The sequence below is a fragment of the Serratia sp. Res13-Sevr-LER1-36-b genome (assembly GCF_015673035.1).
GTDB lineage: Bacteria > Pseudomonadota > Gammaproteobacteria > Enterobacterales > Enterobacteriaceae > Chania > Chania fonticola_C.
In genome coordinates, this window is sequence record NZ_JADACK010000038.1 from 57,402 (window position 1) to 172,744 (window position 115,343).

The 115,343-nt window shown below is 53.3% G+C and carries 107 protein-coding genes, 1 tRNA gene and 1 pseudogene (2 of these 109 cut by a window edge); 48 read left to right on the forward strand and 61 right to left on the reverse strand.

Annotation, left to right across the window (positions count from 1 at the left end; all coding sequences use genetic code 11):
• From IMQ33_RS22420 to hcaE, 7 genes are all read right to left on the reverse strand, one after another.
• A protein-coding gene (locus IMQ33_RS22420) for an alpha/beta fold hydrolase (protein ID WP_161712309.1) crosses the window boundary here: on the reverse strand, positions 1-395 show its 5' portion. The gene continues 475 nt to the left of window position 1, outside the view; only the first 395 of its 870 coding nucleotides appear in the window; the start codon lies at positions 393-395; its stop codon lies off the left edge, out of view.
• Positions 396-416: 21 nt separating this feature from the next.
• The gene (gene mhpB, locus IMQ33_RS22425) at positions 417-1,361 is read right to left on the reverse strand and encodes a 3-carboxyethylcatechol 2,3-dioxygenase (protein WP_196062733.1); all 945 of its coding nucleotides are present in this window, start codon (positions 1,359-1,361) and stop codon (positions 417-419) included.
• 172 nt (positions 1,362-1,533) lie between these two features.
• The gene (hcaD, locus tag IMQ33_RS22430; protein ID WP_196062734.1) at positions 1,534-2,733 is read right to left on the reverse strand and encodes a 3-phenylpropionate/cinnamic acid dioxygenase ferredoxin--NAD(+) reductase subunit; all 1,200 of its coding nucleotides are present in this window, start codon (positions 2,731-2,733) and stop codon (positions 1,534-1,536) included.
• 8 nt (positions 2,734-2,741) lie between these two features.
• Positions 2,742-3,554 carry a 3-phenylpropionate-dihydrodiol/cinnamic acid-dihydrodiol dehydrogenase gene (gene hcaB / locus IMQ33_RS22435; RefSeq protein WP_065686369.1) on the reverse strand — a complete coding sequence of 271 codons (813 nt, stop codon included), beginning with the start codon at positions 3,552-3,554 and terminating at the stop codon, positions 2,742-2,744.
• A complete protein-coding gene (gene hcaC, locus IMQ33_RS22440) occupies positions 3,554-3,871 on the reverse strand; it encodes a 3-phenylpropionate/cinnamic acid dioxygenase ferredoxin subunit (RefSeq protein ID WP_065686368.1) in 318 nt (105 codons plus the stop codon). Before hcaC ends, hcaB begins: the two co-directional genes overlap by 1 nt.
• Complete coding sequence (gene hcaF, locus IMQ33_RS22445; RefSeq protein ID WP_024530776.1) at positions 3,871-4,392, reverse strand: 3-phenylpropionate/cinnamic acid dioxygenase subunit beta; 522 nt, start codon at positions 4,390-4,392, stop codon at positions 3,871-3,873. Before hcaF ends, hcaC begins: the two co-directional genes overlap by 1 nt.
• A complete protein-coding gene (gene hcaE, locus IMQ33_RS22450) occupies positions 4,389-5,750 on the reverse strand; it encodes a 3-phenylpropionate/cinnamic acid dioxygenase subunit alpha (RefSeq protein WP_161712306.1) in 1,362 nt (453 codons plus the stop codon). Before hcaE ends, hcaF begins: the two co-directional genes overlap by 4 nt.
• A gap of 136 nt (positions 5,751-5,886) precedes the next feature.
• On the opposite strand from hcaE, the gene hcaR reads away from it, so the two are divergent.
• On the forward strand, positions 5,887-6,768 hold the full coding sequence (gene hcaR, locus IMQ33_RS22455; protein ID WP_024530774.1) for a DNA-binding transcriptional regulator HcaR: 882 nt from the start codon (positions 5,887-5,889) through the stop codon (positions 6,766-6,768).
• A 171-nt stretch (positions 6,769-6,939) separates the two neighbouring features.
• Here hcaR and IMQ33_RS22460 read toward each other — a convergent pair whose 3' ends face one another.
• Complete coding sequence (locus IMQ33_RS22460) at positions 6,940-7,881, reverse strand: Rpn family recombination-promoting nuclease/putative transposase (RefSeq protein ID WP_196062735.1); 942 nt, start codon at positions 7,879-7,881, stop codon at positions 6,940-6,942.
• A gap of 92 nt (positions 7,882-7,973) precedes the next feature.
• Positions 7,974-8,906, reverse strand: a complete 933-nt coding sequence (locus tag IMQ33_RS22465) for a DMT family transporter (RefSeq protein WP_196062736.1) — start codon at positions 8,904-8,906, stop codon at positions 7,974-7,976.
• A gap of 160 nt (positions 8,907-9,066) precedes the next feature.
• On the opposite strand from IMQ33_RS22465, the gene IMQ33_RS22470 reads away from it, so the two are divergent.
• On the forward strand, positions 9,067-9,555 hold the full coding sequence (locus IMQ33_RS22470; RefSeq protein ID WP_024484914.1) for a YbaK/prolyl-tRNA synthetase associated domain-containing protein: 489 nt from the start codon (positions 9,067-9,069) through the stop codon (positions 9,553-9,555).
• 204 nt (positions 9,556-9,759) lie between these two features.
• Here the strand turns inward: IMQ33_RS22470 and IMQ33_RS22475 are convergent, their stop codons facing one another.
• From IMQ33_RS22475 to nrfA, 7 genes are read right to left on the reverse strand one after another with little or no spacing between them, the layout of a single operon-like run.
• Positions 9,760-10,341, reverse strand: a complete 582-nt coding sequence (locus tag IMQ33_RS22475; protein WP_196062737.1) for a heme lyase NrfEFG subunit NrfG — start codon at positions 10,339-10,341, stop codon at positions 9,760-9,762.
• On the reverse strand, positions 10,338-10,724 hold the full coding sequence (locus tag IMQ33_RS22480) for a cytochrome c-type biogenesis protein CcmH (protein WP_196062738.1): 387 nt from the start codon (positions 10,722-10,724) through the stop codon (positions 10,338-10,340). The genes IMQ33_RS22475 and IMQ33_RS22480 overlap by 4 nt, the downstream gene beginning before the upstream one ends.
• Positions 10,712-12,409, reverse strand: a complete 1,698-nt coding sequence (locus tag IMQ33_RS22485) for a heme lyase CcmF/NrfE family subunit (RefSeq protein ID WP_196062739.1) — start codon at positions 12,407-12,409, stop codon at positions 10,712-10,714. The genes IMQ33_RS22480 and IMQ33_RS22485 overlap by 13 nt, the downstream gene beginning before the upstream one ends.
• A gap of 31 nt (positions 12,410-12,440) precedes the next feature.
• Positions 12,441-13,388 (reverse strand): cytochrome c nitrite reductase subunit NrfD, encoded by a 948-nt coding sequence (nrfD, locus tag IMQ33_RS22490; RefSeq protein ID WP_196062740.1) that lies wholly within the window; start codon positions 13,386-13,388, stop codon positions 12,441-12,443.
• Positions 13,385-14,056, reverse strand: coding sequence for a cytochrome c nitrite reductase Fe-S protein (gene nrfC / locus IMQ33_RS22495; protein WP_021805367.1), 672 nt, complete (start codon positions 14,054-14,056; stop codon positions 13,385-13,387). The genes nrfD and nrfC overlap by 4 nt, the downstream gene beginning before the upstream one ends.
• On the reverse strand, positions 14,053-14,622 hold the full coding sequence (gene nrfB, locus IMQ33_RS22500) for a cytochrome c nitrite reductase pentaheme subunit (RefSeq protein WP_024486114.1): 570 nt from the start codon (positions 14,620-14,622) through the stop codon (positions 14,053-14,055). The genes nrfC and nrfB overlap by 4 nt, the downstream gene beginning before the upstream one ends.
• 42 nt (positions 14,623-14,664) lie before the next feature.
• Positions 14,665-16,113: an ammonia-forming nitrite reductase cytochrome c552 subunit gene (gene nrfA / locus IMQ33_RS22505; RefSeq protein WP_314727770.1), complete on the reverse strand. Its 1,449-nt coding sequence runs from the start codon at positions 16,111-16,113 to the stop codon at positions 14,665-14,667.
• Positions 16,114-16,534: 421 nt separating this feature from the next.
• On the opposite strand from nrfA, the gene IMQ33_RS22510 reads away from it, so the two are divergent.
• Positions 16,535-17,173 carry a TetR/AcrR family transcriptional regulator gene (locus tag IMQ33_RS22510; protein ID WP_196062741.1) on the forward strand — a complete coding sequence of 213 codons (639 nt, stop codon included), beginning with the start codon at positions 16,535-16,537 and terminating at the stop codon, positions 17,171-17,173.
• A gap of 188 nt (positions 17,174-17,361) precedes the next feature.
• Entirely contained in the window at positions 17,362-18,135 is a 774-nt protein-coding gene (locus IMQ33_RS22515; protein ID WP_196062742.1) for a MipA/OmpV family protein, read from the forward strand.
• Between the two features lie 164 nt (positions 18,136-18,299).
• On the opposite strand, the gene IMQ33_RS22520 is transcribed toward IMQ33_RS22515, so the two are convergent.
• Positions 18,300-19,229 carry a LysR substrate-binding domain-containing protein gene (locus IMQ33_RS22520; protein WP_021180041.1) on the reverse strand — a complete coding sequence of 310 codons (930 nt, stop codon included), beginning with the start codon at positions 19,227-19,229 and terminating at the stop codon, positions 18,300-18,302.
• 677 nt (positions 19,230-19,906) lie between these two features.
• On the opposite strand from IMQ33_RS22520, the gene IMQ33_RS22525 reads away from it, so the two are divergent.
• The 7 genes from IMQ33_RS22525 (at position 19,907) to IMQ33_RS22555 (ending at position 28,674) form a co-directional block, all read left to right on the forward strand.
• Entirely contained in the window at positions 19,907-20,512 is a 606-nt protein-coding gene (locus IMQ33_RS22525) for an ankyrin repeat domain-containing protein (protein WP_196062743.1), read from the forward strand.
• A gap of 144 nt (positions 20,513-20,656) precedes the next feature.
• Complete coding sequence (locus IMQ33_RS22530) at positions 20,657-21,445, forward strand: DUF2877 domain-containing protein (RefSeq protein ID WP_230326828.1); 789 nt, start codon at positions 20,657-20,659, stop codon at positions 21,443-21,445.
• Complete coding sequence (fdrA, locus tag IMQ33_RS22535; RefSeq protein ID WP_196062744.1) at positions 21,405-22,952, forward strand: acyl-CoA synthetase FdrA; 1,548 nt, start codon at positions 21,405-21,407, stop codon at positions 22,950-22,952. Before IMQ33_RS22530 ends, fdrA begins: the two co-directional genes overlap by 41 nt.
• Positions 22,952-24,370, forward strand: a complete 1,419-nt coding sequence (locus tag IMQ33_RS22540) for a DUF1116 domain-containing protein (protein ID WP_024486348.1) — start codon at positions 22,952-22,954, stop codon at positions 24,368-24,370. The genes fdrA and IMQ33_RS22540 overlap by 1 nt, the downstream gene beginning before the upstream one ends.
• A gap of 121 nt (positions 24,371-24,491) precedes the next feature.
• The gene (locus tag IMQ33_RS22545; RefSeq protein ID WP_196062745.1) at positions 24,492-26,042 is read left to right on the forward strand and encodes a xanthine permease; all 1,551 of its coding nucleotides are present in this window, start codon (positions 24,492-24,494) and stop codon (positions 26,040-26,042) included.
• 273 nt (positions 26,043-26,315) lie between these two features.
• Positions 26,316-27,266 carry a carbamate kinase family protein gene (locus IMQ33_RS22550; RefSeq protein ID WP_174333063.1) on the forward strand — a complete coding sequence of 317 codons (951 nt, stop codon included), beginning with the start codon at positions 26,316-26,318 and terminating at the stop codon, positions 27,264-27,266.
• 13 nt (positions 27,267-27,279) lie between these two features.
• The gene (locus IMQ33_RS22555) at positions 27,280-28,674 is read left to right on the forward strand and encodes an amidohydrolase family protein (protein ID WP_196062746.1); all 1,395 of its coding nucleotides are present in this window, start codon (positions 27,280-27,282) and stop codon (positions 28,672-28,674) included.
• A 57-nt stretch (positions 28,675-28,731) separates the two neighbouring features.
• Here the strand turns inward: IMQ33_RS22555 and IMQ33_RS22560 are convergent, their stop codons facing one another.
• The 8 genes from IMQ33_RS22560 to IMQ33_RS22595 form a co-directional block, all read right to left on the reverse strand.
• Positions 28,732-29,106 (reverse strand): hypothetical protein, encoded by a 375-nt coding sequence (locus tag IMQ33_RS22560; RefSeq protein ID WP_141131543.1) that lies wholly within the window; start codon positions 29,104-29,106, stop codon positions 28,732-28,734.
• Positions 29,107-30,609: 1,503 nt separating this feature from the next.
• Complete coding sequence (locus IMQ33_RS22565) at positions 30,610-31,137, reverse strand: fimbrial protein (protein WP_141131541.1); 528 nt, start codon at positions 31,135-31,137, stop codon at positions 30,610-30,612.
• A 14-nt stretch (positions 31,138-31,151) separates the two neighbouring features.
• Positions 31,152-31,628 (reverse strand): fimbrial protein, encoded by a 477-nt coding sequence (locus tag IMQ33_RS22570; protein ID WP_196062747.1) that lies wholly within the window; start codon positions 31,626-31,628, stop codon positions 31,152-31,154.
• Between the two features lie 14 nt (positions 31,629-31,642).
• The gene (locus IMQ33_RS22575) at positions 31,643-32,140 is read right to left on the reverse strand and encodes a fimbrial protein (RefSeq protein WP_196062748.1); all 498 of its coding nucleotides are present in this window, start codon (positions 32,138-32,140) and stop codon (positions 31,643-31,645) included.
• Positions 32,141-32,287: 147 nt separating this feature from the next.
• Positions 32,288-33,037 carry a fimbria/pilus periplasmic chaperone gene (locus IMQ33_RS22580; RefSeq protein ID WP_141131537.1) on the reverse strand — a complete coding sequence of 250 codons (750 nt, stop codon included), beginning with the start codon at positions 33,035-33,037 and terminating at the stop codon, positions 32,288-32,290.
• A gap of 6 nt (positions 33,038-33,043) precedes the next feature.
• A complete protein-coding gene (locus IMQ33_RS22585) occupies positions 33,044-35,590 on the reverse strand; it encodes an outer membrane usher protein (protein WP_196062749.1) in 2,547 nt (848 codons plus the stop codon).
• 54 nt (positions 35,591-35,644) lie between these two features.
• A complete protein-coding gene (locus IMQ33_RS22590; protein ID WP_196062750.1) occupies positions 35,645-36,190 on the reverse strand; it encodes a fimbrial protein in 546 nt (181 codons plus the stop codon).
• Positions 36,191-36,284: 94 nt separating this feature from the next.
• On the reverse strand, positions 36,285-36,809 hold the full coding sequence (locus IMQ33_RS22595; protein WP_141131531.1) for a fimbrial protein: 525 nt from the start codon (positions 36,807-36,809) through the stop codon (positions 36,285-36,287).
• A 420-nt stretch (positions 36,810-37,229) separates the two neighbouring features.
• Between IMQ33_RS22595 and IMQ33_RS22600 the strand changes: the two genes are divergently transcribed.
• Entirely contained in the window at positions 37,230-38,027 is a 798-nt protein-coding gene (locus tag IMQ33_RS22600) for a winged helix-turn-helix domain-containing protein (RefSeq protein WP_196062751.1), read from the forward strand.
• Positions 38,028-38,034: 7 nt separating this feature from the next.
• Complete coding sequence (locus IMQ33_RS22605; RefSeq protein ID WP_196062752.1) at positions 38,035-38,508, forward strand: hypothetical protein; 474 nt, start codon at positions 38,035-38,037, stop codon at positions 38,506-38,508.
• Between the two features lie 160 nt (positions 38,509-38,668).
• Here IMQ33_RS22605 and IMQ33_RS22610 read toward each other — a convergent pair whose 3' ends face one another.
• The 4 genes from IMQ33_RS22610 to murQ form a co-directional block, all read right to left on the reverse strand.
• Positions 38,669-40,393: a PglL family O-oligosaccharyltransferase gene (locus IMQ33_RS22610; RefSeq protein ID WP_196062753.1), complete on the reverse strand. Its 1,725-nt coding sequence runs from the start codon at positions 40,391-40,393 to the stop codon at positions 38,669-38,671.
• A 147-nt stretch (positions 40,394-40,540) separates the two neighbouring features.
• Positions 40,541-41,149 (reverse strand): LuxR C-terminal-related transcriptional regulator, encoded by a 609-nt coding sequence (locus IMQ33_RS22615; protein WP_196062754.1) that lies wholly within the window; start codon positions 41,147-41,149, stop codon positions 40,541-40,543.
• A 422-nt stretch (positions 41,150-41,571) separates the two neighbouring features.
• Positions 41,572-43,023, reverse strand: coding sequence for a PTS N-acetylmuramic acid transporter subunit IIBC (gene murP, locus IMQ33_RS22620; protein ID WP_196062755.1), 1,452 nt, complete (start codon positions 43,021-43,023; stop codon positions 41,572-41,574).
• Positions 43,024-43,025: 2 nt separating this feature from the next.
• The gene (gene murQ / locus IMQ33_RS22625; protein ID WP_196062756.1) at positions 43,026-43,934 is read right to left on the reverse strand and encodes an N-acetylmuramic acid 6-phosphate etherase; all 909 of its coding nucleotides are present in this window, start codon (positions 43,932-43,934) and stop codon (positions 43,026-43,028) included.
• Positions 43,935-44,162: 228 nt separating this feature from the next.
• On the opposite strand from murQ, the gene IMQ33_RS22630 reads away from it, so the two are divergent.
• The 4 genes from IMQ33_RS22630 to IMQ33_RS22645 all read left to right on the forward strand — a co-directional run bounded on the left by IMQ33_RS22630 (position 44,163) and on the right by IMQ33_RS22645 (position 49,640).
• Complete coding sequence (locus tag IMQ33_RS22630) at positions 44,163-45,023, forward strand: SIS domain-containing protein (protein WP_196062757.1); 861 nt, start codon at positions 44,163-44,165, stop codon at positions 45,021-45,023.
• Positions 45,024-45,302: 279 nt separating this feature from the next.
• Complete coding sequence (locus tag IMQ33_RS22635) at positions 45,303-47,168, forward strand: glycoside hydrolase family 3 protein (protein ID WP_196062758.1); 1,866 nt, start codon at positions 45,303-45,305, stop codon at positions 47,166-47,168.
• Between the two features lie 18 nt (positions 47,169-47,186).
• Positions 47,187-48,272 (forward strand): hypothetical protein, encoded by a 1,086-nt coding sequence (locus tag IMQ33_RS22640; protein ID WP_065686347.1) that lies wholly within the window; start codon positions 47,187-47,189, stop codon positions 48,270-48,272.
• A 36-nt stretch (positions 48,273-48,308) separates the two neighbouring features.
• A complete protein-coding gene (locus IMQ33_RS22645) occupies positions 48,309-49,640 on the forward strand; it encodes an exo-beta-N-acetylmuramidase NamZ domain-containing protein (protein ID WP_196062759.1) in 1,332 nt (443 codons plus the stop codon).
• A gap of 219 nt (positions 49,641-49,859) precedes the next feature.
• Here IMQ33_RS22645 and IMQ33_RS22650 read toward each other — a convergent pair whose 3' ends face one another.
• A complete protein-coding gene (locus IMQ33_RS22650) occupies positions 49,860-50,099 on the reverse strand; it encodes a DUF1127 domain-containing protein (RefSeq protein ID WP_186528525.1) in 240 nt (79 codons plus the stop codon).
• A 165-nt stretch (positions 50,100-50,264) separates the two neighbouring features.
• Here IMQ33_RS22650 and IMQ33_RS22655 point away from each other — a divergent pair, with 165 nt between their 5' ends.
• The 5 genes from IMQ33_RS22655 (at position 50,265) to IMQ33_RS22675 (ending at position 56,640) form a co-directional block, all read left to right on the forward strand.
• Positions 50,265-51,707: a PLP-dependent aminotransferase family protein gene (locus IMQ33_RS22655; RefSeq protein ID WP_196062760.1), complete on the forward strand. Its 1,443-nt coding sequence runs from the start codon at positions 50,265-50,267 to the stop codon at positions 51,705-51,707.
• A gap of 337 nt (positions 51,708-52,044) precedes the next feature.
• Complete coding sequence (locus IMQ33_RS22660) at positions 52,045-53,235, forward strand: MFS transporter (RefSeq protein WP_196062761.1); 1,191 nt, start codon at positions 52,045-52,047, stop codon at positions 53,233-53,235.
• A gap of 49 nt (positions 53,236-53,284) precedes the next feature.
• On the forward strand, positions 53,285-54,226 hold the full coding sequence (locus tag IMQ33_RS22665; RefSeq protein WP_196062762.1) for an AraC family transcriptional regulator: 942 nt from the start codon (positions 53,285-53,287) through the stop codon (positions 54,224-54,226).
• Between the two features lie 390 nt (positions 54,227-54,616).
• The gene (locus IMQ33_RS22670; protein WP_173409676.1) at positions 54,617-55,549 is read left to right on the forward strand and encodes a GGDEF domain-containing protein; all 933 of its coding nucleotides are present in this window, start codon (positions 54,617-54,619) and stop codon (positions 55,547-55,549) included.
• Between the two features lie 332 nt (positions 55,550-55,881).
• Positions 55,882-56,640, forward strand: a complete 759-nt coding sequence (locus IMQ33_RS22675) for an IclR family transcriptional regulator (protein WP_196062763.1) — start codon at positions 55,882-55,884, stop codon at positions 56,638-56,640.
• 4 nt (positions 56,641-56,644) lie between these two features.
• On the opposite strand, the gene IMQ33_RS22680 is transcribed toward IMQ33_RS22675, so the two are convergent.
• From IMQ33_RS22680 to pfkB, 5 genes are all read right to left on the reverse strand, one after another.
• On the reverse strand, positions 56,645-58,264 hold the full coding sequence (locus IMQ33_RS22680; protein WP_074027876.1) for a glycoside hydrolase family 43 protein: 1,620 nt from the start codon (positions 58,262-58,264) through the stop codon (positions 56,645-56,647).
• A 12-nt stretch (positions 58,265-58,276) separates the two neighbouring features.
• The gene (locus tag IMQ33_RS22685) at positions 58,277-59,659 is read right to left on the reverse strand and encodes a glycoside-pentoside-hexuronide (GPH):cation symporter (protein WP_196062766.1); all 1,383 of its coding nucleotides are present in this window, start codon (positions 59,657-59,659) and stop codon (positions 58,277-58,279) included.
• 346 nt (positions 59,660-60,005) lie between these two features.
• On the reverse strand, positions 60,006-61,973 hold the full coding sequence (locus IMQ33_RS22690) for a YjhG/YagF family D-xylonate dehydratase (RefSeq protein ID WP_196062898.1): 1,968 nt from the start codon (positions 61,971-61,973) through the stop codon (positions 60,006-60,008).
• A 14-nt stretch (positions 61,974-61,987) separates the two neighbouring features.
• The gene (locus tag IMQ33_RS22695) at positions 61,988-62,896 is read right to left on the reverse strand and encodes a dihydrodipicolinate synthase family protein (protein ID WP_196062899.1); all 909 of its coding nucleotides are present in this window, start codon (positions 62,894-62,896) and stop codon (positions 61,988-61,990) included.
• 318 nt (positions 62,897-63,214) lie between these two features.
• On the reverse strand, positions 63,215-64,156 hold the full coding sequence (gene pfkB / locus IMQ33_RS22700; RefSeq protein ID WP_161738663.1) for a 6-phosphofructokinase II: 942 nt from the start codon (positions 64,154-64,156) through the stop codon (positions 63,215-63,217).
• A 108-nt stretch (positions 64,157-64,264) separates the two neighbouring features.
• On the opposite strand from pfkB, the gene IMQ33_RS22705 reads away from it, so the two are divergent.
• The 4 genes and pseudogenes from IMQ33_RS22705 to IMQ33_RS22720 all read left to right on the forward strand — a co-directional run.
• Complete coding sequence (locus tag IMQ33_RS22705) at positions 64,265-64,504, forward strand: Arc family DNA-binding protein (protein ID WP_196062946.1); 240 nt, start codon at positions 64,265-64,267, stop codon at positions 64,502-64,504.
• Between the two features lie 17 nt (positions 64,505-64,521).
• Positions 64,522-64,908, forward strand: coding sequence for a hypothetical protein (locus tag IMQ33_RS22710; RefSeq protein WP_196062900.1), 387 nt, complete (start codon positions 64,522-64,524; stop codon positions 64,906-64,908).
• Positions 64,909-65,758: 850 nt separating this feature from the next.
• Complete coding sequence (locus IMQ33_RS22715; RefSeq protein WP_196062901.1) at positions 65,759-65,896, forward strand: helix-turn-helix domain-containing protein; 138 nt, start codon at positions 65,759-65,761, stop codon at positions 65,894-65,896.
• Positions 65,887-66,122 (forward strand): annotated as a pseudogene (locus IMQ33_RS22720) (tyrosine-type recombinase/integrase); the annotation flags it as partial. The gene IMQ33_RS22715 and the pseudogene IMQ33_RS22720, both read left to right, overlap by 10 nt.
• A 27-nt stretch (positions 66,123-66,149) precedes the next feature.
• On the opposite strand, the gene IMQ33_RS22725 reads toward IMQ33_RS22720, so the two are convergent.
• The 3 genes from IMQ33_RS22725 to IMQ33_RS22735 form a co-directional block, all read right to left on the reverse strand.
• Positions 66,150-66,226, reverse strand: a tRNA-Arg gene (locus IMQ33_RS22725).
• A 142-nt stretch (positions 66,227-66,368) separates the two neighbouring features.
• Complete coding sequence (locus IMQ33_RS22730; RefSeq protein ID WP_186579520.1) at positions 66,369-66,674, reverse strand: hypothetical protein; 306 nt, start codon at positions 66,672-66,674, stop codon at positions 66,369-66,371.
• Positions 66,671-66,883, reverse strand: a complete 213-nt coding sequence (locus IMQ33_RS22735; protein ID WP_196062902.1) for a hypothetical protein — start codon at positions 66,881-66,883, stop codon at positions 66,671-66,673. Before IMQ33_RS22735 ends, IMQ33_RS22730 begins: the two co-directional genes overlap by 4 nt.
• Positions 66,884-67,112: 229 nt before the next feature.
• On the opposite strand from IMQ33_RS22735, the gene folD reads away from it, so the two are divergent.
• Together folD and ybcJ are read left to right on the forward strand one after the other, a co-directional pair.
• Complete coding sequence (gene folD, locus IMQ33_RS22740) at positions 67,113-67,979, forward strand: bifunctional methylenetetrahydrofolate dehydrogenase/methenyltetrahydrofolate cyclohydrolase FolD (protein ID WP_196062903.1); 867 nt, start codon at positions 67,113-67,115, stop codon at positions 67,977-67,979.
• A gap of 11 nt (positions 67,980-67,990) precedes the next feature.
• Positions 67,991-68,203 (forward strand): ribosome-associated protein YbcJ, encoded by a 213-nt coding sequence (ybcJ, locus tag IMQ33_RS22745; protein ID WP_021180059.1) that lies wholly within the window; start codon positions 67,991-67,993, stop codon positions 68,201-68,203.
• A 69-nt stretch (positions 68,204-68,272) separates the two neighbouring features.
• On the opposite strand, the gene IMQ33_RS22750 is transcribed toward ybcJ, so the two are convergent.
• From IMQ33_RS22750 to IMQ33_RS22760, 3 genes are read right to left on the reverse strand one after another with little or no spacing between them, the layout of a single operon-like run.
• Positions 68,273-68,986: an MgtC/SapB family protein gene (locus tag IMQ33_RS22750; RefSeq protein ID WP_024528450.1), complete on the reverse strand. Its 714-nt coding sequence runs from the start codon at positions 68,984-68,986 to the stop codon at positions 68,273-68,275.
• A gap of 8 nt (positions 68,987-68,994) precedes the next feature.
• Complete coding sequence (locus tag IMQ33_RS22755; RefSeq protein ID WP_024528449.1) at positions 68,995-70,230, reverse strand: MFS transporter; 1,236 nt, start codon at positions 70,228-70,230, stop codon at positions 68,995-68,997.
• 10 nt (positions 70,231-70,240) lie between these two features.
• Complete coding sequence (locus IMQ33_RS22760) at positions 70,241-71,062, reverse strand: MBL fold metallo-hydrolase (protein WP_196062904.1); 822 nt, start codon at positions 71,060-71,062, stop codon at positions 70,241-70,243.
• A gap of 367 nt (positions 71,063-71,429) precedes the next feature.
• On the opposite strand from IMQ33_RS22760, the gene IMQ33_RS22765 reads away from it, so the two are divergent.
• Complete coding sequence (locus IMQ33_RS22765; RefSeq protein ID WP_196062905.1) at positions 71,430-73,607, forward strand: extracellular solute-binding protein; 2,178 nt, start codon at positions 71,430-71,432, stop codon at positions 73,605-73,607.
• A 60-nt stretch (positions 73,608-73,667) separates the two neighbouring features.
• Here IMQ33_RS22765 and cysS read toward each other — a convergent pair whose 3' ends face one another.
• Positions 73,668-75,053, reverse strand: coding sequence for a cysteine--tRNA ligase (gene cysS, locus IMQ33_RS22770; protein WP_065686316.1), 1,386 nt, complete (start codon positions 75,051-75,053; stop codon positions 73,668-73,670).
• Between the two features lie 286 nt (positions 75,054-75,339).
• Between cysS and ppiB the strand changes: the two genes are divergently transcribed.
• From ppiB to purK, 4 genes are all read left to right on the forward strand, one after another.
• A complete protein-coding gene (ppiB, locus tag IMQ33_RS22775; protein ID WP_024486088.1) occupies positions 75,340-75,834 on the forward strand; it encodes a peptidylprolyl isomerase B in 495 nt (164 codons plus the stop codon).
• A 10-nt stretch (positions 75,835-75,844) separates the two neighbouring features.
• Positions 75,845-76,567 (forward strand): UDP-2,3-diacylglucosamine diphosphatase, encoded by a 723-nt coding sequence (locus IMQ33_RS22780; protein ID WP_161713991.1) that lies wholly within the window; start codon positions 75,845-75,847, stop codon positions 76,565-76,567.
• A gap of 131 nt (positions 76,568-76,698) precedes the next feature.
• Entirely contained in the window at positions 76,699-77,223 is a 525-nt protein-coding gene (gene purE / locus IMQ33_RS22785) for a 5-(carboxyamino)imidazole ribonucleotide mutase (protein WP_024486090.1), read from the forward strand.
• Positions 77,220-78,287: a 5-(carboxyamino)imidazole ribonucleotide synthase gene (gene purK, locus IMQ33_RS22790; protein WP_161713990.1), complete on the forward strand. Its 1,068-nt coding sequence runs from the start codon at positions 77,220-77,222 to the stop codon at positions 78,285-78,287. The genes purE and purK overlap by 4 nt, the downstream gene beginning before the upstream one ends.
• A 56-nt stretch (positions 78,288-78,343) precedes the next feature.
• Here purK and ybbP read toward each other — a convergent pair whose 3' ends face one another.
• Together ybbP and ybbA are read right to left on the reverse strand one after the other, a co-directional pair.
• Entirely contained in the window at positions 78,344-80,776 is a 2,433-nt protein-coding gene (gene ybbP, locus IMQ33_RS22795; RefSeq protein ID WP_196062906.1) for a putative ABC transporter permease subunit YbbP, read from the reverse strand.
• Positions 80,773-81,459: a putative ABC transporter ATP-binding protein YbbA gene (gene ybbA, locus IMQ33_RS22800; RefSeq protein WP_024486093.1), complete on the reverse strand. Its 687-nt coding sequence runs from the start codon at positions 81,457-81,459 to the stop codon at positions 80,773-80,775. The genes ybbP and ybbA overlap by 4 nt, the downstream gene beginning before the upstream one ends.
• On the opposite strand from ybbA, the gene tesA reads away from it, so the two are divergent.
• The 3 genes from tesA (at position 81,430) to IMQ33_RS22815 (ending at position 83,810) form a co-directional block, all read left to right on the forward strand.
• A complete protein-coding gene (gene tesA, locus IMQ33_RS22805; RefSeq protein WP_161629483.1) occupies positions 81,430-82,068 on the forward strand; it encodes a multifunctional acyl-CoA thioesterase I/protease I/lysophospholipase L1 in 639 nt (212 codons plus the stop codon). The genes ybbA and tesA overlap by 30 nt on opposite strands.
• A gap of 25 nt (positions 82,069-82,093) precedes the next feature.
• Entirely contained in the window at positions 82,094-82,870 is a 777-nt protein-coding gene (locus IMQ33_RS22810) for an SDR family oxidoreductase (protein WP_065686310.1), read from the forward strand.
• Between the two features lie 85 nt (positions 82,871-82,955).
• The gene (locus IMQ33_RS22815; protein WP_021805422.1) at positions 82,956-83,810 is read left to right on the forward strand and encodes a co-chaperone YbbN; all 855 of its coding nucleotides are present in this window, start codon (positions 82,956-82,958) and stop codon (positions 83,808-83,810) included.
• A 43-nt stretch (positions 83,811-83,853) separates the two neighbouring features.
• On the opposite strand, the gene IMQ33_RS22820 is transcribed toward IMQ33_RS22815, so the two are convergent.
• From IMQ33_RS22820 to IMQ33_RS22840, 5 genes are all read right to left on the reverse strand, one after another.
• Positions 83,854-85,080, reverse strand: coding sequence for an MFS transporter (locus IMQ33_RS22820; protein WP_230326852.1), 1,227 nt, complete (start codon positions 85,078-85,080; stop codon positions 83,854-83,856).
• A 43-nt stretch (positions 85,081-85,123) separates the two neighbouring features.
• The gene (locus IMQ33_RS22825; RefSeq protein WP_024528439.1) at positions 85,124-86,026 is read right to left on the reverse strand and encodes a carbamate kinase; all 903 of its coding nucleotides are present in this window, start codon (positions 86,024-86,026) and stop codon (positions 85,124-85,126) included.
• A gap of 70 nt (positions 86,027-86,096) precedes the next feature.
• A complete protein-coding gene (locus IMQ33_RS22830; RefSeq protein WP_098928372.1) occupies positions 86,097-86,915 on the reverse strand; it encodes a DUF2877 domain-containing protein in 819 nt (272 codons plus the stop codon).
• A gap of 43 nt (positions 86,916-86,958) precedes the next feature.
• Complete coding sequence (locus IMQ33_RS22835; protein WP_186528512.1) at positions 86,959-88,224, reverse strand: DUF1116 domain-containing protein; 1,266 nt, start codon at positions 88,222-88,224, stop codon at positions 86,959-86,961.
• A 9-nt stretch (positions 88,225-88,233) separates the two neighbouring features.
• Positions 88,234-89,901 (reverse strand): acyl-CoA synthetase FdrA, encoded by a 1,668-nt coding sequence (locus IMQ33_RS22840; protein WP_196062908.1) that lies wholly within the window; start codon positions 89,899-89,901, stop codon positions 88,234-88,236.
• Positions 89,902-90,309: 408 nt separating this feature from the next.
• Between IMQ33_RS22840 and allD the strand changes: the two genes are divergently transcribed.
• The 4 genes from allD to allE all read left to right on the forward strand — a co-directional run bounded on the left by allD (position 90,310) and on the right by allE (position 94,831).
• On the forward strand, positions 90,310-91,359 hold the full coding sequence (gene allD / locus IMQ33_RS22845; protein ID WP_024486472.1) for an ureidoglycolate dehydrogenase: 1,050 nt from the start codon (positions 90,310-90,312) through the stop codon (positions 91,357-91,359).
• Positions 91,360-91,479: 120 nt separating this feature from the next.
• Positions 91,480-92,727 (forward strand): allantoate deiminase, encoded by a 1,248-nt coding sequence (gene allC / locus IMQ33_RS22850; protein WP_065686307.1) that lies wholly within the window; start codon positions 91,480-91,482, stop codon positions 92,725-92,727.
• Entirely contained in the window at positions 92,724-94,001 is a 1,278-nt protein-coding gene (locus IMQ33_RS22855; RefSeq protein WP_186528509.1) for an MFS transporter, read from the forward strand. The genes allC and IMQ33_RS22855 overlap by 4 nt, the downstream gene beginning before the upstream one ends.
• Before the next feature lie 44 nt (positions 94,002-94,045).
• On the forward strand, positions 94,046-94,831 hold the full coding sequence (gene allE, locus IMQ33_RS22860) for a (S)-ureidoglycine aminohydrolase (RefSeq protein ID WP_065686305.1): 786 nt from the start codon (positions 94,046-94,048) through the stop codon (positions 94,829-94,831).
• A gap of 523 nt (positions 94,832-95,354) precedes the next feature.
• Here the strand turns inward: allE and IMQ33_RS22865 are convergent.
• The 9 genes from IMQ33_RS22865 to IMQ33_RS22905 all read right to left on the reverse strand — a co-directional run bounded on the left by IMQ33_RS22865 (position 95,355) and on the right by IMQ33_RS22905 (position 106,282).
• On the reverse strand, positions 95,355-96,701 hold the full coding sequence (locus tag IMQ33_RS22865; protein ID WP_196062909.1) for an MFS transporter: 1,347 nt from the start codon (positions 96,699-96,701) through the stop codon (positions 95,355-95,357).
• Between the two features lie 132 nt (positions 96,702-96,833).
• On the reverse strand, positions 96,834-98,141 hold the full coding sequence (locus IMQ33_RS22870) for a uracil/xanthine transporter (RefSeq protein ID WP_161739605.1): 1,308 nt from the start codon (positions 98,139-98,141) through the stop codon (positions 96,834-96,836).
• A gap of 71 nt (positions 98,142-98,212) precedes the next feature.
• Positions 98,213-99,574, reverse strand: a complete 1,362-nt coding sequence (allB, locus tag IMQ33_RS22875; protein ID WP_024484433.1) for an allantoinase AllB — start codon at positions 99,572-99,574, stop codon at positions 98,213-98,215.
• Between the two features lie 74 nt (positions 99,575-99,648).
• On the reverse strand, positions 99,649-101,103 hold the full coding sequence (locus IMQ33_RS22880; protein ID WP_024528430.1) for a putative allantoin permease: 1,455 nt from the start codon (positions 101,101-101,103) through the stop codon (positions 99,649-99,651).
• Positions 101,104-101,307: 204 nt separating this feature from the next.
• Positions 101,308-102,189: a 2-hydroxy-3-oxopropionate reductase gene (gene glxR / locus IMQ33_RS22885; RefSeq protein ID WP_024528429.1), complete on the reverse strand. Its 882-nt coding sequence runs from the start codon at positions 102,187-102,189 to the stop codon at positions 101,308-101,310.
• Between the two features lie 10 nt (positions 102,190-102,199).
• A complete protein-coding gene (gene hyi / locus IMQ33_RS22890) occupies positions 102,200-102,979 on the reverse strand; it encodes a hydroxypyruvate isomerase (protein WP_173409711.1) in 780 nt (259 codons plus the stop codon).
• Between the two features lie 11 nt (positions 102,980-102,990).
• Complete coding sequence (gene gcl, locus IMQ33_RS22895) at positions 102,991-104,772, reverse strand: glyoxylate carboligase (protein ID WP_196062910.1); 1,782 nt, start codon at positions 104,770-104,772, stop codon at positions 102,991-102,993.
• 134 nt (positions 104,773-104,906) lie between these two features.
• Entirely contained in the window at positions 104,907-105,722 is an 816-nt protein-coding gene (allR, locus tag IMQ33_RS22900; protein ID WP_024528426.1) for an HTH-type transcriptional repressor AllR, read from the reverse strand.
• A gap of 68 nt (positions 105,723-105,790) precedes the next feature.
• On the reverse strand, positions 105,791-106,282 hold the full coding sequence (locus IMQ33_RS22905) for an ureidoglycolate lyase (RefSeq protein ID WP_065686476.1): 492 nt from the start codon (positions 106,280-106,282) through the stop codon (positions 105,791-105,793).
• Between the two features lie 342 nt (positions 106,283-106,624).
• Between IMQ33_RS22905 and allS the strand changes: the two genes are divergently transcribed.
• Positions 106,625-107,548, forward strand: a complete 924-nt coding sequence (allS, locus tag IMQ33_RS22910) for an HTH-type transcriptional activator AllS (protein ID WP_065686300.1) — start codon at positions 106,625-106,627, stop codon at positions 107,546-107,548.
• A 9-nt stretch (positions 107,549-107,557) separates the two neighbouring features.
• Here the strand turns inward: allS and IMQ33_RS22915 are convergent, their stop codons facing one another.
• The gene (locus IMQ33_RS22915; RefSeq protein WP_024528423.1) at positions 107,558-107,899 is read right to left on the reverse strand and encodes a hypothetical protein; all 342 of its coding nucleotides are present in this window, start codon (positions 107,897-107,899) and stop codon (positions 107,558-107,560) included.
• Between the two features lie 350 nt (positions 107,900-108,249).
• Between IMQ33_RS22915 and IMQ33_RS22920 the strand changes: the two genes are divergently transcribed.
• The 4 genes from IMQ33_RS22920 to IMQ33_RS22935 all read left to right on the forward strand — a co-directional run bounded on the left by IMQ33_RS22920 (position 108,250) and on the right by IMQ33_RS22935 (position 110,411).
• Positions 108,250-108,675 carry a hypothetical protein gene (locus IMQ33_RS22920; protein ID WP_024484425.1) on the forward strand — a complete coding sequence of 142 codons (426 nt, stop codon included), beginning with the start codon at positions 108,250-108,252 and terminating at the stop codon, positions 108,673-108,675.
• 5 nt (positions 108,676-108,680) lie between these two features.
• On the forward strand, positions 108,681-108,896 hold the full coding sequence (locus tag IMQ33_RS22925; protein ID WP_024528421.1) for a hypothetical protein: 216 nt from the start codon (positions 108,681-108,683) through the stop codon (positions 108,894-108,896).
• Between the two features lie 148 nt (positions 108,897-109,044).
• Positions 109,045-109,950, forward strand: a complete 906-nt coding sequence (locus IMQ33_RS22930; RefSeq protein ID WP_021180096.1) for an SPFH domain-containing protein — start codon at positions 109,045-109,047, stop codon at positions 109,948-109,950.
• 2 nt (positions 109,951-109,952) lie between these two features.
• Complete coding sequence (locus IMQ33_RS22935; RefSeq protein WP_196062911.1) at positions 109,953-110,411, forward strand: NfeD family protein; 459 nt, start codon at positions 109,953-109,955, stop codon at positions 110,409-110,411.
• On the opposite strand, the gene cueR is transcribed toward IMQ33_RS22935, so the two are convergent.
• Entirely contained in the window at positions 110,408-110,809 is a 402-nt protein-coding gene (gene cueR / locus IMQ33_RS22940) for a Cu(I)-responsive transcriptional regulator (protein WP_065686298.1), read from the reverse strand. The genes IMQ33_RS22935 and cueR overlap by 4 nt on opposite strands.
• A 100-nt stretch (positions 110,810-110,909) precedes the next feature.
• On the opposite strand from cueR, the gene copA reads away from it, so the two are divergent.
• From copA to ybaK, 3 genes are all read left to right on the forward strand, one after another.
• On the forward strand, positions 110,910-113,624 hold the full coding sequence (gene copA, locus IMQ33_RS22945) for a copper-exporting P-type ATPase CopA (protein ID WP_196062912.1): 2,715 nt from the start codon (positions 110,910-110,912) through the stop codon (positions 113,622-113,624).
• A 149-nt stretch (positions 113,625-113,773) separates the two neighbouring features.
• On the forward strand, positions 113,774-114,577 hold the full coding sequence (locus tag IMQ33_RS22950; protein WP_196062913.1) for a TraB/GumN family protein: 804 nt from the start codon (positions 113,774-113,776) through the stop codon (positions 114,575-114,577).
• A gap of 221 nt (positions 114,578-114,798) precedes the next feature.
• Positions 114,799-115,278 carry a Cys-tRNA(Pro)/Cys-tRNA(Cys) deacylase YbaK gene (gene ybaK, locus IMQ33_RS22955; RefSeq protein WP_024528415.1) on the forward strand — a complete coding sequence of 160 codons (480 nt, stop codon included), beginning with the start codon at positions 114,799-114,801 and terminating at the stop codon, positions 115,276-115,278.
• 42 nt (positions 115,279-115,320) lie between these two features.
• Here ybaK and ushA read toward each other — a convergent pair whose 3' ends face one another.
• On the reverse strand, positions 115,321-115,343 hold the 3' portion of the coding sequence (gene ushA, locus IMQ33_RS22960; RefSeq protein WP_024528414.1) for a bifunctional UDP-sugar hydrolase/5'-nucleotidase UshA. Its footprint extends 1,630 nt past the window's final position; the window shows 23 of its 1,653 coding nt (coding positions 1,631-1,653); the start codon falls outside the window, past its right edge; it ends in the stop codon at positions 115,321-115,323.

Genomic DNA, 115,343 nt, shown 5'->3' on the forward strand with positions numbered 1-115,343 from the left:
CGCTCAGGCCAGGTCAGGGTAAACGCCACGGCGCTGTGGCCGCCCATCGAGTTCCCCAGCAGATGTACCTGCTGCAGATCCAGCGCGTCCACCAGCCCTTTCAAAATGCGCGCATTGAGGTCCGAACGGGAACCGTTACTGACGATTGAATCGCTCTTGCTCCAGCCTGGGAAATCCAACAGGATCACGCGATAACCCGCTGCTACCAGCGGTTCAATATTACGGCTGAAGTTCGCCCAACCGCTGGCTCCGGGGCCGGAACCATGCAGCATAACCACGGTTTGCGCACCGTTGCCACAGTCGTTGTAATGGATACGCAGGCTGGCTTCACCCTCTTGGATCTGCACGAAGCGGCTGGTATTTTCTTCAGTAAGGTCAAAAGATTGCGATGTCATGATGTTGTTCCTTTATCGTTATTATTTCCGCGGTGCGGCGCTGATTGAGCCGAATCCGGTGATCCACTCAGGAAGCTCGCGGTAATAGCGCCCCTCGGTCTGATAAGGACCAAATGCCGATAGCGCAGCAAAGGCGGCCATCCAGGCTTTAACCTCATGGGTCGAACGGCCAGCGATCGCCGACAGTTCGTCATTGCCCAGCCCGTCAAGTTCCGCCAACTGCCCACCGGAAAGAATGTCCATAAACTGGTTGTCCCAGACCGGGTTGAGAGGATGTAAGGTGCTCTGATCCCGCACAAAAGCACGGGCGGCAGTGATAACGCGGTGCTGGCGTAATTGGCGCTCGTCTGCCGGTAATTGGCGGCCACTGCCCAACAGACGGTCACGCATATGAGCGTCGGCCCCGGCCAACTGAGGTACCGGTGGCTGGTGCGAAAGCCCACCGGAGCCCAGGATCAACACCCGTTTATCGAGGCCACGGGCAAAACGTCCGATAGCTTCCCCCAGCAGGCGCGTACGCTTGAAGCTAGGCAAGGGTGGCGCGACCCCATTGATAAATACCGGCAGCACCGGGCAGTTTGACAGGCCACCGAGCAAATACTCCAGCGGCTGGGCAAAACCATGATCCACCTGCATGCAGTAGGAAACCGCAACATCAACCCCTGCATCCAACACAGATTGAGCGCAGGCTTCGGCCAGTTCCGCAGGCACCGGCAGTTCGCCAGCGGCACTACTGAAGTCTCCAATCGCCGTAGCGGCCATACCAATGCAGAACGGCGGCATGATGTCGTAGAAAAAACCGTTGTAATGATCTGGCGCGAACAGGATCACCAGTTCAGGATCAAATGCCTGGATCCGCTGCCGTGCATCGGCAATGGTTTTTTCCACTTCGGCCAGCACCGCTGGGGCCGGATCAACGTAACCCACCAGCGGGGAATGAGAGAGACAATGGAGATAAGCGTTCATATCAAGCCACCTTGTTTTTAGTCATTAGCGTGTTTAGCGCGGAACGGCTATTCCAGACGGTCCAGGTTCCGGGCGTAAAAGCCCCCCCTCACCTGCTCGCGACACCAGATCAACTCCTTCTCCTGCGTAAGAGAGTGGGGTGAGGAGGGGAAACCGGTTAGCCTTCGCGGGGCTACATCAAGCTCTTTAGTGCCACAAGTGGGTCGGTCAACAGCGTTTCATCAACCGGGTTCCCTTGCTGGATCAACCTGCGCAGATGGCGCATTTCCCGGCCTTGGTTCAGCGTGATGGCCCCCACCAGCCGACCCTCTTGCAACGCAAACCAGATGGCGTTGTGCGCCTCAACGCTGCCGCGCACTAACCAATGTTCACTCTGCATGGCCCCGATAAACTGAATATTGCTGTCGAACTGATCGGTCCAGAACCATACCGGAACCGTGGCCGGTAACGGCTGATCCAACATGGCACAGGCCGCCACCAGTGCCTGCTGGTTGGCGTTATCCCAGGTTTCCAGGCGGACAAGTTGATCCCCCTGACGGCGTAAGGTGACATCTCCAGCCGCATAAATATTGGCAACCGAAGTACGGCAATGGTCGTCGACAATAATGCCGTTGGCGGTGGCTAATCCGGCCTGGGTAGCCAGGCGATCGTTGGCTTCAATGCCAATGCCATAGATCACCGCGTCACCCATCAGCCGTTCGCCGTCCTGCAACGTCAGCACCACGTTTTCCTGTTCCAGGGCTGCGTGCTCAATCTGGGCATTAAGGCAAAGACGCACCTGATGTTGTTGATGCAGGCCCGTCAGATAATCCCGCACCGGCGGTGGAGCATTTCGCCCCATCACCATCGCGGCCTGCTCAATCACCGTCACCTCACAGCCACTCTGCTTCGCACTGGCTGCCAGCTCGAGGCCAATGGTGCCAGCACCGACAATCAGGATCCGTTGGTTGGCAGTCAGTACACCACGTAGCCGCCTGGCATCTGCCGCTGTGCGCAAGGTATGCGATTTATCGCCTAACGCATCCAGAGATGTAAGCCGTCGTGCCTTGGCCCCGGTCGCCAACAGCAATCGGTCCCACTCCAATTCTTCACCATCAGCCAACAGCACCGTGTGTTGTAAGGTATCGATCGCGACAACCCGCGTATTGCGGCGCAGGACAATGGCATTCTCCTCATAGAAAGAAGCAGGCAGAATGTCTTGCAACTGCGCAGTGGGCGACAGCAACATAGCTTTCGACAAAGGGGGACGTTCGTACGGAATTTCCGGCTCTTCGGCGATCAAGGTAATGCCACCGGTAAACCGCTGTGCACGTAAGGCTGCGGCCGCCATAGCCCCGGCCTGACCACCGCCGATAATCACTATCTGTTTCATGTTGGCTCCTATAACTGCAATCCACCCGCCACGTGGCGAATACCCCGAATGGCCAGGCCCGCATCGGCATTGATCATCACGCCGCTCAGCGTCCGGTTGTTACGGCGCGAGGCCAGCATCACGTAAGGGCCGGTAAAATCTTCCGGCACAGGGGAGAATTGCAACGGCAGAATGGCGGCAATCTTTTCCGGCGTCAGCGATTGCATAATCGAGGTGTCCTGCTGCCCAAGTGCCTGTGGACCACGCAAGTCACTGGCCATGCCACAAGGCCCGACGCCATTGACCCGCACCTTGGGGGCCAGTTCATAAGCCAACTGACGGATCAACCCTACGTCAGCATGCTTGCTGGCTGTATACAGCGGGCCACCACCACCGGGATACCAGGCCGCATTGGAAAGCGTGAAGATCATACTGCCGCAGGAGTCGATCAATGCCGGAGCGCTGGCTTTGGCGCCCAATAGATAACCTTTGACGTTAACGGCAAACAGCTCGTTAAAACCGGACTCTAACTGTTCCGCCGGTGTCGCCAGCAGCGAGGCATTATGATCCCAGATCCCGGCATTGCCGATAAAACAGTCCAGACGCCCAAAGCGGGACAGCGCCATTGCCACCGCACTCTGATTATCGGCAAAGCAAGTCACGTCACCCTGCACGGCCACAACCTGCTCACCAAACTGCTGCTGTAATCGGCTGACCTTTTCCTCTGAACGCTCCAGGGTCACTACCCTGGCGCCCTCCTCAATAAAGCGCGCCACCAAAGCCAGCCCTAACCCTGAGCCGCCACCGGTTATCAGCACTACATCATCTTTGAGATCGGACATCAGGCTCCCTCCGGTAAATCGATGAACACGGCCCCCTCTGACACGGTGACCAGATAGGTTTGCAGCGGCTCCGTGGCGGGCATGCATAGCGCTTTACCGGTTTTCAGGCAAAAGTTGGCCGAATGCAGTGGGCATTCCACGGTCGCGTCATCGTCGATATAGCCCTCGGACATCGAGGCATTGCCATGGCTGCAACGATCGTTGATCGCGTAATATTCACCGCCTACATGAAACAGCGCGATCGTCGGCTCAGTATCGAGCCGGAGAGCTTCCCCCTCCGGCAACGCCCCAACAGAACAAGCATGGATTCGTTTCATCAGAACAGGATGCTCATGTTGTGGGAGGTAATAACCACCTGGTCGAGAATAATTTCACGCCCGCACAGCCCCCAGCCCTCTTCGGTTGAACGGCGGCGCAGCAGGTCGGTACGGGTGCCAACGTAGAAGGTTTCGTCGCGCTCTTTTTGCGACCGGTAAAGCAGGTAGTTAACCCTTACGGAGAACACATCGGCCTGCGCCGTTTCGCTGATAATGCAGTTGCTGACCATATGGCGAGTACGGGACGGAGGTTCTTCAGCCCAGGCCATTCCGGTTTCCAGGCGAGCGATCCGGCGTTCCAGCTGTGATTTGGTGTCGTTGAAAATCCAGGTGGTCGGCGGTTGCACCCCTTTACGCCGATCGCGGGTCTGAGCATTAACCATAGTGCGCATGGTGTAACTCAAATCGTCGTCAAGCAGTTCCAACCAGGCGCGGAACGCCCAGTCATCCAATAGGGCGGCTTCGTGGTAGAGAAACTGGGTAATCTGATGCTGGAGTTCCATAGAGATCGGATGGCTCATTTCATCACCTCCTGCTGGTAGGCTGCGGTTTTCTCTTGGACTTCCTGCCAGGTTTCGCTGCTCAGCAAATCCGCCCAACGTTGGTACATGCCGCGCGCGGCGGTTTCGGAAAAGATGTAGTTGGTAATGCCGGGAATACCGTCTTCACGGCGTTTTTCCTGATTCAGCCCCATCTCTAGGCACAATGGATTGTTGCGGGCCTGGTGGCCTTTGAGCAGTTTCTGGATCTCAGCCCAGTTTTCCGAATCATCCTGCTCAAGGAAACCGGCAGGGCCAAAGGCTCGGGTAGCGCTGTTTTCAAACGCCGCTTTGGTTTCCGGCGAGGCGGCCTTGTCGGCAATGCAGAATGCCCAGACTTCTACCTGGTCCGGCCCGCGTGGATGCCAGACGCGCATGGTCGCGGTGCCATTGAGCCAGGAGAGGGTGGGGAAAATATTGTTATGCCCGGCCAGACGCAGGGCACGGATTTTGCCCAAACGCTGCTCGGCTTCGGGATAGCTTTCCCGGTAGTAGCGCGAGACTTCGCCATCAACCCACACGTTGGCGTCCGGTTTTTCGGTAAAGAAGAAGCCACAGCCGTGGCCGTCCTGGCCGAATTGCACCGCGTCTTTGGCGGTTTCCCATACCGGGCGCGGGGTTTGATCATTACCCAGTTTTTTATCGCTGCCGTCCTGCATGCCGCCCAAGACCTGTACCGCCGAGACATGGCTGAACAGGGCATGATACTGATCGCTGGCGAACTGCTCGGCCGGGAACTTCCAGTTGCAGTTAATGACCCACTTCTGCACACCACCGACAATTTCGGTGCCACCTTCCCGCCGATCCAGCAAACCATCCAGATACCAGGCCATATCCCCCAGATATTCTTTGAGTGGCGGAGCACTGGTATCCCAGTTGCCAAATATCAGGCCTTTATAGCTTTCGACACCGGGCACTTCCTTCAGCCCCCAATGCGATTTGCACAGCCCTTGCGGGTAGGCTCGTGGCTCTAACGGCACCTCGACCAATTCGCCATCGATGCCATAAGACCAGCCGTGGTAAGGACAGGTAAAAGCGCGGGTATTGCCGCTGTCCGCGTAGCTGACACGCATTGCACGGTGGCGGCACTGGTTGAGAAACGCCTTGAGGGAGCCATCTTTCTGACGGATAACGACTACCGCGTCTTCCCCCATGTAGGTGTTAAAGAAATCGCCGGGTTTGGGGATCTGACTTTCATGGGCCAGAAACAGCCAGCAGCGGCCAAATATACGCTCCAGCTCTAATTGATAAATGTCCGGATCGGTATAGATCCGTGGCAGAACTTGCCCATTCCGGGTGTCGATCAGGCTATAAACATCTAATTTTGCGTTGGTGGTCATATTATTTGATCCTCATCCAAGAGATGTATTGACCTTCGTAGGGGTTACGCAAAGGATGTTGCTTTCCAGTTACTATTTTGTGAAATAGTAAAAAACGACCGTACCAGACATTTTTTCTATGATGGGAGAAAAAGGCATGGAGCTAAGACACTTACGTTATTTTGTCGCGGTAGCCGAAGAACTCAATTTCACCCGGGCCGCCGAGAAGCTACATACGTCGCAGCCCTCATTGAGCAGCCAGATAAAAGATCTTGAGGGTTGTGTGGGCGCGCCATTATTAATAAGAAATAATCGCCAGGTTTCGCTAACCCGCGCCGGAGAAGTATTTTTACATCAGGCGATCAATATTCTTGAATTGTCAGAGCAGGCAAAACAGTTGGCGCGTAAGGCCATGGAACAACAGGTTCGGCTGATCATTGGCTTTGTGCCCTGTGCGGAAGTGAACATCCTGCCTGACGTTCTGCCCCAGTTACGCCTGCGGCTACCGGCGTCCAGTATCGAACTGGTGAGTATCATTACCACTCAGCAAGAAGATAAATTATTGAAAGGAGAGATTGACGTTGGTTTTATGCGCCGCCCGATTATCAGTAATCAACTGAACTACCGGGTAGTTTATCGTGAGCCCTTGGTAGTGGTGATGCCCATTGATCATCCACTGAGTAAAGAATCGCAGCTAGAGCCGCAACATCTTGATGGCGAAAATTTTATCAGCACCGATCCGGCCCACTCCGGCGCGTTGCACCAGATGGTGACTGCCTACCTCGCCGAATCCCACAGCAAGCCCAAGATCGTGCAGGCAGCAACCAACATTCTGGTCACCATGAATCTGGTAGGAATGGGGCTGGGCCTGTCTATTGTGCCGCGCTATGTCAGCCATTTTCAGTCATCGAACGTGGTCTTCCGCCCGCTACCGGCCAGTGCGCCACAGATTGAATTATTGATGGCATGGCACAGAGAGAACAGCAGCCCGGCGCTGGCACAAATGATTGACCTGGTGGAAGAGCAACCTGAGGTTTAGCTGTATCGAGCCTGCTTTTCCTTCAAGTGGCCACCTCGGTTTTAGTGATTTTTGCCTCCCCCCTCCACAAGGTCACATAGTGACTTATGGCAAAGAATACAGAGCTCACCATTATGAAAATGGGTACCACACAGTGGTTACTCATCTAGCACTCGTTATCTCAGCTCATGTTCAGTGGCTGATTTTCGCCAAATCGTCTGCGGAGAGGCCGGTCAATTTCATCACCTGGGCGCGATCGAAGCCATCAGCCAGCATGGAGCTCGCAATTTTCAGGACGGCCTCCCGACCTTTCTCAATACCTTTCTCAATACCTATCTCGATACCTATCTCGATACCTATCTCAATACCTTGTTGTTTGAGATATTCTGCAATAGTCATCAATTCCTCCTCGTGCTGTGGTGCACGCCTCGCCAACTCGTGGATCAATACACCCGGTTCAGTCGTGCTTCCCACCTGCAACATATAGTTAATCAACGATATGAGTTGCTCTTTGGTAGTGTATCCGGCCAGCAATAATGTGACCAGTTGTTCCTTGAGTTCAGCCAGATCACGTAGGCGCACATGCTTTTGCAACAGTTCAAGAATGGCCATACGGCGATGTTGCATGATGTCATCGTCTGGAATGACGGTGACATCAACCAAAGGAAAATGGCCTGCATAGAGCTGCCTGGCCAGCTCGGGTTCACTAAATTCCTCTAGCCAACTCATGGTATAGGGATAAGGCGTCACCTGACCGTGATAAAAGAGCATTGGGATCACCAGCGGAAGCTGGTCATGACCCGCTTCCAGATGGCGATGCATCGCGGCAATGGCATAGCGTACGAGTCGAAATGCCATGTGCTTATCGGGTGAGCTTTGATGCTCAAGCAAAACGTACACATCACCGTCCCCCTGCTCCGTGTGCAACGAATAGAGTACGTCGGAGTAGTAAGCACGCAGGCCACTCTCGATAAAACTACCAGATTCTAGTTTTAGCGTATTCAGATCGCAAAATTGCAGCAAGGCAGGCGGCAAGTGCAATTCCAGAAAATCTCGGGCCGTATCTGGGTGAGTCAGAAACTGTTTAAATACCGCATCGTGCAGTGTAGGAGTGGTTTTTTTCATGTTGGTCATCCTGGACTTAACATAAAAAAACCTACCACAGGCATTCGCCCACTCACATTATGACAGTATTTATATGGAATCTGACTCGCATGCGGGCGCCCCTACGATGCCTCTTTGCGCACCACGTTGACCCGCCAGATACCAAAGCACACCAGCACCAGCGCCACGGCATAACGCCACTCCATGATGCTTTCCTGTAAGAAAATGGCCGACAGCACCGCGCCGGAAACCGGGATCAGGAAGTTGAACGGTGCAATCATGCCCACGCGGTTATATTTCAGCAGCAGGCTCCAGAGCGCGAAAGCGACCGAGGACAGCAGCGCCAGGTAGCTCAGGATCGCCACCGATGCCCAACCGTGGAACTCCAGGCGTCCTCCGGCCAAGTAGCCCCCCACCGTCAGCATCACACCACCGATGGCCAGTTGCCAACCGGTCATGATAGTCGGATCGACGGTCTGCGAAATGCGTTTGCCATACAGCGTAGCGGCCGAAAGGATAAACGCGGCGATCACCACAAAACCGTCCCCCAGCCAGCTAAAGTTGAAGTCCATCAGTTGAGTGTTGAAGTTCACCACCATCACCCCGGCAAAACCCACCACGCAGCCGACGATTTTATTCATGCTAAGGCGATCGTTTTTATAAATAAAATGCGCCAGCAACACGCTAAAGAAGGTGCCGGTCGCGTTCATGATCGATCCTTTTACCCCGGTGGTGTAGGCCAGACCGATATAGAAGAAGACGTATTGCAGCGCCGTTTGCGTGCTCCCTAGCACCACCAACTGTGAATACTGGCGCCGTGACAAACGGCCGATGGGTTTACCCTGCAACATGGCAAACAGCAGCAATAAGGCCCCGGCAATCACAAAGCGGTAACCGGCAAAGACGATCTTGCCGGGGAGATCGTCGGTGGCGATCTGGAAAATTTCATAACCATTTTTAATCGCCGGGTAGGCACTACCCCACAGCAAACAGCAGAAAGCCGCACACAGCCAAACGAACTTCGGCTGGGTAAACAACGACAGATGAGTCTTCACGCCCCTTTCCTTTCAAAAAATTAAAATCCCGTTTCATAAATACGTATTATCCGTAAAAACAAAAAAATAGCCCGTTGTTTAATCAATAATTTGGCTGAACCCTTCGCCGTCATAACGCGTTATGATAGGGCCGGAAAATCAACACTCAGGAGAACATGGCGTGTCTACCGCAACCTTTAGCCGTTTAACTTCCCTTCTTGACCAACAGCAAGCGCGCTATCGCGTAGTTGATCATCCCAAGGCAGGGAAATCCGAAGAAGTCGCCAAGATACGCGGCACCCAGTTAGGTCAAGGGGCGAAAGCGTTGGTGTGTCACGTTAAGGGGAACGGCATCAAGCAGCACGTGCTGGCCATCCTGCCCGCCGACCAACAGGCCGATCTCGGCGCGTTGGCACAGGGTGTTGGCGGTACTCGCGCCTCACTGGCCAGCCCGGTTGAAGTCGACCAACTGACCGACTGCGTCTTTGGCGCGATCCCGCCATTCAGCTTCCACCCGGACTTGCTGCTGGTGGCCGACCCGCTGCTGTTTGAGCGCTTTGACGAGCTGGCCTTTAATGCTGGCACGCTGGAGCGTTCTCTAATCCTCAACACTGGGGATTACCAGCGCATTGCTCAGCCCAAGCTGGTGAAGTTTATCCGCGTGGAATGATCTCCGGCCCCCTCACCCCAACCCTCTCCCCCAGGAGAGGGAGCTGATCGGCGTCGTGATCAGGCTGTGCTGCTTCGGGAAGTAATGCGTAAGAAGAATGGCAATCGTCCCCTAATCCAATGTGGATCACCGGATTTTCAGACTCACTCGATCGGTCCCCTCTCCCTGTGGGAGAGGGTTAGGGTGAGGGGCAATCGCTCAATTTTATTGATTATTTAACAAAAGTTTAGCCATATTGATGGCCTCAATCAGCTGTGGCCGGTTAACTCGTGGCGACTGGCTGTCCAACAGGCGTTGCCACAAGCTTATCGCCTTGGCATATTCCGTATGCAAAAAGGCATCGGCAGCCAGCAACATCAGCGCCGAGACCTCATCCTTATCCAGTGCCAAGGCCTTTGCTATATTGCTCTCCACCTGCGGGGTAATACGCTGCCCTGCCTGGTAATAAAGCACCGTTGCCAACGCCGAGTACAGTTCGGCATTCGCCCCCCGCAGAGACAACGCTCTCTGATAGGCCGCCTGCGCATCAGCAAAATTATCGTTAAACAGATAATATTCCCCCAGCTGCGCCCACAACACGCTGTCTTGCGGTGACTGGTCGATCTGTTGCTGTAACTGCTGAAACTCGCTTTCGGCCTGCTCTTGAGGCGTGAGCGGTTGGGCTGGCAAGCTGCGCTTATGCTGTTCGGCCAACACAGTCTCCGGGCGACCACTGGCCACATACCAACCCGCAGTGAGGCCAAGCACCAGCACGATAAACAGCAGAGGGTAACAACGCGATTTCATTCCGCTTTTCTCCGCCGCCATAACACCAGCCCGATCGCCCCTAACATCAGCGGTGGCAGCCCCCAAAGTAACAACGTAGAGGCCTCAAATGCGGGTTGATAGCGGACAAAGTTGCCGTAGCGTGCCGTCATAAAATTCATGATTTCCGCCTGCGTTTTGCCTTGTTCGGTCATGGCAAACACCTCATGGCGCATGGCAACCGCCGCAGGGGCATTGGACTCCAGCAGGCTCTGATTCTGGCACTGCGGGCAACGGATCTGGCCTGCCACTGCCAACGCTCTCTCCTGTATTTCCGGCGAGGTAAATGCCCAGGTATCGACAATCTGGGCCGCCAGCGGCAACGTGATGATCCCCCACAACAGCAGAGCGGTTAACCAGCGCATGCTCGCCTCCTTTGCCAACCGGTAGCCAACACGCCAATCATCATCAGCGCCCCACCCCACCAGATCCAACGGATGCCGGTCTGTACATAAAAACGCATGGCATAACGCTGCTCGCCGCTTTTTTCGCCCATCACCACGTACCAGTCATGGAAAGCGTTCCAGTCAATGCCGGGTTCAAACATCTGTTGGCGGCGGGCGGTATAAAACCGCCTTTCAGGCGTCAACTGGGCCACGGGCTTGCCTTGCCGGGTAACCTCAATCACCGCCTGTTCACTGGTGAAATTAGCCTGAGCCTGTAGATCTACCGAACGCAGCGTAAATTGGTATCCCGCCAGGCTGACCGTCTCGCCCACGGTGACGTTCAGGCTGATTTCATGGCGTTGCAGCGCCGAACTGGCGATACCTAATGCCGTCAGCAGCACTCCGGCGTGAGCGATCCACTGGCCATAGCGCCGCTGCCTAAACCCGCCGTAGCACATCAATACCAATCCCAGCAGCCCAAACGGCAGCAGCACCAGATTGAAATAAGGCGCGCCGACCGAGATCTGCCCCCATCCCATCATCCGATAGAGCATCGGGTACAAAGTACCCACCAGCACGATCAGGGCGGCGGAACTGAGAAGCAACAACGCGCCGAGCAACGCAGGTTTCACCGGGGACGTAACGGCTTTCCCCCGGTTGGCGCGTAAGGCATAGATTAAAAATGACGACCCGCTAAGAAAGGCAAACAGGATAAACAGCGGCAAGGCGCGCTGCTCATCCAGCGCAAAGGCGTGTACTGAAACCAGAATGCCAGAACGCACAATCAGGGTGCCCAACAGGCTGAGAACAAAGGTACCTAGCGTCAGCAATAGCGACCAATGCCGCAATCCTCCAGTACGCTGGCCGACCGCTAAACTGTGTAACAAAGCGGTCGCGGTCAGCCAAGGGAGCAGCGAAGCATTCTCCACCGGATCCCAGAACCACCAGCCGCCCCAGCCCAACTCGCTGTATGCCCACCAGGACCCCAAAATGATCCCGGCAGTGAGGAAACACCAGGCCGGTTTGGCCCAGCGTAGGCACTGCCCGGCAACCTCGGCGCTAAACTCCCCTTGCAGCAAAGCAGCCAACATCAGAGCACTGCAGGTGGCAAACCCGGCATAGCCCAAATAGAGCAGCGGAGGGTGGAGGATCAGACCGATATGTTGCAGCATCGGGTTCAAATCGCGCCCCTGTACCGCCGCAGGGAAGAGCCGAACGAAAGGATCGGAGAAGAACAGGATGAAAAGCAGAAAACAGCCGACGATCAGCGCCAGAATGGCCAACGTGAGCGGCTGTAGTGAGCGTACCGATTTGGGGCTGAACAAGGCAAAGCAGGCAGACCAACCGGCCAGGCACAGCAGCCAGAGCAGCAGCGAGCCTTCATGCCCACCCCACAGCGCCCCGGCCTTCATCAGCGGTGGCAACTGGCTGTGACCATGTTGTGCTACATACATTACCGAGAAGTCATTACTCAAAAACAGCTGTAGCAGAATGGCGAAAGACAGTGCGATTAACACAAAAATGCTCAGGCTCCAGCCACGCGCTGGCAACAGCCCACCCCAACGGCGATCCATCAACGTCAACAGCGTGATGCCAGCCAGCAGCAGCGACGCCGTGCAGGCCAGCAATAACGCAATAAATCCCAGCTCGGGTAACCACAACACATCTACCGCCTTATTCTGCTACAACATGCCTTCAAGCAACTGTCATCTGCCCGGCATACAGAATGAAATAACGCAGCAACAGCACGCCACACAGGCTAGCGCCGCTGATCAACAGGATATGGAAACGCGCTTTCCCCCAGCCCAAGGCCTTCAGCAGCAATGGCATAATCAGCCCACAGCCGACGACGCCCAACCAGAACCACCAGGACCAGAACCCACCGCCAAGCGCGGCCGACAAGGCACGGAGTTTGCCGTCATCCCCCAGCCACAGGCCGATGAAGAACGCCGCCAGCAAGAAGATCTCCAGCCACACCACCGGCGTCTCCAGGCGATGCAGGAAATGCACTTCCCGGCTGTGCAGATGACCTTTAGGGCCGAAGGCCGCCACCAGCAGTGCCACCGCGATCCCGGACGAAACGCCCGAGAACAGGAACAGTACCGGTAACAATGGGTTATTCAGCATCGGATACGACTTCAGCGCCGAAAGCAGGAAGCCGGTATAAGCCCCCAACAGCACCGCCAACACCAGCATCACCGTTTCTATTGGCCGCAACAACGGCAGCAAGCGCTGCAGCAGGCGCGGGATCACCGCCAACTTTGGTAACCAACGCTGTTGTAGCGCCGCCACCTCGTCACGGAAGATCAGCGCCAGCCAGACCACCAGCACTACCATGTAGACCTGGAACAGCATCACCCCCATCGACATCACCGAGGTGACGCTATAGTGGAACATCAGTTTCCAGAAGGTCCACGGACGGGTCAGGTGGAAGATCAGGATCACCAGCCCAAGCATGACCGAGGTTGGCGCGACAAACAGCGTGGTCAGCATCACCCGGCTGTTGGATGCCCCCTCCTCTGGATGATAGCGGCGCAACAGAATAGCCAGGGTGACCAGACCGGCGGAGATGCCGATCAGGAACAGGTAAATCGCAATGGGCCAGTCCCAGACCAGAGAGTCAAAATGAAAGGCAGAAGTCATTGACTTGTCTCCCCATATTTAAACGGCACGCGATACATTTTTGGCCGTGTCCCTAACGCTATCTTGTAGCGATAAGTGGTCTTTTGCTGCAACAGACGCGAAATATCACTGTGTGGATCGTCGAGATTGCCAAAGGTTAATGCCTTGGTGGGGCACGACAATACACAGGCTGGCTGCTTGCCCTGCCGCAGGTTGGTCTTGCGGCAAAAATCGCATTTATCCGCCGTTTTGCTCACCGGATGAATAAAGCGCACCCGGTAAGGGCACGCAGCGATGCAGTATTGGCAACCGACACAGAGATCCGGGTTCACGTCGACAATGCCGCTGGCGGCATCGATAAACGAGGCACCCGTTGGGCAGACATGCACACAGGGAGCGTCATCGCAATGCTGGCACGAATGGCGGAAAAACCGGTACTTCACGTCCGGAAATTGGCCTATCGGTTCGCTACGAACGATCTCCAGCCGTGAAACGCCCACCGGCACCTGATTGACTTCGCGGCAGGCATCGATACAGGCGGTACAGCCGATGCAACGCGACTCATCGTGGATCATGCCGTAACGGATGCCATTGACGTTCATGGTGCGCGCCAGCAGCTTTTCCGTCAGGGTCGAGCCAGCCGCCAACACGCCAATGCCTACGATAAAACGGCGCCGTGAGCAGCTCATGGCTGCCCCTTATCCAGCCTTACGGACGCTGGATTAAACGCGGGATCATCCTGTTGTTGACGGTGGCAGTCCACGCAGAGCTTGATGCGCCCCTTGTCGTTCAGCCCTTGTACCTTATCTTGCTGCGGGTGCAACGTATGGCAGCTGGCGCAGCTCACCTTGGCCAAATGCACATCATGTGGCCAGAAGGCTTTTTGCAACGTCTCTGGCAGGTGGCAGGACATGCAAACGCTGTTTTGCTGTTCCACACCGAACATCGGCTCGTTGAAACGCATCACATCCTTCACGCCCTCACGGTGATGCAGCGAAGGTGAACCGTGACAGTTGGTGCAGGTCAGCGGCAATTTGTTATTCGGGTTAATGGCTCCCGCATGTTTACCGTGCATCGCATTCTGTTGCGGCTTATGGCAGCGCAAGCAGGCCTCATCCGGATTACGTTGCAAGGTGACTTCCGCCGATTGCTGTTGAACCGCGGGGCTGTCGGTCTGGGCCGATACCGGTAATACTGTCAGCCAAAGGCTACAGGCAAGCACCCCGGTAGTTAATAACGAACGCAGTACGCTCATATTGACTCCATTTATTTACGCCCCGCGCACGGGGCGGAGGGGTTATTTCCCTAACAGCCCGGTTTTACGTGCCTGTTCTTCCCACTGCGGTACCACCGTCTTGAGGAATTCCTGCTTTTCGGCGTTCAGCTGCGGCATGTCCATACCCAGCGCCAACTGTGCCTTTTCCTTGGTGGAAATGTCCGGCAACTTGACTTCAGTGGTGATGCCCTTGGTCGCTAGCAGACGGATCAACTGAGTCCGAGCCTGTGCAGCCTGATCGAGCGCGGTGCCCAAAATGCGCAATGCAACTTCTGGCGCATGCATTTGAATACCGTGGGAAGCAATGGAAAAATCCCAGCGCCATTGCGCATGACGGATGTGGGTCAAGATAGGCTTCATCTCGGCTTCGGTGGCACCGGCATCCCAGGCCGCTTTCGCTTCAAAGTGCGCGTGAACCAGTTGGTCTTCTACCTTCAGCTTGATCTCGTTGATATCCTGCTTACGTTTTTCGACCACCGCCTGCATGCTGGCTTTATCCTGGGTGTGGCAGTTCTTGCAGGTTTGTTCGAAGTTATCGAACGGGTTGCCAATTTTGTGATCGGTATAGATCTTGCCTTCGGCGTTTTGCACTTTCGGCATATGGCAGTCGATACAGGTGACGTTGTTCTTGCCATGAATACCCGCGCTCCAGGTTTCATATTCTGGATGTTGGGCTTTTAGCATTGGCGTCTTGGACAGCGGGTTGGTCCAGTCGGAGAATTCGATATTGTCGTAATACACTTCCATGTCATCGACCGTGGTGCCCTTGTCCCAAGGGAATTTCACCGCTTTGTCTTTACCATCAAAGTAATACTCAACGTGGCACTGCCCACACACCATCGATTGCTGATCGAAGCGGCCTGCCTTGTCAAACGGCTTACCTATCGTTTCCATGGCACGAGCCGCGTAAGGGCGGGACAGGTGTAGCGCAGGTTTACCAGCGGCAAAATCAGCGGAAGCGGTATTGTGGCAATCCGCACAGCCGAGATTATTAACGATTTCCGGCCCGCCACGCGCCCATTTACCGTGGAAGTAGGCCGCTTCGCCCTGTTCGGCGATCACCCTGGCAACGTCCGGGCTTTTACAACTCCAGCAGGCCATCGGCAACGGACCATCTTCTGCCGTTTTTGGTGCACCCGTTCGCAAGGATTCACGAATATCCGTGATGGCATAGGCATGCCCACGCGGCTTGTTGTAATCCTTGGCAAACGGGTATCCGGCCCAGAGAATGACCAGACGCGGGTCGCCAGCCAAAGCGTCTACCCGATCGGACTGCTCGGAAGTCGCCTGCCAGGACTTATATTGGTCAGGGTGAGGTGCAGAGAAGGTTTCATTCTTGGCTTCAACCTTCTGCGGCGTGGCGGCAGGTGTCGCCTCTGCCTGTGCCGAGAAAGAGAGAAAAACCGCGTACATCCCTGCCAGAAATAGCATCAATAACTTGCTTACCTTATTCATAAGCATCCCATCCATTTAGCCTGCTTGAGAGCAGTGCTTTTATTAGTCGTTAAGTTCTTGTTAGAACAGATTCTCGCCATTACTCCGTGCGTAGGGATACCATAGACCACACAAAAAATGTTGTCTTTGGTCAAGTTCCGGCAGGTTGTTCAGTTGTTGATTGAATTTTGCGAGGCAGCGCAAACTCGAACTAACTCTAATTAGTTATTGAAAGATAAGGGGTTGGATGGGGAAACAAAATGATGACACGTACTCGATGTTTCCCCTCCCCCCAAAAAGGAGAGGTGACTAGTTCGGAGCGGTAGTCAGATACGGAAGGTAATCTGCGGAATACCCACCCCGGCCATTGCGTGCAAAAAAGCTGCATTTTTTTGTTGACTGACCGTCAGTCAATTAATACCGTAGCGCTACTCCATACGAAAAAGAGGGATTTAATATGGTACGTACTGTGAAAACGCCAGAGGTGCGCCGGGCTGAAATTTTGCAGGCGGCAAGCGAGCTGTTTCAGGAAATCGGTTATGAGTCGACCTCTGTTGATTCCATCGTCCGCAGTGCAGGCATCGCCAAAGGGACGTTTTATTACTACTTCAAATCTAAAGATGAAGTCCTGGCAGCACTGGCACAGCAACTGTGTGCCGAGATGGTTGCCCGTTCACAAATCATTGCTGACGATCCGCAACTGGGGGCGATTGAAAAGTTCTGCGCCATCATCGCCGCGCAGAATCAAACCGTAGAAGCCGGGCAGGCTTTGGTTGAGGACTTACACCGCCCAGAGAACCGCGCATTGCATGAGCGCAGCAATATTGAAACGGTGTTGGCCTTTGGGCCAATTCTTGCGGCAGTGGTCGAGCAGGGAAACCAGGAAGGCGTTTTTCAGGTTGATGATCCGCTATCGACGGTGCAGTTCATTCTCGCCGGTTCGCTGTTCCTGTTCGGCCACCAGATGTTTAGCTGGACGCCTGAAGAGCAAGCCGCACGTATGCAGGCCATGCTGTTGCTGATTGAGCGCGCCTTCGGTGCCGTTGCCGGGTCTTTTGCCACCGTTTTAGGAGCCAGTATCCAAGGGGAAAAATAAAATGGCCCCGGTACAATCTATTATTTTCTGCAACGCTAATGGCGGGCGTTGCTTATTTACATTAAACAGGAGGCTGTTAAAAATAAAACAATAACATTTCATTAGCGTATCAATAAAAACCTGAACTTTAGTTATCGGCTCATTAGCGGCTGATGGCTACCTTTTGACCTAACTCTGGGATATTTATCATGATGGATTATTCTTCTTTATCTACTCGTACGTCATTTTTAATGGTTAAACCATTCTCGCTGGCGGCCATATTATTAACGGGCAATGCCTATGCTGGTGATTGGTCGGTAGGTGCTGGCGTTCTGGCGGAACAGTTACCCTATCGCAACTATGATGCACAATATATACCGCTGCCGATTGTGACTTATCAAGGGGAGCAGTTTTTTATTAATAGCCAAGGGATCGGCATTAATCTTCTGAGTTCCGAGAAGCATAATCTGCATTTGGCGGTTAACTACTCCCCGCTAAGCTTTAAGCCTGCGGATAGCGACGATCCGGCGATGAAGAAGCTGGATAAGCGGCGAGCGACCGCCATGGCAGGCATCGGTTATCAGTATCATGCCGATTGGGGGAGCCTTAACGCTGATATTGCAACCGACGTGCTGGGTTATAGCGACGGCGTAATTGCCGATGTCGGCTATCAGTACCGCTTCCAGTTTGGCAAATTGCAGCTGGTACCCGGTTTCGGCATGCGCTGGCAAAACCGCGCCTTCAATAATTACTATTTTGGTATCAGCGAACGGGAGTCACAGCGTAGCGGAATGCAACAATACCGGGCGACAAGTGGCGTCACATCTTACATTTCTCTCGCCAGCTATTATGCCATTAATAACGACTGGCAGCTGTTCCTGATGGGATTTAATGAACAGATGAGCGACACGGTGAAAGATAGCCCGATGACCGACCGTGATTATAGTATTAATGCAGTGGCTGGCGTTTTATACAGTTTCTGATCGACACAGTATTTGATAAAACCAGCGATGACTCCCAATACGCACTCATGGGAAGGGGCTGTTTTCGCCATAACCCACTGCACCTTAATTTGTGACTAGCCAACTTTAAGGTGCAGTTTACTTTCTGTCAGGATAAGAAAATTTTAGGCACCAAGATCCCCGAGTCACTCCCGGTAAAGCAAATCCCCATAAATCCCGGTCAGCACTCCCCCCGGAGCGAACTGCTTTTTGATCCACTGGGTGACCTGCCCGGTTGCCGCATGCTGCGTCGCCAGCAGCATGCTGGAATCCTGCCGTGGGTTATGAATGGCGCGGGTAGCCAATAGCCCTTCCGCTACTGGTTCACGCGCCATATATTCCGGCAAGAAGCCAATCCCCTCCCCTAAAATCTGGCATTGGCACTTGGTGTTAAAGTCCGGCACCAGGATCGCTTCCTGCCCGTGCAGCAACCACCCCACCTTCTTGTTGATGGTATGCGCGGTGTCTTCCACCATGATGTTGGGATAAAGCCGCAGCTGGCTCTCAGAGATCGGCTCTGGCATAAACGCCAATGGATGATCGGGCGCAATGGCGAACACCCAACGGATGGCGCCGATCTCGGTGTAATCAATGCCGCCGCCGTCCAGCAACGTATCCGGTGCACCAATGGCGATATTGGCCTGGTTGTTGATGATGGAATCCCAGACGCCGTTGTACACCTCGGTGGTCACCGTGATGTGGCAGGTGGGGAATTGCTTCTTCAACACCTGTAGCAGCCGGGCGGTATGCCGAGGGGTGTAGAGCAACTGATTGATACAGATGCGCACCCGCGCCTCTATACCCTGAGAGATGGTATCTATACCGCGCTTGATGGCATGGAAGTCGTTAAGCAGGTCGGTTGCTTTACGGTAGAAGTAAAAGCCGGACTCGGTGAGTTCGATGCTGCGCGTGCTGCGGTTAAACAGCACGACGTCCAGCCCGGTTTCCATCCGTTTGATGGTATAGCTGATGGCCGAGGTCGTCAGATCCAACTCCTTGGCCGCTTTGCTGAAGCTGCCAAAACGCGCCGTGGTGGTAAATGCCAACAGGTTTTCTTCGGTAAAAATAGAATTCATAGACCCCTCACCCTAACCCTCTCCCACAGGGAGAGGGGACCGATCGAGTGTGTTTGAAATTATCGTGACTCACTTTAGCTAGGTCACAACATACCTCGCCTTTCTTGTTTTCACTCCCTACTTTCCGAAGCTGAACGGTCCAACCACGCACTCTGGGCAGCTCGCACTCCCTGTGGGGAAAGGGACCGATCGAGTTTGCTGATTTTGTGCGTAAAACCTCATCCACCTTCTTTTTGCACCCCACTTTCCGAAGCTGCACGGGCTAACCACGCACTCCGGGCAGCTCCCTCTCCCTGTGGGAGAGGGTTGGGGTGAGGGGCCGCCGCATTGTTGAATGTATTTGTAAATCCTATGGCACGCAACCAGTATTGAACAAAATTTAACACTGCGATTACAACTGATTTGAAGACAATCACACTTCTGATTATTAGTTTGGAGCCTGATGTGGCGCGAGGTGAAAGCCCATTCCCCGCAGGGACGTTTGCCGTGGCAAAAGGCGCAAAACATAAGAGAAAGATTGCGCCGACGCACAGTTTGTCTTTATTGTTGAATTACTTTCAACAATTACACCCTTTGCGATGAATGATTCTTAAGCGGATGTTTTTATCCAGCATCTGTTGCTATTCTCAGTAGCAATGAAAGCATCCAATCCCACTAAAAAAACAGGGAGCCAGAATATGTCTGATAAAGCGCTAATCACAGAGTTTCTTTTTGCGGCAGAACAGGGTGACAGCGACGCGCTGAAAAGTTGCCTGAGTAAAGGGGCGGATATCAATGCCACCAACCGCCAAGGCCGCACCGCAATTACGCTTGCCAGCCTGAATAAACATTACGACTGCGTGGAATTATTAATCGCTGCCGGTGCCGATATTGATAAGCAGGATCAGACCTGTTTTAACCCCTTCCTGCTGAGCTGCCTGAATAACGATTTAACGCTGCTGCGCCTGGTATTGCCAGCAAACCCGGATTTGGACCGCTTAACACGCTTTGGCGGCGTGGGTATTACCCCAGCCAGTGAAAAAGGCCACGTCGATATTGTGCGTGAATTATTGACGCGTACCGAAATTAACGTCAACCACACCAATTTTGTCGGTTGGACGCCGCTACTGGAAGCCATTGTGTTAAATGATGGCGGCGCGAAACAGCAAGAGATTGTCAAATTACTGCTCGATCACGGTGCTAATCCACATATGACCGACAAATATGGTAAATCGCCCCTGACGCTGGCCCGTGAAAAAGGCTATCACAAAATTGCTGAACTGCTGGTTGCCGCAGGCGCTTAACAGAGGAGAAATGCCATCGCACAGCCGCAACGGCAGTGCATTACAGCGTTATCGGCGGAGGTGGCGTTCCCCCGCCAGAGGCTAAGTGGGCAGGTCGAACAGGTTTTTTCCCGCGCGGTAAACCTGTTCGTCCCCGAGCTGAACATGCTCTACACGTTATTAAGCGACGAGTACGATAACGCCCCCAATAGTTGCCGCATAGCGCTCAGGCACTGTGACCAGATATTTAGCCCAGGAGATCGCGTCGAGTTCTCTCAGGGCGGCATTGAAATAGGTAAACATTGTTGGGTTGATTTTTCCCACTGCGATATATGGCAGCAACCTGACCTGTATTTAACCGATAAAAACCGGGCATCTATTGCTTGGCACCAATGGGGGGCATGCCTTAATCAACAGGCTTCATCCGGTAATTCTCTGTTTAATTACCGCGGCGAGAATATATTTTATCGGGAAATGGCCAGATTATTACAACTTCATCGTGATGCGTTATTTCTGGCGATACGGCGCAATGAAGATCCCGACGAGGCCTTACATTCCCTCATTGGTTTGGGAATTGGCCTGACGCCTTCTGGGGATGATTATCTGGTTGGGCTTTGCTCTATATTACTGTTGCCCGGTCATCCGGCACAAAAGTATCGCGAGGTTTTTCTGGCGGTGCTGGAAAAAGCACAACATAAAACCACGCTGCTAAGCGCTATTACCTTAGAGGCGGCAATCAATCAGCGTTACCGACAGGTGATAAGTCACCTGTTAGAAAAATTAATACACGACGATCGTCACCTTATTATCGATACCATTAACAAGATTAAACAGATTGGTTCAAGTTCGGGTTGCGACATGCTGTATGGCATGGCCGATGCCTGCCTCTTGACCTCATATTTTGGAGAAAAATATGTCCATCAGGATCGTGGTAAAAAACAACACCTGGTTTGACTCTGTTTCGCTGATGTCTATTTCCACCAAAGCGAACAAACTTGAAGGCGTTGAACAAGCGTTTGTGGCCATGGCCACGGAGATGAACAAAGGGGTGCTGGAGAATCTGGGCTTGTTAACCCCAGAGCTGGATGCCGCCAAAAACGGCGATCTGATGATCGTGATTAAGGGCGCCAGCGATGAAGCTAATGAGGCAACCCTGCAAGCGATCGAAGCCTTGTTCACCCACAAAGATAAAGGTGGCCGCCACGAAGCGCGCTACGCCACCCTCGCCAGTGCGAAAACGCATATCCCGGAGAGCAACCTCGCGGTGATCTCGGTCAACGGGTTGTACGCGGCACGTGAAGCTCGTCAAGCGCTGGAAAACGATCTCAACGTAATGCTGTTCTCCGATAACGTCTCCATCGAGGACGAATTGGCGCTGAAACAGTTGGCGCATGAAAAAGGCCTGCTGATGATGGGGCCAGACTGCGGCACCGCCATCATTAATGGCACCGCCCTGTGTTTTGGTAACGCGGTTCGCCGTGGCAACATCGGTATTATCGGCGCATCCGGCACCGGTAGCCAGGAGCTGAGCGTACGTATCCATGAGTTTGGCGCCGGCATTTCGCAGCTGATTGGCACCGGCGGGCGCGATCTGAGTGAAAAGATCGGCGGCCGGATGATGCTGGATGCGATAGCGATGCTAGAGAACGATAACGGTACAGAGGTGATTGTACTGGTCTCCAAGCCCCCTGCCCCAGCCGTGGCACACACCGTGCTCGAGCGCGCCCGTGCCTGCCGTAAACCCGTAGTGGTTTGCTTCCTTGGGCGCAATGAGCCACCAGCCGATGAGCCAGGGTTACAGTTTGCGCGTGCAACCAAGCAGGCAGCGTTAAAGGCTGTGCTGCTTACCGGCATCAAAGAAGAGTCCCTCGACCTGCATCCACTCAACTGGCCGCTGATTGAAGAAGTGCGTGCCAAACTGACGCCACAGCAAAAATACATTCGTGGCCTGTTCTGTGGCGGCACCCTGTGCGACGAAGCGATGTTTGCCGCACTGGAAAAATACGACGACGTCTACAGCAATATTCAACCCGACCCGGCCATGCGCCTGCAAGACCTCAACCGCAGTGTGGCACACACCTTCCTCGACTTTGGCGATGACGACTTCACCAATGGCAAACCGCACCCGATGATCGACCCGACCAACCGCATCCAACGTCTGTTGCAGGAAGCGCGCGACCCCGAAGTTGGCGTGATCGTGATGGACTTCGTGCTGGGCTTTGGCTCTCACGAAGATCCGGTGGGCGTAATGATCGAGGCGATCACAGAGGCCAAAGCCATTGCGGCCAGCGAGAGCCGACCGTTGGAGATCCTTGGCTATGTGCTGGGCACCGATCTCGATACGCCGTCGCTACAGCAGCAGTGCCAAATGCTCACCGATGCGGGCGTGATCTGGGCGAGCAGCAGCACCAATACCGGATTGCTGGCGCGTGAATTTGTCTGTAAAGGAGGGAAAGCCTGATGAGCCACTCGTTATTTAACCAACCGCTGAACGTCATTAACGTCGGTATCGCCATGTTCAGTGATGACCTGAAAAAACAGCATGTGCCAGTAACCCAGCTCGATTGGACTCCGCCGGGCCAAGGTAATATGGCGGTGGTTGAGGCCCTCGATCAGATTGCCTCCCCCGCGCTTGCCGAGAAAGTCGCTGCCGCCAACAAACTGGCGCTAGAGCGTATTATTCAGTCGCATCCGGTGCTGGTAGGTTATGACCAGGCGATCAACGTCGTCCCTGGTATGACGCGCAACACCATTTTACATGCAGGCCCGCCGATCACCTGGCAGAAGATGTGTGGTGGGATGAAGGGGGCGGTCACCGGTGCGCTGGTGTTTGAAGGACTGGCGGCCAACCTCGACGAAGCCGCAGAATTGGCAGCCTCTGGGGAAATCATCTTCTCGCCGTGCCATGAACACGACTGCGTTGGCTCGATGGCGGGCGTGACTTCTGCATCAATGTTTATGCATATCGTCGAAAATAAAACCTACGGCAACCGCGCTTATACCAATATGAGCGAGCAGATGGCGAAGATCCTGCGCATGGGGGCCAATGACCAGAGCGTGATCGACCGACTGAACTGGATGCGCGATGTGCAAGGCCCGATGCTGCGCGATGCGATGAAGCTGGCCGGTGAGATCGACTTGCGGCTGATGCTGGCACAGGCGCTGCATATGGGTGACGAGTGCCACAACCGCAACAATGCGGGCACTACGCTGCTGATCCAGGCGCTGACGCCGTGGATTATCCAGGCGGGCTACCCGGTTGAACAGCAGCGCGAGGTCTTCGACTTTGTCGCCAGCAGCGATTACTTCTCCGGCCCAACCTGGATGGCAATGTGTAAAGCGGCAATGGATGCGGCGCACGGTATTGAGTACAGCACCGTGGTTACCACCATGGCACGTAACGGCGTTGAGTTTGGTCTGCGCATCAGCGGGCTACCGGGCCAGTGGTTTACCGGCCCGGCACAGCAGGTTATCGGCCCGATGTTTGCAGGTTATAAACCTGAAGACTCGGGGCTGGATATCGGCGACAGCGCCATCACCGAAACCTACGGCATTGGTGGTTTTGCCATGGCGACCGCTCCGGCCATCGTCGCACTGGTAGGGGGCACGGTGGATGAAGCGATTGATTTCTCGCGCCAGATGCGTGAAATCACCCTGGGCGAAAACCCCAACGTCACCATTCCCCTGCTGTCGTTTATGGGGATCCCAACGGCGATCGATATTACCAAGGTCGGCAGCAGCGGCATCCTGCCGGTGATCAACACCGCCATCGCCCATAAGGATGCAGGGATCGGCATGATCGGTGCCGGGATTGTGCACCCGCCGTTCACCTGTTTTGAGAAAGCAATACTGAGTTATCGCGACCACTACTGCCAATAAAAAAATAACGGGGCTAACCCAGCGTTAGCCCCACCTGACACCAGAGAGTTGTTCACCTGCAGGACCAATGGCGATCCCGTGGATCGTCGAGAGTTGTTAAACGACCTGTGAAGGATTTTCCATGAACAAAATGAAATTAGAGTGGAAACGCGGTGACTGGGCAGCCTACTTCGGGCTGATGACCAATAACCTGACCAACCTGCTCACCATGATGGGGTTACTCATCTTCGTGGTGGGTATCCCCAAAGAGATTGTCTACGGACGCATAGCCCCGGCCTTTGGCCTGGCCGTGATGATGGCCAGCATCTGTTACACCTGGTTCGGCCTGCAAATGGCTCGCCAGACCGGGCGGAGCGATGTGACCGCGCTGCCTTCCGGCCCGAGCGCACCTTCCATTTTTACCGTGACCTTCCTGGTGCTGATGCCGGTTTATCAGTCCACCGGCGATGCGGACTTTGCCATTTCGATCGGCCTGGTGTGGTGCTTTGTTGAAGCACTGATCCTGGTGGGCGGCTCATTCCTCGGCGAAACCATCCGCAAGATGATCCCGCGCACCGTGCTGCTTTCTTGCCTTTCCGGCCTGGGGCTGTTGCTGCTGGCGATGAACCCGATGCTGCAAGCGTTCGAAGCTCCGACCGTTTCGTTCATCGTGCTGCTGCTGATCTTTATCAACTGGTTTGGCAAAAAGCCTATATTCGCCCGCATTCCGACCGGTTTGCTGCTGTTGATCGCCGGTACCGCGCTGGCGTGGATCTCCGGCCTGCAAAGCCCGGATGCGATTAGAGCCTCGATGTCTTCCTTTGGCTTTAACCCGCCGGGGTTCCATGTCGATAGCTTTATGCAGGGCCTGCCGCACGCGCTGCCGTATCTGGCCTCTGCCGTTCCGCTGGGGCTGGCGAACTACATCTTTGACCTGGAGAACATCGAGAGTGCGCACGCCGCCGGGGATGAATACAACACCCGCAAAGTGATGATGGCCAACGGCCTTTCCTCCATGTTCGGCTGCCTGCTGGGTAACCCGTTCCCGGTGACCGTGTATGTTGGCCACGCCGGTTGGAAAGCGATGGGCGCCAGTATCGGTTACACCTTGGCTTCCGGCGTGACAATGTTCCTGGTACCGCTGTTCGGGCTGGGTGCCTTTATGCTGGCCGTGATCCCGATGACGGCGATCGTGCCAATCCTGGTATTTATCGGCGTGGTCACCGCCAACCAGGTGGTGAGGGAAACGCCGAAGATCGAGGTCCCGGTGATCTTCATCTGCCTGTTCCCGTGGATCGCCAACTGGGGATTAACCATGGTCAACAGCGTGCTGGGGGCGGCGGGCACCTCGGGAGCCAAGCTGGGCGCAGAGTTGCTGCATAGCAAAGGCGTGTATTACCAGGGGCTGGTGCATTTGGGTAGCGGTGCGCCGCTGGCCAGTATGCTGTGGGGATGTGTCGCGATTTTCGCCATCATCAACAAACCGCTGCGTGGTGCGGTGGCGGCGGCAACCGGCGCACTGCTGGCGCTGTTCGGCGTGATCCATGCGCCAGCAGTGGGCTTTGCCGAAGGAAGCTCGTTGCTGTTCACGCTGGCTTACCTGATGATGGCGGCCATGTTTGTGCTGAAACATTTTCTCGATAGCCGTGAAACGGTGGCCGCCGCAGTTCAGGAGCCAACCAAAACCGCCTGACCCCTCACCCCAACCCTCTCCCACAGGGAGAGGGAGCTGCCCCGAGCGCATGGCAAGACCGTGATGCTTCGGAAAGTAAGGAGTAATAAAAGGAGGGTATCACACGGAAAAATCAACGGACTCAGTTGGGTGAAAAAACAAGGTGGATGAGTTATTACGCAGAAAAATCAACGAACTCGCTCGGTTCCCTCTCCCTGTGGGAGAGGGTTAGGGTGAGGGGCAATCACCAGCTCCCGCCCCTATTTAAACGGCCTTTTTAATCGGAAAACCCAGATGAAAGAACTCGTCGTCGTCGCCATTGGTGGCAACAGCATTATCAAAGACAACGCCAGTCAGACCGTGGAACATCAGGCCGAGGCGGTGAAAAAGGTCGCAGATTCGGTGCTGGAAATGCTGGCATCGGATTACCACATCGTCCTCACCCACGGCAACGGCCCGCAGGTGGGGCTGGAATTGCGCCGTGCCGAAGTGGCCCACGAACACGAAGGGCTACCGCTGACCCCGCTGGCCAACTGCGTAGCAGATACCCAGGGCGGTATCGGCTATCTCATTCAGCAGGCACTCAATAACCGCCTGGCACAGCATGGCGGGCAGAAAGCGGTAACCGTCATCACGCAGGTTGAAGTGGATAAACAGGATCCCGGCTTCACCAACCCCACCAAACCGATCGGCGCTTTCTTTAGCGAACAACAGCGCGATGCGTTATTGCAGCAATACCCCACCTGGCGGTTTGTAGAAGACTCCGGGCGCGGCTATCGCCGGGTGGTCGCCTCACCGGAACCCATCAGGATCGTGGAAGCCGACGCAATCAAGGCACTCACGCAACAAGGGTTTGTGGTGATCGGAGCAGGCGGCGGTGGCATCCCTGTAGCGCGTAATTCACAAGGTGATTACCAAAGCGTCGATGCGGTGATCGATAAAGATCTCTCCACTGCCCTGCTCGCCAGGGAAATCCGTGCCGACGTACTGGTGATCACCACTGGCGTAGAGAAAGTGTGCATTCACTTTGGCAAGCCGAACCAACAAGCATTAGGCCAGGTGAACGTGGCCGAAATGACCCGCTATATGGCAGAAGGCCACTTCCCTGCTGGCAGCATGCTGCCGAAGATCGTCGCCAGCCTGGCGTTCTTACGCGATGGCGGCAAACGCGTCGTCATCACCTCGCCGGATTGCCTCCCCGCCGCACTGCGCGGTGAAGCGGGCACCCATATCGTTAACCTCTGAGAGGCAACAACAGATGAATGAGAACAAAAGCCGCCGTGAGTTTTTAAGCCATAGTGGCAAAGTAGCTGCGGCCTGCGCACTATTGGGCGCAACCTCCTCCGTCGGTTATGCTGCTAACCCGGCAACCGCGAACTGTGAGGCAGACCAGCGCATGAAAATTACCGATCAGCACTATTATCTGGATAACGTGCTGCTAGAGGCGGGTTTTGAGTTTGACGGGGCAACCCCGGTCAGCACTCGCACCGAACTGAAAACGCTGGAGATCAACCAGGGCAAGATCGTTGCGTTGCGCGATAACCGCCAGCATGCAGACAGCGCGCTGCCGGTTTACGACGCTGGCGGCAAACTGATGCTGCCCGCCATGCGTGATATGCACATCCATCTGGACAAAACCTTTTACGGCGGCCCATGGCGTTCGCTGAATCGCCCAGCGGGCACCACCATCAAAGATATGATTCGGCTGGAGCAGAAGCTGTTGCCGGAACTGCAACCTTATACCCAAGAGCGGGCCGAAAAGCTGATCGATTTGATTCAGTCTTACGGTTCCACCACCGCTCGCAGCCATTGCAACGTTGAGCCGACCTCCGGCCTGAAAAACCTGGAGAACCTGCAAGAAGTGCTGGCACGTCGCAAATCTGGCTTTGACTGCGAGATTGTCGCGTTCCCACAGCATGGCTTGCTGTATTCAAAATCAGAGCCGCTGATGCGTGAGGCAATGCAGGCAGGAGCGCACTACGTTGGTGGGCTGGACCCGACCAACGTCGATGGCGCCATGGAAAAGTCGCTCGATAGCATGTTCCAGATCGCGCTGGATTATAACAAAGGGGTGGACATCCACCTGCACGAAACCAGTCCGGCAGGCATTGCGGCGGTGAATTACATGGTAGCAACCGTTGAGAAAACGCCACAGTTAAAGGGCAAGCTAACCATTAGCCACGCCTTTGCGCTGGCAATGATGAATGAGCAACAGGTGGATGAGATCGCCACCCGCATGGCGGCACAGCAGATCACCATTGCCACCACGGTACCCATTGGCACTATGCACATGCCGCTCAGCCAACTGCGTGAGAAAGGCGTGTTTTTGATGACCGGCACCGACAGCGTGATCGACCACTGGTCGCCGTATGGTTTGGGCGACATGTTGGAGAAAGCCAACCTTTACGCTCAGCTTTACGTCCGCCCGAATGAGGGAACCCTGTCACGTTCGTTGGCCCTTGCCACCGGTGACGTCTTGCCGCTGAATGATAAGGGTGAGCGCGTATGGCCGAAAGCCCAGGACGATGCCAGTTTTGTGCTGGTTGATGCCTCCTGCTCCGCCGAAGCGGTAGCGCGTATTTCCCCAAGAACCGCCACGTTCCATAAGGGCGAGATGGTTTGGGGCCGCGTTGGGCAAGGCAGTAAGGTCTGATAGATGCTGTGACGTCTAGGGGCGCAGCATGCTGCGCCCATTTAAATCATCATTGGCTTAACCCGCGCTTGCATTAACAATCCACCAATAGAACAGACCGAGCAATGCCAAAAATACCAATACGGTGATTAACACCCGTGCTCGCTTATGCCCTTTGGTAAACGAATAAATGAAGTTCACAAGTTCGTAGATGGCTTCCAATATCCCAAAAATAATTCTGATTACCATCCCTACCAAATCGCTGATAATGTCAAACATTCCCTGTTCCTTGCTATCCTTAAAGGGCATACCGTACCAGCTAGGCACATGATAAACCACTGACCTTCGCTGACCGAGTTTCACATATCCGCCGAGTTGGTCGTCGTAATGAACAGCCCCGCCAGTGACAGGGCCAACATCAGCAGGAATACCAGCCAGTGCATCCTGTCCCAACCACGATCTGACCGAGGTGTCTCACGCCAGTTGACCGCCTGGCGCCCCCCGATCACACTAAATGCCTACAGCGTTCATAGAGACCGCACGCCACGTTGGTGCTAGCATCCGAGTGAGGCACGTTGTCACATCGGCGATACTACCACCACCACGCTTCTTGTATAGTCGCCAGGAACCGCGTTTACCGCAGTCACCGTCGAGGTGACACGCAGTGTGCCGCTGGTCGGACTTGTAACAGACAAACGTGCTATCAGTCCTGGACCGAGTTCCAGTTCGTTGGAACCGACTATGGTCACCTTTGGGGTCGCTCCGCAGTTTACGGTCGTCGTGACCGTCCTCGTGTCAGAACCGGATGGCGGGAGGTTGCCGTGGGTCAGGTTATCGATAATACCAAGTTCACATACAGTCTGCGGCGGCAACGATTTTACGCAGTATCGGGACCCGCTATTCGCGACAGTTGTAGCATCGAGCGGCCCGAATGGAGTTTCTAGTACGAGGGCTGGGTATTGGGTAACACCCGCCATTACACACTCAGCTCCTGGGCCGGCCCCATCGTGCGGCCCCCATGTCGAGCCAAAGCGACATGCCGATGGATCTTTGAGCTCCCAAGAGCCAGCCCGAGCGTATGAACACCCGTTATTGATGGGGGGTGAATGGGACGAGGCCCAGGTGCAGGAGCTGAACAAGCCATTCGTTGGCCCGACATCGCAATGTACGCCATACATCTCGAACATATTATGCGCGGACTGGCGAGGTTGAGTTGGGGTCCCCACTTCCAGCATTTCAACCCTTCCTTCGTAGTACACGTTGGTCCCACAGCCCGGCCCGCCATGCCAGCAGGAAGTGATCTTCACCTCAGTGACCACCGGCCAGAGCATGGCATGGCAGACGTCAGTTAGTAGACTTAAAAGTAGTATTGCGCAGCATATTGCTCGGATCATTTGTTTCGCGTATGTCATGAAGTGTACTGTTGTGAAGTATGTGAAAATCAGGCAGCTCGGGCCCCCACGTTTGACCGTGAGTGCTCGGATGTGATTAATTAATCCGTATGTCATAGACAAGCAAAATTATTCCCCAACATCTTCTATGCCCATATTGCCCACCGTGCTTCATACGTCCGCACCCGCAACTCAGCCTCTGTTGGTGACAGTTTCTACATTCGAGCCTGCTCGTAAAGCCGCGAGCGTCGTGCGCGGTGGTTTTTCAGCGCTCTGGGTGCTAGGGAGGTCCCCGTGGGGGTAAACCATACGCCCAGCAAATCAAAACCCTGTGCAATCCTGACCAGTTGAGTCTTGTCTGAGTGAGTATCAAAACGGTCCCGGTCAAAAAATTAATGCAGCCATTTAACACTGCAGCGCAGTTGCCAGCCGCGGGTAAACAGCAAAAATTCATCCCTATATCGCGCATCTCCCCCTCCTGAGCGTTAGAAAAGCCGTCTGCATGGTGGCAGTGCATAACTCCGACAGATGCGTTGCCCTTTCACATCACACTGCCGCTGCGCTGTTATTCATATTCCAGGCTAAAGGTTGCCACTGCGCTAAACGGACCACGCTGTATGGTTTTATTCATCAGCGCGTCCGCTTCACCCTGCACGAATGCATATGCCGTCAGGATATTGGCCCCGCTCATCAGCGCCTGCGCTTTACCTTGCTGGTTAATCGGCAACGGTTCGCCCCGAGAGGTTTCCATACCGATGGCGATGCCACTGGTCTCGCTGCCACCGTTCAGCGCCAGCAGACCCGGCAGCGCCGCGCTTTCATTACCGCTGAAAGTCACCTTGACCGTATTGCCCAAACTGAGATCACACTGCGCTAAATGCAGCTTGAACGGCTGGCCGCGGGTACGGGTGTTCAGATACAGGTACTTGTCGATCACTGTGTCAAAATCCAGCACGACCGTTTCATCGCCCGGCGGGATCACGCAGGGCTCCGCTACCAGCGCACCATGTAGACGCATATTCTCCGCGGCTATACTCAGTTGGCTACACAGCAGTAGCCCTGCCGCCGCGTACCAGTTGGCTTTATTAACCATGGCTATTCTCCGTCTCATTGGTATACCGCCAGCAGGGTGGCTGTCGCCTCAAACGCGCCTTCTTTCAGGGTAGCCCCCGGTCGCTTGACCGGCACTGCCTCAAGCGTTGGCACAGAGTTCAGCTTGATAGGGATCGGCTTATTGAGGGTAAATAGTTTGCCGTTTTGCAGCAGACGGATAGCCAGACTGTCTACGTTGCTCTCTATCGCCGCCTCGTCGTAATCCGCGGGGGTGCCGACCACTTCCAGCGTCATATTCCAGGCCCCGGCACCGGGGTCGCAGGTGATTCGGTAGCCCACCGGCTTAAGGTAGTTAACGCCATCCACCTTGCTGACCCCGACACGAGTACCGAAACTAACCTCCACCTCGCCGCCGTCGTTGATGGTACACGGCGGCGGCTCGATCAGGGTGCCGGAAAAGCGCATGTTGTCCACCGCCACAGCCGGACCACCGAGGGCCATTAACAGAAAAATACTGCCATATCGCGCCATTGCCTCAGCCCCTTTCACTGGTATTCCACTTTCATGGTCGCCCCAGCGGAGAATGTCCCACCGCTTAGCGTAGCCCCGGCCTGCTTGACCAGGACCGCTTCAAACGTTGGCAGCTTGGGGTAGGTAAAATTCACCCAGGTGTTGATTGGCTGCCTATTGCCGTCGCGCAACAGCGCCACCCCCAGATCGTCCTTATCGGTTTGCAGCACGTCGCCGTCAAAGCCAGCGCCGATACCCTGAATTTGCATTTTCATCGCATTATTCGGCGCGTTTTTGCACTCTATCGAGTACACCACCGGCCGTTTCTTGTAGCTGCCGTCTATGCGGGTGGTCATCACGTCGTTACCGAAACTCACTTCGATCAGGTCATTATTGTTAATCTCGCATGGTGGCGGCGCTACGATGGTCACCGTCACTTTGATGACGGTGCTGGCCGCCTGTGCTAGCGAACCGAACAACATTAACGCGGCTAAACCACAGCCGGGAAAATACCGTCTTAACCTTGCTTTCATGCGACTTCCCTTAGTCATAGCTGAGCTGAATGTCCACCTGCGTGTAATAGGTGTCACCGCGGCGACCTCCTGGGCATAAGTAACCAGTGCCGTACCACCACAGGGGTTTTGTTTCACATCGCTTATCTATCGGTTATTTCGTGAACCTTATTTACGGCCCGCAACCGCATGACAGCTAGCGCCGCTACAACTAAAAATCAGCTGCGGGCGGCCACCGTAGTCGTTAACGTAGGTCAGCACCGGCGCGTTACCCAGTGCCGAGGCGGCTACCTTCAACGGTGCACTCCCCTTTGGTGCCACCATCAGCGGCTCGAAGCCAGCGGCACTGTCTCCCCCTTTTTTGCTACTGACTCCCACCAGAGTTACGTAATACGGCGTCGGATTATTCACTTGGTAACTATCACCCAGTTTGGTCAAGGTCAGCTTTTCCTGCCACGGTGTGCTGGCCTCAGGATTGGTCACTGCAATCGCATTCGGCCGGTAGAACAATTTGATACGGGTTTGTAGCGCCAGTTGCAGCGTGTTGGGCTTGTCGCTCTTTGGCGGGATCTCGCGCAGGTTGAAGTAGAACAGCGTTTCGCGGTCTTGCGGCAACGTATTAGCGGCCGGCAACCCTTGCACTTTTACCTGGCTTTTGGCACCCGGTTCCAAGCGCTGCACCGGTGGTAATACCGCCAACGGGCTGGTGATTTTTTTACCGTTGGCGTCTTCGATCCAGCCCTGTGCAAGGTAAGGCAGTTGCTTGTTCTCATTGCTAATGCTCATACTCACCGACTTGTCACCGCTGTTGAAAATCACCCGGGTACGATCCAGCGCAATGGCTGCCATCGCTTGTTGAGCACACAACAGGCAGGCTAAGCCGCCAGCAATTAATGTCACTACATGGTTGGTTTTCATTACTCTCTACTCTTCAAAAGTTTTTAACGCCTTGCCACTAGCCAGCGGTCCGCAAGGCAGTAACAGATTACCCATCTGGCTTAGCGACAGTCTCTGCGGCAGGGTAAAGCCGCATTGTTCCGCGCCGCTCCAACTCACGCTCATCGCCTCACCGGCGTTGATGCCACTGAGGTACACTTCACCATCGTCATTGATGATGCCCACTTCCTGCTGCTTGCGGTTGTGCACCGTGGCACCAAATGGCGGTGCGGAACCGTCCGCCAACCGCACTACCGCCATCGCCTTTTCGCCGGCGATCACGTCAAAATGTCGATAGCCAATGGCGCCTTCAGTCAGTGTAGCCTGCGCCACGCTCTGGCTAACTTCGGCGTTTTCCGGCAGTGCGTTCAGATCGATGCTGAACTGATTGCGGTAGTAACTACCGATGTCCACCACCACCGCTTTGCCGAAAGCATTACTCAGGGTAGGCGCGCTGTAACCACGGATCGGGATACCCGGCACACTATCGGTATCCAGCAACATGCGGGTGCCGCCGCTCATGCTACTGCGGTGCAGTGCAGCACCTTTTGGGGTGGCTGTCGCACCGCCCTGCAACGACAGCCCCAGCGAGCTGTATTGCCCAGACTGATAACTGGCACTGGCGTTCACCTGGCTGATATCGCCCCGGTGGCTGTAATAGCCGCTACCGGTAACGCCGCTACGTGCAGTGCCCGCACTTACCTGATAGGTGTCACGTTCGTTAAGCCGGTCGTAATACCCTACCTGATGGGTATTATCATTCCGGCTATAACTGCTGCTATAGCTCAGCGAACCGTTGCTACCCCACGGTAATGACAACGACAGGTACATACCATCGTCATTGTTGCCGTTATATCTGTTGCGGTAACCGGTTAGCGACAGGCTGATATTCCTGAAACGGCCCAGATCGAAATTACGCGACAATGTCAGGTTATAGCGATCGTTGGCTGGCCGATCCCAATAGGTCTGGTGGTTATAGTTCAGATAAGCGCTTACCCCAAGATCACGGAACTGCTGGTTAAAGGTGATGGTATACATCTCCTTACTGCTGTTGGTTCGTGAGCCGTCGCTGCGTGCATCCAAGTATTCGCCCATCGACATATAGTTGCGCTGCGAGAAGCGATAGCCAGCAAAAGTCACCTGGCTGTCATAGTCGTCGAAGCGTTTGGAATAACTTAGGCGGTATGAACCGCCGCTCAGCGTGCCCTGTTGCGGCAGATTGGCGCGCGACTGGGTGGCGTCGAACGATAGTGCGCCGAACATCATCAGATCGCGCCCCATCCCCAGTGCCAGTGCGTTGTAATCGCCGCCCGCTACCCCACCGCCATACAGAGACCAGCCGTTGCTGACGCCCCAGGAAAACTCACCGGTACCAAACAGAGGTCCATTGCTCTGGTGCTGCCAGTTAGTAGGACGACCGGCCGCTACTTTGTAACGCACCGAGCCGGGCCGGGTCAGATACGGGATACTGGCGGTGTCCATTTTAAACTCCTGCACGCTACCGTCCTGCTCTTCTACCCGCACATCCAACTGACCGGTGACCGCGTCGTTAATGTCCTGAATGCGGAACGGACCCGCCGCGACCTGGGTCTCGTACAGCACCCGGCCCTGCTGGCGAATAATCACCTTGGCATTACTTCGCGCCACACCGGTCACCTCAGGCGCATAGCCGCGCAGGTTGGGTGGCAGCATGTTGTCATCGGTCACCAGACTGGCACCGGCAAAGCGGAGACTGTCGAAGATGTCGGAGTTTAAAAAATCCTCCCCCATCGTCAGCCTGGCCGCCAGCCTCGGCAGAGCACGGTAGGCGTAATAACGGCTCCAATCCCAACTGGTGTTAGTCTGCTCGCCAGAACCGCCTTGATGATCCAGGCGCGATTGCCAGTCGGCACGCAGTCGCCAAGCTCCAATGTTGCCGCCCAGAGTCCCGTTCCCACTGATGTTATAGCTCTGTGTGCCCTGTTTCTGATTACGCTGGCCTTGCGCATTCAGACTGTAGTCAAACAGCAGGCCAGGGATCCCCTCGTCCCAGCGCGCAGGCGGGTCCCAGTTTTCTGCAGTGTATTCCAGGTAAACCTGCGGAATATTCAGATACAGCGCAGCCGCGCCTAAATCGCCGCGCACTTCCATCCCCTCCAGACTGCGGAGATCCAGACACTGGTTTTGGTGCCACCAGGCCAATTTCAATAATGCGGATTCTTTTAACCCCAATTGTTCAACCAACTGCGGTGTAATGCAGGCTTCACTGCCTTTGGCATCGTCATCCGGCGGGTAAAACGCTACCGGCTGATCGGTTAATGTCTGTTTATTGATATGCACGGCAAACAGATAATCGCCAGGCATGATAAAGTTACCGCGAGAAAACTGCTGCAGGTCAATATTGGCGCGATCCGTAACATCCAGAATATCGGTATTAAATTCAATGTCAGCAGCCGCCCCGTAAGCGGTATTCCCCGACAGAATAAGTGATATCAACAACCCCAGGATCCGCGGTCGTATTTTCCCTATACGGTCATATGTCGATGTGGTTGACATCCGCAAATCCTTATCAATAGTTATTCAATGCGTATTTACAGAGTTAAAATTGAATTAGAAATAGTCCATCTGATAATGTACAGTAGAATAATAACTACCCGCTTTCATTACCGAGTTATTACCTACTAGCCTCAGGCCATAGTTAAATCTCATAGTGCCCGGTTCAAGTTTATTTCTAACCGTCGGAACACCTGGCATAATGATGTTTCCTTGGCCATCAGAAATTTGTAGAGCAAAACCCTTAGCATTACCATCAATGCCAAACAGACCCGCATCGTCTCTACCGTAAAAAGTCACGGAAAAATATTGCCAATGATCAAGTTCAGGATTGAAACCCTCCAAAAAGCAATTCTCCAATTTAATATTAAAAGCATGCCAATCGCTCAGACCATTATTAACAATATAACTAATTGGCAGCGTCGCTATAGTTATCGTTTGATCAACATTTTCGGTATCAATGGTGCAGGCGGAGTTGATAATCCTGCCATTTACAGTAACCTCGCCATGCCACTGATTGGTAGATAGCGCCAAAGGCGAACACAGCAACAGGTTAATTAATACCGAACTGTGCAATATCCTTTTGCTACGCTGTGAATACATACTCTATCCCCGCATAACGATAGCCCGAGCAGTTAATGAGCAGCATGCGGGTTATCCCGCATGCAATTAACCGTGCAAATAAATCGCTGTGGGCTTACTGGTACGCCAGGGTAAAGTCAGCAATAGTTTTAAACTCACCCGGGGTGATGACAGCTGAAGCGCCATCGCCTTGCAGGTGGGCGCTGAAGCGCAGAGTCGCCTGACCGTTTTCAATTTTCTTCGCTTTGCTAGCTTTGGTCAGCGGCAGCAGTTTACCATCGATGTCGGAGATAGCGATGCTGGCACCACTCGCAGACCCTTTCATTGCCAGCAACCCTGGAACCGCTACGGACTCGGTACCGCTGAAGGTCGTGGTCACGTCTTTAGCCGTTTTCACATCACAACCGACCAGCTTGATCAGAATATCTTGTGGCGTAGACTTGCCACCGTTTTTCAACTGTCCGGAGGCGATATCGCCCAACTCAACGACCAGATCCTTGCTACCTGACTCAATAGAGCATGGTGCATCAATAATTGAACCTTTAAAGGTCACGGTACCTGAACCTTGGTTTGCCGCGTTAGCCATAGAGATAGTACCCAGAGCCATTACCACAGCCAGCATGATTTTGTTCAATTTCATTATTACTTATCCTTTAATAAAACAGTTTATCCTAATTGACGTTGTCATCAGTTCACTCGCACAACCGCAGGGAAGCCAAGCCCCCCATTTACCTGCATCTCGTTGAAGCTTGTTGACGAGATAAATCTTACCGTGACACCGAGCCAATCGGAATTTAATTCTGTTTAATTGATTTATTTGGATTTAAATATCATTAATTTTATAAAATTAAGAATTTAAATCCAATAATGAAAAGGAATGAAGCCTTGTGAAGTGAATGATCAAAATTGAAAAAGCGGTGAATTTTATGTAAAAAAAATTTCAAAACTAAATGTTGACTTCATGATAAAACCTAATTAAATTCCCCAAAAAGATAAAACAAGACTAATCTTAACAGTGCGGTTTTGTTAGATATTGACACCTAAGGAATTAATCATCGCCATGATATATATAATAAATACTATTATTGCATTTGATCCGGTTACGCGTAATCTCTCGTTGAAAAATGATGCCCAACTGTCGGTCGAATTATCAAAGCCAGCAACTCGCCTGTTATCTGAGTTGATTGAACATAATCACACCACTCTGGTTCGAGAGGAACTTATCAAAAGGGTATGGGAAGATTATGGCTTTTCACCATCAAAAGGTAATTTAAGCAATAGTATTAGTGAGTTAAGAAAGGCGTTTACCAGCTTGGGGCTTCATCAAGAAATTATCATCACCGTGCCTCGAACCGGTTTCAAGATGGAGGCAGAGATTCATCCGTTAGTAAAATATAAAAAAGAAGCCACTAAAGTAGTGATAGATACCATGGAGCCGGTGCTTGACGCCCCCCATTTATCTATGGGATCACGCTTGGTATCACGGTTAGAAAAACTGGAAAATAGAGAAAAGAAACAGAAAATCCGTTTATTGCTTGCCAGTTCCATTGGGATCGCGGTGATAGCCAGCATTATTTTCTTCATGTTGCCTAAAAGCGAAACGCTTCGTCTGGTGACCACCATAGGGATGTGTAATATCTACGGTTTGAGCAACGCCAAGCAACCATCTGACTTCGTTAGTAATGCTAATGATATGATAGAGAGTCAAGGGATAGAGTGTATAGATGAGGCCGCTGATATTTATTATGCCGATTCACGCCCCGTCAACAGTCTCTTAAAGGTGCGATTCATGGCAGTATGCAGAAATAATGGTACCGCCCGATATCAACATTGCACAACTTACAAAATCGTTAAGTAGGATCAAAATGAAAATAATCCTAGCCCCCCTTCTTATTGCATTTATTGTGAGTGGTCTCTTCTATTATCACCATCATCAAATACGACCATTTCGCTGTGATGCTCAGTCAATCTCACATATCGAACAGGGGGAGGATAAAGTGGATTTGAATTTGAATGTCAATATCATTTTCACTTTACATAATGAAGGTGTACTATCTTTTACTGGTTCGGTGAAACACGCTGGTCGCGAATACCTTGTCAATAGAGAGCTTTTCTTTACAAGTACCCCGTCAGAGTTAGAGGGTACGAATAAAACTAAAATTACACGTGAAGAGATCAACAAGAATGATGAGTTGCCACTGGGATTATGGCAGCAATACATACTTTCGAAGGTCCAAGGGACTGAGTTTTATACTAACTTAACAGCGGTCAATCATAATGGCATGTTGTTACAGGAGCTTTCTAATCCTTTATTTGTCTGTGTACGTTCGGAAAAATAAGCTCCACCATTTCATTTTTCACTCTCGATCTAATCGCTTACACTAGGTAAGCGATTTTTCATGACGCCAGCACGTTTGGCCGGTTTTCGCCCTTCAAGCTGTTGAGGCGTTAGCCACTCTCATTCAACTGAATCACCGATCGGTGTAAACTTATCACTATTCACTCAGGCAAATCGGTTAAAAACCGTGGGTCAGTGGGAAATAATGCCTTTGCTTCCTGGTGTAAACGCCGGTAGGTGGCGGTATCCTGCTGATATTGCGCGATAGCTAACCATGAGGCATAAACATTTTTATCGATCCGACGTGCAAGATAGCCCTGAGCCCATTGGGCATAGTTTTCAAGCAGGCGGGGATCGCGGGTCTGGTTATACAGTAGCAACGCATGGGTCTGTTGATCGTAATGCCAACGTTCGGTATTCACCCAGGGATCAAACGCCATCGCACGGCGAGCGGGCTGAATATCCGCGAAGTGATTACGTTCAACGGCGGTTAAAGACAAATTGGCATAGAGCCCAATACTGGCCACTATGAAAACGACGGCTGAAGCCATGGGCACTACAGCTCGTAAAAATGAGGGAGTTATCAAAGGAAAAGTAGTGCGTTCTGTGGCCTTATCGGTTTGACGATCCCACTGAGCCAGCAGCAGTAAAAAAATGGCCCAATGTGCGCTAGACAGCACAAACGGATATTCCGTTTGGCTATGTAACAGCAAAGGGAGCAGCGCGATGGCCAGCGCCAGGCTTGCACCGTGTTTTCGCCAAGATAGCCAGAACAGCCTGAAACCAGCACAGAGTAAGATCGCCATGCCTGCCAAGGCAGCTATGCCCCCTTCAACCCACCAAAGCAAGATTTCATTATGCGGATGGCGCACCACGCCAAGACCCAATGTGGATAATCCGGCAGCCAGACGATAGTGCTGAAAGCCGTATTCGAATCCGCCATAACCCCAACCCAGCCAAGGCTTTTCGACAATCATCTTTAGGCTGTCCTGCAACATGATCAGCCGGGCCTGATTTGACGCGGCGTGTTCAACCGTTTCAACGCCTCCATTTATTTGAAAAATCAGGGCAATAGTGATACCAACAAGCATTAAACCAGTTGCGATCCCCGTAAGCTTTTTTGCCTGCCGCCATCCCAACCAGAGCAACAGCGCCCCGCTGATACCGCCGCCAAGCCAGCCTATCCGTGACTGTAACCACACCAATAACGCGGGGAACAGCACCAGCACCAACCCCAAGGAATATCGTCTGCCTCGTTCTGCTTTTGGCTGAGTTAAGGAAAAATCAGGCAACAACAAGAGCATCAATGCCAGTGCCAATCCGCAAGCGATAAAGCTGGCCAGCACATTCACCTGTTGGAAAACCCCATAAGGCCGACCGTTTTTCATTGGGTAGTCATACCAAGCCGGTACGGTTCCCGGTAAGGTCAATTGCAACAGGGCGATCACCCCCTGGAATACAGCGGCCAGCAGAATGGCGTAAAATAGCCAATGGCGGGTAAAGTGTGGTGGGCGATATTGCATCCATGAGACGTAAAAAACCCAACCGCCAGCCAACCCAAGCCAGCGTGCCAGCCCAGCACCCTGCCAATGGGGAGAGGTATATAATAGGGGAATTGCCAGGATCACCACGGCCAGCAGCAGCCAACGAGCCGTTACGCTAAGGGAGATGGGAGAGTTAGCCGGTAGTGTCAACCAGAGGGTGGCAGTGACGGCAGCCATCACCGCCCAAGTCAGGATATTTTGCGGTAGTTTCAGGCCGCTTCCGCCCATATTAGGTAGGGCGAGCGGGCTAAGAAATATCAGCCAAATCAGTAGTAACCCTAGAGGCAATAAAGATAGCCCCATTGGGCTAGCCAATGGTAAAGGACTGTGTGGATGGCGCATTTTTTCACCTGATAAAATAAACTTCAGTGCCAAGAGCGGCGGTATTGCTCTTTTATGCCTATCACTCTTCAATTTAGGGGGGGGGGGCTAGTCACCCTAATTGTAACAAGGTCCAGGGGCCTGAAGTCAAATAAGATAACTCATACTTTACATTTTCCTCTCTGAGCTGGATAACCCGCCTTGTAACAACCAGTGGAATAATTCTTGGTTGCGCTTGAAATTCAGTTTTCTCATCGCTGAACGCTTATACCCACTTACCGTTTTGACGTTAAGCCTCATCACATTTGCCGTTTCTTCGTGCGATTTACCTTGTATCAGGTAGCGCAGCACTTCACTTTCACGGAGGGTAAAGCCCTGGGTGCCTAGCGTTGTTTTCGGAGGCAGACACCCTTGCATAGATATCGCCTCTTCGAGCATGTTCTTGACCACGTCAATCGGTTGATTTCGATCTAACGTCCCGTTTTTTCGTGCCGATTTAAATAGATGTGATAGCAAGCCATTTCTTTGGTCCCGGATCAGAAAAACTAACGGGCTCGGCGCTCCCGAGGGTAGAGAGCGCCAAACGTTAAACCTGGCGCCATAATCGATCGTTTGAAAAATGATATCTGCCGAAAAATCAGCCACATGCCGATCGATGAATTGTACTGAGATGTCTTTGCTGCGGTAAAAATCAGAAATGACTCGGCGCAGCCCAGCTATAAAATAGTTATCCCTATCGATTATCAGAACTTTGATTATTTTGGCCGACGCTGCCATAGCGATGCTCCCTCTCTCACCCCTTGAATATCTAAAACCCGCTCTAGATTTCATGTATTAACTTATAACCATTGATATAAAGGAGATTATCGTGACGTAGCAAATCTATCAATTTAATTGTTTTATGATCTAATAATGTGATATTTAATTCTTTTTTTAATAAAAAATTAATCTCTTAACATAGTTTAATTTTAAAATTATCTGTTTGATGAACAGCAGAAATCGCAAACTCAATGGCAATACTGTTGAATTTTCAGGGGGCTGAATGTAGGTTCGACGCTGGCTAAGTCATTAATTATTGGATGGGCGCAGCATGTGGCGCCCGTTTTAGCGTACCCGCTTAGGAGTGTCTGGCCCGGTAAACCGGGCCATCGTGTGATGAGAGTATTAAATCAACCAAAAACAAGTTAAAACAAATTAAATCAGCTTAAATCAACATCTTTACTGCCAAACAACCAGGTCAGAATAAATCCGGCGAGATAGGAGATCAATATACCGGCGACATAAACCAACATGCCGGCGAAAATTCCCTTGGCTGAGGTCATTAATGGAATCGACACCAGACCCGAAGGGCCAAACACCGTATTCAGCCCCACCGGCAACCCCATCCAGGCAACCAGACCGATAAAGAACCCACCGACCGCACCACCCAGACAGGCGGTAACGAAGGGCTTCAGGCGCGGTAAGGTTACGCCGTAAATCAGCGGCTCACCAATCCCCAGCAGGCCGGGGAAAATGGCACCTTTAATCTGGGTACGCAGCAAAGAGCCTTTAGGAGAGCGAGCAAACAGCGCCAGTGACGCCCCCACCTGCCCTGCACCGGCCATCGCCAGAATAGGGAACAGCGAGTTAAAGCCCTGCGCATCCATCAAGGCAAAGTAAACCGGCACAAAGCCCTGATGAATGCCGAACACAACAGCGATCAGGAACAACCCGGCCAGAATGGCGGTACCGAACGGGTTACCGTTCAGGTGCATAAACAGCCATGACATGCCCTTAAACAACTCACCGCCAACCGGCATAATCACCACAAAGGTAATGGCGCCAGTGATCAGCAGGGTAATTGAAGAAGTCAGGATCATATCCAGATTATCGGGGATCACCCGGCGCACCTGCCTTTCGATCCATGCGCCCAAGATACAGGCCAGTAGCACCCCAATAATGTTACCGCGTGGGTCGATCGCCAGCCCAAAAAAGTCGCTCATGCCTGCGTAGTAGCCGGTAGTTCCTTCCGGTACATAGCGTAAAACAAACAGCGAAGCGATGATCGCACCGTTAACTCCGGTGCCACCAAAGGCCTTCTGAGTGTTAAAGCCAATCAGGATACTGAGGAAGGTAAACAAACCGATGCTGAACACTTTCATGTAAGCGATCAGCCCTTTGAGCCATGCGGCCGGTGCCACTCCCTCCACGATCAGCGTTTGCTGCATCAGGGTGGCAATCCCCAACAACAGCCCTGCGGCAATAAAACCTGGGATCAGCGGCGTAAAGATCGTGGCAAATTTGGTCAGGAAATTATGCACCGCGCTATTTTGCTTGGCTTTCATCTGCTGCTTGTTTTCACTTGCCAGGGCCTGCAAGTCAGCTTGCTCGGCACTCCCCCGTTCCTGCTGCGGCTGCGCCGTTAACAACGCATTCATCATCTCGCTGGCAGTTTGCGCTTTGCCAGGGCCGAGGATAACCTGCAGTTGATCGTCGCCGTTAACTACCCCCATCACGCCAGGGATCTTCTTTAACTCATCAAGCCGTATTTGCAGACGATCTTTTAACGTCAGACGCAGCCTGGTCATGCAGTTACCGCAGATAATGATATTTTTACTGCCACCTACCAGAAGTAAAATTTGCTCTATCATCGGAACGGTTATTTTCGCCATGGTTATGCCTGTATCCCTTGCAGTGCTTGACGGATAAACCCTTTGTTTTTACTCAAAACCGCGCTGGCCTCAGGTGCAGACAAGCCGCCGAGGATCATCACAATCGCGGTTTTGCAGTGGCGCTGACATTGATTAAGTGCTTCTTCCGCCTCTTCAGGGCTGCACTCCGTGGCTTCGACCACGATATTGACCTGGCGCTGTATCAGCTTGGCGTTGGTGGCTTCCACGTCGACCATCAGGTTGCTGTATACCTTGCCGCTGCGGATCATCGCCCCGGTGGTGATCATATTCAGGATTAACTTCTGCGCCGTTCCCGCTTTCATCCGTGATGAACCTGTCACCACTTCTGGGCCTACCACCGGTTCAATCGCGATATCGGCTGCCTGACCCATTTCGCTATTCGGATTGCATGAGATAGCTACGGCAGTCGCCCCAACGCTACGGGCATAAGCTATTGCCCCCAGCACATAAGGGGTGCGGCCGCTCGCTGCGATGCCGACCAATACATCACGCGCGTTGAAACCGAGATTACGCAGATCCTGCTCGCCCATTTGCGGACTATCTTCGGCATTTTCCACTGCCTGCAAAATCGCGGCATGGCCCCCTGCGATCAGCCCAACCACCTGCTCACGCGGCGTACCGTATGTTGGTGGGCACTCACTGGCATCCAGGATCCCCAACCGGCCAGAAGTACCCGCACCGCAATAAATCAATCGGCCACCGCAGGCAAAAGCGTCTACCACCAGATCCACTACCCTGGCGATTTCTAGCAAGGTGGCGGCTACCGCCAGCGGCACTTTTTGGTCTTCGCTGTTGATCACGGCGAGCATATCCAGTGTGGGCAGCGTATCAATTTGCGAACTGGCCGGGTTGCGGCTTTCCGTCACCATCTGGCTTAAATTTATCTTCATAGGGGCTTCCAATGGGTTAAGATTTTCGACAATGTTAAGGAATTATTTATTCGGCAAATGTGATAATCGTCACGGTAAATCTATTCTCGCCGAGAGTTAAATCAGGAATAAAGCGGAAAAATAACCGCCATTTAAACTTTAATTTCCAACAATTTCAAATGAATAAGTCAAAGGAATGAAAAGCCCCCTAACTGGAATAATCTATTACACACAGTGGAGATATTGTTGATGTCAGTCCTGAACGAAATCACCTGGTTGTTGCCAAGCCTGGCCGAAAACCAGCAAAAAATCGCTAAATATATCCTTGATAACCCGGAAGCCGTCCTGGGCATGTCTTCTTCCCAGTTTGCTGAAGATGCGGGGGTCAGCCAGTCTGCCATCGTCAAGTTTAGCCAGAAAATCGGTATGAAAGGCTTCCCTGCCCTGAAAATTGCCATCAGTGAAGAGCTGGGTAGAAATAACCTGTTCAAATCCTCTCCGCACAAGGCCTTGCATAACGCCATCTCGTCGGAAGATTCATTGATGGTTGTGGCACAAAAGCTGGCCCATGAGAAGAATGCCGCGATCGTCGAGACGACAAAAAGGATCAATTTCGCCATTTTCCAACAGGTGGTCGATGCCATCGATAACGCCCAGCGCGTGCAGATCGTCGGCATTTGGGGCTCTGGCCTCACCGCCAAAGATCTGAGCTATAAATTACAAAAGATCGGTATCCTGAGCCTGGTAGAAGCCGACCTTCACGTCCAGATTGCCACCGCGCAGGCGCTAACCGCCAAAGACGTACAAATCGTGATTTCTTTCAGTGGCCGCAGGAAAGATATGCATATCGCCGCCTCCATGGCAAAAGCACAGGGAGCGACAGTGGTCGCCTTAACCGGCAGCAAAGATAATCCTTTAGCCAAAATAGCCGATTATGTATTGGAAAGTGTCTCTGATGAAAACGAGTGGCGGAGTTCTTCGATTTCGTCCAGAACCGCACAAAATACCCTGACGGATCTGATTTTCCTGGCGTTAATGCAACGACGCAAGGAGAGCGCCAAACCTCTGGTGCTGAATGCGAGCATGACCATTAATAACCTGGACGACTGACCCCCAGAAAAAACCGAATACCATTAAAACAATGACAAGAATTATCTTAACTTTTTATGACGAGATTAAAATAATTATCGCAAGATATTCTTGCCCTTAAAGGGTTATTCTTTGCTCGCCCCCTTTACCAATCAAGCTGCGCGATACAATGCTGGTATAAAAAACCGGCATTATTCCTTTACGCATCACAAACACGAATCGATCAACTGTGATAATTATCACTTTATTACCTGCTTTGGAATGTACAATCGCCGGAAATTGATACCTCGGAGTCATCCCATGAAAAAAATAATACCGGCCATCTTTTTATTTAGTGCCGGAAGCTATGCTGCCGCTATTCCAGAAGCCCAACTAAAAGAGATGTGGCTCTCCCCCAAAGGCGCGACTGAAAAGATCATTGCCGACATGAGTTTGGCGGAAAAACTCGGGCAAATGTTGATGGTGGACATTCGTTCCTGGGATGAAAACGGCAGCGAAAGCAAAACCCCTTTTACCGAGATGAATACCAACGTCAGTAAAATGATGACGGACTATCATTTAGGCTCGGTGATCCTGTTCCGTGAAAACCTGATTAATACCCCACAAACGGTTGAGTTGATTAATAATTTCCAGCACGCACGGACTAATTTACCACTGTTTATCAGTACCGATCAGGAAGGCGGATATGTTACTCGTCTACGTGTGGGCACCGAGATGCCGGGTAATATGGCCTTGGGTGCTACCGGTGTGGCCGATTTAGCCAAACAAGCCGGGAATATTCATGGTTATGAGTTAACCAGCCTTGGGTTTAACTTTAACTTTGGGCCGGTAGTGGATGTCAATAACAACCAGAATAATCCAGTCATCGGCGTTCGCTCTTATTCCGACGATCCTATTCTGGTTGGGCAATTAGCTCGCAGTTATATCGAAGGTATTCACCAATATCCGGTGCTCACCTCTCTGAAGCACTTCCCCGGGCACGGCAACGTCGCCTCAGATACCCATTTTGCACTCCCCAGCGTCAACACGGATAAGGCTTCATGGCAACAGACCGAACTGAAACCCTTTGTCGACGTAATGCCCGATACCGATGCCATTATGACCGCCCATGTGGTGGTGCCAGCGCTTGATAGCACCATCCTGACCAACATCAAGGGAGAGAAAATCGGTACCCCGGCGACCTTATCCAAAGCGATCTTGACCGATACCCTGCGTAATCAACTCAAGTTTGACGGGCTGATCCTGACGGATGCCATGGACATGGGGGCCATTACCGGCAATTTTGATCGTCATTGGTCCATCAAGCAGGCTATTTTAGCCGGTAATGATATCGTCTTGATGCCAATAGGGATTAAAGACAGCGCCAGCATTGAACAACTCGGCGAACTGTATGCTTATTTGCAGGCAGAAGCGGAAAAAGACCCAGTGTTGAAGCAACGCATTGAAGATTCTGCGCAGCGGGTGATTTATACCAAGCTCAGTAAGCGCATCTCCCCTGCGCCTCATGATGCTGCCACGGCTGAAAGGATTGTCGCCTCCAAGGCGCACAAGGATCTGGAAAACGCCATTTCAGAGCAGGCCATTACGCTGATCAAAAATGAGCAGGTTCTACCTTATACGCTGAAACCACAAAACAACATCATGGTCTTTTCGGACGAAGGCCCACGCAATGAGTTAATCAACAAGCATCTGGGCCAGATTGCCAATGAGTTGAAAGTGGGATTAAACGTAAATGATCAGGTGGTTAAGCTGGATCAGGATACATTAACGACAGAAGAAATTGAGCAGCAACTGCAAGGTCAGCAGTTGGTTATCCTGGCCACCTACAACCTGAAGCTCAACCCAGTCAATGCCCAGCGCATCATCGACGTCGCCAATAAGCAAAACATTCCTCTGGTAGTTATTGCTACGCGCAACCCGTATGACATTGCCTATTTATCTGACGTAAAGGCCAATATTGCGATTTATGGCATCACCGGTTTTGATGTGACCAATAACGTCCGCAACAGCCTGGAAACCAACATTCGCAGTGGTTTAAGAACGCTGTTCAAGGGGCCTACAGGGGATAGTCTTGCAACGCCTCACGGTAAATTACCGGTTGATATTAAAACACCAGATAATAATAACGTGCTCTACCCACGCGGTTACGGATTAACGGCATTATAATATCTCTGAAGGTAAAACATGAAGATCTTAACAGGGCTAGTGATTTTCAGTGCTATTCTCATGGCACAACCGGTATTGGCTGATGAGTCTGAGACCGATTATGATCAGGAGATCATCAAACTCAATAAACGCATTCAGCAAATAGAAAAAGAAAAGAAAGAAGCACAGGATAAAATTAAACAGCAAACCTGGCGCTTCGATACCTATATTGGTACCGAGCAAGAGATAGACAGTGACGACCGCTGGAAATATATCCGTGGCAGCGTAGCAACCTCGCCTTATGTCGGTGCCTTTATTTACCAGAATGATTCATTGTGGCTGTATGATGTCCAATTTTTGAAAACCTATCTGGACAATACGCCAGAATATGACCGCACTCGTTGGCAGGCAGGCGTCACCAGAACGTTTCCCTTCACTTTGGGAGGAAAAACTGGCAACACCAAATTACGCCTCGGTTATCGTAACGACAACTGGCATTATCCTTCCATCAGCAACCCAGCGCTGGCAGCACCGGAATACAAAGGGGATATCCGCAAGGGCGAGGAGCGGCACGAGATCTGGATCCGTCCGCAAGCCTATTACAAATACTCTGATAGCCTGAGCTTTAATGCCAGCCTCTCTTTCCGCCTGATTGACCGCAAGTTGGATTATGCGCGGGCAAAAGGAGATTATGGGGTTTACAAACGCGATTGGAGCCAGATCAATGAGCACTTTGCGGGAGCAAACCTGACGTTTAACCAGAAAAACTCCCTCTGGCTGAACTATCTGTATATTGATGAGCAACTGGTCAATACGCTGTATAACAAGGAACATTTCCTGTGGGCGATTTACCGTTACAAGTTCGACAGTGGCGTGATGTTAATGCCTTATACCCGCCTGGCACTGACTAAAGGGACGCAAAGCTTCCGCGACTCCAGAAACCAGGAAACGGTTTATAAAGAGAAAGACCGTAGCCGTTACGGCTTCCAGGCAATCTATCCGTTTAACAAACAAACGTCGCTGTTTGTCGACAGTTATTACCGCCCGGAACAAACCTGGATGAACGGTGATAAAACCAGCAACAACTTCTGGTTCTGGGCGTTGGAACTGCGGCATAACTTCTGACGGGTATTTGACCCTATTAATGGAGGGAAACAAGGAATGAGACACCTGCTACTGACGGTATTATTCCTGTGCTCGTCGTTGGCTATCAGCGCTGGCCATGCCAGCGCTGGACCAGGCATAGTGCTCGGCGTCGATCAGGAACACATCTATGGGCCGCTGCTTAAAAACCAGCGCGTCGGCCTGATGGTGAACCAAAGCTCAATCAACAGACAGGGCCGCCACACCATCGACAAATTGCTCTCCGAGCAGGATAAATATCAGTTTACCGTGACCACTCTGTTCTCGGTAGAGCACGGTATTCGCGGTAATGCCGATGCCGGGCTGGGCGACGATAATCATCTCGATAAACATAGCGGCCTGCCGATCGTGTCTTTGTATGGCCGGGATGAGGATGGGCGGTCTCGAGCCCATCCCACCGAGGCACAGTTAGCCAATGTCGATATCGTTATTTACGATCTCCAGGATGTGGGCGTTCGCTTCTTTACCTACACCATTTCCCTGCACCATATGCTGGAAAGCCTGCAAAAATACCACAAGAAAATGATGGTATTCGACCGACCTAACCCGCTCGGCAGCCATGTATATGGCCCTATTCTCGAGGAGGCAAACATCTCGGGGATTGGTATGCATCCGATACCGATGGTGCACGGGCTCACCTCGGGGGAGTTTGCCCGCATGATCACCGGCGAGGGTTGGCTGACAAATTTCAACGATACCAACTGGCAAGCCTTTGGCATCAAAGACTATCAGTTCCCTGCTAAAGACCTGATGGTGATCGGCATGGCTAACTATACCCATGACACCCCTTATTCACTGCCAGTACGGCCATCGCCGAACCTGCGCAGCGATCTGGCCATCCATCTCTACCCTTCTTTGGGCCTGTTTGAAGCCACCAGCGTTAATATGGGCAGAGGTTCAGACCATCCATTTGAACAACTGGGTTTTCCTACGCGCCAGTTTTACGTCAATACCTGCTATCAGGTGGATATCAACCAGCAGAAAACCGGCTGGCCACAGGCCGGAAAGGAAGTGTGCGGGGAGATTTTGACCGCTACCGACATCGGCCAGGTTAAGCCAACGATACGTTATCTGGTCGACTGGTGGTTCAAGTTCAAGACTGCGGGCTATGAGATGGTGATCCCTGCAGCAAAAGAAGCGCAGTACCTCGATTATCAGGAGGAGTTCTTCTTGATACGCCCCCAGTGGCTGGCCAAGCTCACCGGCACCAGCAAACTGGTTACGTTGCTGAATGACGCAAGCGAAAGAAAGCTGTCTGTTGATGAAACGGTTAAATTCATCGAGGCCCAGTGGCAACCCGGGGTGGATAGCTATTTGCAGCTGCGGGAAAAATATAAGCTTTACCCTTAACTAGGCTGCGATGGCGCAAGGGGCGCCACATGTTGCGCCCCCTACAAATTCAGTCATTGCCACGTTGTCATTAACCCTTCCCTTTTCCTATGACTTTGACTTTTGGTGGCGGTAGTCTTTGCCACCTCTTTTTTTGTGAGCCCGTTATGGGGCGCAGCATGCCGCTGAGATGAGGTTTCTATAGCCTCCCTCCTCATGTTCTACTCTCCTTAACCCAGCTCAGCGCCAGAACGGACGGCTGTAGTCTCGCTTGATATCATCCCGGCGTAGACCGATATCCTTTAGCTGATCGCCATTCAGTCTTGCCAGCGTATTGGCTGCTTTGCGCCTCTCATTCCAACGCTTTGCCCATCTGTATGCTTTTAGCCATAAACGGACAACAATATTACGGCGTTTATTTCCTGTTTCCTCAGCTGACAAGCAGCCGCCATCAATTTGATTTTCAATAACATTACTCATAATCAGCTCCCCGTCAGTCGATGAGCCTTTAGCATGATGCTTCGGTGAAAAACATTACAGATGCAAAAGTTGGCTATTATTTCCATACAGATATGTGCTAAACAGTCTGAATGGTAAAAATCAGCGCCATCTGTACTGGTCCCTTCTCTTTATCAGGTGATATCCATGACTCGCTACCAACAATTGGCCAATATCCTTAGCCAACGCATCAAAGAAGGGCTGTATGTGCCCGGAGAGCGTCTGCCTTCCGTTCGGGTGCTGAGTGACGAACACGGGGTCAGTATCAGCACCGTACAGCAGGCCTATCGGCAACTTGAAGAATGCCTGCTGATCGAGGCGCGGCCGAAATCGGGATACTTCGTGCGTTGTAGCTCAAATCTGCCTGCTCTCCCCGCGCTATGCAGCCATGCACAAAGGCCGGTCGAGATATCTCAGTGGGAAAATACGCTGGAGTTTTTAAAGGCTAGCGCTCAGGACAATGTGCTACATCTGGGCGTCGGCACGCCGGACCTGTCTGGCCCAGGCCTGAAAATACTCAACCGTTTGCTCGCCCGTATCAGCCTGCATCAAAGCGAGGAAGTGCTGGATTACGACAGTATTTACGGCACTCTGGCGTTGCGTGAGCAGATTGCCCGCCTGATGCTGGACAGCGGCAACCATCAATCGGCAGACAATATCATCATTACCTCTGGCTGCCATGGCGCACTGGCGATTGCCTTAGGGGCAGTTTGCCAGCCTGGCGACATTGTGGCAGTGGATTCCCCCAGCTTTCATGGTGCAATGCAGACGCTGAAAGGCATGGGGATGAAGGTGATTGAAATCCCCACCGATCCGGTGGTGGGTATCAGCCTGGAGGCGTTGGAAATGGCGCTGGATCAGTGGCCGATCAAAGCCATCCAGTTGACACCGACCTGCAATAACCCGTTGGGTTACAACATGCCGAATGAGCGCAAGAAAGCGCTGTTGACGTTGGCTCAACGCTATGACGTGGCGATTATTGAAGACGATGTGTATGGTGCTCTCGCTTATCAATACCCACGCCCGCCGACCATTGCCTCCTTTGATGAGGATGGCCGCGTATTGCTGTGTAGTTCCTTCTCTAAAACCGTTGCGCCCGGCCTGCGGGTTGGCTGGATTGCACCAGGCCGTTACTTAGAAAAAGCGTTACATATGAAGTACATTTCCGCCGGGCGGGTGCCCATCTTACCGCAGTTGGCTATGGCTGAATTCATCAAACAAGGGCATTACCTGCAACATTTACGCCGCATGCGCCGCCAATATCAACGTAATCGCGACATTATGACGGGTTGGATTATGAAGTATTTCCCGCCGAATACCTGCCTGAGCAGGCCGCAAGGGAGCTTTATGTTATGGGTGGAGCTGCCTTATGGGTTCGATAGCCTGCGCCTGAACCGCTGTTTGCTGCCGCAGGGCATACAGATTGCCGTCGGATTTATCAGTTCTGCGGCAGGAAAATACCGCAATTGCCTCCGGCTCAGCTACAGCAAGCCCATGACCCGCGAGATTGAACAGGCGATCCAAAAGGTGGGCAAGACGATTTATGAATTGCTGGAGGTGGAGCAGCCAGCAATGGCGACAGAAAAGTAAAGCCAGCCATAGGGTAGAGGTCACATAACCCTCACTTACTCACAACAACGGGCACTGCATGCGGCGCCCGTTTGGATAATCCGTAGTATCGATTAGGCCCACTTTAAGCAAGATGAGAGAGTTATTGAGCAATAATGAATAACTAATAAACGAAAAAAAGACTACTATTGAATCATACAAAAATTAAGCCTCTCTCACGACTAAGATGATTAGCTTAAAATAGTGGATCGCGTTGTGTTTACGTTTGCGGCTAATTATGAAATGAGGGAAGATTCATACTAATAAAACACCATCCCAGAACACGAGAAAAATACGAATCCTAAACCGGAAGTGAATTATGCCATCAAATAAAGAGTCGGGAAGAAATATTATGATATTAATGGTCGCAGTGGCGATCATTGGTTGTAATTCATTCTTAATCAGCCCGATTCTGAACGATATTGCATCAAGCCTCTCCGCGTCTACGGCGCAGGTATCCCGGGCAATTTCCGCCTATGGTGGTGCTACGGCACTTTCCTCATTATTTTTAGCACCCTATGCGGGAAAAATAGGTATTACGCGTTCAATACGTTATGCAGGCATGTTGATGATCGTAGGGATTGCCCTGAGCGGTATCTCGCTATCCTGGTGGATGCTCACTATTGCTCAATCAATAGCAGGCGTAGCTGCTGGTTTGATGCTGCCCGCTATTTATACGTTAACATCGGATGTGGCACCAGAAGGGGAAAATTCTGAGGCGCTGGGCAAAGTCATCACCGGGTGGTCGCTTGCCATGGTAATAGGTATTCCCTTATCCGCAGTGATCGCCGATATAACAAACTGGCGAGTGGCTTATGGATTAATGACGGTCTTGGGGCTGGTGTTCTTACTATTCAGCAAAAGGCTACCAGTGATTGATACACCAGCGGAGAAACTTGGTTTTCCGTTTGAAGAATATCGTAAAAATCCTGATATTTTGATTATGTTCGTTGTAACGTTGCTCTACATGACGTCATTTTATGGGCTCTACTCGTTCGTTGGCTCATTTGCCCGTGACAGCTTTTATAATAGTGCCGCTCTAGCTGGGCTTATCACCATGGCCTACGGCATTGGTTTTGGTGTGGCTAGCCTTAAGGCTCGGTGGATCGATAAATTCAGCCCTCAATCCTCAGCCTGCATTATTTTTATTACTATATCGCTGATATATGCCATTTTGTCAGTGAGTGGATCAAGCATTTATCTGTTATTGGTGGCTTGCTTACTTTGGGGAGCGGCAAATCATTTTGGTTTGAATGTAATCGTAAGTTTGTTGTTCCAATTAAGCTCCTCTTACAAAACGGCCACGCTAGGCATGTACAGCGCGCTTTCTTATAGTGGAACGATGATCGGTGGGCTAGTGTACGGCTATGTATTCAATCGCCAAGGGTTCACCTCAATTGCCTACATTTCGTTGATTCTCTGTATCATAGCCGCTTTTTTAGCTTGGTTTATTTTCAACCATAAGCCAAAAGCTTATCAAGACACGCTAAAAACCAAGAACAAATTATAGCCAACTGTTACACTTATGCTAAGGATCCTTAGCGATAGGGAAATATAAGATGAGCAATTTTCGTGGAGTAGAAAAAGATATTGCGGTTAACCAACTCTTTAAGTTACCGCCCGAGGATGTGATATCAGACTCTGGTCACTGTGATGGGCTAAATATTTCAGCCATGCTTCACAAGCAGCCCTCCTCTGTGGATGAATGCCTCAGGCCTGCAACGGCACAACATCAATTGGTGCTGTACTGTGGGGAGACTGAACACGGTGAAGTCAGTTTTAATCAGGAACCATGGCGTAAATATACTAAAAGAAACAATGAATGGTATATCGCTCCAGCGGGGAGAAATGGATCTGCATGGCGTTGGGGAAAAAAGTCATTTTCTTCGAAAGAGTCGCTGATTTATCGAATTTTGTTGCCAGTGAGTTCGTTGGAAGAAGAGGCTCAGGGTATAGACGGTAGAAACACGACGGTAACATTGATACCAAGAATGGGTGTGGTGGATGATTTGATGCTGAAATTAGCACTTCAGCTACAAGAAGAAATGGCGAGCCCCAGCATACTAGGAAGCTTATATACTGATGCGATTGCATCACTTCTCTCTCTACATGTTCTGAAAAACTATTCGGAACTCATAGTAAGCAAGGTGAGGTCGGGCGGAGTTTTTTCCTCTGCGAGGAAAGCGACGTTACGAGATTTCATCATGGCCAATTTGCATATGCCTATCTATCTTGATCAGATGGCGGCGTTGGTTTCACTCAGCAAGTTTCATTTTTCGCGCGTATTCAAAAACACCTTTGGTATGCCACCGTATAAGTATATTTTCAGTGCCAGAATGAATCTTTTTGAGCAACTGCTTGTCAACACGGATGAACCGTTATATTTACTAGCGGAAAAAGCAGGGTTCGGGCATTCGAATAACGTTATCAGAGCATTTCGACGTTTTAATGGGATAACGCCATCGGAATATCGCCGACGTATAAAGAGTATTCTGGATTGATGAATCGATTATCCAAGCATGATACAACGAACCAAAAATGCCTTCACGGGGGAGTCCGCAACGATATTCTGAGATGGCTATATCCACCGTTCGATGCTCCTGCATCTGGCGAAAACTTCAACATCGCCCCCCTATGCGTAAGTGAACGGCATTACAACCTACACCGTGTTTTGGCATTACTTGAAGGACTGGGATTCAGATTCTCAGTCCCTGAGCTCTTTTTGACAGGAACGACTCAGTTCTGGCTCCAGTTTGTAATAAGGTCAAAAAACGGACACGGCCCCCTTCTCAACGACTACACTTGTAAAATTGGTTTGATCGCGTGTGATCTCTTGATGCTACGTTGCTTACCAACAACGTTCTCCCTACGATCCCACTAACGGACTTTGTATGAAGATTGAAATTCTTAAGCAGGCGGTTATGGATTCACGAGACGGCATCACTATCTCTGACAATGCCATAGACGACAATCCTTTGATTTTTGTCAATCCGGCTTTTGAGAGAATGACCGGCTACTCCTTCGAAGAAATCACCAACATCAACTGCCGATACCTACAAAATAACGATCGGGAACAGCCAGAACTGGAGATTGTGCGCAACGCCGTTAAAAAAGGCGAGTACTGCCTTGTAACCTTGCGAAACTACCGCAAGGATGGAACCATGTTTTGGAACGAGTTAAGCATATCGCCAATTCATGATGAGAGTGGGACTGTAACCAATTTTATCGGGATCCAAAAAGACGTAACACCAAGAATGATAATCCAGCAACAGCTTCGTGATGAGCATCGGTCCCTCGAGGAAATGAAAATACACTTCGAGCAACTCTCCATAAAGGATGGACTCACCGGGATTTATAATCGTCGCTTTTTTGATACACAGTTCGACATTCAATGCAAAATTGCCATCCGTAATGGCGACTCATTGACGCTCGCCATGATCGATGTCGATCACTTCAAATCATTCAATGATATTTATGGACATCAGGCAGGCGATGAAGCGCTAATACGTGTCGCGGATTGCTTGAGTAAGTCCTTCAAACGGGGTTCTGATTTTGTAGCCAGATATGGCGGCGAAGAATTTGTCATTCTTTCCAATGGCATGACGAAAGGCCAGGCAACGCTGTATGTGCAGACGCTATGCCAACTGGTGCGAGATTTGAGAATACCGCACTCCGCTTCCAGCACAGGATACTTGACTATAAGCATCGGTTTTTCAGTTCATACATTTGGCCAACTGCCCTCGCCTAACGTACTACTGACACATGCCGATAAAGCTCTCTACGTAGCTAAAGCCCGGGGCAAAGATCAGTTTTTCAGTCTTTAGGTTCTGTACGAAAATCTGAGGGGCATGAACTGGAGATCTCCTGGCATATTGCAAACGCAACCGGGGTTTTACGTTCACTTTCAGCCAAGGTAGAAGGCTCCCCTGCCGTATCGGGGGCTTTGCTGGGGGGCCTGAGAGACAGACCGGGAACAGTGATATGGTCATGGGATACTGACCCTATTACTGGGGATCACTCAGCCTACAGGTAGAGAGAACAAACATTAAAAACGGCAATTTGCGTTTCCATTTTGCGTTCTACCTCCACTCGATTGATTTTTCAGCGAAAAAAAGGTACTTTCTTACCTGAATTTCAGCGTGGACGGTCCTTTATTATGCCTATTATTCAGTCTGTTGAACGTGCCTTACAGATCCTCGACCTGTTTAACGAACAGGCGACGGAGTTGAAGATCACTGACATCAGTAAACAGATGGGCCTGAGCAAAAGTACGCTCCACTCGCTGCTCAAAACGCTACAGCTGCACGGCTACATCGATCAGAACCTCGAAAACAGCAAATATCGCCTCGGCATGAAGCTCGTGGAACGCGGCCATTTTGTGGTGAGTTCCATGGATATTCGCCAGAAGGCGAAGGGCTGGCTGACTGATCTGTCGCAGCGCACCGGGCAGACCACCCATCTGGGCATTCTTGACGGGCGCGAAGGCGTCTACATAGAGAAGATCGAAGGTAAGCTGGCGGCGATTGCCTATTCCCGTATTGGCCGTCGTCTGCCCATCCATGCCACCGCCATCGGCAAAGTGTTGATCGCCTGGCTCAACGACGCCGATCTCAATGCGCTGCTCGAAGGCTATCAGTACACCTCATTCACTCCTGCGACGATAACGTCACATGAGGCGCTGCTGGCCGCACTGGCGCAAACACGTGCGCAGGGTTACGCCCTGGACAGCGAAGAGAACGAACAGGGCGTGCGATGCGTATCGGTCCCTGTTTGGAATCATGAATCCCGCGTGATTGCGGCACTAAGTCTGTCGACCTTAACCTCGCGGGTGGACGATGACGAATTCGCCCGCTTCCGGGGGATGCTGGAAGAGGCCGGGCTGCAGCTTTCAAGAACGCTGGGCTACCCGGCCTGAGGGCTTATGCCGTAGCAGGCGTATAGCTAAAGTAATCAAAGTCTGCATAGCAGCCGTCACCGCTGATGTCTTCGCAGTGCAGCCCGACAAACGCCCCCGTAAAGAATCCGCGACCGCCGATATAATCATCCGACAGTTTCCACGCCTCATAGGTGACGTGCACAGTCTGCCACTGCTCGCCATCAAACGAATAGCTGTAGCGATACACTAAATTCTCGACGTCAACGCGCAACCACACACTCTGCGCGTCTTCCGGCACGGGGATCGGCTGCTCATGAAGCGGCCACGACGGAACGTTGTGATCGAGCTGAATCACCTTCAGCGTTCTTCCCCGCCCTTCCTCGAAATCGACAAAGCAATAGCTCCAGTTTTTGCTGTTGTAGTAGCAGGTTAAACCCGCGCTCTGCTGGAAGTGTCGTGGGGCGAACTCCATGCGTGTCTCGGCGCGAAAGGCACTGTGCTGCCAGCGCCGCGCGACGGTGGACTGGGTAAAGGTCGAGTTGAGGGAATCATTGCCGTACAGGCGCAAAAAGCCCGAACGAGCACTCAGCGATCCCAGGGAGTCGTCGAACGGAATGCGCAGCGTTTGCAACTCCGGGTTGAGCGTTGATGCCTCAAAATCATCGCGCCAATTTGCCGTTAGTACGGTTTGACTCTCTGACATCTGTGGCCCAGGCACGTTAACCTGCGCATGTTTGCCGCCTTCAACGTACGGCCAGCCGTCGCGCCAGGTGATGCGCGCGATCCCCGTTTCACGCCCCAGCGGGCAGTATCCGCGTCCGCCAGAGGCCAGCAGCGGCACTCCCGGCAAACGCTGTGGTCTACTGGTGAGATACGCCATATACCACTCGCCGGTGTGCGTTTCCAGCAGCGAGCCATGTCCGCTCTTTTGCAGCGGATTTTCTGGCAGATGCCAGCTGGTCATCATCGTCACGTCCGGGTGCAGTTCGTACGGGCCGTCGAGATTTTTTGATCGTAGCACTACGACCGCATGCTCATAGCTGGTGCCGCCCTCCGCCACTACCAGGTAATACCAGCCCTCTTTACGATAAAGATGCGCGCCTTCCGTGTAACACAGTGGCGTACCGGTAAACAGGGTTTTGCGCTCGGGTGATAACCGCTGCGTCTGCGGGAAATACTCCTGCATCACAATGGTGTTGTGCGGATTGCTGTGGTGGCGCGGCCCCCACGGACGGTAAATGTAGTATTTGCGGCCATCGTCATCATGGAACATTGACGGGTCAAACCCGCCGTTGCCCATCGGGATCGGCTCGCTCCATGGCCCTTCGATGGAGGGTGCGGTGACCAGGAAATTCTTGCCATTCTTCCACGGTGAATCGACGATTTTCACGTCCGTATAGAGCAGCCAGAACTGCTCGTCGGCGTAGCTCAAACAGGGTGCCCAAATGCCGCCGGAATCAGGATTGCCTTTCATATCCAGCATCGACACGCGATCCAGCGGCGTGCTGACAAGCGACCAATTTTTCAAATCGCGGGAGTGATAAATCCGCACGCCGGGAAACCACTCAAAGGTGGACGTGGCGATGTAGTAATCCTCGCCCTGACGGCACAGAGACGGGTCCGGGTTAAATCCGCTCAGGATCGGGTTAGTGATGGTGTACATATTGCCTCCTTCTTAATGGGATGCCGCCGTCGCCGCAGCGGGAAGAACCTCACCCTGCGCCGCACGGTGTTTAAGCAGTTGCTTGCTGATGGCCTGGACGCGGTCATCGCTGAGTTTGTAGAGCGAGAGCATGATGAACATGCCGACGTAGAGCACCACCGGCACCACGCAGAACAGGGTCTTGATAGTGGTCAGCACTGCAATGGGCTGTACGCTGCTGCTGGCGGAGTAGTTCACATACGCGAGGATCCAGCCGACTACCGCGCCGCCAATTGCCAGGCCGATTTTCAGGCTGAACAGGTAGGTGGAGAACACCAGCCCGTCCAGACGGCGGCCGCTGCGGCTCTCTTCGTAATCCACGACGTCGGACGCCATCAGCCATTGCAGCGGCGTGGTGGTATTAAAGACAAACAGGAACAGGATGTTGAGTGCGAAAATCAGCGCGATGTATTCGACCGGCGTGATGAAAATCAGCAGGCTGATTAGGGAGTACACGACGATAATCCATTTAAAGGCTTTCACGCGGTCGAAGCGGCCTAACAACCGGGATGAACAGAGCGAGCCAAACATGGTAGCGATACTGCCGTAGAGTAAGAACTGCGTCGCCATCTCCGGGTGATCCATCACGTATTTCACAAAATAGAGCGTTGCCCCACCGCGCACCACGTTAGAACAGGTCGCCATCATTTTGAATGCGCACATGATCCGCCACTGGCTATTGCCCCACAGCAGTTTCAGATCTTTCGACACCGACGAGCCCGGCTGCACCTCAAAGGTATAGCGCTCTTTGGTGGTAAAGAAGCAAACGTACAGCAGCACCACACCGCTTAACCCCAACACGAACATCGCGCCAAAGTAGCCCAGTTGCTCATTCCCTTTGCCGATGATCCCCACCAGCGGCAGCGCAATCCCGCTGATCGCCAGCGATCCGGCGGCAGCAAGGAAAAAGCGCCACGACTGAAGCTCATGACGCTCTTTCGGATCGGCAGTGATGACGCCAGGCATGGCGCAGTATGGGACATTGACGAAGGTGTATACCAGCGTCAGTAAAATGTAGGTCACACAGGCGTAGATGATTTTACCGTTGGCGGAAAAGTCCGGCGTATAGAACGTCAGCATGCAGACCACACCAAACGGGATCGCCCCCCACAACAGGAATGGGCGGAACTGGCCGTGGCGCGTACGGGTGCGGTCCACCAGCAATCCCATCAGCGGATCGGTCACGGCATCGAGTATGCGCGACACTAAAAACAGTGTCCCCATAATGCCAGCAGATAAGCCAAACACATCGGTATAAAAATAGGCCAGCAGAAACATGGTGGCCTGCCAGACAAAGCCGCAGGCGGTATCACCCAGCCCGTAGCCAATTTTATCTTTCATGGTTAATTGCATTATTACCCCCAAGTGGAAATGTGCAAACGTCAGGGACCTGTTCCAGGCAAGATCAATACCTGGTACATCGTCAGGAATACACCCTCTTTTCGTGTGCTGACATGACTATTTCGTGTTAATAGAGTGTAAGTAAACGATCGATTAACCAGCAATGATCATATCTGATTTATGAATTATGATATTTTGCTTTTGTGATAATCGTCGTTATATTATTGAAAACTGAAAATAGTTTTATGCTTTTAATTTTAATGAGTTATAAAAACAAACCATTTTTAAATATCGCTATATTACAGGCACGATAAAACTGCCCACGAAACATTATCGCAGGCAGAATTTTTTATTTTACCATTCACATTCCGAGTGCTTTTTTACCGGCGTTAATAACCTCGATAATTTTATCGGTATCATAAATACAGCCTTTCCAGGTACCGCCGCTAATCGACTGCAAAGCGGCCCACAGTCGCGTATCGTCCGGTAAGAAATCATGCGCATGTAATTCCGGATGCGATGTTCTTCGTGCCAGTTCTGCCGCCCCTTCTTCCGACGTCAGCGGATGTTGTGCTGTGCCGATGAAATTCACCCGGCCAGTTAAAGAAAGCCTGTCCACCTCGATCTCAATAATGTCGTTATCGCGCAGCTTACCAATCGGCCCGCCAGCCAGCGCTTCGGGGGCCACGTGACCAAAACACGCGCCTGTCGACACGCCAGAAAAACGCGCGTCGGTTATCAGCGAAACTGTTTTTCCCCAGGAGACATGCTTTAACGCCGAGGTCAGTTGGTAAGTCTCTTCCATCCCGGTGCCAGAGGGGCCTCCGCCGATGACGACCATGATATCACCGCGATCGATCTCGCCGTTTTTGATGGCCGTGATCGCCCGCGCTTCGGAAACAAACACTCGCGCCCGGCCCGTATGACGATAAACGCCGTCTGCGCCCACCACCGACGGATCGATGGCCGTCGCCTTGATCACCGATCCTTCCGGCGCGATATTCCCCACCGGGAAAGCGACCGTTGAGGTCAGCCCGCGGGCTTTGGCGCGTTCCGGTGGGAGGATGACATCATCAGGATCGACACTGTCCTGCTCGCGCAAACACTGACGGAAACGTTCGCGGCGCTCGGACGCCTGCCACCAGTCGAGGTTTTCCCCTACCGTCTGGCCCGTCACCGTCATGGCATCCAGATGCAACAGGCCGAGATCGCGCAGGTGGAGCATCACTTCCGGCACGCCACCCGCGAGGAACGCGCGCACCGTTGGGTGATAGTCAGGCCCATTCGGTAGCACGCTCACCAAGCGCGGAACCTTGCGGTTGATACGCGTCCAGTGGTCGACATCCGGGATCGTGCATCCCGCTGCATGGGCGATAGCAGGAATGTGCAGCAGCAAATTGGTCGAGCCACCAAACGCGGCGTGGATCACCATCGCGTTTTCAATCGCTTTATCGGTGAGGATATCGCGCGTGGTGATCCCGCGATCGTCCAACTGAGCCACCGCGCGAGCCGACTGGCGGGAAATCTCTAGCCACACATCCTGCCCAGACGGGGCTAGTGCCGAGTGCGGCAACGCCAGCCCGAGCGCTTCGGCTACCACCTGAGAGGTTCCAGCGGTGCCTAAAAACTGACAGCCGCCTCCCGGCGACGCGCAGGCGCGACAGCCCAGTTCAGCAGCTTCCTGTAACGAGAGTTCATGGTTGGCGTAGCGCGCGCCGATGGTCTGCACCTTTCCGGCATCTTCGCCAAACGTTGGCGGCAGCGTCGCACCGCCCGGCACCAGAATGGTCGGCAGATGGTGCATGGAGGCCAGCGCAATCATGGTCGCGGGCAGACCTTTGTCGCAGGTAGCAACACCAATCACCGCGCGGCGCGTGGGCAGCGAACGAATAAGACGACGGAAGACGATAGCGGCGTCGTTACGATACGGTAGAGAATCGAACATCCCGTGCGTGCCCTGCGAGCGCCCGTCACAAGGATCGCTGACAAACGCCGCAAACGGAATTCCGCCGTTACGGGTGATCTCTTTTGCCGCCGCCTGCATTTGCAGGCCGATTTCCCAGTGCCCAGTATGATATCCGAGCGCTACCGGGCGACCATCGCCCGCGCGGATCCCGCCCTGAGTGCCAATAATAAGCACCTCTTTGCCGGTGAGTTTATTGGCGTCCCAGCCCATTCCGGCGTTCTGCGTCATACCAAACAGATTGCCACTCGGGGACTCCATCAGCATTTGCGGCGTCAGCGGCAGCGCGCCCTGCGGGCCGGCCGCATGGGTCGTGACCGAATAAAAGGCATCGTCCTGCGGGGTGAAAATAGTCTCTATCGCCATCTTATTCTTCCGATTCAGCAGAGTTTCAACTGTTGCAGCAGGGCTTTCAGTTGCGTCTTGCGCGACTCATCCAGCGGGCTCGCAGGCGGCAGTACATAGGTCGAAACCGGTCGTCCGCACAGCGAAATCGCCTCTTTAATCACGTTCACAAATGGCGTATCGAGCTGATACATCTGCGGAATTTGCAGCATTGTCTGGTGATATTTGGCGGCCTGAGCCAGGTCGCCGTCGCGGAATGCCTGCAGCAGTTTGACGGAGACCTGCGGCGCGAAGTTACCGCTCGCCGAGATCGCCCCGTCACCGCCCAGCAGCAGCGTGTTGAACAGGTGATCGTCGTAACCGCACAGCACCGTAAAGTGGGGATGCGCCGCTTTCACGGTCAGGATCATGCTGCGCAGATGGGCCACGGAGTCGATGGTATCTTTGATACCCACGATGTTGCCGCGCGAATCGGCCAGCGTTTTGACCAGCGCGGGCGTTAAGTCCTGACCGGTTAGCGCCGGGAAGTTATAGAGGATCACTGGGAGCGTTACGCTGTCCGCCACCTGCTGGTAATAGCGGATCAGGTTCTCTTCAGATACCTTCCAGTAATAAGGGTTAATCACCACAATGCCATCCGCACCCACGCGCTGCGCGTGCTGACTCAGTTCAATGGTTTCCCGTGCGTTAGTGCCGCCGGTACCAATCAGAACCGGCACCCGGCGATCCACATGATCAATGGCAAATTCGGCGATCGCTTTACGCTCTTCGGCGCTGAGCTGGGAGAACTCGCCTCCGCTGCCTAAAAAGAACAGTCCGTCGACACCGGCGTTAATCATGTCGTCAATGAGCGCGGCGGTACCCTGTTTATCTAACTGGCCATCGGCGTTAAAAATGGTGGAGACAGGCGGAATAATCCCCGAGAACTGCGCGGTATGCTGCATGAGATCTCCTTGCTGACCTATGTTGTTCTACATTATAGAACAGCGTTCATTAATTTAGCTCTCATACTATGCCGCGATGCGCGGAGAGGTAAACCGGGAAAAATCAGCAAGGGGCAATTTTTTAGTCTGGATCACGAAATGATGAAACGAGCTACAAAAGTTGTAGCCCGGAAGCGAGCGCCACCGGGCGAGGGAAATTAACCGACCCGCATTTTCACAACCACTTTACGCACCTTCGCGGGAGTCCCCACAGCGCACAGCGGCTTACGGATGATTAATCCTATTGCAAAATAACCCGCGTCGCCTGGTTTGCCAGGCTCAGCCACGCGAACTTTTGCAGATATAGTCATACAGGCGCTGGGTGTCCGCCAGTGAACAGAGCCGCGTTCCAAGATTAAGCGTAGCTGCACTGCCCGCTGCGACGCCGAACCGAACCATATCCACCAGGTCTGCCCCGTTCGCCAATTTCAGCACCATCGCGCCTACCATGCTGTCACCGGCCCCGACGGTGCTAAGTTTCTTCACCGGTGGCGGGACTATCTGTATACAGGTGTCACTATCAACGGCGAGAGCTCCTTGAGGGCCGAGTGATACAACAACCCGCTCAGCTCCCCCCTGTTGTACCAACTCCTTAGCGGCAGCTCGCACATCATCAGGGTGCTCCAATGACCGCCCGATAAGTGCAGACAGCTCATTCTGATTCGGTTTTACCAAAGCCAGCCCCCCTACATCCAGGCAGGCCTGTAAAGCATCCCCAGAACTGTCGACGATACAGTGCAATCCTATAGCTTGCGCCTGCTTAATCAGGTCGGTTAATTTTGCCAGCGTGGTGCCCGGTGGCAAGCTGCCACTAATCACCAGAATCGAACCATGAGGGATCTTCTGCACCTGCAACAAAATCTGGTCAAACTCGGCATCATTAACCCTTGCCCCTGGCATAACAAAGCGAAACTGTTCACCGCTATTATCCACATGGACATGCAGGTTCTGCCGTGTCCAGTCCTGAGCTTTCAGGGTTTCTGTAACAATGCCTTCCCGATCAAGCAACTCTTTTAAATGCTCGCCCGTTGGCCCGCCAATTGGAAAGATCGCACTGGCTTGCCCACCAAGATAAACAACGGCACGGGCAACATTGATGCCACCCCCACCAGGTTCAAAAATGGGGGTGGTGCAGCGTAGTTTCCCTTCAGGGTAGATCCTGGGAGTTGTCGTCGCGCTATCGAGAGATGGAGAAAGTGTTAAAGTAAAAATCTGAGTCATGATGGTCAAATCCTCTTATTATGATTTTACTTTGTTGATTTGGTTGAGGAAGAAAAGGGAAAACGGTGGTCATGCACCGAGACTGGGAGCATTTACCCGAGCCAGAATATATCCGTACACCACAAGTATATACCTAAAGAACTGAAGGATAAGGTTAAGCAACGTGCAGCACTCAATGGCCGCTCGCTCAATGCGGAGCTGGTGCAGATTGTTCAGGATGACATGTCCAGGCCTTCACCTGTTATTGGCTACCGTAGCGACATGGAAAAGTTAGCCTCTCAGCAGGCCGAAACCGTCAAGAAGATGGTTTTCGAAACGCTCGTGCAGATGTATGCTGATAAAAAATAATCAGTTAGGACTCTGGGATGAAAAAGATCATCATTGCCATGTTGGCCTTAGCCTCACTACCCGCGAGCGCCGAGTGCTGGGTTGTGTCGAACTTAAAAGGCTCAACATTCATGAAGGATGATGCCTACAAACGAACGGATGACGGTTTTAGCGGCTCGTTCATGATAACAATTGATGAGAAAAACTCATCCGTTGTGACAAACGGCACGGACGCTGGAGGGATAAAATATATTCCTATATCCCAAAATACGCTTATTGGATTGTCTCAGTCTGATTCTGGTGAGGCGGTTGAGACGTGGTCTATCAACAATGATGGAAAGGTAATGATGACAAAAGTCCTAACCGGATGGGGAAGGTTTGACTCCTCCAAAGCATTCGTTGGTGATGTAACAGGCAAATGCTAAAAGCTACGGTCGGGGGCTATGTATATAAAATTTTAGCGTTATCTTTGTTACTGGCACCATGCGTTTCTAATGCTCAGTGCTGGGTGGTCTCCAACCTGAAAGGCCAGTCTCAATTCAGTCCTGAGTACAAACTTCAACAAGATGAGGCCGCGGGGACATACCATATTTCTATAAATGGGAATACAGCAAGCCTTACTTCAGTTGGTGATGTATATGAATCAGGACTTACGTACTCACCTGTGTCATCAACTTCTATGGTTGGAGAATCTCACGGTAAAAGTAACTCCTTCATCGAGACATGGGTGATTACACCTGATGGGAAAGTGCTCTACACTAAAACTCGGGCTAGTTCTTCAAATTGGAGCCAATTGTCATCTTTCATCGGCGATGTTATTGGGAAGTGTTAGCCGTCCTCAACTAATTATTAGTGCTTTTTATGGGTAAATTAATTTTGTGCCTTATAGTAATTGTTGTAACTGGCTGCGCCCAATCCACTCAGGTAAACCGTGGCGATGGGACAAAACAATTTCTTATAGAATGTGGAGCAGGGACTTCATGGAACGTTTGCTACGAAGAGGCTAATAATGTTTGTCCTTCTGGGTATGTTGACGTTTCTAAATCCTCTGGGTTCAATCGCAAAGAGATGACGGTAGAGTGCAAATAGCCATCCATGGCTGATTACTATTTTTCTTCTGATATACTGCCGAGCCAATTCAGCAGCACGACCCCATCACCACCGCAATTCTCGAGTCTCACGCAAAAAAATCATTGCCCTACCACCTGGGAAATTCAGCGCAAAACTTTGGCAGAGCTATTTCGTGCATCTCATAGATAAAGAAACGAGGTAATCATGAAAGACATCAGGCTGGACGATGAGGTTTTTAACCTCACCGAGGCCGCCGCATTTTTAAAAAAGTCTCCCCGGACAGTCAGGTCACTTATCAAGGCGAAGCGGCTCATAGCAGGCAAGAGTGGTGCGCAGGGATAACAGACTTCCGATTTCATGACCTGCGGCATACTTGAGCGAACTGGCTGGTTCAGGCAGGTGTCCCGCTTTCTGCTTTGCAAGAAATGGGGGATGGGAAAGCATAGAAATGGTTCAGCGCTACGCACACCTATCCCCTTCTCATTTAACCGAACATGCGAGAAAAATTGACGAAGTCTTGGCGGGCAATGTCACTAATCTGGCACTTTTGGAAAATGTAGCAATCTAAATTTAGAGGTAAGTCTATGATTCAAAATGGTACGCCCTACAGGGCTCGAACCTGTGACCTACGGCTTAGAAGGCCGTTGCTCTATCCAACTGAGCTAAGGGCGCATTGAAATGCGGATGCGGCAACCGAGGTTGCGGAGTTGGATTATACGGTCAGAGGTTATTGAGTCAATGCCTTTTGACTCTGTGGTGGCGGCAGAGGTGCTTTATGGCGATTTTTCGCACACAAAAGCTATGGTAAGTCACCCTAACGCGATGATCTGGCTACGCTAATCCCCTGCCACAATACCGTCTCATCAACCCCCTGTGGTTCAACCGCGGGTGCCAATAGGCGTGGGTTTGGCCTCTGCCCTGCTTTTTGCGACATACAGGCACGAGCCGATCGCACCACGGCGTTGATATCCCCCCAATCGGCCTGCGGGGCATTTAGCACATTACAGGTCTGCGCCAGCATTGCCCTCGGCAATTCACTGGCTGCCAAGGTATTCATCGATGCCCGACAAAGTGGCGTAGCAAACAGCAATGCCAGCAACAAAGGAGCATTACGCATCATTGGTGGCCCCTTTTGTACCACTGCGCCATGCGCTGGCTCCAAGAAGAACGGCCCTCCTTCGGCTTACAAAGCCGATGCAGCGCCTGCAACAACGCCACCTGCGCCGGATGCAGGGAGGAATCAAACACCGTTTCACCAATATGCCGCTGTTCATCTGCTGGATGTCCACCAGGTTGATGCAATGGATAGAGCCGAGTAATCGCCTTCATGATCCTGCCTCCATAGACCCCAAACGCCAGGGGCAATGGGTAAAGCCTAAAAGACTGGAGATAAAAAAAGCGTAGAGGATCATTCCGTTGGTGTAAAAAATGTATAAACCGCTACGCAATCGTGTGCTTATTCTCTGCATTAACCCGATCGAAAGCCTGACAGCGCGCCTCTCTTCTGCCAAAATAGCGCCATCCCCCCGCTTTTCTTAAATGATGGATTTCCTCACTGATGGCAGCAAAGATTATTGATGGCAAAACGATTGCGCAGCAGGTTAGAAACGAAGTAGCTGAGCAAGTGAAACAACGTCTGGCGGCCGGCAAGCGTGCGCCGGGCCTGGCGGTGGTACTGGTTGGTGAGAATCCGGCTTCGCAGATTTATGTCGCCAGCAAGCGCAAGGCCTGTGAGGAAGTGGGCTTTATTTCCCGCTCTTACGATCTGCCCGCCTCCACCACCGAGCCTGAACTGCTGGCGCTGATCGACAAATTAAACGCCGATAAAGAAATTGACGGCATTCTGGTGCAGCTCCCCTTGCCAGCAGGCATTGATAACGTGAAGGTGCTGGAGCGCATCAGCCCGGATAAAGACGTAGACGGTTTCCATCCTTACAACGTCGGCCGCCTGTGTCAGCGCGCACCTAAACTGCGCCCTTGTACCCCGCGCGGCATTGTCACCCTGTTGGAACGCTACAGCATCGATACCTATGGCCTGAACGCCGTGGTGGTGGGTGCCTCCAACATCGTTGGTCGCCCGATGAGTATGGAGCTGTTGCTGGCCGGGTGTACCACCACCGTCACGCACCGCTTTACCAAAAACCTGCGTCACCACGTCGAAAATGCCGATCTGTTGATCGTTGCCGTGGGCAAACCTGGGTTTATCCCAGGAGATTGGATCAAACCGGGTGCGATCGTGATCGATGTCGGCATCAACCGCTTGGAAAGTGGTAAAGTAGTCGGCGACGTAGACTTCGAAGCCGCAAGCGAACGTGCGGCCTTCATTACTCCGGTTCCAGGTGGCGTCGGCCCGATGACCGTTGCTACACTGATCCAAAATACCTTGCAAGCCTGCGAGGAATTTCACGACGTTCAACCTAACTAAGTTAAGGCAGTATGGAAATTTTTAATCTGGAAGGTCACCCTCATGTCGAACTGTGCGATCTGCTGAAGTTCCAGGGCTGGTGTGACAGCGGCGGTGCCGCGAAAGAAGTGATCGCCGAAGGGCAGGTCAAAGTAAACGGTCAGGTCGAAACGCGTAAGCGCTGCAAGATCGTTGATGGCCAGAAGGTCAGCTACAAAGGCATGAACGTCACGGTTAAAGCCTGATTGTTCAAGCGCCAGGAAAAAATGCCGGGTCGGCTAAGCTACCCGGCATTTTTGATCCACTCAAACCCGCTAATGCTCCAATGCGACGAAGCACACGTGTTGCATAGCGCGCAGTGAGCCATACAGTTCGTCCAGGGTCGTCCTTTTCCTTACCGTCAGCTTAAAGTTAACTTCAATCTTGTGTTTTTTGACGTCACGTATGGTCATTGCATCAATCAGGTTTCTCTGCTGATTAAGCTGGGCCATCAAGCTGGCTAGCCCTGCCTGCTCATCAAGTATCAGCCGTACTTTGACCTTCCCCAGATATTGATTCCTCGATTGCAGCAGGAAAATATAGGGGCTGATCTTTATCGCCAGTAAAAACAGTGCGGTAGCCAAGAGTGCGTGCAAATAAAAACTGGCTCCACAGGCAATCCCCACTCCCGCCGATGCCCACACGATCGCGGCGGTCGTCAGACCGGAAATGGCGTCATCACGCCGGTGCAAAATCACCCCAGCGCCCAGGAAGCCCACCCCACTGATAATTTGTGCGGCCAACCGCATGGGATCGCTGCGAATATTGACGGAGATCTCGGCGTAATACTCTGCAGACTGAATCGACACCACCGTTAATACGCAGCTGGCGACGGCAATGATCACGCAGGTTTTAAACCCAACGGGCTTGCCCTTGGATTCACGTTCCAGACCAATCACGCCCCCCAGAACAAACGCCGCGACTATCTTGCCTACCGTCGCCAGATGGAGCGGCCCCAACCCGCCCAGAACCGATAACCAGCTGTCCATGTTGCTTCCTATTGCTTCGCGGGTTTCATTGCCGCCGGTGTTTTCTGTTTAGAAAGATCGTCCTTGAAGAAAATAAAGAAGAAGACCGAGACAACGCCGGCGATAATCGCCGAGAACAGCCAGAAGCTTTCCCACTGCGGTAACGCCTGTGGCCCCTGCTCCGTCACCGTGCTGTTGAAGATCTGGCCGCAAATGGTGGACGCGAACAGCAAGCCAAAACCATTGGAGACGATAAAGCGCAGACTCTGGGCCTGGGCTTTGATTTCGGGCCGTGCTTTACGGTCAACATAGATATCCCCCACCGTAAAGAAGAAGTCCCAGCAGAAGCCTTGCAGCATCAGGCCAATCAGGACAAACGTCATGTTGGCGTCAAGCGCAGCCTGGGAGAACAGCACCGAGCGGATGATCCAGCACACCGCGCCCATCATCAACGTCACCTTGAAGCCCGCTTTCAGTAGGAAGAACGAAAGCAGGAACATAAACACCACTTCGCAGGCGATCCCTACCTGCATCATGGAGGCGGCGTTATCAAACCCGAGCGCTTTGAGGAATACCGGAATATAGGCGGAATAGGCCGTTTTGGGGATCATCAACACAAAGATGCTCAGCATCAGAATGGAGAAGTTACGATCTTTAAATAGCGACAGCGCATCCAGGCACAGCAGATCGCGCAGGGTGAAGGTGCTGCCCTTGGCCTTCGGCGGTGTATCCGGCAAAGTAAAGCAGTACAGCCCCAATGCCACCCCAGCAGCCGAAGCAATGTACCAGGTCATGGTATCGCCGGAATATCCCATCTGCCCGATGATGAAACCTATCGCCATAAAACCGAAGGTGCCAAACACGCGGATCACCGGGAAGTACTTCACGCCGTTGATATGGCTAAAGCTGATGCTGTTGGCCAGCGCGGTAGTCGGATAGAACAGCAACCCGACCAGGAAGATCATCACCAGCGTCATGGTGGTGTCCTGCGCCTCGATAAACTGCGGCACACAAAGGATCACCCCGGCGTTGATCAGGTGCAGGATCGCCATGACTTTCTGCGAAGCAAAGAAGCGGTCTGCAACCATGCCGATAAACAGCGGCGAGAGTATGGTTGCCAATCCCAGCAGCGCATAAGATGAACCGATAATGGCGGCCATGCCGTAGGTGCTCAGCACCAGGCCCATCGTCATATTCCAGGCACCCTGCATGAAATACTGCACAAACATCATGATCAGCAGGCGAGGAGTCTTGTTAAAGTCCATGATATCTCCCCTATGCCACGTTAACGGTCAGGCCGTCATACGCAACGGTGATGTTTTTATCACGGCAAGCCGCCACCAGTTCCTCATGCAGCAACTTGCCGCTGTGAGAAATATGCGACACCACGATCTGGCTGCCGGCATGCAGGCACTCCATCGCACGCAGCTTCTCTTGGGCGGCAAACACGGTTTCCAGGCTCATATGGTTATCGGTGCGATCGTCGCCGTTGAAACCGTAAGTGCATTCCAGCACCACCAAATCCAACGCTTTGCCCTGTAGCCACTGCCAGGTGAGTTCCGGGAACCAGCCCGAATCATGGCCATAGAAAATCGTCTTGCCGTCTTTTTCGATCACATACACGTAGCAAAGCTCCCACCTGGCGTGGTTGGCCAGCAGCGGTGTGATCTTGTAGCCATGGCTTTCTACGGTGACAAAAGGCACCAGGCAGTGGAAACCAAAGCGCTGTTTGCTGTAGCCCGGCAATACCGCAGCACAGCCGTTGATCGCTCGATCGTTACCAAAAATCTCCAATGGATGGTCGATATTGAAACCGTAACCCTCCATGCGGCTAAATAGCTCACCGACGTTGAAATGGTCTGGATGGGTGTGAGTAAACAGCAGGTCGGTGATACCACTTGCGTCCAGCCCATCACGCAACAGCTGTTGGCTGAACTCCGGGGCGACGTCGATCAACATCACATCATCAATAATCGCCGAAGAGTGGGTACGCAGATCTTTCCCCTTGAGAAAACGGGCCTGTTGGCAGTGTTCACAGCGGCAAAACGGATTGGGGATCCCTTCAGAGGCAGCCGATCCCAGGAAATGTATTTTCATTTTTTATCCTTTTTATTCAGTACATTACTGACCTATTGCTCCTATCTCCTTCGTTAAAGTGGTCGACGAAAGTGATTTTGGAACGTGTCAATCATAATCCTGAGACCAAAAAACGGTTAACACTGCAATACATATTGGTGATCGGCTTCAAATATTTAATTTAATATTTATAAAAATCAACTAACTAAAAATAACCATTGGTAATTATTACGTTTTTCATCAATTTTGTGACACTGGATTAATTAAGGACAAACAACAACCAATTAATGATGGAACGATCCAAATTTTACGCTTGAAGAGAAATCGAGATAGCGAAGCGCCCAAGCCGGTGTTAGCATCAAAACAGGCGGCTCAAAGCGGTGGGAAAATGGCAACTATCAAGGATATAGCGAAGCTGGCGGGGGTATCACACGGCACCGCTTCCAACGTGCTCAACGGGCGCGGCAATGTCAGCGTTGAAAAGATCGAGGCGGTCAAACAGGCTGCCCAGCAAATGGGTTATCAGATCAATGCCCAGGCGCAGTCGCTACGCGCCAGCAAAAGCAGTGGCGTTGCGCTGATCCTGCCCGATATCAACAGCGAACAGTATCACCAGCTCTACCGTGGGCTTCAGCAATCATTACGATCTTCTTTCCCGGGCGATCTGGATTTGTACGTCACTAACGATCTGCCCTCTGCCGAAAGGGATATCTTGCAGACGCTGGCCGCAAAATCCTACCAAACCATCGTTACGGTCTCCTGCCTTGCCGACAGCGAAAGCTATTATCAGACGCTCCGGCTGCCAGCGGAGCAGATCCTGTTTGTCTATCGCCATCCAGCGCAGGCCAAGGTCACATTCAACCTGAACTTTTGCCAGGCGGGCCAGGCCATTGCCAGCGAGATCGCCCGCGAACAACCCACGCACGTTGGCGTGCTTTGTGAGCCCCTCGCTTATACCAACGGCCAGTGTTTTGTCGAGGCATTGAAAGATACGCTGGCACAGTTAAGCCCATCGACCCAGTTAACGGTCGTTCCGTCACCGGCCAGTGAATGTCACACCGCCGCTTTTGCTTTTTTTGCTGGCCAGCCACCACAAGTCCTGATTGCTCAAGACAGCGAAAAAGCCCGTTGCCTGACGCAGGCGGCCTATCTGGGTAGCGCGGTCCCCTGCCCACCGATCTGGCAACTCAGCGATAACGAACCCGCCGTGGTAGCCAATCAGTACCACTATCAGATGGATTACGCCCGGCTGGGCCTGGAAATTGCCCGATATATCTGCGGATTGGCAACACTAGCCGATGAGCTGATACTGGATAGCCGTGGCTTTGCACTGGACGTTCAACCCATGCCCGCCGTTTCTGAGCAGGGTGAAACGCTGAACATGCTGATCCTGCCTAGCCCCTCGTCCGATGCGCTGAAGAAGCTGTTGCCGCATTTCTATCGTCAGACCGGTATCAAGGTGAATCTCGCGGTTTATCCTTATGATGAAGTGTTTGAGATCCTCTCGAATCTGCATCTGCATCCTTATTACGATTTGCTGCGTATCGATATGGCCTGCCTCCCCTGGTTTGCGGCAAAGGCCCTCACGCCGTTGGCAGAGATCGCGCCAGAACTACCAGAACTGCTGGAAAACTTCTCGGCAGAGGTTGGCCATCATTTCAGCCAGATTGACGGCAAAGCCTATGCGTTGCCGTTTGATGCCAGCACCCAGTTGCTGTTCTATCGCCGAGATCTGTTCGAAGACCCCACGGTCAAACGCATGTTCTATGAGAAATCGGGCAAAGAGCTGAAGATCCCGACCAGTTTCGCCGAGTTTGATGACATTACGGCCTTTTTCACGGCGACTCATCAATTCGGCAACCCGCAACGTCCGATAGGTTCATCAACGACTCTCGGTAGTTCCGGGTTAATTGCTACCGAATATCTACTGCGCTATTACGCGTTAGGTGGGCGGCTAGTGCACCAAGACAAACCGGTCCAACTAGAGGCAACCTTGGCCATCGAAGCGTTGCGGCAATATCAGCAACAGCTTACCGTCACCACCAATCTCAACAGTGAATGGTGGAATGCTGCGGTGGCCCAGTTTGAGCAAGGCCAGTTGGCGATGCTGATCATGTATATGAATCTGTTCAACGACGTCGCCCACAGCCCTCTATCACCGGCGATTGGTTACGCGCCAGTTCCGGGCAACATGCCGCAGATGGGCGGTGGTTCGTTAGGCATGTCTCGTTTCAGTGATAAGAAGGCGCAGGTAGAGCAGTTCTTCCGTTGGCTGTATTCGGCTGAAATTACCGAGCATCTGGTGCTCTTGGGCGGTAACAGCGCCCACCGCAGCATCTATCAGAACCAGCGCATTCTGCATCTCTATCCGTGGTTTAACCTGCTGCGAGATAATCCTAGTATTGGCATCCGTGAATCTCGGGGTTTACAGGGCGAGTTGTTTAACCTGCGCCATGCGGAGATCATTATCGGCCAGGGCGTGACCAACGTCGTGAACAAGATAATGGATCCGCAGCAAGCTATTGATTACATCAACCAGCGCCTGCTCAGCGAAGCCCATGCTTAAGGCATAAAAAAACCGGGAAGCCACAGCAACCCGGTTTTATTAACTTAATAAGTTCTTAGTTTACTTACGACGCCAGCTAGTCCCTTGCGGGCCATCTTCCAGCACGATATTCATCTCGTTCAACCGATCGCGAGCGGCATCTGCCAGCGCCCAGTCTTTGGCGGCACGTGCGTCGTTACGCTGTTTGATCAACGCTTCAATCTCTGCCACTTCCGAGTCGTCCGCTTGCGCGCCACCTTGCAGGAACTGTTCTGGCTCCTGTTGCAGCAGGCCCAATACCTTGGCCAGTTTACGCAGCTCTGCCGCCAACCCATTCGCCGCCGCCATGTCTTCGCTCTTCAGACGGTTTACTTCACGCGCTAAATCGAACAACGCGGAATAAGCTTCTGGGGTGTTGAAGTCGTCGTCCATAGCTTCACGGAAGCGCGCTTCAAACGCTTCACCGCCAGCAGGTTGCGCATTGGCATCGGTGCCACGCAGTGCGGTGTACAAACGTTCCAGCGAGGCGCGCGCCTGCTTGAGGTTATCTTCGCTGTAGTTCAGTTGGCTACGGTAGTGGCCAGACATCAGGAAGTAACGCACGGTTTCGGCGTCGTAGTAGCCCAGCACGTCGCGGATGGTAAAGAAGTTGTTCAATGACTTGGACATCTTCTCTCTGTCGATCATTACCATCCCGGAGTGCATCCAGTAGTTGACGTACGGACCATCATGCGCACAGCTGGATTGGGCAATCTCGTTCTCGTGGTGCGGGAACATCAGATCTGAACCACCGCCGTGGATGTCAAAATGGGTGCCTAGCTGTTTGCAGTTCATGGCTGAGCATTCGATATGCCAGCCCGGGCGGCCTGGGCCCCACGGCGATTCCCAGCTTGGTTCGCCCGGCTTGGACATCTTCCACAGCACGAAATCCATCGGGTTGCGTTTCACGTCGTCGATTTCCACACGTGCACCGGCTTGCAGCTGCTCCAGATCCTGGCGGGACAGCAGGCCGTATTGCGGATCGCTATCGATGGAGAACATCACGTCGCCGTTGCTGGCCACATAGGCATGATCGCGCGCCAACAGGCGTTGGGTGATCTCGATGATTTCTTCGATATGGTGGGTGGCACGCGGTTCCTGATCCGGGCGTTCGATCAGCAGCGAATCAAAATCGGCGTGCATCTCTGCCAGCATACGCGTGGTCAGTTGATCGCAGGTTTCGCCGTTTTCTGCCGCGCGGCGGATGATTTTATCATCCACGTCGGTCACGTTACGCACGTAGTTCAGCGAATAGCCGAGGTAACGCAGGTAGCGCGCTACCACGTCGAAAGCAACAAAGGTACGCCCGTGGCCGATATGACACAGGTCATAAATGGTTACCCCGCACACGTACATACCGACTTTACCGGCATGAATGGGCTTAAATTCCTCTTTTTGACGACTCAGGGTATTAAATATCTTTAGCATCAGGGCTGTCCGTGGTGTGCGTGATAACAAACATATCCGCATATTGAAACCCGAAGGCTGCTCTATTGCAAGGTCAAGCCCAAGGATTGCTGAATTGATCGGCAGAAAATTGCGTGAGATCGGAATTAACCCAATCCAGACTAAGATAACAACACGTGTATTTCTGCCGCGGAACTGCCACCCTAGCCACTGCTGACTGATTAATTGAGATATGTTATAAAGTCGGTCTGATTGCTCACACGCCTTCCTATGTGACAGCTCATTTCATCTTGCTAGGACTAAAACTATGGTTACTTTCCACACCAATCACGGCGATATCGTTATCAAGACCTTTGCTGACAAGGCACCGGTTACCGTTGAAAACTTCCTGAACTACTGCCGTGAAGGCTTCTACAACAACACCATCTTCCACCGTGTCATCAACGGCTTTATGGTTCAGGGCGGTGGTTTTGAACCTGGTATGCATCAGAAAGACACCAAAGCAACCATCAAGAACGAAGCTAACAACGGCCTGAAAAACACCCGTGGCACCCTGGCAATGGCTCGTACCAACGATCCACACTCTGCCACCGCCCAGTTCTTCATCAACGTGGTGGATAACGACTTCCTGAACTTCCGTGCTGAAAACTCCCAGGGTTGGGGTTACTGCGTATTTGCCGAAGTGGCAGAAGGCATGGACGTGGTCGAGAAGATCAAAGCGGTAAAAACTGGCCGCAGCGGCATGCATCAGGATGTACCGGTTGAAGATGTCGTGATCACCAGCGTTACCGTCAGCGAGTAATCGCGGCTGCATGAGCACGCTGTTCATCGCAGACCTGCATCTATGCGCACAGGAACCGGCAATTACTGCCGGTTTTCTGCGTTTTTTGCAGCGAGAAGCCGTTCACGCCGACGCATTATACATTCTGGGCGATCTGTTCGAAGCCTGGATTGGTGATGACGACCCCGAGCCGTTGCATAGCGAAATTGCCGCCGCACTCAAGGCGTTGCACCAGGCCGGAGTCCCCTGCTACTTCATCCACGGAAACCGCGATTTCCTGTTGGGTAAGCGCTTTGCCAAGCAGAGCGGTATGATCCTGCTACCTGAAGAGCAGGTCGTTGAGCTGTATGGCCGCAAGATCCTGATCCTGCATGGCGATACCCTATGCACCGACGATCAGGCCTATCAAGAATTCCGCAAGAAAGTTCATAACACCTGGATCCAACGTGCTTTTCTCGCGCTCCCTCTACGCTGGCGCTTGAAGATCGCCGCTAAAATGCGTGCGCGCAGCCAACAAAGCAACCAATACAAATCCACCGCGATTATGGACGTCAACCCGCAGGCCGTTGAGCAGGCCATGTTGCGCCACAACGTCCACTGGATGATCCACGGCCACACCCATCGCCCGGCAATCCATCCGCTGGCATTACCTGACGGTGAAGCCCATCGCGCGGTGTTAGGAGCCTGGCATACACAAGGCTCAATGATTAAAGTCACGGCAGATGCCGTCGAACTGATCGAGTTCCCCTTCTAGGTCGTTTTCACGCTTTTGATGGCAAAAACCGTCGACGCAACCGTTTTCCTTGCCCTTTACCCATGGTATGCTCTACGCCCTCATACGGCCTGCCAGCCGACGTTTGTCCACATCACAGGAGCCATGCACTCATGGGAGCCACCGCTACTTCAGCCGCCAACGCTGGGGTTAAAATCGCAATCGTAATGGGTTCAAAAAGTGACTGGGCCACAATGCAGTCCGCGGCAGAAGTTCTGACCACGCTGGATGTCCCGTTCCATGTCGAAGTTGTCTCCGCCCACCGCACGCCGGATAAACTATTCAGCTTTGCCGAACATGCCAAGGCTATGGGTTTTGACGTGATCATCGCCGGTGCCGGTGGTGCTGCGCATCTGCCAGGCATGTTGGCGGCCAAAACGCTGGTTCCGGTGCTGGGTGTGCCGGTACAAAGTGCCGCATTGAGCGGTGTCGATAGCCTGTATTCCATTGTGCAAATGCCACGTGGCATTCCGGTGGGTACGCTCGCCATCGGCAAAGCCGGTGCGGCCAACGCCGGGTTGCTGGCAGCACAAATTCTGGCACTGCACGATGCCGGGCTGGCACAGCGGTTGGCGCAGTGGCGTCAGGCGCAGACCGACGAGGTGCTGAACCACCCGGACCCACGGGAGGACGCATGAAGCCGGTTTGCGTACTGGGTAACGGCCAGTTAGGACGTATGCTGCGCCAGGCCGGTGAACCACTGGGAATTGCGGTTTATCCTGTCGGCCTGGATGCCGAGCCGGAAGCGGTGCCCTATCAAAATGCGGTGATCACCGCAGAGATCGAACGCTGGCCAGAAACCGCCCTGACCCGCGAATTGGCGACGCACAATAACTTCGTCAACCGCGATATCTTCCCGCGTTTGGCCGATCGCCTCACACAGAAACAACTGCTCGATCAACTTCATCTTGCCACCGCCCCTTGGCAATTGCTGGCAAATGCTGGCGAATGGCCGCAGGTGTTTGCCACCTTGGGTGAGTTGGCGATCGTTAAACGCCGCGTGGGTGGGTATGACGGCCGTGGCCAGTGGCGTTTGCGCCCGGGCCAAGAGGCGGAGTTACCGGCGGATAACTATGGCGAATGCATCGTTGAGCAGGGGATTAATTTCTCTGGCGAAGTGTCGTTGGTGGGCGCTCGTGGTCACGATGGCCAGTCGGTATTCTATCCGCTGACTCACAACCTGCACGAAGAAGGCATTCTGCGTACTAGCGTAGCGCTGCCACAGCCCAATCAGGCGTTGCAGCAGCAGGCCGAGCAGATGTTGGCTGCGATCCTCGATGAGTTGAACTACGTAGGCGTGATGGCGATGGAGTGCTTTATCGTCGGCGACAGCCTGCTGATCAACGAGCTGGCTCCGCGTGTCCACAACAGTGGCCACTGGACGCAGAACGGCGCTTCTATCAGCCAGTTTGAGCTGCATTTGCGTGCCATCCTGGGGCTGCCGCTGCCTAAGCCGGTGGTGAATACGCCTTCGGTGATGGTCAACCTGATCGGCACGGCGGTGAATCAGCAATGGCTGGGCCTACCGCTGGTGCATTTGCACTGGTATGAGAAAGAGGTGCGTGAGGGGCGTAAAGTGGGTCACCTGAATCTCAACGATCCCGACGCAGCTTCTTTGCAACAGGCGTTGCAGGCATTAGCGCCGCTGCTGCCAGCCGAGTACCAAAGTGGCTTGGCCTGGGCGCAGCAAAAGCTGGGATAATCAGTTAAAACCGCAAATTGAGGGTTCAGCCACGCTGAACCCTTTTTATTAGACGTTTAACCTTCGTAGCTGCGGAACAGCGCCCTGCCGCGCAGCAAGCGTACACCAAGCCAGCCGCCACACAGCGAGAGCAGCAAGGCACTCAGCAACGGTAACGCCCACCACAGCACCGGCGTAGGTGCCCACGGGAAGTCGAATACCTTGGTCTGCAACAGCCACAGCGCCGCTTCTGCCCCCACCGCCGCCGCGATGCCGGCCACCAGCCCCAGCAACGCAAACTCGCACCACAGCGTACCGCGCAACAGGCGTTTGCCTGCGCCTAGCGTGCGATAAACCACCAGTTCCTGCCTACGCTGCCGCATCCCTACCTGTACCTGTGCCAGTAACAGCAGACCACCGCAGATCACCACCAGCACTACCATCACCTCCAGCGCCCTGCTCACCTGCTGCAACACGCCGCCGACCTGCTTGAGGATCAAACCGATATCCAGCAGGCTCAGCGTTGGGAACTGGCGGTTAAGCTGGGTTAGCACCTTGCCGTCGCCGTCATAGCGGAAGCTGGTCAGCCAGGTTTGTGGCTGGCCGTCCAATGCACCCGGCGGGAAGATAAAGTAAAAGTTCGGCTTCAGGCTTTCCCAATCTACCTGCCGCAGACTGGTGACTTTGGCGCTGAACGATTGGGTATCGCCGCTGAACGTCAAGGTATCGCCCAGTTGGATCTTGAGCCTCCCGGCGATCCCTTCATCCATTGAGACCTCGCCGGTTTTCGGCGGCCAGGTGCCTGCCGTCAGCGGGTTATGATCCGGCAGATCGCTTTGCCAGGTCAGATTCAGTTCACGGTTCACCGCCTCGCCACCGGGATCGTCTTCATGCACCCGCTCCGTCGCCACCTGCTGGTTAATTTCTGACAGGCGCACACGTACGATAGGATAGAAGGTTTCCTCATGTAGTTGATGCTGTTGCAAGAAGGCTTTCACCTGCGGAACCTGTGCCGTGGTCATATTCAGCAGGAAATAGTTCGGGCTGTCTGGCGGTAACTGCTGTTGCCAACGATCGAGCAGATCGCCACGCAAGACCAGCAACAGAGCCAGCAACATGAACGACAGCGAGAATGCCGCTAGCTGGCTGATCGTCACCCAAGGCTGATGCAACAGGCGGTTCACCGCCAACCGCAGCGCCAGATTCTTAAGAGTGATGCGCCGCAGCAGCAACAGGCTGCCCCAGCCAATTCCCCCTAGCAGCAAGGCCAGCACCACCATACCGGCCAGAATGGCCCACAGTAGCGTACTTGCCCCCATCAATACCGTCAGTAGCCCGATTACAATCACCGCAGTGGCTGGCAGGAAGTAACGCAGCGGCCAGACGTTGGCTACCACATCCCGGCGCAGTACGCGCAGCGGCTGAGTCGCCAGCAGTTGCCGGTACGGGCGCAGCCCAACCAGCAGCGAAATCATGACCAGAGCCCCCATCGCCCACAGCCACGGCCAGCCCCCAGCGGCGGGGAGTTCCCCCGGCAACACCGGTGCCAGCAAGCGGATCAGCACCGCTTCAAACCCGAGACCAATCACGCTACCGCAGATTCCCGCCAGCAGTAACACCGCCAGCCACTGGCCAATAATCAGCTTGCTGAGCGCCTTTCTGCCAGCGCCCAGGGTTTTCAGCACTGCAATCAGGTCATAGCGGCTGCGGCAATAGTGGCTCATCGCCACCGCCACAGCGGCGATCGACAGCAGCAAGGTCAGCAGCGCCGAAAGCAGCAGGAACTGTTGGGAACGCTGTAGCGATTTGCCCAGCGCGCTGCCGGACTCCTCTAACCCATACCAGCGCTGATCGGGTTTGAGCTGCGGTTTGAGGCGTTCTTCATAACGTTGAATATCGGTTGGCGCACCGGCAAACATATAACGGTAGGTCAGGCGACTGCCCGGCTGTACCGCTCCGGTTTTATCCACATCCGCCAGGTTGATGATAATGCCAGGCGCAGTCTGGAACGGATTGAAGCCAGAATCCGGCTCCTGCACAACTTCACCGGCTATGCGTAACGTGGTATCCCCCACATCCAGATTATCGCCGACCTTGATATCCAATAATGCCAACAGGCGCGGAGCCACCAACACGCTGCCTGGCACAGGTTTGAGATTGGCTGGCAGGGTTTCCAACTGCCCATACAGCGGATAGGCCGCATCGGTAGCCTTGACGTTGGCCAGTAGCGGACGATCCCCGGCGTAGGTCATGGTGGTAAAAGAGAGCTGGCGGCTGACTTTCAGCCCCTGTTGTTGGGCATCGAGCAGCCAGCCTTCCGGCACCGGGCGCGCGGTACGCAATACCCGATCCCCGGCGATAAAGTCGCGGCTTTGCTGGCTCAAGCCTTTGTCCATGCGATCGCTGATGCTGCCCAGAGCCAACACGCAGGCGACAGACAGCGTCAACGCCAGCCAGACGATCAGCAGCGAAGGCGAACGCCATTCACGCCAGAACCAACGCCAAATCATGCTTCCTCCCACAGCTTGCCTTCACGCAAGCGCAGCCGCCGCTGACAGCGCGCCGCCAGGGTCTCGTCATGGGTGACCAGGATCAGTGTGGTGGCGAAATCGCGGTTGAGGGAGAACAACAGATCGGCAATGCGCTCACCGGTCTGGCGATCGAGGTTGCCGGTAGGTTCATCGGCGAACAGCACCCGTGGGCGGCCACTGAACGCCCGTGCCAGTGCCACACGCTGTTGCTCCCCGCCGGAAAGTTGTGCTGGCAGATGGCTAAGACGCTTGCCTAACCCCAGCTGTTCCAGCAGTTGCACCGCTTGGTCCCGGCTTTGACGATCGCTTTCACCACGCAGCAGTGCAGGGAGTTGTACGTTTTCCAACGCGTTCAAGGTGGGGACCAGCATGAAAGACTGGAACACAAAACCGACGTTTTTTGCCCGCAGCGCAGCGCGCCCTTCTTCATCCAGTGCGGTCAGCGATTCCCCCAGCAGGCTAACTTCTCCTTCGCTGCCGTCGTCCAGCCCGGCAAGGATGCCCAACAAGGTCGATTTACCTGAACCGGACTCGCCGATCAGCGCAATTGTCTGTGCGGGTTTGACAACCAGCTCGACTCCGGTAAGGATGGTAAGCTGATGCTCACCCTGACCAACGTGTTTACTAAGATGATGAACTTCAAGAACGTTTTCCGCTGGCATCTTCCCTTCCTTTTGCTGTTGGGATTATTCAGTTTACGTGCTGTCGCGGCCGATACCTTGTTGATTTTAGGCGACAGTTTAAGTGCTGGCTATCGGTTGCCGGTAGCGCAAGCCTGGGCAACTCGCCTGGCCGATGAGTGGCAGAAACAACCTGGCCACCCGACCGTGGTCAATGCCAGTATCAGCGGTGACACCGCCGCTCAGGGGCTGGCACGCTTGCCCGAGCTGTTGAAACAACATCAACCCCGCTGGGTGCTGATCGAACTGGGTGCCAACGATGGTCTGCGCGGCTTCCCGGCTGCGGATATTGAGCGCGATCTCAACCAGATTATCACGCTGGTTTTGCAGGCGGGGGCCAAACCGCTGCTGATGCAAATTCATATTCCGCCAAACTATGGCCGCCGCTACACCGAGGCCTTCGGTGAGATCTATCCGGCGTTGGCCAAGCAGTTCAACATTCCGCTGCTGCCGTTTTACATGGAACAGGTGGTGATCAAACCGGAATGGATGCAGGATGACGGTTTGCACCCCAATCAGGATGCCCAGCCGTTTATCGCCACCTGGATGGCGCAACAGCTGGAACCACTAGTTAAACATGAGTCTAACTGAATAGGGTTAGCTACTAGGTAAAGTTATGCAAAAAGCGGTATTGATAACCGGCTGTTCCAGCGGGATAGGATTGATTGCAGCGCAAGATCTGCGTAACCGTGGCTATCGTGTGCTGGCCGCCTGCCGTAAGCCGGAAGACGTGGAAAACATGTGCCAGCTTGGGCTGGAAGGCATTGAACTGGATCTGGACGATAGCGCCAGCGTAGAACGCGCCGCCGCACAGGTGATCGAGCTGACCAACGGGCGGCTGTACGGTCTGTTCAACAATGCCGGTTTCGGCGTTTACGGCCCACTCAGCTCGGTTTCACGCCAACAGCTGGAACGGCAATTCTCCGCCAACCTGTTTGGCACCCACCAGCTCACCCAGTTGCTGCTGCCAGCCATGCTGCCGCACGGTGAAGGGCGTATTATTCAGACCAGTTCAGTGATGGGGTTAATCTCCAGCGCCGGGCGTGGGGCCTATGCCGCCAGCAAATTTGCGCTGGAAGCCTGGTCGGACGCGTTGCGTATGGAACTGCACGGCAGCGGCATTCAGGTCAGCCTGATCGAGCCAGGCCCGCTGACAACCCATTTCACCCAGAACGTCAATCAGGCGCAGAGCGATAAACCGGTGCACAACCCGAGTATTGCCAAGCGTTTGACGCTGCCCGCCGAAGCGGTGTTACCGAAGCTGCGCCATGCGCTGGAAAGCCCCAAAGCCAAGCTGCGCTACCCGGTCACCCTGCTGGCACATACCATGAGCATCCTACGCCGCCTGTTGCCAGGCCGCGCGCTGGACTGGTTATTGCGCAGTAATGGTTAAGCAAACGGGGGCTAAGGGTTGAAGCGCGCCGCTTTGCCCCCATCTAGAATAGATTGGCTCCGCAAGTTCAGATTAGAGAGAAACCATGCTAGCTCAAGCCGTTGTTGATATTAACGAAACTAACCTGCACCAAACGCTGGAACAGTCCATGTCCCAGCCGGTGCTGTTCTATTTCTGGTCGGATCGCAGCCAGCACTGTCTGCAACTCACCCCGATACTGGATAAACTGGCGGCGGAATACGCAGGTCAGTTCGTTCTGGCGAAGGTGGATTGCGATGCCGAGCAAGCGATCGCCGCCCAGTTTGGTCTGCGCTCCCTCCCAACCGTTTATCTGTTCAAGGATGGTCAGCCGGTTGATGGTTTCCAAGGGCCGCAGCCGGAAGAAATGATCCGCGAATTCCTGCAGCGTTTCCTGCCAAAAGCCGAAGACCTCAAGCTGGCAGAAGCCACTGAACTGTTGCAGGAAGACCGTGCTGCAGAGGCACTGCCTTTGCTGAAAGACGCCTGGAGCCTCAGCAATCAGCGCAGCGATATCGGCCTGACGCTGGCGGAAACCCAGATCGCCCTGAACAAGACGGATGATGCCGAAGCGGTGCTGGCGACCATCCCATTACAGGATCGCGATACCCGTTACCTCGGCCTGGTCGCGCAGATTGAGCTGATGAAGCAGGCCGCCGATACGCCGGAAATTCAGCAGTTGCAGCAGCAGGTTCAGCAACAGCCGGAAAACGTCGAACTTGCCGTGCAGCTAGCCTTGCAACTGCATCAGGTTGGACGTAACGAAGAGGCGCTGGAATTGCTGATGGGTCATCTGAAAAAGGATTTGGCGGCGGCTAACGGTAGCGCCCGCAAGACCTTGATGGATATTCTGGCCGCACTGGGGACTGGCGATGCGCTGGCCGCCAAGTATCGCCGCCAGCTGTATTCACTGCTGTATTAATCGTACATGGGCGCAGCCGCACGGTTGCGCCCTGCATCAAACATCAAGCCTCCTGCGCCGGTTTCCCCTCTTTGACGAACAACATGGCGATAAAACCCACCACCGTGATCATCGCGGCAAAATAGAAGCCCGCATTCAACGTTCCCGTGCTGTCGGCAATGAAGCCGGTCACGTAAGGCGCAAAGATCGACGCCGCCATCCCAAAGAAGTTATACAGCCCGAAAGCGGTACTGAGCGCGGCACGCGGTGCGTTGTCTGCTACCAGGGCGATCAGTACCGGGTTGAGGCTGATTTTGCCGATAAACCCATACAGCACCAATACGCCAATCAACGCCGCTTCACTGGTGGAATAAACGATGCCGAAGATCGCCAACAGTGAGAAAGGCAGCATAAACAGCACCACCGGTTTTCTGCGGCCCAGCTTGTCGGAGATATAGCTGCAAATCAGCGTCCCGAGCACCGAGATCCACGGTACGATAGAGGCGATACTGGCGGCGTGCACAATATCCATGCCGCGTTCTTTTTGCAGATAATACGGCAGCCAGGTAATGATCACGAAGAAGCCATAGATCGAGCAGAAGATGGTGATGTAGGCCATCAGCAGGTTACGGTTTTTAAACAGATCCAGGAAACTGAATTCGCTCTTTACTGCCGCCGCTACCGGAGCATCGCTGGCACTTTGCGGCGCTTTTTCCCGAATGAAAAACAGCATCAGCAGCGCCACAATCAATACCGGGACCGCCATCGCCAGGAACGGCATCTTCCACGAAGTATGAAAGTGTTCGATCATAAAGCTGGAAAGGTAATACCCCAGCGCGATACCGAACGACATCCCGCTGCCGATCACCGCACTGCCCAAGGTGATCCATTTCTTGGGGATGGCCTCGGATGAAAGCGCATACTGCGGGCCATAATAGACGCCTTGCGAAGCACCAGTCAGCATCCACAGCACGATGAAAATCAGAAAGTTGGATGAGATGCTGACGGCAGCGATAAACAGCGCAAACAGCATAAAGCCGCTGACCAGAATGCGTTTTCTGCCCAAGCGGTCACCCAATAGCCCCGCAGGCACCTGTAAAATGGTGTAGGTCAGAAAGAACAGGCTGCTGATTAAGCCCAGATGGCTTTTTGACAGCCCGAACTCGGTTTGGATCTGCGGCATGATGGGGCTAAGTACCGAACGCCCGGCATAGATAACGACCCAGCCGAGGAAGAAGATCACTACGGTTTTAATCCAATAGGGCATTCGCTCTGTTTTTATAGTTTGCATATTCATTTTCCCTTGGTTGATGGGCCGCTCGGCCCATCCAGTATTACGGCGTAATTAATGTCCCCGCGGTGCCTGCCAGTACCGACTCGATATCTTGCAGGGCACCGATATGTGCCACCTTGCCGCTGCGCTGCACAAAGCGGCTGACCGCCATGATTTTTGGCCCCATCGAACCATCGGCTACGGCCATCGGGGCCAGTTCTTTGGTGGTGGCAGAACGAATGGCTTTTTGCTGCGGGGTGCCCCAGTGCTGATACACCGCATCAGCATCCGTGAGGATCACCAGGTGATCGGCGTCCAGGGCTTCGGCCAGTAACGCAGAAGCCAGATCCTTGTCGATCACCGCTTCGCTACCGATCATTCCCTGTGCGCTGGCCACCATCGGAACACCGCCACCGCCGTTGCAAATCACGATGTGGTTTTTCGCCAGCAGCAGATTGATCGCTTCAATATCGATGATCTTTTTCGGTTCAGGGGAAGGCACCACCCGGCGCAGGTATTTCCCATCCAGCTTCATGCTCCAGCCATACTTTTTTTCCAGCTCGGCTTGCTGTTGCGGCTCATAAACCGGCCCGATAAATTTGCTGGGTTCCCGATACGCCGGATCTTCGCTGTCTACCAAGACGCGAGTCAGCAACGTGGACACCGGCTGAGCAGGATGGAACGCCCCTAGCTGCTGGGCCAGCATATAGCCGATCATGCCCTGGCTTTCCGCCACCAGAATATCCAGCGGATAAGGGGGAACATCGCGATAGGCCAGGTTTTGCAGCGCCAACAACCCCACTTGCGGGCCGTTACCGTGCACGATGGCGATGCGGTATTTCTTGGCCAGCTTGCCAATAGCATCGGCAATTAACGCAATGCTCTGATACTGATTCTCTGCAGATAACACCGCGCCACGCTTTAACAGGGCGTTGCCCCCCAAGGCAATAACTAACGTTTCCATTCAGGTACCCATTTTTCAAGTAATAGCAGCCCATACCGAACGGCATTCGGCATGGTTTTCCGCTGATAAATTAATAAAGACGATTGATTGCCATCGCGCCCAACCAGACGCCCAATAACGTGTCCGCACCGGAAAAATGCCCGGTTGCCAACATGTCGTTGATGGCTGCGGGTAATTCTTGTGGTCTGAGTAAGGCGCGTGCCAGGAGTTGTACCGGGGTGGAGAAGATCCCCTGCTCGGCAAACTGCAAATAGTGGACGCTGACCAAGGTGGTCAACTGGCTTAAGGGTTGGCTGGCGGCAAAAAAGGACGACAACCTTGCGACATCCACGCGGCTATCGAGATGAGCCGCCAGCAACATGCCCAGCACCGTGTCATCATTGCTTGGCGTCAAGCCAGGGCCTTTGCCAAGCACGGCGCTCCAGTCTACTTTCTGCCCCAACAACCAGGCGGTAAAGTGCTGCTGTAGTTCGCGAATTTCCAGACAATGCGGCTGGTCAACGAGGTTGTCCAGGCGGCCAAACAGGCCGGTCTGGGCATCAACATCGGCCAGCGCGGTAGCCAATGGCGGCAACGCAATTTCTCCGCTCACCTTCAGGCAGAGATCCAAGCACCTCCCCTGGCGATAGATGGCTATATCCTCCAGTTCGATCCCCGCCGGTGAAAGCTGGCAATGCTGGGCCGCAGGCAGGCTGTCAAAGATTTCGTCGAAGTCATCGTCGCCAATTTCCCAGCCCATCGGGCTAAGCCCACGCCCTTCACGGTGCAATGTCAGTAGCCGATCGTTAGGCGAGAGGAAGTTGATGGCATTGTTGAAACGCCCCACGCAGCGTAACGGACCGTAATCTTGCGTGGCATAGCGGCTAATGGCTAACGCGGTGATGTCCATAACTTGCTCCCTAGCCCGGAGTCTCCTCCGGGCTAACCGGTTGTTACGCGCTGATACCCAGCTTTTCTGCCAGTGCTTCGATGGCTTTTTCAAAGCAGCCCAATGGAGCACGCACGGTACCGGCACCAATCTGCCCAACCCCGGCTTCACGGTGGGCAATCCCGGTGTTGATCAACGGAGTAATGCCGGTTTCCACCACCCGGCGGGCGTCCAGCCCCAGGCAAGCGCCCTGGAAGTCCCAGGTTGGGATTTGCAGCATCATGTTGCGTTCCAGGTAAATTTCGGCCATCTCTTCGGAGATATCGGTCGCGGCACTCATGCCACCGGCGGCACCGACAAAGCGTGTCACACCAGGCGCGGCGACCATGGCCGCACCGCCAATGCCGAAGGTTTCGGTAATGGCGCTGTCGCCAATATCCGGGTTGGCGTCAGCCTGGCTATAGCCGGAGAAGAACAGGCCTTCCGGCGTATTGACCGGCGCGGTAAACCATTGGTCGCCCATGCCGCTGATCTTGACGCCAAAGTTTTTGCCGTTACGGGTCATCACCGTCACGATGGTGCCTTGCTTAATCTCGGCCCCGGCGTCCATGGCCGCCTTGCAATAGGCCATCGCCAGGTTGAGGAAGAACTGATCGGTGATGCTGAGGAATTGCATGACCTTGGCCAGCTCAACGTTGTCCCGCTCAAGCAGGCTGATTTTAGGGGCTAACAAACGCATCAGCAGCGCCGACGCCGCGATATTACGCTGGTGGAACTCGTCCCCCATGGTGATGGCCTGGGCCATAACGGCGGTGAGGTCAATCCCCTCATCAAAGGTGGCAAGCACCTCTTTCAGTACCGGTGCCAGTGAGTCACGCATCCAGCGCAGGCGCGCCTGCACGTCTGGCCCATAGGCACCAAAGCGCATCACCTTACCGATCCCTTCGTTCAGGTTGCAGTAGGCATGGTTACCATGAACGGTGTTTTTCACCACCACCAGCGGCATATGCGCCGAGGTGATGCCCCCCATCGGGCCAACGGCACTGACGTTATGGCAAGGGATGAATTCAATCTCACCGTTTTCCAGCAGTGTCAGCGCCTGCTGCTCACTTTCAGCCCACTGTTCAAACAGGCATGCCCCAATGCAGGCACCGCGTACCGGGCCACTCATTTCCGCCCAGGTAACCGGCGGCCCGGCATGCAGCAGTTTTCTCCCCTGCGCCAACTGCGGGATCAGGTTTTTCGCTAAATCAACATCCTGCCAATGAGGGCGGGCTTCACGGATCCTGGCGATAACGGCAGCGTTTGCTTGTTCAATAGTTGCGGTCATATCAATCCCTTACTTTAAATTTTTCAGTATGTTAGCCAATCGTTGATTACCACCGGCCACCGGGGCCCATTGGTAATGCACCACTGAAATTTCGTTGGTTTGCAGATCGTCGGCAAAGCTACGCAAGCCTGCATTGATCACGGAAACACCAGCCAGCATGGCGGGTGCTGGTTCGTTAGTACCCAGCGCTGGAGGGGCGATTAACTGGCAGGCCAGCGCTACCGCTTCAGGCAGCGAATTCATCACGGCAATGCACGCCTCGGTGAGCGTGGCAATCTGTTTGGAGCGCTGCTGGGGGTCTTGTTCGGTGCCTGTCACCGTGGCGATAACTGCCAACGGATGGGCCGCACCACGTTTTTCGCGTACGCGTTTGACTTCGGTAGCCAAGGAATCTGCGGGATCTTCCTGCGCGCCATAGCCAATCACCACATCCAGCAGCAACACGCCAATCTGCGGCTGCTGAGCAAGGCGAGCGATTTCCTGATTACGGGTGGACGGGTCGATCATCGGGTGTGGTTTGCCCTGGGTGTAGAAATCGTCCCCCATATCGATAATGCGGTGTCCGTCGGCGTTGAGCATTGAGCCGTGCTGATGCTTGCTGTCGGCCTCCACGCCCAGCCGATCGGCCAGCAACATGGCGCATTCCGCCGCCAGCGTGCCACCGGCGTACAGGCCGGATATTTTGCCACCGCATACCGCAGGTTGCTGTGCGGCCATTTGCTGCACGTTTGCCAACATCGCAGCCAGGCGGGCGGCTTCATCCAATGTCGCGGCGAAGGTGATGTTACCCTCTTGTTTCGCAGGCGCTTTAGCTCCCAGGAACAAAGCGACCACCGGTTTGCCAAGGGTCTTCATCTCACCGATAACCCGTTGACGTACCGCTTCGGCCGGAGGCTTGGAGACAAACGCCAACACCTGGCTTTGCGGATCGGCCGCCAACATTCGCAGTGCGCTGATAGCGCTGATACCACCGATTTCGGCAGTTAAATCACGCCCGCCCAAGCCAATGGCGTGAGAGATGCCTTGCCCAGCCAGGGTAATTTGTGAGGTCAGCTCCTGGATACCCGTTCCCGAGGCGCCAATGATGCCGATCATGCCTTTGGGGGCCACGTTGGCAAAGGCCAGCGGTGCCCCGGCAATATTGGCCGTGCCACAGTCTGGCCCCATCACGATCAGGCCCTTGTCACGCGCCTTGGTTTTTAGCGCCACTTCCTGCTCAACGCTGACGTTGTCGGAAAACATCATCACGTTGCAGCCATCGTCCAGTGCCTGATCGGCCAGCTGCGCGGCATATTCCCCCGCAATGGAGATCAGCACCATATTGGCATCCGGCAACTTCTGCCGCGCCATACGCCAACTGCGTGCCTTGAGCAGGCGTTTACCGCCCTGCTGCCCCTGGGCAATGGCTTTCAACGCCAGGTCTAACGCTTCACCGATCTGTGTGGTGATGCTGTCATCGGCAGATTCCGCCTTGATCGCCACGCAAATATCATTGGGGGTCGCTTCACTGAATTGCGGATGCCAGAAACCGGTCGCTTCAAGTAAGGATTTATTGGCCGGCGTGCCCATCATGACCGATATTTCTTCGACGTTGGGTGATTCGCTGAGCTTACGGGAAATTAGCATCAGGCTGACGGAATCCTGAAAGCTCCCTTTTTTTATAAAAGCATGGATCATAGTGATATCCTTAAAACAGCATGTGAACTTCGCAATGGGCGTTCTCAGATATTTTTAGTAACCTATTTATTTCAGACCCCATATTCTTATTGGCCAAGCTACAAATAAAACCCATTGACGAAGGTGAGTCTCATCACACTTTGCCCATTGTTAGAAAAAATCATCAAGTCCGGCGGGGATTAATTGAATTCAATCATCAGAAAGACGGCGCTTTGTTAAAAATAATCTAACAATGGTAATGCCATTCAACGAAAATTTAAGCCAATAAAATAATAGCCGTCTGGATCACATTATTCCCTTGCTATGTTTATACAGTAGGAGACAGAGATAGTTTTAATAAACCGTATACCCGTCGTCTTTCAAGCTGCAGCTTGAAATCCATAGGGTATATCAATGGAAGGACTGTCAATGAAAGTCTCTAAGCAGCAACTGCATCAACTGATTCAAAATAAAATTCATTCTGCAGGCCTAAGCCAGGAACACGCCGGGATTGTCGCGGACGTTTTGGTCCATGCAGATGCGCGCGGGATCCATTCCCATGGCGCGGTGAGGGTGGAATATTATTCTGAACGCATCAGCAAAGGCGGCACCAATAACGACCCGCATTTCACCTTTGAAAAAACCGGCCCTTGCAGCGCAGTTTTTGATGGCGACAACGGTGCCGGACATGTCGCAGCCAAGCTGGGTATGGACCACGCCATCGAAATGGCGAAAGAGAACGGCGTAGCGGTGGTAGGCGTTCGCCGCATCGGCCACAGTGGCGCGCTGTCTTACTTTGTGCAACAGGCCGCCCATGCGGGCATGATTGGCATCTCAGTGTGTCAGTCGGATCCGATGGTCGTCCCTTATGGCGGTGCAGAGGTCTATTACGGCACCAACCCTATCGCTTTCTCAGCGCCGGCCGAAGGCGACGACATCATGACCTTCGATATGGCCACTACGGTTCAAGCCTGGGGCAAGGTGCTGGATGCTCGCTCACGCAACGTGCCAATCCCGGATACCTGGGCGGTAGACAGCGAAGGCAATAACACCACCGATCCTTTCGCCGTCAGCGGGCTGTTGCCTATCGCCGGGCCAAAAGGTTACGGCCTGATGATGATGGTCGATATTCTATCCGGCGTGTTGCTTGGCCTGCCGTTCGGTAAACACGTCAGCTCGATGTATCACGACTTAAGTGCAGGCCGGGAATTGGGCCAGTTGCATATCGTGCTCAACCCAAGCTATTTCACCAACGAAGTGACCTTCCGTAAACATATCAGCCAGGTAATGAGAGAACTGAACGAAATCAAACCGGCACCTGGCGTGAAACAAGTGCTCTACCCTGGCCAGGGTAGCCATATGCGTGAAATAGAAAATGAAAAGAATGGCATCGATATTGTTGACGACATTTATCAATACCTGATTTCTGACGATATTTACCAGCGTTCCTACGACCATAAAGATCCGTTTGCCAGTTAATCGTCAGATTAATTAAATCAGGCGGAGAAAAGCTATTTTCGCCGCCATTTTCCTTATCAACCCTCCCGACAAAGCTGAGTTGGCGCATGTCTCAGGGACGTTACAAGCAGGCAGATAAATATGAAGAATTTCCAACAAGAAATTAGTGAAACTTCTGGCTGGTTATCCAAGATCGGGGCAGATCCCAGCGGCGGCATGACGCGCTTGCTGTATACCCCTGAGTGGGTGGAAGCCCAACAGGCGCTGAAGCAGGCTTTTGAAACCGCCGGTCTGGCGACCTCTTTTGATGCCGTCGGCAATTTATCCGGCCGCCTGCAGGGCAGCAAATATCCCGATCAGGTGATCCTTTCTGGCTCGCATATCGATACGGTCGTCAACGGCGGCAACCTTGATGGTCAGTTTGGTATCGAAGCCGCCTATCTGGCGATCAAACATCTGAAAGAAACCTACGGTGCGCCGTTGCGCACGCTGGAAGTCATCTCGCTGGCCGAGGAGGAAGGCAGCCGTTTCCCTTACGTTTTCTGGGGCAGTAAAAACATTATCGGTTCCGCTCGCCCGGAAGAAGTCAAAAGCATCTGTGATGCCAAAGGCGTAAATTTCGTTGACGCCATGCATAGCGCAGGCTTTGACTTCCGCCCGCAAGACCAGCCTCTGCGCAAAGATATCGCCGCCTTCGTTGAACTGCATATCGAGCAGGGCAAAGTGTTGGAGACCGAAGGAAAAACCATTGGTGTGGTCACCAGCATCGTCGGCCAGCGCCGCTACGATATCAAACTCAAGGGCGAGGCCAACCACGCGGGCACCACGCCAATGGGTTACCGTAAGGACACCGTTTATGCCTTCAGCCGGATCTGCTGCGAATCCATCGCCAAGGCCAAAGCGGAAGGCGACCCGCTGGTGCTGACCTTTGGCAAGGTCGAGCCCAAGCCTAACACCGTCAACGTCGTGCCTGGATTCACTCATTTCACCCTGGATTGCCGCCACACCGACAAAGCCACGCTGCTGCGTTTTACCCAAGAGATCGAAGCCGATATTCAGCGCATCTGTGCCGAAATGGGCATTGAGGTCGAGATCGACCTGTGGATGGATGAAACGCCGATCCCCATGGACAAACAGTTACTGGCCTGCGTCAGCCACCTGTGTGAAAGCCATAAGCTGAACTACCGCATGATCCACAGCGGTGCTGGCCATGACTCACAGATTTTTGCCCCGCACGTGCCGACGGTGATGATGTTTGTGCCAAGCATTGCCGGTATCAGCCATAACCCGGCGGAAAAAACCGAACTGCCCGACCTGGCCGAAGGGGTGAAAATTCTGGCGCATACCTTATACCAACTGGCCTATACCGAGCAGGGAGCCCGCCTATGAGCAACAGCAAAACCTCCTCCAACACCGGATTTGATCCGCTGTATTGGAAAAAAATCGTGGTGGTCCTGTGCCTGGGCTGGGCGGTGATCTGGATTTACCGCACGGTACTGACACCGATCTTCCCTGAGATCCAGGCAACCATCGGCTCGCATTCCAACGCCGAGATGGGCCTGATCGCCAGCTTCTACTTCTTTGCCTATACCGGGATGCAAATCCCGGCCGGGATCCTGGTGGATAAGTTCGGCAAGAAGGTGGTGCTGATCCCAGGTTTTTGCCTGTTCATCATCGCCACCTTACTGATCGGCAACGCCACCAGCCTGACCATGATCTACGCCGGTAGCCTGCTGGCCGGGATGGGCTGTGGCTCTTACTACGGCTCGGCCTACTCGTTGTCATCAGAAAATATTCCGTTGGAACGCCGTGGTTTGGCCACCGCCATTATCAACAGCGGCTCTGCGCTGGGGATGGCCATTGGCCTGATCGCCTCCAGCCTGCTGGTGAAAAGCATGGGGATGGACTGGCAAATCATGCTGTTTATCATCACCGGCTTACTGGTGGTAATGACGCTGGTATTCTTCCTGGTGATCAAGGGGGGCTCCTACACCGCCTCACTAGCCGCCAGCCCGGCAGCCGCTGCGGCCACATCGGTAGAAGAGACCGAGGAAGCCAGTGGGTTGTTCAGCCTGCGGATGATTTCCGCCTACGTGATGTATTTCGCCACCTGCTATGGCTACTACATGATCGTGACCTGGCTGCCTTCCTTCCTGCAACAGGAACGTGGGTTCGAAGGCGTGGCCATCGGCTTTTCCGCCGCGCTGGTGGCCTTTGCCTCCGTACCAGGGGCGCTGTTCTTCAGCCGCATGTCTGACCGTTTCCGCGCCAAGAAAGTGCAGTTGATCATCTTCTTGCAAATCTGTGCCGCAGTGACGCTGGTCTGCACCGTGATCTCACCGGACTCCACCACCCTGCTGGTCAGCCTGATCCTTTACGGCCTGCTCGGTAAGCTGGCAGTGGATCCAATCATGATCTCCTTCGTTGCAGATAACGCTCCGAAGAAAGGCTACGGCACCAGCTTTGGCGTGTTTAACTTTTTCGGCATGTCCTCTTCGGTGATTGCTCCATTCCTCACCGGGGTGATCTCCGACAGCACCGGCTCCAAGGTGATGGGCTTCTATATCTCGGCCGCCATCCTGCTGATCGGCACCGTGATCTTCTTTACCGTCAACGTGTTGATGAAGCAGAAAAACAATCGCCAAACGGCGGCACAGGCATAATTTTTGTTGTAGGGCTACGGCCCTGACTAATCAGGAGAATTAACGTGGGTTATATCAATAATCAGATTGGCTATCCAAAAGATATCCTAGCTTCGCGCTCCATTATCAAACGCGACAACTATGCCGTGATCCCACCGGATGGCCTGGTGCGTAACATCATTCCAGGCTTTGAGAACTGCGACGTTACCATTCTTGCCACCCCGAAACTGGGCGCCACTTTTGTCGATTATCTGGTGACACTGCATGATGGCGGCCGTAACCAGCAAGGCTTTGGCGGTGAGAATATTGAAACCTTGGTCTACGTTATCGAAGGCAACATCACCGCGTCAGCCGACAGCACCGATTATCCACTCACCACTGGCGGCTATCTGTATTGCCCTGCTGGTGTGATGCTGCGCCTGGAGAACACCAACGGCGGAAAACCAAGCCAGCTGTTCCTCTACAAGCGTGTCTACAACCGCATCAAGGGCTATGAAGCCCACGTGGTGAGCAACAACGTCAACAAGCTGGAAAGAATTCACTATGAAGGCATGAGTGATGTGATCCTGCAAGATCTGCTGCCGAAGGATCTGGGGTTCGATATGAACATCCATATCCTCTCCTTCAAGCCAGGCGCCAGCCATGGCTATATCGAGACTCACGTGCAGGAACATGGCGCTTATATTCTCAGCGGTGCTGGGATGTACAACCTGGATAACGAGTGGATCCCGGTCAAGAAAGGGGATTACATCTTTATGGCTGCCTATGTTCCGCAAGCCGGCTATGCGGTGGGCCAGGAAGAGTTCAGCTATATCTACTCGAAAGACTGCAACCGCGACGTCGACTTCTAATCCCGCCTAAAGGCCACGCTCTAAGTAGTGTGGCCTAATTGATTAAAGCAGAGTCTTATTACTCATTCAGCAATCAATATTTCCCCTCACCCCAACCCTCTCCCACAGGGAGAGGGAGCCAGTTCAGCGCAACATTCAAGTGTAGAAGCCCATCGGTAAGACAAAGACTTTAATACGCTGGATTCAATCTATGGATTCGATACGCTGGCGTTAATCTGTAATACGTTGCCAATCCTTAATTAAGGATCCCGGTAAAGGTATTAATACGCTGGAGTTAATACGTGGCACATTCGGTCCCCTCTCCCTGTGGGAGAGGGTTAGGGTGAGGGGCCAACACTGAGTCACCTGTTATTCATTCCATCCCACTCTACTTTTAATATCGCCACCATAACGTTCCCCTCTTCATCATTAACCAATAAAAAAACCATACCCTCAGCCAATGAAATAGATCACCACATAGGCAGAGAGAGCATGGTTTTTTATCAATCGGAGCAATTATCAATAACTGAACTTCTATTGACTATTATTTATTAACCAGTTTTGCCGGAACGCTATAGGTCAGTATAGCCCCCAGTATCATCATACTGGATAGCACACACATCGCGACCAGATTACTCTCCGTGGTGTTTTTAAAGTAACCAATAATATAAGGGGAAATAAAGCCACCTATATTGGCAATCGAGTTAATTAGCGCTATCCCAGCAGCAGCACAGGTACCGGTAAAGATAGCATTTGGCAAACTCCAGAACAGCGGTGAAGGGACCAGGCTGGAGGCGACAGCAATACATAATGCCACCATCACGATGACTTTATTGTCTGGGAACAGGCCGATAAAAATCAACGAAACCGCAGCAATACAGAAAGGAACAATGATATGCCAACGCCTTTCTCGGTGTTTGTCAGAGCTGCGTGCAGCCATTAGCATAGCGACAACGGCCAGCATATACGGCAGCATGGTCAGCAAACCGATATCCATTACCGAGCTTACCCCCGTATCACGGATCATGGTTGGCACCCAGAAGGCCAATCCCCCTTGCCCCATCACCGTACAGAAACAGATCAACCACATTTTAGTGAAAGCAGAAGACTTCAGCATGGTCTTCATTGTCCACTCCTGCGCTGCACCATCAGCACCTATCTTTTTCGATGCTCCCTGCACCATATCTTGGGTGATCATCTCTTTTTCTTGTGGACTGAGCCATTTAGCACTCTGATAGGTATTATCCAGGAAGAAGAAAATGACGACCGCAATCAATAATGCACGCGGACCACTGATAAAGAATAACCATTGCCAGCCGGACAGCTCGAACATGCCATTCATGTTTTCAATAATCCAACCGCAAAGAGGCCCACCAATGATATTACTCACCGGTATCCCGCAAACAAACAGCGCCGTCATTTTTGCCCGCTGGCTTGAAGGGAACCACAGTGTCAGATAGAGGATCACCCCCGGATAAAAACCGGCTTCGGCTAACCCCAGCAGGAATCGTGCCAGATAAAACTGTGTGGGATTGGTAATGAAGATACTCAGCATTGAAATCGTGCCCCATACCAACATCAACAGGGCAATGACCTTCCGCGCACCATACTTACTCAGTAAGATATTACTTGGCACACCGGCGATAATATAACCAATAAAGAATACACCGGCACCGAGGCCATAAACTGCCTCTGCCATCGACACATTACCTTGCAGAATATCTGGCATCATCTGGAATTTTGAAAATGATATCCCAACACGATCAAGATAACCGACGATATAGCTAATCAGTAATATCGGCATAATTCGCCAGGCTATTTTACGGTAGAGTTTAGCCTTGTCGGGACTGGCCAGAATAGCTTGATCAATCGCAGCATTATTGGTCGCCATATCGGATCTCCTTGGTTGGCATCCTGCTATTTTCAGATTTTATTTCAGTGTCATTGGATTAACTCGCCCTGATTATCAAAGACAGGGCGGTGGGAATTTAAACAATATTGATTAATAGCTGTATTATAAATGCTAGCGTGGTTTCACCTTATCCCACGGAATACTATTCTCAACCAACACCGCCAGCAGTACGCCAATCAACAGGCCATTGCTGAATAGCGGCCTGATGGTGATCGGCACCCCCTGCCAAAAGGAGGAAGGCATACTCATCAGGAATACGCCCAAAAATAGCGGTAGCGCCAGCCGATAAATGTTGCGGCTATTCAGTTCGATCTTGTTGATAAACAGCACCGAGGAGAACAGCAAGGGCAGATAAGAGGCCAGCATGACGGCACTGCTGACCGTGAGCGGAATACTGCAGAAGAATTGCGCAAGCGGCGTCAACATCCCCACCAGCAGGAATACCACGCTACCGATAATAAACGAGCGCTGACTGCTGTCTTGCGTCTGGGTCAGCAGGCCAATGGAAGAGACAAAAGGCGAGAAAGGCACCACGCCCAGTGGGGCAGCCAGGCAGGTCAGCCCACCTGAGACCATAAAGCTACGCCGGAACAGGCTTCTGCCCGCCGGGCCGTCCGCATAAAAAATATCGGTGCCACGAATGGCGGCAAAGTTATTCGACACGTTGACCAAACCGGTCAGGACGGCGCTGATCACAATCCCCCAATGCAATTCCTGCGGCCACCCGAGTGGGAACAGTACCCAATCGCTGCCCGTGATCGGCGCACCGGTGGGTGCAAACCACCAGCTGTAAACGCCCCAGCCAACCAGAGTGCCGATTAACAGCGCATATTTGCCGATCGCCCGCGGTAAAAAGGCAATAATGGCGATAATCAGCAGCAACACCGTCAATGCCCAGTAAAAGGCCGGGTAGTTAATGGTCACGACGCCGGTATAAACGCCAAAAGGTAACCCCAGCATCCCTTTCATGAAGATGGTAATTAACTGCGCCCCCAGCAAAAACATAAACGTGGCCATCACCGCCGGACGGAACAGCCGTGCCAGGCGGAACCCCAAACCGCTAGCCCCAATAAGAATGGTCAAGATGCCAGAGATCAGGATCCCCACCGCAAGGCTGCCACCAATTTCTGGCAGCGGCGTACCGTTGGCCGCTTCCGCCAGGGTCAGGGTTAAGATGGTCACCCACCACAGGCCTGTTGGCCCTTCCATAATGGCTCGTCGATGGCCCAAAAATACCTGTGCCAGGCAGGCCAGCGCCGTTGAGATAAAGGTATATTGGGTAATACAAAAGGTCACACCGGCAGAGAGGTTGAATGCCGATTGCAGGGTAGGCGGGATCACTACCGTATTGCAGAAAATGAAAAAGAACCACTGCAAACCCGATAACCAACTGCTTCGACTGGCACATAACCCGTTCATGGGTGCTTCCTTCATATCCACTATCCCATCATTCACGCGCCCGCCCGGTGACGGGCGCTGATTAACTAGCGTTATTGCTGATGTTTAAGCACAAATTTACCGATCGGACGAACGCCAAAACCCGCCTTGAGATCGTAAATCACTTCGCCACGCAGGATGGTTTTGGCCACCCTTGCGTTGATTTTCCGCCCCACATAAGGGCTGACCTTATGGCGATACTCGAGATCGCCGGTTGCCAGTACGTAGCTGCTGTTGGGCTGAATGAACACCAGGTCGGCATCTTTCCCTACAGCAATGCGCCCCTTGTGCTTCAAACCAAAAATATCGGCGGCGTTGGTCGCCATCAATTTGGCAAACACCGGCAGCGACATGCCCCTTTTCTGCACCGCTTCATCGAACATGATATCGACACAGTTTTGTATCCCGGCGATCCCGCCCCAGGCCTGCATGATATTACCCGCTTTCATATCCGGTGGGCATGGCGAGTGGTCGGACACCAGGCAGTCAATCTCACCGTTAAACAGCTTATCCCACAGCCCTTTTTGGTTCTGCGCATCGCGGATCGGCGGTGAACACTTGGCCAAGGTGCCTATTTCCTCAAACTGGTCGGTATCCAGCACGAAGTAGTGCGGGCAGGACTCACAGGTGACCTGTTGCCCTTCCAGACGAGCGCGAGTCACTTCCGCCACCCCTTCTGGGCTACTGACGTGGCATATGTGCAAGCGGCAACCCGCGACCTTGGCCAGATACAGCACCCGGCGGATCGCCTCAACCTCGGTAAATACCGGGCGAGAGGCGACATAATCGTGCGCCGTTACGCGCCCTTCCGCCTTGGCCTCTTCCCCCAACGCATCGCAAATCAGGGCGTTTTCGGCGTGCACCGCCACTAATTGATCCAGCTTGGCTAAGGTCTGCAAACCTTTGAAGTATTCGAAGTCGTTCACGTCGCGGAAGTCATTGCTGACGCTGCGATCGCCGCAGGTCGCTACAAAGCATTTATAGGCCACCACGCCAATCTCATCGAGCTCATGCAGCCGATCCAGGTTGTAGGAAACCAGGCCACCAAACTGGGCCGCATCGATGGTGAGCTTGCCTTCTGCCGCCGAGAACTTCATTTCTATCGAGGCTCTGTCCACCGTGGCTGGCAGCTGGTTCAACGGCATTTCGACCATGGTAGTGATACCGCCCTTGGCCGCAGCACGCGTACCGGTTTCATACCCTTCCCAATGAGTACGGCCCGGCTCGGACATATGCGCATGGGCATCGATCATGCCCGGTGCCACCACCATTCCGCTGGCATCAATCTCCGTTTTGGCGCCGGTAAGACCATTGCCGATGGCGGCTATCTTGCCCTCTTTAACCGCAATATCAGTAATGATGGCATCATGTTCTAAAACAACCTTACCGTTCTTGATAATTAAATCGTATGACATGGTCATGCTCCTTCGTGAAATTAAAGTATCATATTATTACGCTTAGGGTTATTTACTTCTTTATCATATTCACTTCAGGTATATTCTTGCCGATTAACCACTGTTCTACTTTTGAGTAGCGCATATAAACAGAATGCGCTGATAACGCCAACAAACCAGGAAACCCGTGATAAAGGTTCGAGTATCTCAATGAACTTACCGCCCAATGACAGCAACACAGCAAATAGCGTTACAATAAACGCTACGCTGTTAAAGCCGTTATCGTAGTATTTATAATTACCGGGTTCGATATATAAGGTATCAAGGTCGATCTCACTGCGCATCACGATGAAGTAATGCGCCATCATCACGCCGATCACCGGCCCTAAAATTCCGCCGATCACATCAAGGAACAGGTAGATGCTTTCCTGATTCTCCATCAGTTTCCACGGGCAGATAATCAGGCTGATGATACTGGCAATCACCACGCCATTTTTATAGGTGAGTTTTTTCGGGGCGATAGCGGCAATCTGGTAGCCCGCAGGAATGATGTTACCGGTCGCATTGGTTGAGATAGTCGTCATCAGGATCACCAGCACCGCAAACACCGAGGCGAAAATACTGTCCCATTTTTGTACGATATCCAGCACGTTCCAGGTATCAACGCCGTAGTGAATGCTGGCCCCGGCCAGGATACAGACGCTGGCGACGGCAAACAGCAGATAGCCAACCACCAATCCCAGCGTTTGCCCCCAGGCCTGCTGGCGGAAACTGCTGGCGTTCTGGGTAAAGTCCGAGGCGCTGACCGCCGGAGCGGCCCATACCGCCACCACCGCATTGATCACCACCAAAAACATGAAGCCGCCATTGTTAGTCGTTATAGCATTGGCCGGAACATAAGCGATGATGTTGTCCAGGCCAGCGATGGAAATAGCCCAAATGGCCATGCCGCCAAACACCACGTAGATGCAGGGGTTGAGGATCGCGGTAAACTTGTTGAGAATGCTGCCGCCTCCCAGGCCGATGGCCACGTTAACCGCCCAGAAAATCAGGAAGGCAATCAGCCCAGGCAGGCCGATCCCCAACAGGTTGAAATCCCCGCCCAAGGTCAAAAACTGTGGCCACAGTTTGCCAATCAGGATCAGGAAAGCCAGCGAGCCTGCGTAACACTGCAAGCCAAACCACATGATGGCGGCCACGCAACCTCTGAGGATCCCAGGAAACAACGCACCACGCACGCCATAAGAAGCACGTAGTATCATGGCAAAAGGAATACCGTATTTCGAACCGGCAGCGCCGTTCATCACCATCACAAAGGCAATAATAAAGGCGCTGAGAATAATGGCGGCCATAATGCTTAAGGTGGAAAGCCCCAGAATAAAGAAGCCCCCGACGGCTACATAGTTAGGTACGTTATGTACCGAACCCATCCACAAGGTAAAATAGTTAATTCCCTTCCAGGTTTTCTTATCCGCTTCTTTGGGTAATAGGTCCTCATGATAGCCGCGCCGTTGGTAAATCTCTCTCTGCTTATTGCTAATAGATTCCATGACAGGTCCTTCTTATATTAAATAAGAAAATAGCGTAGGGTGTTTTTGTTTATTATCATTACAACAAACTGATGTTCTAATCTTTATATTAGTCAAATACCAATACGGCCAAGACAGACAGGAATATAACCATTAAACAACTAGACGATAACCAGAATCCAAGTTGCAGGCGAAAGGCACTTGCAACTTGTTAAGCCTTACTCTTTAGCCAGCCACTTTATGGTTAGCCATAATTTCCAACGCCTGTACCAACGCGGAATGGTCGAGATCTTTGGCACCATTGGCCGCACAGAGGTTGAACAGCTCTTGGCAAGTGGCAGTATTAGGCAAACTGAGCGCCAACGACTTCGCACCCTGTAACGCCAGATTGAGATCCTTTTGATGCAGGGAGATACGGAAGCCCGGCTCAAATGTCCGTTTGATCATCCGCTCACCGTGCACTTCCAGAATGCGCGATGAGGCAAAACCGCCCATCAGCGCTTCACGGACCCGAGCCGGATCGGCACCCGCTTTGGAAGCAAATATCAGCGCTTCGGAAACCGCTTCAATCGTCAGAGCCACAATAATCTGGTTGGCAACCTTGCAGGTCTGGCCGTCGCCATTGCCACCGACCAGCGTAATGTTTTTCCCCATAAGGGCCAGCAACGGTTTTACCCGCCCAAATACGCCTTCGTCACCGCCGACCATAATGGTCAAGCTGCCCTGCTTGGCCCCCACTTCACCACCAGATACCGGCGCGTCCAGATAATCGGCGCCCAGTTGGTTAATGCGTTTGGCAAACTCCTTCGTCTCCAGCGGCGAGATAGAACTCATATCTACCAGGATCTTGTTTTTGAGTGGTGCTTCGGCACAGCCATTGGCCGCAAATAACACCTCTTCCACCTGCGGCGTATCGGGCACCATAATAAAAATAACGTCAGCCTGCTCAGCCACCTGCTTGGGAGTAGCACAGGCGATGGCCCCTTTTTCCACCAGCTCCGGCGGAACCTGATGCAAAGTGTTGGCATACAGCTGATGGCCGCCTGCGATCAGCTTTTCAGCCATTGGCGTGCCCATGATCCCTAAACCAATAAAGCCTACTTTCATGATATGTCCCTCAATGTTGATATTGCTTAATCCATGACAGGCCGGCCGCCGTCGTGGTCGCTGGTTTGTATTCACAGCCGATCCAACCGCGATAGCCCATCTTGTCCAGCGCGCGGAACAGATAGTCGTAATTGATTTCCCCGGTTCCTGGCTCATGGCGCCCCGGATTATCGGCAACCTGGATATGCGCGATTTTCTGCAACAGCGTTTCCATGGTGTGGGCCAGTTCGCCCTCCATGCGCTGCATGTGGTAGATATCGTATTGAATAAACAGGTTAGGGCTCGCGACCCAATCCATCAGCTCCAACACCTGACGAGTGGTTTGCAGATAGAAAGCGGGCATATCGTATTTATTGATCGGTTCAACCAACAGACGGATATTGGCCTTGGCCAACTCCCTTGCCGCATAGCTCAGGTTAGCGACCACAATCTCATCGGTCTTATGTTGGGCGACGGATTTATCCGGGTTACCGATCAGGCAGTTGATCTGCGCACAGCCCAGCGCACGGGCATATTCCACCGCCAGACCTACGCCATCACGAAATTCGGCCTCGCGCCCAGGCAGGCAAGCGATACCACGCTCACCCGCAGCCCAATCCCCGGCAGGCAGGTTTTGTAATACCTGCGTGAGTTGATTCTCTTCCAGTGCGCCCCTCAACGCCTGCACGGAATAATCGTAGGGAAACATATATTCAATCGCCGCGAATCCCTGCTCTTTGGCGCAGCGAAAGCGCTGCATAAAATCGACTTCATTAAACAACATCGATAAGTTGGCTGAAAACTTCGGCATGAGCCTGCTCCTTACTGATAGTTGAAGTAGCTGACCGAGGTCGGCGCATCTTCTGGCGACTCGGCAACGGGTTCGAATTCATTGACGTTATCCAGCTCAGTCCCCATCGAGATATTGGTGACCCGCTCGAGGATAATCTCCACCACCACCGGAACCTGATGCAGACGCATCAACTCTTGCGCCTGCTGGAAGGCCGGAGCGATATCCTCAGGCTTAACGACGCGGATCGCTTTACATCCCAGCCCTTCGACCACCTTGACGTGATCGACACCGTATTCGCCCCCTTCCGGGTTGTTGATGTTTTCATAGGACAGTTGGACGCAGTAATCCATATCGAAACCGCGCTGAGACTGGCGGATCAACCCCAGATAGGCGTTGTTGACCACCACGTGGATATACGGCAGCTTGAACTGCGCGCCAACGGCCAACTCTTCGATCATGAACTGGAAGTCGTAGTCACCCGACAGCGCGATCACTTTGCGCTGCGGATCGGCGGCACAGACGCCCAAAGCAGAAGGAAGAGTCCAACCTAATGGGCCCGCCTGCCCGGCATTAATCCAATGGCGCGGTTTGAACACGTGCAGCATCTGCGCCGCCGCGATCTGCGAAAGCCCGATGGTGGTGACGTAGCAGGCATCACGCCCGAACGCCCGGTTCATCTCTTCGTAAACGCGCTGAGGTTTGATGGGCACGTTGTCGAAATGGGTTTTACGCAGCAGAGTTTGTTTGCGCTGGAGGCAGGTTTCCACCCACTGTGAGCGATCCGGCAGCAGCCCTTGATCCGCACGTTCACGAGCTCTTGCCACTAACATTTGCAGGGCAATTTTGGCATCGGAAACAATACCCAGATCCGGGCAGATCACTCGGCCAAGCTGGGTCGGTTCGATATCAATGTGGATCACCTTACGCCCGGCGGTGTATTTATCTACCGAACCGGTATGGCGGTTAGCCCAGCGGTTGCCGATGCCAAACACCAGATCCGAATCCAGCAGGTTGGCGTTACCATAACGGTGTGAGGTTTGTAATCCGGCCATCCCTGCCATCAACGGATGATCGTCCGGGATACAGCCCCAGCCCATCAGCGTTGGGATCACCGGTACGTTGCAGGTCTCCGCGAGCTCTTGCAACAGGTCGGCCGCATCCGCGTTGAAGATCCCGCCACCGGCGATGAACAACGGTTTGCTTGCGGCACACAGCATGTCCAGAGCTTTGTCGATCTGCGCTTCAGTGGCCGCCGGTTTGTAAGCCCCCAGCGAGGAGTAGGTGTCCGGATCAAACTCAATCTCGGCCATCTGCACGTCATAAGGCAAATCGATCAGCACCGGGCCAGGGCGGCCAGAGCGCATCAAGTGGAAAGCCTGCTGCAACACGCGGGGCACCAGTGCCGGTTCCATGACCGTCACCGCCATTTTGGTCACCGGCTTGGCGATCGATTCAATATCTACCGCCTGAAAATCTTCCTTATGCAAACGCGCCCGGGGAGCCTGGCCAGTGATGCATAAAATGGGAATGGAATCGGCAGAGGCGGAGTAAAGTGCGGTGATCATGTCCGTTCCCGCTGGCCCCGAAGTCCCGAGACACACCCCGATATTGCCGGGTTTGGCCCTGGTGTAACCTTCCGCCATGTGGGAAGCGCCTTCAACATGACGCGCCAGATAGTGTTTGATGCCGCCGTGTTGACGCATCGCGTTATAGAAAGGATTGATCGCCGCGCCAGGCACGCCGAATGCGGTGTTCACGCCTTCCTTTGCCAACACGTACATTGCCGCATCTACTGCTCGCATAATTGCCATCTAAACGTTCTCCTAAATATTTGGAAAAATTTTCCAAAATTGAAGTGGGTTCAAAAAAACCCGTTTAGTAATAAACGGGGAGGTCACCTCATCCTGCAGCCGCGATCGCGGCTACAGGTTTTGCTTTAAACGTGCTATTTCTTGCTGCGCGACTCACCTAGCGCGGTACTGATGTCGTTGGCTACGTCACGCACCAACTCCCCCAGATCCTTGAAACGATCGCTGCTAACGCGCGAACTGGGCCCTGAAATGGAGATGGCCGCAATGACGTTGTTGTTACGGTCAAAAATCGCCGAAGCCAGGCAATTCAGGCCAAGGGCATGCTCTTCAGCATCAACGGTATAGCCCTGCGCCTGCGATTGCGCTAAATCCTTACGTAATAGATTTACGCTGGTCAGGGTCTTCGGGGTAAACGAGTGCAGCCCCGAACGTACGCACAAATCCAGCATCTCCTCTTCCGCTAGCGGATACAGCAGCGCTTTCCCCGCCCCGGATGCGTGCAGCGGTAAGCGGCTGCCAAGTGGCGCGCACATCCGCACCATCGCCTGGCACTCACATTGACGGATCAGCACGGCGTCAAAGTTATTCCTGATGGCCAGATTGGCAGTTTCGCCGGATAGCAACATCAGCCGCCGCATGTAAGGCCCCGCCACCGAAACCACATCCCGGTCATTCATATAGGCCGCACCGACGGTAAACGACTGGATGCCGATATGCCACCAGCCAAGCTGGGGATCCTGAAAAACGAATTCCGATTTCTCTAATACTTTCAATAATCTGAAAGTCGTTGATAGTGGTAATTCCAACTTCTCGGATAGCACGGAAACGGATGAACTTCCTCCGGCATTGGCCAGAAATTGCAGGATCTCCAACCCACGATCCAACGCCTGCGCGCCTTTCGTCGCCCCTGCTTCTGTCGTTGGTCTTCCCTTTCTGCGTACTTCGTTCATTCAGGCTTTCCTTATTTAGCTCAAGGTTTCTCCGCTATAATAAACAGCCTATGCGCTTGGGGACAGCGCTATCCAAGCACAACCCGGTAAGTCTCTGGCAATGTTTTGACAATACAGTTGTCGGCACCGCCACGATCGACCGTGAAAAAGTCGGTGATCGCACCGTAGGCAAACAGCGGGTGGTGCCATACATTGCGGTGATAATTCACCCCTTGCTTACCGTTGGTGATAAAGGCGCGCAAAGTATGTAACGGAATTTCGTCCCCTTCCCCGGCTTCAGCAACAATCACCACGAAACGTTCCCCCTTCATAGGCATAAAAGCCTGTGAAGACAAAGGATGTTTCTCCAACACTGAGAACTCCAACGGAAGATCGCAAGGCTCAGATCGGTTGATGCTGACCAGCACCCGATGATCGTCGGCCACTTCTACATTGGCAAGATCATGATATCGTTCTGTTTTACCACCATTAATATGGAAAAAGGGCGCACCCTCGATCTGCAATACATTCCCATAGGGTGCAAAGGCTTCAGGCGTTAACTCAACGGCAATCAGGTCCATCAGTTTCTCCAGGATCGTTTCAAAAAGGAACATTACTGAATGGGTTCACTCTAGACAGGTCGCCTGAAATTTAAAAGTTATTATTGGAAAAATTTTCCACAATACGATCTGCTGCACATTTTCTGTGCCACATTGAAAATATTTCATTAAAAATCAGCATATTAAAAAACACACCGCAACGATACAGTTCGTTAACAGAGCTGTTACTTTCAGCAGAGGAAGGGTAATAAAACGTGAGCGCGATCACGGGAAGCCGTTTTATGACTAACCCAAGGCAACTAAGGTAAGTAAATTCTTTTGCAACTCTAGGAGAATGATGGCCGCACCGGTTAAGGAATCGATATGCTGGATCACGAAACAATTCGATCGTTTATCAAAGTCGCGGAATGCCAGAGTTTTTCCCGCGCCGCCGAATTACTGCACAAAACCACTGCCACCATCAGTTACCGCATCAAAACGTTGGAAGAAAGCATCGGCACCCAGCTATTTATCCGCACCACCCGCAGCGTCAACCTGACCCCCGCAGGTGAATACCTGCTGGAACGTTGCCGCCAATGGCACAACTGGCTCGACTCCATGCCCGATGAGCTACGCCAGATCAATGACGGCGTGGAGCATCAGGTCAATATTGTGATCAACAACCTGCTGTACAACCCGCTAAGCGTCGCCCGGCTGTTGGCCTACCTGCAACAGCGTTATCCCTTCACGCAGTTTCATATCTCGCGTCAGGTGTATATGGGGGTATGGGATTCGTTGTTGCACGGGGATTTTCAGCTGGCCATTGGCACCACCGGCTCTGAATCACTGGCTAATGACGTCAGCGTCTTGAAATTGGGGGGGATCAGTTGGGCCTTTGTGGTCACGCCAGATCATCCGCTTGCAGCCTGCCAGGACACGGCACTGCACGAAGATCGGCTGCGCAGCTACCCGGCGATCAACGTGGAAGATACTTCGCGCAACCTGACCAAACGCGTTGCCTGGCTGCTACCCGGCCAAAAAGAGATCAAGGTGCCAGACCTGCGCAGTAAACTCGAATGCCATCTGCAGGGGCTAGGCGTAGGGTTCTTGCCGAAAAATCTTTGCCAACCCTATCTGGATAGCGGCCAGTTGATCACCCGTGACGTCGTCAATCAGCGGCAACCGTCACCGCTCTCCCTGGCCTGGCGTAACGACTGTGGTAAAGCCGTGGAAGAAATTGTCACGCTATTCCAACGGCGCGATGAACGCATCACCGGATTTCTGCAAGGTATTGATTTACCAGCTTAACACGCGATTTTATCGCTTCTGGGCCGCCACCTGGGCCCGGAGTTTCTTAATCGGCGGTGACGGCTCACGCTTCAGGACGTGCAGAAATTCATACGCCTTGTCATTGGTCGCGTACTCTGCTGGCACGCCAAAGTCCTGGATCATCATCCAGCGCTGGAACAGCTCCGGATCGGACTCTTTGATAAACCACAGCATTTTGACCGCTGTCGTGGCGATGGCCGGGATTGCAGTTACCGTGCCATTGACCCATTTATTCAGGGTGCTGCGCTGCACCCCCAAGAGTATGCACAGTGCAGGTTGCTCAATGCCTAATCGTTCCAGATAGCTTTTAAACTCTGCTTGATTATCCACCCTGCGATTTCCTCTTACTCTCTACAGACATGCCGCAGTTTAGCACATAAATTCCGTCCCCCACAGCTACGTAAATTCCGACACAGAGTTAACTTAACTCAAATTAAGGAGCTATTAGCTACATGTAAATAGATTTTGAGATCTGTTCTCAGTAGCTGACAAAAATTGACATTAGTCAACAGAATGGTTAAAACGTGATGCTTGTCTAAGAATATTCTGTAGCATCAGTTCGGTAAATCAACAAACCAGGCTAAAAACCGCTTTATTTAGTAGCTAATAGCTTCTAATAAAACGCATAAATAAACACAGGAACACTCCGGTGCCATCCTGACTAACTCGAAGAACTAAAAATGATGATTAGGACACTGTCTACCGTGGTGATTGCCATCTTGCTGGCTGGCTGCACTTCTACGGCGTCGCGCATGGCTGAATGTGAAGCACAGGGCGTTTCCAAAGATACCTGCTATCTGGCCGAACAAAACCGTCAGACCGCCATTTACGCTGCGGCAGAGAAGCAGGCGTTGGAAAATGCGGCAAAACAGTACGCGCAATCGGCAAAGAGCAAGACATTGCAGGCACGTATTGCCGGGATAGACATCAAGATCTCGCCGGATATCAAGCAGGGCTACATTGAGCAAACGGCAGCCGCGTTGACCGAAGAAAACCAGTATGCACAGGTTTATCAGAAAGGTGTTTACACCGCCATCTGGTACCGGCAGAAACACAAGATTGTGTTGCTGCGTGATGGCCAAATCGTCGGCAGCGCCAAAGGATAGCTCTCTTGAAAAAATCCCAAACCGACAGATTCAAACATTTGCCCGAGATGCAGCAATTCGTTTGTCTTAAAGCGCTTCAACATATCGAGCAGACCGATCTGCAGTCCGGCGTGATCGGCATGGCGGTCAGCGTGTTGCTGACCGACGGCCACACCGTGACGCTGAGCAAATTCGACGCGGATCCTGAAGAAGTCTCCATTATCACTTCATGGCAACGTTAAGCCAGCTTGGTAAACCCGGTTAAAACTGCCCATTCACGGCGACATGCTGGCGTTTTCTGCAAAAAATGGCCTTACATTGGTGATACATTAGGCATTCCCCCTGTCGCTGGCGTAATATCTAGCAATATGTCTGACAGGAGGTTGTGCCATGTTTACCATTATTCCGATCGTGATCGTTGTCGCGTTGATTATCGTCTTCTCGAGCATCAAAATTGTCCCGCAGGGCTTCCAATGGACGGTAGAGCGCTTCGGCCGTTATACCAAAACGCTGATGCCGGGTTTAAACCTGGTAGTACCTTTTATGGATCGTATTGGCCGCAAGATCAATATGATGGAGCAGGTACTGGATATCCCTTCCCAGGAAATTATCTCGCGCGATAACGCCAACGTGTCAATCGATGCCGTCTGCTTTATCCAGGTGGTCGATCCGGCCCGTGCCGCCTATGAGGTCAGTAACCTCGAGCAGGCGATCGTTAACCTGACCATGACCAACTTCCGTACCGTGCTCGGCTCCATGGAGCTCGACGAAATGCTGTCACAGCGCGATAGTATCAACAGCCGCCTGCTGCATATCGTCGATGAGGCCACCAACCCTTGGGGCGTCAAAATTACCCGTATCGAAATCCGTGACGTTCGTCCACCGGCCGAACTGATTGTGGCGATGAACGCCCAGATGAAGGCCGAACGAACCAAACGTGCCGACATTCTGGAAGCGGAAGGGGTACGTCAAGCCGCGATCCTGCGCGCCGAAGGGGATAAGCAATCACAGATCCTGAAAGCCGAAGGCGAACGCCAGTCGGCGTTCTTGCAGGCAGAAGCGCGTGAACGTGCCGCCGAAGCAGAAGCACGGGCAACCCAGTTGGTATCTGACGCCATCGCCACCGGTAATATCCAGGCGATTAACTACTTCGTAGCCCAGAAATACACCGACGCATTGCAGAAGATTGGCTCGGCCAATAACAGCAAAGTGATCATGATGCCGCTGGATGCCAGCAGCCTGCTGGGCTCTATCGGCGGTATTACCGAATTGCTGAAAGACAGCAAAGGTAAGTAATTATGCTGGAACAGATCGCAGCAAACCCACAATGGTTCTGGATCTCGTTAGGCGGGCTGCTGTTAGCCGCGGAAATGCTCGGTGCCAGCGGCTATCTGCTGTGGAGCGGCGTTTCTGCGGTGATTGTCGGGGTAATTATCTGGCTGCTGCCGGAGTTGAGTTGGGAGTGGCAGGGTTCCCTGTTTGCCGTGATGACCATCGCCGTGGCCTATCTATGGTGGTACTGGCTGCGCAAGCGGCCAACGACAACCAGCGGTTCCCCGGTGCTCAACCAGCGTAACCGTCAACTGATCGGCACCCGCGCCACGCTGACCGAGGCGGTGCATAACGGCCATGGCCGCATTAATATCGCCGACAGCAGTTGGCGCGCGCAAGCCAACGAGGATCTGCCGATCGGCACCGAAGTTGAAGTGGTGGCGGTCGAAGGCACCACCTTGGTGATCCGCGCCATTACGCGCTAACCTTTGTGACAGCAGCCTGCCAGATTATTAATGATCGGGCAGTCTGCGCCTTCATCGCCAGGGCATTGATCCGCCAGCGCCAGCAGCCGTTGGCGCATTTCCCCCAGTTCGCTGATGTGCTTTTCGATATCGGCGACTTTCTGCAGCGTGCGGGCTTTGACATCGGCACTGTGCCGCGCCGGATCGTTGAACAACGCGACCAGTTCACGGCACTCGTCAAGGTTGAATCCCACCTGGCGAGCCTGGCGCAATAACGTCAGTTCTTCAATATGCCTGGCGCTGTAGCTGCGGTAGCCGTTGTCCGTACGGATCGGGGCGGTCACCAATCCTTTCTCTTCATAAAAACGGATGGCTTTACTGGTCAAACCGGTTTTTTTGGCAACGTCGCTGATATTCACTTTATCTCCCTTGACCTTACCCTTGCTGGAAGGTTTAAGATCATTCTCAATGAAAAGAACCTAGGCGGTCAACCGCCATTATTTTGCGAGGAAAACCATCATGTCACAAACTACCGTGCTGGCGTTGCAGGGACTCTCCTGCATGAACTGCGCGCAAAAGGTGAAAAAAGCCTTGGAAAGTCGCGCAGATGTCGAACAGGCCAACGTCAACGTTCACTACGCTAAAATCACCGGTGCAGCCCCGGCTGCCGAGCTGATTGACAGCGTCGTTGCCGCGGGCTTCCAGGCAGAAGTCGCCCATCAGGCAGACACCGAATTACAACTTTCCGGCCTCTCCTGCATGCATTGCGTGGGCAGCACCCGTAAAGCGCTGGAAGCGGTGCCGGGCGTGATCGCCGCCGATGTTACCATTGAGGGTGCCAAAGTCTATGGCGATGCCACACCAGAGCAGCTCATCGCTGCGGTCGAGGATGCGGGCTATCACGCCAGCCAGGCGGGAGCCAATAGCCACCCAAAAACTGAGCCGCTGACTGAATCTGCACCAACCTTGCCGGAACCCCAGGCAGCGGCCCCCTCTTCCCTTCCGGCAATCAAGACCGACGACGACAGCATCCAGCTGTTGCTCAACGGTATGACCTGTGCAAGCTGCGTCAATAAAGTGCAGACGGCATTACAGAACGTCCCCGGCGTTGAGTTGGCGCGGGTAAACCTGGCGGAGCGCAGCGCCCTGATCACCGGGAAGGCCACACCGCAGGCGTTGGTCGCTGCGGTAGAAAAAGCGGGCTATGGCGCCGAGATGATCCAGGACGAAACCAAACGTCGTGAACGCCAACAGCAAACCGCGCAGGCTAATATGAAACGCTTTCGCTGGCAGGCCGCATTAGGCTTGGCAGTGGGCGTACCGTTGATGGCCTGGGGCGTGTTTGGCGGCAGTATGTCACTGACGCCAGAAACCCAGAGGCCGTGGCTGATAGTCGGCATCATTACCCTGGCAGTAATGGTGTTTGCCGGTGGCCACTTCTACCGCAATGCCTGGCGATCGTTGATGAACGGCAGTGCCACCATGGATACGCTGGTCGCCTTGGGGACCGGTGCCGCCTGGCTGTATTCCATCAGCGTCAACCTGTGGCCAGACTTCTTCCCGATGGAGGCACGGCATCTGTATTACGAAGCCAGTGCGATGATCATCGGCCTGATCAACCTTGGTCATGCCATGGAGCAGCGCGCGCGGCAGCGTTCTTCCCAGGCGCTGGAACGGCTACTGGATCTCACTCCGCCAACCGCCAGGCTGGTCACAGAACAGGGGGAGCAAAGTATCCCGCTGGCAGAAGTGCAATTAGGCATGACGTTACGCCTGACGACTGGCGATCGCATCCCGGTTGACGGCGAAATCGTGCAGGGCGAAGTGTGGATCGATGAAGCCATGCTGACCGGCGAAGCGTTGCCGCAGCAAAAAGGCGTCGGCGATACGGTGCATGCCGGTACGGTGGTAGACGACGGCAGCGTGCTGTTTCGCGCGGCCGCCATAGGCACTCAAACCACGCTGGCACGTATTATCAAGCTGGTGCGCCAGGCGCAAAGCAGCAAACCGGAAATCGGTAAGCTGGCAGACCGCATCTCGGCGGTATTTGTGCCCACCGTGGTCGCCATCGCTCTGTTCAGCGCCGCTATCTGGTACTTCTTTGGCCCACAACCGCAGTTGGTCTACACGCTGGTGATCGCCACCACGGTGCTGATTATTGCCTGCCCATGCGCTTTGGGGCTGGCAACGCCGATGTCAATTATCTCTGGCGTTGGCCGGGCCGCGGAGTTTGGCGTGCTGGTGCGTGACGCCGATGCGCTGCAGCAGGCCAGCAATCTCGATACGCTGGTGTTCGATAAAACCGGTACGCTAACGGAAGGCCAGCCGCGCGTGGTGCAAATCATCACCTTTAACCAGATGGATGAGCAGCAGGCCTTACGTTGGGCCGCCGCGCTGGAACAAGGGGCTAACCACCCACTGGCGCGCGCCATCGTCGAACAGGCTAAAGGGCAGACATTGCCTACTGTAGAGCAGTTCCGGACGTTGCGCGGCTCCGGCGTCAGCGGTGAGGTTGAAGGTGTGCAGCTGTTGCTGGGTAACGCCAAGCTGTTGCAAGAGAATCAGATCGCGACCGATGAGCTCACGCAGCAGATACAGCAACAGGCTGAACGCGGTATCACGCCGGTGCTGCTGGCTGCCAATGGCAAGCCTGCCGCGCTGATCGCCATCCGCGATCCGTTACGCAGTGACAGCGTGAGCGCACTACAGCGCCTGCATCAACAAGGTTATCAACTGGTGATGTTAACGGGCGATAACCCGGTGACGGCCAACGCGATTGCCAAAGAGGCCGGTATTGACCGCGTGATTGCTGGCGTGTTGCCCGATGGTAAGGCCGAAGCGATCAAACAGTTGCAGGCACTTGGCCACCGGGTCGCGATGGTTGGTGACGGCATCAATGACGCCCCCGCGCTGGCTCAGGCCGATGTCGGGATCGCCATGGGCGGCGGCAGTGATATCGCCATTGAAACCGCGGCGATCACCCTGATGCGTCACAGCCTGAACGGCGTGGCGGACGCGCTGGCCTTGTCGAAGGCAACGCTGCGTAATATGAAGCAGAACCTGCTCGGGGCATTTATCTATAACGCACTTGGCATTCCCATTGCCGCCGGTGTGCTGTACCCGCTGACAGGTACCCTGCTCAGCCCAGTAGTCGCTGGCGCAGCTATGGCTCTCTCCTCCATTACCGTGGTCAGCAACGCCAACCGATTACTGCGTTTTAAACCCAAGCAGTAACCCTCCACCGGGGCGCAACCCATCGCGCTCCGGCCTTTTGAGATAATTCCCCTGCCCTCGGGCTTTATTGTCAGCCACTTAGCGTTTAGCATGGGGAAAAGCCAGCAGCCATCCTGCACGCTGGTGGAAAGGATCAGGAGCCACGCTGTATGGGTCAACTGTTACGCCGCATTGCTACCTTTCTCGGTATTATTTCCCCGCAGAGCTACACCTACCCGGCCCTGGACATCAGGCTAACGGGAAATCGCCAACTGCATTTGGTCGGCAGCATTCATATGGGCACCGTCGATATGTCGCCCCTGCCTGCCCGGTTAGCAGCACGCCTGCGCCAGGCCGATGCGTTGATTGTTGAGGCCGATATCACCGGCTCCTCTTCGCCATTTGGCCACGCTGAGCCGCAACTCGAACTTGAACAACGCCTTGGTAATGAAGAATTCCAAAGGTTGCAGGTGCTATGCCAGGAGTTAGGGGTGGATGTTGAGAGCTTCTCTGCCCTTCCTGGCTGGCAGGTTGCGCTGATGATGCAAGCGCGGCAGGCACAGCGGCTGGGTTTACGCGCCGAATACGGGATTGATTACCAGCTATTGCAAGCCGCTAAAGTGCAGCAGATGCCAGTGATCGAACTGGAAGGAGCCGAGGAACAGCTGAGCATGCTGGAACAACTGCCAGAAGGCGGTATGGCCCTGCTGCACGATACGTTAGAGCACTGGCACACCAACGCCCGTTTGCTGCAAACCATGGTGAGCTGGTGGCTGGACGCCAAGCCGCACGCCACGTTGGAAACGCTGCCCTCCACCTTCAGTGCCGAGTTGTACGATGTATTGATGCACCGCCGCAATCGCCACTGGCAGCAAAAGCTGGAAGCGTTACCGCCGGGAAACTATGTGGTGGCGGTCGGTGCTTTGCATCTGTATGGCGAAAACAATTTACCGGCCATGCTGCAGGCACGATAAAAAAGTGGCCAATATCGCTATTGGCCAGTCAAAGAGGAATTTTTCATATTTTAGTTATACGCATTGTAACCGTGTTAACGATTACAATAGACAGGGTAGCAACCTGACGAACCTATTGGCAACTGCCTTTCATCCTCCTTGGCACAGGTTGCTCATTCGGCTCCATTTTTATCGTTTCGTTGCCACCGATGACAACGTCCCACAGTTTTGGAAAAGAGATTATGACACCCGCAGTGGTTCTGCTTGAAAAACAAAAGGTGGCCTTCACCCTCCACGCGTATCACCACGATAGCGAAGAAACCAACTTTGGCGACGAGGTGGTAAAAAAGCTGGGGCTGAACGCCGAACAGGTCTACAAAACGCTGTTGGTGTCCCTCAATGGCGATGCGAAAAATCTGGCCGTAGCGGTCACGCCGGTCGCGACCCAGTTGGATTTGAAGAAGGTGGCGAAAGCGCTAGGGGCCAAGAAAGCCGAAATGGCCGATCCGACAGTCGCTCAACGTGTGACGGGTTATCTGGTTGGCGGGATCAGCCCACTCGGGCAAAAGAAACGCTTGCCCACGGTGATCGACAGCCCAGCACAACAGTTTGCCACCATTTTCGTTTCCGGCGGCAAACGCGGGTTGGATATTGAATTGGCGGCTAGCGATCTGTGCCGCTTGCTGTCCGGCACCTTCGCCGAGATCGCCAAGCGGGACTGAAAAAGTAGGCCGTTAGCTTCCTCTGCAACGGCCTATGTCACCTTACTTGTAAACGATCTCGCCTT

Bases quoted from the DNA above. Each gene is read 5' to 3' on its own strand.
- gcl (WP_196062910.1), bottom strand. From the start codon at position 104,772: ATGGCAATTATGCGAGCAGTAGATGCGGCAATGTACGTGTTGGCAAAG.
- purK (WP_161713990.1), top strand. From the start codon at position 77,220: ATGAAGCCGGTTTGCGTACTGGGTAACGGCCAGTTAGGACGTATGCTG.
- IMQ33_RS22870 (WP_161739605.1), bottom strand. From the start codon at position 98,141: ATGAACGGGTTATGTGCCAGTCGAAGCAGTTGGTTATCGGGTTTGCAG.
- allD (WP_024486472.1), top strand. From the start codon at position 90,310: ATGAAAGTCTCTAAGCAGCAACTGCATCAACTGATTCAAAATAAAATT.
- IMQ33_RS22730 (WP_186579520.1), bottom strand. From the start codon at position 66,674: ATGATGCGTAATGCTCCTTTGTTGCTGGCATTGCTGTTTGCTACGCCA.
- IMQ33_RS22530 (WP_230326828.1), top strand. From the start codon at position 20,657: ATGCTCTACACGTTATTAAGCGACGAGTACGATAACGCCCCCAATAGT.
- murP (WP_196062755.1), bottom strand. From the start codon at position 43,023: ATGGCGAAAATAACCGTTCCGATGATAGAGCAAATTTTACTTCTGGTA.
- IMQ33_RS22610 (WP_196062753.1), bottom strand. From the start codon at position 40,393: ATGCGCCATCCACACAGTCCTTTACCATTGGCTAGCCCAATGGGGCTA.
- IMQ33_RS22460 (WP_196062735.1), bottom strand. From the start codon at position 7,881: ATGACCAACATGAAAAAAACCACTCCTACACTGCACGATGCGGTATTT.
- IMQ33_RS22935 (WP_196062911.1), top strand. From the start codon at position 109,953: ATGCTGGAACAGATCGCAGCAAACCCACAATGGTTCTGGATCTCGTTA.
- ybcJ (WP_021180059.1), top strand. From the start codon at position 67,991: ATGGAAATTTTTAATCTGGAAGGTCACCCTCATGTCGAACTGTGCGAT.
- IMQ33_RS22515 (WP_196062742.1), top strand. From the start codon at position 17,362: ATGATGGATTATTCTTCTTTATCTACTCGTACGTCATTTTTAATGGTT.
- IMQ33_RS22820 (WP_230326852.1), bottom strand. From the start codon at position 85,080: ATGCAAACTATAAAAACAGAGCGAATGCCCTATTGGATTAAAACCGTA.
- glxR (WP_024528429.1), bottom strand. From the start codon at position 102,189: ATGAAAGTAGGCTTTATTGGTTTAGGGATCATGGGCACGCCAATGGCT.
- IMQ33_RS22810 (WP_065686310.1), top strand. From the start codon at position 82,094: ATGCAAAAAGCGGTATTGATAACCGGCTGTTCCAGCGGGATAGGATTG.
- IMQ33_RS22590 (WP_196062750.1), bottom strand. From the start codon at position 36,190: ATGTATTCACAGCGTAGCAAAAGGATATTGCACAGTTCGGTATTAATT.
- IMQ33_RS22670 (WP_173409676.1), top strand. From the start codon at position 54,617: ATGAAGATTGAAATTCTTAAGCAGGCGGTTATGGATTCACGAGACGGC.
- IMQ33_RS22735 (WP_196062902.1), bottom strand. From the start codon at position 66,883: ATGAAGGCGATTACTCGGCTCTATCCATTGCATCAACCTGGTGGACAT.
- IMQ33_RS22615 (WP_196062754.1), bottom strand. From the start codon at position 41,149: ATGGCAGCGTCGGCCAAAATAATCAAAGTTCTGATAATCGATAGGGAT.
- IMQ33_RS22855 (WP_186528509.1), top strand. From the start codon at position 92,724: ATGAGCAACAGCAAAACCTCCTCCAACACCGGATTTGATCCGCTGTAT.
- IMQ33_RS22520 (WP_021180041.1), bottom strand. From the start codon at position 19,229: ATGAATTCTATTTTTACCGAAGAAAACCTGTTGGCATTTACCACCACG.
- ybaK (WP_024528415.1), top strand. From the start codon at position 114,799: ATGACACCCGCAGTGGTTCTGCTTGAAAAACAAAAGGTGGCCTTCACC.
- IMQ33_RS22715 (WP_196062901.1), top strand. From the start codon at position 65,759: ATGAAAGACATCAGGCTGGACGATGAGGTTTTTAACCTCACCGAGGCC.
- fdrA (WP_196062744.1), top strand. From the start codon at position 21,405: ATGTCCATCAGGATCGTGGTAAAAAACAACACCTGGTTTGACTCTGTT.
- allS (WP_065686300.1), top strand. From the start codon at position 106,625: ATGCTGGATCACGAAACAATTCGATCGTTTATCAAAGTCGCGGAATGC.
- IMQ33_RS22525 (WP_196062743.1), top strand. From the start codon at position 19,907: ATGTCTGATAAAGCGCTAATCACAGAGTTTCTTTTTGCGGCAGAACAG.
- IMQ33_RS22760 (WP_196062904.1), bottom strand. From the start codon at position 71,062: ATGAAAATACATTTCCTGGGATCGGCTGCCTCTGAAGGGATCCCCAAT.
- IMQ33_RS22765 (WP_196062905.1), top strand. From the start codon at position 71,430: ATGGCAACTATCAAGGATATAGCGAAGCTGGCGGGGGTATCACACGGC.
- pfkB (WP_161738663.1), bottom strand. From the start codon at position 64,156: ATGACTCAGATTTTTACTTTAACACTTTCTCCATCTCTCGATAGCGCG.
- allB (WP_024484433.1), bottom strand. From the start codon at position 99,574: ATGTCATACGATTTAATTATCAAGAACGGTAAGGTTGTTTTAGAACAT.
- IMQ33_RS22930 (WP_021180096.1), top strand. From the start codon at position 109,045: ATGTTTACCATTATTCCGATCGTGATCGTTGTCGCGTTGATTATCGTC.
- IMQ33_RS22690 (WP_196062898.1), bottom strand. From the start codon at position 61,973: ATGGCGATAGAGACTATTTTCACCCCGCAGGACGATGCCTTTTATTCG.
- cysS (WP_065686316.1), bottom strand. From the start codon at position 75,053: ATGCTAAAGATATTTAATACCCTGAGTCGTCAAAAAGAGGAATTTAAG.
- IMQ33_RS22655 (WP_196062760.1), top strand. From the start codon at position 50,265: ATGACTCGCTACCAACAATTGGCCAATATCCTTAGCCAACGCATCAAA.
- IMQ33_RS22880 (WP_024528430.1), bottom strand. From the start codon at position 101,103: ATGGAATCTATTAGCAATAAGCAGAGAGAGATTTACCAACGGCGCGGC.
- IMQ33_RS22550 (WP_174333063.1), top strand. From the start codon at position 26,316: ATGAAAGAACTCGTCGTCGTCGCCATTGGTGGCAACAGCATTATCAAA.
- ppiB (WP_024486088.1), top strand. From the start codon at position 75,340: ATGGTTACTTTCCACACCAATCACGGCGATATCGTTATCAAGACCTTT.
- IMQ33_RS22600 (WP_196062751.1), top strand. From the start codon at position 37,230: ATGATATATATAATAAATACTATTATTGCATTTGATCCGGTTACGCGT.
- IMQ33_RS22605 (WP_196062752.1), top strand. From the start codon at position 38,035: ATGAAAATAATCCTAGCCCCCCTTCTTATTGCATTTATTGTGAGTGGT.
- IMQ33_RS22665 (WP_196062762.1), top strand. From the start codon at position 53,285: ATGAGCAATTTTCGTGGAGTAGAAAAAGATATTGCGGTTAACCAACTC.
- IMQ33_RS22905 (WP_065686476.1), bottom strand. From the start codon at position 106,282: ATGGACCTGATTGCCGTTGAGTTAACGCCTGAAGCCTTTGCACCCTAT.
- IMQ33_RS22840 (WP_196062908.1), bottom strand. From the start codon at position 89,901: ATGATCCATGCTTTTATAAAAAAAGGGAGCTTTCAGGATTCCGTCAGC.
- IMQ33_RS22640 (WP_065686347.1), top strand. From the start codon at position 47,187: ATGAAGATCTTAACAGGGCTAGTGATTTTCAGTGCTATTCTCATGGCA.
- allC (WP_065686307.1), top strand. From the start codon at position 91,480: ATGAAGAATTTCCAACAAGAAATTAGTGAAACTTCTGGCTGGTTATCC.
- IMQ33_RS22750 (WP_024528450.1), bottom strand. From the start codon at position 68,986: ATGGACAGCTGGTTATCGGTTCTGGGCGGGTTGGGGCCGCTCCATCTG.
- IMQ33_RS22660 (WP_196062761.1), top strand. From the start codon at position 52,045: ATGCCATCAAATAAAGAGTCGGGAAGAAATATTATGATATTAATGGTC.
- nrfC (WP_021805367.1), bottom strand. From the start codon at position 14,056: ATGAGCTGCTCACGGCGCCGTTTTATCGTAGGCATTGGCGTGTTGGCG.
- IMQ33_RS22780 (WP_161713991.1), top strand. From the start codon at position 75,845: ATGAGCACGCTGTTCATCGCAGACCTGCATCTATGCGCACAGGAACCG.
- IMQ33_RS22540 (WP_024486348.1), top strand. From the start codon at position 22,952: ATGAGCCACTCGTTATTTAACCAACCGCTGAACGTCATTAACGTCGGT.
- IMQ33_RS22565 (WP_141131541.1), bottom strand. From the start codon at position 31,137: ATGGTTAATAAAGCCAACTGGTACGCGGCGGCAGGGCTACTGCTGTGT.
- IMQ33_RS22920 (WP_024484425.1), top strand. From the start codon at position 108,250: ATGATGATTAGGACACTGTCTACCGTGGTGATTGCCATCTTGCTGGCT.
- mhpB (WP_196062733.1), bottom strand. From the start codon at position 1,361: ATGAACGCTTATCTCCATTGTCTCTCTCATTCCCCGCTGGTGGGTTAC.
- ybbA (WP_024486093.1), bottom strand. From the start codon at position 81,459: ATGCCAGCGGAAAACGTTCTTGAAGTTCATCATCTTAGTAAACACGTT.
- nrfD (WP_196062740.1), bottom strand. From the start codon at position 13,388: ATGACTTCTGCCTTTCATTTTGACTCTCTGGTCTGGGACTGGCCCATT.
- IMQ33_RS22650 (WP_186528525.1), bottom strand. From the start codon at position 50,099: ATGAGTAATGTTATTGAAAATCAAATTGATGGCGGCTGCTTGTCAGCT.
- IMQ33_RS22580 (WP_141131537.1), bottom strand. From the start codon at position 33,037: ATGAAAACCAACCATGTAGTGACATTAATTGCTGGCGGCTTAGCCTGC.
- IMQ33_RS22585 (WP_196062749.1), bottom strand. From the start codon at position 35,590: ATGTCAACCACATCGACATATGACCGTATAGGGAAAATACGACCGCGG.
- hcaB (WP_065686369.1), bottom strand. From the start codon at position 3,554: ATGTCCGATCTCAAAGATGATGTAGTGCTGATAACCGGTGGCGGCTCA.
- IMQ33_RS22595 (WP_141131531.1), bottom strand. From the start codon at position 36,809: ATGAAATTGAACAAAATCATGCTGGCTGTGGTAATGGCTCTGGGTACT.
- IMQ33_RS22645 (WP_196062759.1), top strand. From the start codon at position 48,309: ATGAGACACCTGCTACTGACGGTATTATTCCTGTGCTCGTCGTTGGCT.
- purE (WP_024486090.1), top strand. From the start codon at position 76,699: ATGGGAGCCACCGCTACTTCAGCCGCCAACGCTGGGGTTAAAATCGCA.
- IMQ33_RS22635 (WP_196062758.1), top strand. From the start codon at position 45,303: ATGAAAAAAATAATACCGGCCATCTTTTTATTTAGTGCCGGAAGCTAT.
- IMQ33_RS22480 (WP_196062738.1), bottom strand. From the start codon at position 10,724: ATGCGCTGGTTAACCGCTCTGCTGTTGTGGGGGATCATCACGTTGCCG.
- folD (WP_196062903.1), top strand. From the start codon at position 67,113: ATGGCAGCAAAGATTATTGATGGCAAAACGATTGCGCAGCAGGTTAGA.
- nrfB (WP_024486114.1), bottom strand. From the start codon at position 14,622: ATGAGCGTACTGCGTTCGTTATTAACTACCGGGGTGCTTGCCTGTAGC.
- hcaE (WP_161712306.1), bottom strand. From the start codon at position 5,750: ATGACCACCAACGCAAAATTAGATGTTTATAGCCTGATCGACACCCGG.
- hcaD (WP_196062734.1), bottom strand. From the start codon at position 2,733: ATGAAACAGATAGTGATTATCGGCGGTGGTCAGGCCGGGGCTATGGCG.
- IMQ33_RS22510 (WP_196062741.1), top strand. From the start codon at position 16,535: ATGGTACGTACTGTGAAAACGCCAGAGGTGCGCCGGGCTGAAATTTTG.
- IMQ33_RS22680 (WP_074027876.1), bottom strand. From the start codon at position 58,264: ATGTACACCATCACTAACCCGATCCTGAGCGGATTTAACCCGGACCCG.
- IMQ33_RS22575 (WP_196062748.1), bottom strand. From the start codon at position 32,140: ATGAAAGCAAGGTTAAGACGGTATTTTCCCGGCTGTGGTTTAGCCGCG.
- IMQ33_RS22815 (WP_021805422.1), top strand. From the start codon at position 82,956: ATGCTAGCTCAAGCCGTTGTTGATATTAACGAAACTAACCTGCACCAA.
- IMQ33_RS22475 (WP_196062737.1), bottom strand. From the start codon at position 10,341: ATGAAATCGCGTTGTTACCCTCTGCTGTTTATCGTGCTGGTGCTTGGC.
- copA (WP_196062912.1), top strand. From the start codon at position 110,910: ATGTCACAAACTACCGTGCTGGCGTTGCAGGGACTCTCCTGCATGAAC.
- IMQ33_RS22835 (WP_186528512.1), bottom strand. From the start codon at position 88,224: ATGACCGCAACTATTGAACAAGCAAACGCTGCCGTTATCGCCAGGATC.
- IMQ33_RS22950 (WP_196062913.1), top strand. From the start codon at position 113,774: ATGGGTCAACTGTTACGCCGCATTGCTACCTTTCTCGGTATTATTTCC.
- IMQ33_RS22695 (WP_196062899.1), bottom strand. From the start codon at position 62,896: ATGCAGCATACCGCGCAGTTCTCGGGGATTATTCCGCCTGTCTCCACC.
- hcaR (WP_024530774.1), top strand. From the start codon at position 5,887: ATGGAGCTAAGACACTTACGTTATTTTGTCGCGGTAGCCGAAGAACTC.
- nrfA (WP_314727770.1), bottom strand. From the start codon at position 16,113: ATGGATGGGATGCTTATGAATAAGGTAAGCAAGTTATTGATGCTATTT.
- IMQ33_RS22825 (WP_024528439.1), bottom strand. From the start codon at position 86,026: ATGGAAACGTTAGTTATTGCCTTGGGGGGCAACGCCCTGTTAAAGCGT.
- IMQ33_RS22675 (WP_196062763.1), top strand. From the start codon at position 55,882: ATGCCTATTATTCAGTCTGTTGAACGTGCCTTACAGATCCTCGACCTG.
- IMQ33_RS22710 (WP_196062900.1), top strand. From the start codon at position 64,522: ATGAAAAAGATCATCATTGCCATGTTGGCCTTAGCCTCACTACCCGCG.
- IMQ33_RS22865 (WP_196062909.1), bottom strand. From the start codon at position 96,701: ATGGCGACCAATAATGCTGCGATTGATCAAGCTATTCTGGCCAGTCCC.
- hcaC (WP_065686368.1), bottom strand. From the start codon at position 3,871: ATGAAACGAATCCATGCTTGTTCTGTTGGGGCGTTGCCGGAGGGGGAA.
- murQ (WP_196062756.1), bottom strand. From the start codon at position 43,934: ATGAAGATAAATTTAAGCCAGATGGTGACGGAAAGCCGCAACCCGGCC.
- allR (WP_024528426.1), bottom strand. From the start codon at position 105,722: ATGAACGAAGTACGCAGAAAGGGAAGACCAACGACAGAAGCAGGGGCG.
- IMQ33_RS22555 (WP_196062746.1), top strand. From the start codon at position 27,280: ATGAATGAGAACAAAAGCCGCCGTGAGTTTTTAAGCCATAGTGGCAAA.
- IMQ33_RS22570 (WP_196062747.1), bottom strand. From the start codon at position 31,628: ATGGCGCGATATGGCAGTATTTTTCTGTTAATGGCCCTCGGTGGTCCG.
- hyi (WP_173409711.1), bottom strand. From the start codon at position 102,979: ATGCCGAAGTTTTCAGCCAACTTATCGATGTTGTTTAATGAAGTCGAT.
- IMQ33_RS22755 (WP_024528449.1), bottom strand. From the start codon at position 70,230: ATGGACTTTAACAAGACTCCTCGCCTGCTGATCATGATGTTTGTGCAG.
- IMQ33_RS22545 (WP_196062745.1), top strand. From the start codon at position 24,492: ATGAACAAAATGAAATTAGAGTGGAAACGCGGTGACTGGGCAGCCTAC.
- IMQ33_RS22630 (WP_196062757.1), top strand. From the start codon at position 44,163: ATGTCAGTCCTGAACGAAATCACCTGGTTGTTGCCAAGCCTGGCCGAA.
- hcaF (WP_024530776.1), bottom strand. From the start codon at position 4,392: ATGAGCCATCCGATCTCTATGGAACTCCAGCATCAGATTACCCAGTTT.
- tesA (WP_161629483.1), top strand. From the start codon at position 81,430: ATGAACTTCAAGAACGTTTTCCGCTGGCATCTTCCCTTCCTTTTGCTG.
- IMQ33_RS22830 (WP_098928372.1), bottom strand. From the start codon at position 86,915: ATGGACATCACCGCGTTAGCCATTAGCCGCTATGCCACGCAAGATTAC.
- ybbP (WP_196062906.1), bottom strand. From the start codon at position 80,776: ATGATTTGGCGTTGGTTCTGGCGTGAATGGCGTTCGCCTTCGCTGCTG.